This is a genomic window from Paraburkholderia caffeinilytica (genome assembly GCF_046030355.1).
GTDB lineage: Bacteria > Pseudomonadota > Gammaproteobacteria > Burkholderiales > Burkholderiaceae > Paraburkholderia > Paraburkholderia caffeinilytica_B.
The window spans coordinates 173,015-258,919 of record NZ_JAQQCQ010000011.1; the positions used below are offsets into that span (position 1 = coordinate 173,015).

The 85,905-nt window shown below is 59.7% G+C and carries 73 protein-coding genes and 2 pseudogenes (1 of these 75 running past the window's edge); 51 read left to right on the forward strand and 24 right to left on the reverse strand.

Going from position 1 to position 85,905, the window contains the following annotated elements; all coding sequences use genetic code 11:
• From PQQ95_RS18530 to PQQ95_RS18555, 6 genes are all read left to right on the forward strand, one after another.
• Nucleotides 1–89: the final stretch of an ABC transporter permease gene (locus tag PQQ95_RS18530; protein WP_408439122.1), read on the forward strand. 1,180 nt of this gene lie to the left of the window's left edge; 89 of the gene's 1,269 nt are visible here — the last part of the coding sequence; the start codon falls outside the window, past its left edge; the stop codon is at nucleotides 87–89.
• A gap of 24 nt (nucleotides 90–113) precedes the next feature.
• Nucleotides 114–953, forward strand: coding sequence for an ABC transporter permease (locus tag PQQ95_RS18535; protein WP_169487987.1), 840 nt, complete (start codon nucleotides 114–116; stop codon nucleotides 951–953).
• A 144-nt stretch (nucleotides 954–1,097) separates the two neighbouring features.
• Nucleotides 1,098–2,159, forward strand: a complete 1,062-nt coding sequence (locus PQQ95_RS18540; RefSeq protein WP_408438970.1) for an OmpA family protein — start codon at nucleotides 1,098–1,100, stop codon at nucleotides 2,157–2,159.
• Between the two features lie 304 nt (nucleotides 2,160–2,463).
• Nucleotides 2,464–3,099 (forward strand): response regulator, encoded by a 636-nt coding sequence (locus PQQ95_RS18545; RefSeq protein WP_408438971.1) that lies wholly within the window; start codon nucleotides 2,464–2,466, stop codon nucleotides 3,097–3,099.
• Between the two features lie 363 nt (nucleotides 3,100–3,462).
• Nucleotides 3,463–4,830, forward strand: a complete 1,368-nt coding sequence (locus PQQ95_RS18550) for a sensor histidine kinase (RefSeq protein WP_408438973.1) — start codon at nucleotides 3,463–3,465, stop codon at nucleotides 4,828–4,830.
• On the forward strand, nucleotides 4,827–5,861 hold the full coding sequence (locus PQQ95_RS18555) for a hypothetical protein (RefSeq protein WP_408438975.1): 1,035 nt from the start codon (nucleotides 4,827–4,829) through the stop codon (nucleotides 5,859–5,861). The genes PQQ95_RS18550 and PQQ95_RS18555 overlap by 4 nt, the downstream gene beginning before the upstream one ends.
• Before the next feature lie 102 nt (nucleotides 5,862–5,963).
• Here PQQ95_RS18555 and acnA read toward each other — a convergent pair whose 3' ends face one another.
• The 6 genes from acnA to PQQ95_RS18585 form a co-directional block, all read right to left on the reverse strand.
• Entirely contained in the window at nucleotides 5,964–8,681 is a 2,718-nt protein-coding gene (gene acnA, locus PQQ95_RS18560; RefSeq protein ID WP_408438977.1) for an aconitate hydratase AcnA, read from the reverse strand.
• 40 nt (nucleotides 8,682–8,721) lie between these two features.
• Complete coding sequence (locus PQQ95_RS18565; protein WP_408438978.1) at nucleotides 8,722–10,173, reverse strand: bifunctional 2-methylcitrate dehydratase/aconitate hydratase; 1,452 nt, start codon at nucleotides 10,171–10,173, stop codon at nucleotides 8,722–8,724.
• A 24-nt stretch (nucleotides 10,174–10,197) separates the two neighbouring features.
• Nucleotides 10,198–10,704 (reverse strand): hypothetical protein, encoded by a 507-nt coding sequence (locus PQQ95_RS18570; protein ID WP_408438980.1) that lies wholly within the window; start codon nucleotides 10,702–10,704, stop codon nucleotides 10,198–10,200.
• 105 nt (nucleotides 10,705–10,809) lie between these two features.
• A complete protein-coding gene (gene prpC / locus PQQ95_RS18575) occupies nucleotides 10,810–11,997 on the reverse strand; it encodes a bifunctional 2-methylcitrate synthase/citrate synthase (protein ID WP_408438981.1) in 1,188 nt (395 codons plus the stop codon).
• A 172-nt stretch (nucleotides 11,998–12,169) separates the two neighbouring features.
• Nucleotides 12,170–13,186, reverse strand: coding sequence for an HpcH/HpaI aldolase/citrate lyase family protein (locus tag PQQ95_RS18580; RefSeq protein ID WP_408438983.1), 1,017 nt, complete (start codon nucleotides 13,184–13,186; stop codon nucleotides 12,170–12,172).
• A gap of 313 nt (nucleotides 13,187–13,499) precedes the next feature.
• Nucleotides 13,500–14,483: a malate dehydrogenase gene (locus tag PQQ95_RS18585; RefSeq protein WP_169487260.1), complete on the reverse strand. Its 984-nt coding sequence runs from the start codon at nucleotides 14,481–14,483 to the stop codon at nucleotides 13,500–13,502.
• 504 nt (nucleotides 14,484–14,987) lie between these two features.
• On the opposite strand from PQQ95_RS18585, the gene PQQ95_RS18590 reads away from it, so the two are divergent.
• The 10 genes from PQQ95_RS18590 to PQQ95_RS18635 all read left to right on the forward strand — a co-directional run bounded on the left by PQQ95_RS18590 (nucleotide 14,988) and on the right by PQQ95_RS18635 (nucleotide 23,990).
• Entirely contained in the window at nucleotides 14,988–15,788 is an 801-nt protein-coding gene (locus PQQ95_RS18590; RefSeq protein ID WP_408438985.1) for a GntR family transcriptional regulator, read from the forward strand.
• Nucleotides 15,789–15,956: 168 nt separating this feature from the next.
• Nucleotides 15,957–16,373, forward strand: coding sequence for a succinate dehydrogenase, cytochrome b556 subunit (gene sdhC / locus PQQ95_RS18595; RefSeq protein WP_054034790.1), 417 nt, complete (start codon nucleotides 15,957–15,959; stop codon nucleotides 16,371–16,373).
• Between the two features lie 4 nt (nucleotides 16,374–16,377).
• Nucleotides 16,378–16,746, forward strand: coding sequence for a succinate dehydrogenase, hydrophobic membrane anchor protein (gene sdhD / locus PQQ95_RS18600; protein ID WP_054034791.1), 369 nt, complete (start codon nucleotides 16,378–16,380; stop codon nucleotides 16,744–16,746).
• A gap of 4 nt (nucleotides 16,747–16,750) precedes the next feature.
• Complete coding sequence (sdhA, locus tag PQQ95_RS18605) at nucleotides 16,751–18,526, forward strand: succinate dehydrogenase flavoprotein subunit (RefSeq protein WP_175049724.1); 1,776 nt, start codon at nucleotides 16,751–16,753, stop codon at nucleotides 18,524–18,526.
• Between the two features lie 24 nt (nucleotides 18,527–18,550).
• The gene (locus tag PQQ95_RS18610; protein WP_054034792.1) at nucleotides 18,551–19,255 is read left to right on the forward strand and encodes a succinate dehydrogenase iron-sulfur subunit; all 705 of its coding nucleotides are present in this window, start codon (nucleotides 18,551–18,553) and stop codon (nucleotides 19,253–19,255) included.
• 84 nt (nucleotides 19,256–19,339) lie between these two features.
• A complete protein-coding gene (locus tag PQQ95_RS18615; RefSeq protein ID WP_169487257.1) occupies nucleotides 19,340–19,615 on the forward strand; it encodes an FAD assembly factor SdhE in 276 nt (91 codons plus the stop codon).
• An 83-nt stretch (nucleotides 19,616–19,698) separates the two neighbouring features.
• Complete coding sequence (gene gltA / locus PQQ95_RS18620; RefSeq protein WP_028196113.1) at nucleotides 19,699–21,000, forward strand: citrate synthase; 1,302 nt, start codon at nucleotides 19,699–19,701, stop codon at nucleotides 20,998–21,000.
• 280 nt (nucleotides 21,001–21,280) lie between these two features.
• A complete protein-coding gene (locus PQQ95_RS18625) occupies nucleotides 21,281–22,387 on the forward strand; it encodes an S-(hydroxymethyl)glutathione dehydrogenase/class III alcohol dehydrogenase (protein WP_408438988.1) in 1,107 nt (368 codons plus the stop codon).
• A gap of 69 nt (nucleotides 22,388–22,456) precedes the next feature.
• Nucleotides 22,457–23,332 (forward strand): S-formylglutathione hydrolase, encoded by an 876-nt coding sequence (gene fghA, locus PQQ95_RS18630; RefSeq protein WP_408438991.1) that lies wholly within the window; start codon nucleotides 22,457–22,459, stop codon nucleotides 23,330–23,332.
• Between the two features lie 49 nt (nucleotides 23,333–23,381).
• Complete coding sequence (locus tag PQQ95_RS18635; protein ID WP_408438994.1) at nucleotides 23,382–23,990, forward strand: glutathione S-transferase family protein; 609 nt, start codon at nucleotides 23,382–23,384, stop codon at nucleotides 23,988–23,990.
• Nucleotides 23,991–24,016: 26 nt separating this feature from the next.
• Here PQQ95_RS18635 and PQQ95_RS18640 read toward each other — a convergent pair whose 3' ends face one another.
• The gene (locus tag PQQ95_RS18640) at nucleotides 24,017–25,063 is read right to left on the reverse strand and encodes a GlxA family transcriptional regulator (protein WP_408438997.1); all 1,047 of its coding nucleotides are present in this window, start codon (nucleotides 25,061–25,063) and stop codon (nucleotides 24,017–24,019) included.
• 338 nt (nucleotides 25,064–25,401) lie between these two features.
• Here PQQ95_RS18640 and PQQ95_RS18645 point away from each other — a divergent pair, with 338 nt between their 5' ends.
• The 8 genes from PQQ95_RS18645 to PQQ95_RS18680 all read left to right on the forward strand — a co-directional run bounded on the left by PQQ95_RS18645 (nucleotide 25,402) and on the right by PQQ95_RS18680 (nucleotide 33,863).
• The gene (locus PQQ95_RS18645) at nucleotides 25,402–26,325 is read left to right on the forward strand and encodes a LysR family transcriptional regulator (RefSeq protein ID WP_408438999.1); all 924 of its coding nucleotides are present in this window, start codon (nucleotides 25,402–25,404) and stop codon (nucleotides 26,323–26,325) included.
• 424 nt (nucleotides 26,326–26,749) lie between these two features.
• A complete protein-coding gene (locus tag PQQ95_RS18650) occupies nucleotides 26,750–27,748 on the forward strand; it encodes a PDR/VanB family oxidoreductase (protein WP_408439000.1) in 999 nt (332 codons plus the stop codon).
• A gap of 40 nt (nucleotides 27,749–27,788) precedes the next feature.
• Complete coding sequence (locus PQQ95_RS18655; RefSeq protein WP_408439002.1) at nucleotides 27,789–28,871, forward strand: aromatic ring-hydroxylating dioxygenase subunit alpha; 1,083 nt, start codon at nucleotides 27,789–27,791, stop codon at nucleotides 28,869–28,871.
• 16 nt (nucleotides 28,872–28,887) lie between these two features.
• On the forward strand, nucleotides 28,888–29,883 hold the full coding sequence (locus PQQ95_RS18660; RefSeq protein WP_408439005.1) for a xylose isomerase: 996 nt from the start codon (nucleotides 28,888–28,890) through the stop codon (nucleotides 29,881–29,883).
• Between the two features lie 70 nt (nucleotides 29,884–29,953).
• Nucleotides 29,954–30,805, forward strand: a complete 852-nt coding sequence (locus PQQ95_RS18665; RefSeq protein WP_408439007.1) for an outer envelope protein — start codon at nucleotides 29,954–29,956, stop codon at nucleotides 30,803–30,805.
• 99 nt (nucleotides 30,806–30,904) lie between these two features.
• Entirely contained in the window at nucleotides 30,905–32,011 is a 1,107-nt protein-coding gene (locus PQQ95_RS18670) for an S-(hydroxymethyl)glutathione dehydrogenase/class III alcohol dehydrogenase (protein ID WP_408439010.1), read from the forward strand.
• A gap of 131 nt (nucleotides 32,012–32,142) precedes the next feature.
• Nucleotides 32,143–33,498: a nucleobase:cation symporter-2 family protein gene (locus PQQ95_RS18675; RefSeq protein WP_408439124.1), complete on the forward strand. Its 1,356-nt coding sequence runs from the start codon at nucleotides 32,143–32,145 to the stop codon at nucleotides 33,496–33,498.
• Nucleotides 33,495–33,863, forward strand: coding sequence for a BON domain-containing protein (locus PQQ95_RS18680; protein WP_408439012.1), 369 nt, complete (start codon nucleotides 33,495–33,497; stop codon nucleotides 33,861–33,863). Before PQQ95_RS18675 ends, PQQ95_RS18680 begins: the two co-directional genes overlap by 4 nt.
• A 302-nt stretch (nucleotides 33,864–34,165) precedes the next feature.
• On the opposite strand, the gene PQQ95_RS18685 is transcribed toward PQQ95_RS18680, so the two are convergent.
• The 8 genes from PQQ95_RS18685 to PQQ95_RS18720 form a co-directional block, all read right to left on the reverse strand.
• Nucleotides 34,166–35,458, reverse strand: a complete 1,293-nt coding sequence (locus PQQ95_RS18685) for an NAD(P)/FAD-dependent oxidoreductase (protein WP_408439013.1) — start codon at nucleotides 35,456–35,458, stop codon at nucleotides 34,166–34,168.
• Nucleotides 35,459–35,532: 74 nt separating this feature from the next.
• Nucleotides 35,533–37,104: a DUF3138 family protein gene (locus tag PQQ95_RS18690; protein WP_408439016.1), complete on the reverse strand. Its 1,572-nt coding sequence runs from the start codon at nucleotides 37,102–37,104 to the stop codon at nucleotides 35,533–35,535.
• Nucleotides 37,105–37,144: 40 nt separating this feature from the next.
• On the reverse strand, nucleotides 37,145–38,047 hold the full coding sequence (locus PQQ95_RS18695) for an ABC transporter permease subunit (protein WP_408439019.1): 903 nt from the start codon (nucleotides 38,045–38,047) through the stop codon (nucleotides 37,145–37,147).
• Nucleotides 38,044–39,021 (reverse strand): ABC transporter permease subunit, encoded by a 978-nt coding sequence (locus tag PQQ95_RS18700; RefSeq protein ID WP_408439022.1) that lies wholly within the window; start codon nucleotides 39,019–39,021, stop codon nucleotides 38,044–38,046. The genes PQQ95_RS18695 and PQQ95_RS18700 overlap by 4 nt, the downstream gene beginning before the upstream one ends.
• Complete coding sequence (locus PQQ95_RS18705) at nucleotides 39,018–40,172, reverse strand: ABC transporter ATP-binding protein (protein ID WP_408439025.1); 1,155 nt, start codon at nucleotides 40,170–40,172, stop codon at nucleotides 39,018–39,020. Before PQQ95_RS18705 ends, PQQ95_RS18700 begins: the two co-directional genes overlap by 4 nt.
• 190 nt (nucleotides 40,173–40,362) lie before the next feature.
• Nucleotides 40,363–41,484: a polyamine ABC transporter substrate-binding protein gene (locus tag PQQ95_RS18710; RefSeq protein ID WP_408439028.1), complete on the reverse strand. Its 1,122-nt coding sequence runs from the start codon at nucleotides 41,482–41,484 to the stop codon at nucleotides 40,363–40,365.
• 111 nt (nucleotides 41,485–41,595) lie between these two features.
• Complete coding sequence (locus PQQ95_RS18715; protein WP_408439031.1) at nucleotides 41,596–42,930, reverse strand: glutamine synthetase family protein; 1,335 nt, start codon at nucleotides 42,928–42,930, stop codon at nucleotides 41,596–41,598.
• 436 nt (nucleotides 42,931–43,366) lie between these two features.
• On the reverse strand, nucleotides 43,367–43,570 hold the full coding sequence (locus PQQ95_RS18720; protein ID WP_408439127.1) for a hypothetical protein: 204 nt from the start codon (nucleotides 43,568–43,570) through the stop codon (nucleotides 43,367–43,369).
• Between the two features lie 373 nt (nucleotides 43,571–43,943).
• On the opposite strand from PQQ95_RS18720, the pseudogene PQQ95_RS18725 reads away from it, so the two are divergent.
• Together PQQ95_RS18725 and PQQ95_RS18730 are read left to right on the forward strand one after the other, a co-directional pair.
• Nucleotides 43,944–44,118: pseudogene (locus tag PQQ95_RS18725) on the forward strand (cupin domain-containing protein); the annotation flags it as partial.
• A 91-nt stretch (nucleotides 44,119–44,209) separates the two neighbouring features.
• A pseudogene (locus tag PQQ95_RS18730) lies at nucleotides 44,210–44,362 on the forward strand (aldehyde dehydrogenase family protein); the annotation flags it as partial.
• Between the two features lie 54 nt (nucleotides 44,363–44,416).
• Here PQQ95_RS18730 and PQQ95_RS18735 read toward each other — a convergent pair.
• Nucleotides 44,417–44,992, reverse strand: coding sequence for a cupin domain-containing protein (locus tag PQQ95_RS18735; RefSeq protein WP_408439034.1), 576 nt, complete (start codon nucleotides 44,990–44,992; stop codon nucleotides 44,417–44,419).
• A 122-nt stretch (nucleotides 44,993–45,114) separates the two neighbouring features.
• Between PQQ95_RS18735 and PQQ95_RS18740 the strand changes: the two genes are divergently transcribed.
• The gene (locus tag PQQ95_RS18740; RefSeq protein ID WP_408439037.1) at nucleotides 45,115–45,894 is read left to right on the forward strand and encodes an aldolase; all 780 of its coding nucleotides are present in this window, start codon (nucleotides 45,115–45,117) and stop codon (nucleotides 45,892–45,894) included.
• Between the two features lie 59 nt (nucleotides 45,895–45,953).
• The gene (locus PQQ95_RS18745; protein WP_408439040.1) at nucleotides 45,954–46,202 is read left to right on the forward strand and encodes a hypothetical protein; all 249 of its coding nucleotides are present in this window, start codon (nucleotides 45,954–45,956) and stop codon (nucleotides 46,200–46,202) included.
• A gap of 176 nt (nucleotides 46,203–46,378) precedes the next feature.
• Here PQQ95_RS18745 and PQQ95_RS18750 read toward each other — a convergent pair whose 3' ends face one another.
• On the reverse strand, nucleotides 46,379–47,599 hold the full coding sequence (locus PQQ95_RS18750; protein WP_408439129.1) for a Zn-dependent hydrolase: 1,221 nt from the start codon (nucleotides 47,597–47,599) through the stop codon (nucleotides 46,379–46,381).
• Between the two features lie 214 nt (nucleotides 47,600–47,813).
• On the opposite strand from PQQ95_RS18750, the gene PQQ95_RS18755 reads away from it, so the two are divergent.
• The 7 genes from PQQ95_RS18755 (at nucleotide 47,814) to PQQ95_RS18785 (ending at nucleotide 54,731) form a co-directional block, all read left to right on the forward strand.
• A complete protein-coding gene (locus tag PQQ95_RS18755; protein WP_408439043.1) occupies nucleotides 47,814–48,740 on the forward strand; it encodes a LysR substrate-binding domain-containing protein in 927 nt (308 codons plus the stop codon).
• Nucleotides 48,741–48,858: 118 nt separating this feature from the next.
• Nucleotides 48,859–49,632, forward strand: coding sequence for a response regulator transcription factor (locus PQQ95_RS18760; protein WP_408439046.1), 774 nt, complete (start codon nucleotides 48,859–48,861; stop codon nucleotides 49,630–49,632).
• 123 nt (nucleotides 49,633–49,755) lie between these two features.
• Nucleotides 49,756–50,289: a VOC family protein gene (locus PQQ95_RS18765; protein WP_408439048.1), complete on the forward strand. Its 534-nt coding sequence runs from the start codon at nucleotides 49,756–49,758 to the stop codon at nucleotides 50,287–50,289.
• Nucleotides 50,286–51,419: an alpha/beta hydrolase family protein gene (locus tag PQQ95_RS18770; protein WP_408439051.1), complete on the forward strand. Its 1,134-nt coding sequence runs from the start codon at nucleotides 50,286–50,288 to the stop codon at nucleotides 51,417–51,419. Before PQQ95_RS18765 ends, PQQ95_RS18770 begins: the two co-directional genes overlap by 4 nt.
• A 16-nt stretch (nucleotides 51,420–51,435) precedes the next feature.
• Nucleotides 51,436–53,166 carry an FAD-dependent monooxygenase gene (locus PQQ95_RS18775; RefSeq protein WP_408439054.1) on the forward strand — a complete coding sequence of 577 codons (1,731 nt, stop codon included), beginning with the start codon at nucleotides 51,436–51,438 and terminating at the stop codon, nucleotides 53,164–53,166.
• A complete protein-coding gene (locus tag PQQ95_RS18780; protein ID WP_408439056.1) occupies nucleotides 53,153–53,359 on the forward strand; it encodes a DUF2783 domain-containing protein in 207 nt (68 codons plus the stop codon). Before PQQ95_RS18775 ends, PQQ95_RS18780 begins: the two co-directional genes overlap by 14 nt.
• A 43-nt stretch (nucleotides 53,360–53,402) precedes the next feature.
• Nucleotides 53,403–54,731 carry an MFS transporter gene (locus PQQ95_RS18785; RefSeq protein ID WP_408439132.1) on the forward strand — a complete coding sequence of 443 codons (1,329 nt, stop codon included), beginning with the start codon at nucleotides 53,403–53,405 and terminating at the stop codon, nucleotides 54,729–54,731.
• On the opposite strand, the gene PQQ95_RS18790 is transcribed toward PQQ95_RS18785, so the two are convergent.
• From PQQ95_RS18790 to PQQ95_RS18800, 3 genes are all read right to left on the reverse strand, one after another.
• Complete coding sequence (locus PQQ95_RS18790) at nucleotides 54,711–55,676, reverse strand: PDR/VanB family oxidoreductase (RefSeq protein ID WP_408439059.1); 966 nt, start codon at nucleotides 55,674–55,676, stop codon at nucleotides 54,711–54,713. The genes PQQ95_RS18785 and PQQ95_RS18790 overlap by 21 nt on opposite strands.
• Before the next feature lie 208 nt (nucleotides 55,677–55,884).
• Nucleotides 55,885–57,042: an FAD-dependent monooxygenase gene (locus tag PQQ95_RS18795; protein WP_408439062.1), complete on the reverse strand. Its 1,158-nt coding sequence runs from the start codon at nucleotides 57,040–57,042 to the stop codon at nucleotides 55,885–55,887.
• Between the two features lie 275 nt (nucleotides 57,043–57,317).
• Nucleotides 57,318–57,890 (reverse strand): TetR/AcrR family transcriptional regulator, encoded by a 573-nt coding sequence (locus PQQ95_RS18800; protein WP_408439064.1) that lies wholly within the window; start codon nucleotides 57,888–57,890, stop codon nucleotides 57,318–57,320.
• Nucleotides 57,891–58,136: 246 nt separating this feature from the next.
• On the opposite strand from PQQ95_RS18800, the gene PQQ95_RS18805 reads away from it, so the two are divergent.
• From PQQ95_RS18805 to PQQ95_RS18815, 3 genes are read left to right on the forward strand one after another with little or no spacing between them, the layout of a single operon-like run.
• Entirely contained in the window at nucleotides 58,137–59,000 is an 864-nt protein-coding gene (locus PQQ95_RS18805; RefSeq protein WP_408439067.1) for a dioxygenase family protein, read from the forward strand.
• Between the two features lie 58 nt (nucleotides 59,001–59,058).
• Nucleotides 59,059–59,358 (forward strand): Dabb family protein, encoded by a 300-nt coding sequence (locus PQQ95_RS18810; protein ID WP_408439070.1) that lies wholly within the window; start codon nucleotides 59,059–59,061, stop codon nucleotides 59,356–59,358.
• A gap of 30 nt (nucleotides 59,359–59,388) precedes the next feature.
• Nucleotides 59,389–60,531: an FAD-dependent oxidoreductase gene (locus PQQ95_RS18815; protein WP_408439073.1), complete on the forward strand. Its 1,143-nt coding sequence runs from the start codon at nucleotides 59,389–59,391 to the stop codon at nucleotides 60,529–60,531.
• Between the two features lie 185 nt (nucleotides 60,532–60,716).
• On the opposite strand, the gene PQQ95_RS18820 is transcribed toward PQQ95_RS18815, so the two are convergent.
• The gene (locus PQQ95_RS18820; RefSeq protein WP_408439075.1) at nucleotides 60,717–61,769 is read right to left on the reverse strand and encodes a Rieske 2Fe-2S domain-containing protein; all 1,053 of its coding nucleotides are present in this window, start codon (nucleotides 61,767–61,769) and stop codon (nucleotides 60,717–60,719) included.
• Between the two features lie 492 nt (nucleotides 61,770–62,261).
• Between PQQ95_RS18820 and PQQ95_RS18825 the strand changes: the two genes are divergently transcribed.
• The 6 genes from PQQ95_RS18825 (at nucleotide 62,262) to PQQ95_RS18850 (ending at nucleotide 73,834) form a co-directional block, all read left to right on the forward strand.
• A complete protein-coding gene (locus PQQ95_RS18825) occupies nucleotides 62,262–65,003 on the forward strand; it encodes a winged helix-turn-helix domain-containing protein (protein ID WP_408439077.1) in 2,742 nt (913 codons plus the stop codon).
• A gap of 431 nt (nucleotides 65,004–65,434) precedes the next feature.
• Entirely contained in the window at nucleotides 65,435–66,880 is a 1,446-nt protein-coding gene (locus tag PQQ95_RS18830) for an amidohydrolase family protein (RefSeq protein ID WP_408439079.1), read from the forward strand.
• Nucleotides 66,881–67,061: 181 nt separating this feature from the next.
• Nucleotides 67,062–68,444: a DUF1329 domain-containing protein gene (locus PQQ95_RS18835; protein WP_408439082.1), complete on the forward strand. Its 1,383-nt coding sequence runs from the start codon at nucleotides 67,062–67,064 to the stop codon at nucleotides 68,442–68,444.
• Nucleotides 68,445–68,573: 129 nt separating this feature from the next.
• Complete coding sequence (locus PQQ95_RS18840) at nucleotides 68,574–70,397, forward strand: DUF1302 domain-containing protein (protein ID WP_408439085.1); 1,824 nt, start codon at nucleotides 68,574–68,576, stop codon at nucleotides 70,395–70,397.
• 73 nt (nucleotides 70,398–70,470) lie between these two features.
• A complete protein-coding gene (locus PQQ95_RS18845) occupies nucleotides 70,471–72,831 on the forward strand; it encodes an efflux RND transporter permease subunit (protein WP_408439087.1) in 2,361 nt (786 codons plus the stop codon).
• 163 nt (nucleotides 72,832–72,994) lie between these two features.
• The gene (locus PQQ95_RS18850; RefSeq protein WP_408439090.1) at nucleotides 72,995–73,834 is read left to right on the forward strand and encodes a WD40/YVTN/BNR-like repeat-containing protein; all 840 of its coding nucleotides are present in this window, start codon (nucleotides 72,995–72,997) and stop codon (nucleotides 73,832–73,834) included.
• Nucleotides 73,835–73,972: 138 nt separating this feature from the next.
• Here the strand turns inward: PQQ95_RS18850 and PQQ95_RS18855 are convergent, their stop codons facing one another.
• Together PQQ95_RS18855 and PQQ95_RS18860 are read right to left on the reverse strand one after the other, a co-directional pair.
• On the reverse strand, nucleotides 73,973–75,148 hold the full coding sequence (locus PQQ95_RS18855) for a CaiB/BaiF CoA transferase family protein (protein ID WP_408439091.1): 1,176 nt from the start codon (nucleotides 75,146–75,148) through the stop codon (nucleotides 73,973–73,975).
• Nucleotides 75,145–76,764: a class I adenylate-forming enzyme family protein gene (locus PQQ95_RS18860; protein ID WP_408439094.1), complete on the reverse strand. Its 1,620-nt coding sequence runs from the start codon at nucleotides 76,762–76,764 to the stop codon at nucleotides 75,145–75,147. Before PQQ95_RS18860 ends, PQQ95_RS18855 begins: the two co-directional genes overlap by 4 nt.
• 153 nt (nucleotides 76,765–76,917) lie before the next feature.
• On the opposite strand from PQQ95_RS18860, the gene PQQ95_RS18865 reads away from it, so the two are divergent.
• The 7 genes from PQQ95_RS18865 (at nucleotide 76,918) to PQQ95_RS18895 (ending at nucleotide 84,720) form a co-directional block, all read left to right on the forward strand.
• Nucleotides 76,918–77,868 (forward strand): LysR family transcriptional regulator, encoded by a 951-nt coding sequence (locus PQQ95_RS18865; protein ID WP_408439095.1) that lies wholly within the window; start codon nucleotides 76,918–76,920, stop codon nucleotides 77,866–77,868.
• A 214-nt stretch (nucleotides 77,869–78,082) separates the two neighbouring features.
• Nucleotides 78,083–79,168 carry an ABC transporter substrate-binding protein gene (locus PQQ95_RS18870; RefSeq protein ID WP_408439098.1) on the forward strand — a complete coding sequence of 362 codons (1,086 nt, stop codon included), beginning with the start codon at nucleotides 78,083–78,085 and terminating at the stop codon, nucleotides 79,166–79,168.
• Between the two features lie 2 nt (nucleotides 79,169–79,170).
• Nucleotides 79,171–80,013: an ABC transporter permease gene (locus PQQ95_RS18875; protein ID WP_408439101.1), complete on the forward strand. Its 843-nt coding sequence runs from the start codon at nucleotides 79,171–79,173 to the stop codon at nucleotides 80,011–80,013.
• Between the two features lie 2 nt (nucleotides 80,014–80,015).
• Complete coding sequence (locus tag PQQ95_RS18880; RefSeq protein ID WP_408439103.1) at nucleotides 80,016–81,083, forward strand: 2-hydroxyacid dehydrogenase; 1,068 nt, start codon at nucleotides 80,016–80,018, stop codon at nucleotides 81,081–81,083.
• Between the two features lie 20 nt (nucleotides 81,084–81,103).
• Entirely contained in the window at nucleotides 81,104–82,474 is a 1,371-nt protein-coding gene (locus tag PQQ95_RS18885) for an MmgE/PrpD family protein (RefSeq protein ID WP_408439106.1), read from the forward strand.
• Between the two features lie 16 nt (nucleotides 82,475–82,490).
• Entirely contained in the window at nucleotides 82,491–83,279 is a 789-nt protein-coding gene (locus tag PQQ95_RS18890) for an ABC transporter ATP-binding protein (RefSeq protein ID WP_408439108.1), read from the forward strand.
• The gene (locus PQQ95_RS18895) at nucleotides 83,260–84,720 is read left to right on the forward strand and encodes an MmgE/PrpD family protein (protein WP_408439111.1); all 1,461 of its coding nucleotides are present in this window, start codon (nucleotides 83,260–83,262) and stop codon (nucleotides 84,718–84,720) included. Before PQQ95_RS18890 ends, PQQ95_RS18895 begins: the two co-directional genes overlap by 20 nt.
• On the opposite strand, the gene PQQ95_RS18900 is transcribed toward PQQ95_RS18895, so the two are convergent.
• Nucleotides 84,698–85,570, reverse strand: a complete 873-nt coding sequence (locus tag PQQ95_RS18900; protein ID WP_408439114.1) for a cyclase family protein — start codon at nucleotides 85,568–85,570, stop codon at nucleotides 84,698–84,700. The genes PQQ95_RS18895 and PQQ95_RS18900 overlap by 23 nt on opposite strands.
• Nucleotides 85,571–85,905: the final 335 nt, after the last annotated feature.

Consider the following 85,905-nt stretch of genomic DNA (forward strand, 5'->3'; position numbering starts at 1 on the left):
GTGCGCTCGGCGGTTTGCTGCTCGCCGCGACGCTCGTGCTGTATGTCATCTATGGACGCTTCACGCGTTCTTCACTGAGCCTCGGCTGATCGCCTGAACGGAGCTTACTCGCGATGAAACTTGCCAAGCCCCTGTTTGCGCCGCATACGTCTTTAGTTGAACGTGTGTGGTACTTCGCGTTGCGCGCGCTTGCTGTGTTGACGCTGCTGTATCTGATTTTGCCGGTGCTGGCGATCGTGCCGCTGTCGTTTTCATCGAGCACGTTTCTGGTGTACCCGATTCCGGGGTGGTCACTGCGCTGGTATCAGAACCTGATCGCATCCGACGAATGGCGCATGGCCGCGAAGAATAGCTTTATCGTGGCGCCCTCCGCTACGGTGGTCGCGACCGTGCTCGGCACGTTGGCCGCAATCGGCCTGACCAAGGCGAACTTCCGCGGCAAGGCGCTGCTGATGGCGATCCTGATTTCGCCGATGATCGTGCCGGTGGTGGTGGTCGGTGTCGGCATGTATTTGTTCTTTGCGCCGCTTGGATTGGCCAATACGTATATCGGGCTGATTCTTGCGCACGCGTCGCTGGGCGTACCGTTTGTCGTGACGACGGTGGCGGCGACCTTGCAGGGCTTCAATTACAACCTGGTGCGGGCCAGTTTGTCGTTGGGTGCGAATCCGGTGACGACGTTTTTTCGCATTACTCTGCCGGTGATTGCACCGGGTGTGATTTCGGGTGCGCTGTTCGCGTTCGCGACCTCATTCGATGAAGTCGTGGTGACGCTGTTCCTGGCCGGCGCAGATCAAACGACGTTGCCGCGGCAGATGTTCACGGGCATCCGTGAGAACATCAGCCCGACGATTGCAGCATTGGCGACGATTCTGATTGTGTTTTCCACTTGCCTGTTGCTCGCGCTGGAGTGGTTGCGCGGAAGGAATGCGGCGCGGGCGGTGAAGGCGTGAGATGGGCCTTTCCAGCGTTTGACGTGGCTTTCCCCAAAGCCACAATTTTCTGACGTCATTCTAGGAATCTTCCCATTCCCCCGCTATCTGCGTCTCTTCATACTCCAGCCATCTTGAAGAAGATGCGCTCGACGCAGAAAATGAATGAAACTCCAGCTAACGATCCTCGCATGCGCGCTGGCCTTGTCAGGTTGCGCGGGCCACGCCGCGCGTGAACGGCTTGGTATTGAAGATGCCACCGTATTGACATCCGGCATCGGCGCCGTACAAAACGAGGCCGCAGGCGCGGCCAACGGACAATGGGTCGACACCTATGCTCCGATTATCAGCAGCCGCACGGCACTTGAGTCTTTGCAACGGCGGCTCGACCAGGTGCCGGGCGAAAAGAACGGCTATTTCCACGCGAAGGCGCAATGCTGGTTAGACGCCGGCCAACAGGCGCGCCAGGGTAATGATCACTGGGGCTTCGTTGAGGAAGCGATCGGTCAGGCCGCAATGATCACGATGGGCCTTGAAAGCGGTACACCATTGTCCGCGGCTAACCCGGCGTTGCGCACGGTGTCCACCGTACGCCCCGATTTGTGGAAGATTGTTAACACCATCAAGTCTGATCCTGCCATCGCGGAATGTCCTGAGGCGCAACGGCCTCTCGCCTGTGCCGAAGTTGAACTGATGCAAGCCGGGCATGACGCATGGATGCGAAGTTTTTCCACGGCGGAGAAGCGCCTGCCGGAGATCCAGAACAACTTGAGAAAATCCGCGGAAACGGCCTTGCAATGCGAGCAGGTTAAGCAGACGCCAGCACAGGTAGCCGTGACGCAGGTACCTCAAAAGATAACCCTACGAGCGGACTCTCTGTTCCGCTTCGACGGCGGCAATGAAGCCGCGATCCTGCCGGCCGGCAAGCAACGTCTCGATGACGTGGTGACTGGCCTGAAGAAAGCTCCCGCAATACGCCAGTTGAAGATCACGGGCTACGCCGATCGCCTTGGCAGCGATGCATATAATCAAAGCCTGTCTTTGCAGCGTGCACAGACGGTGGAGAAGTACTTGAGCAAGCACGGCGTGACATTGCCGATTACTGCGCGGGGGCAGGGTAGTGCGAATCAGCTGGTGACCTGCCAGCAAACAAATCGCGATGAACTGGTGCGATGCCTGGCGCCGAACCGGCGGGTCGAGATCGAATTTGTGCTCACTGCGCCATAGCGTGCTCATGTGCCAAGAATGACCGTCGGTATCAACGAATGCCGACGTCGTGCAGCTGGTCGACATGTCGACCAGCCTGCGTTGTATCCCGGCTCGCTACGGGCCCTTTAATTTTAATTCCCTGCAGTCTCCCGCCATGAGGTGGGGACGCATTTGCACGCGTATCGGACGGAAATACTTGCTGATGTCTTGTTTTTTCGAACTCAAGATATACGCGATTTCGACCTGACTGATGCGGCTTTCAGGGCTTACAAATAGTAAGCGTCATCGTAGGAACGGGATGCTTTCATGAGGAATGCAATATATGTCTACTATTCTGGTTATCGACGATCATCCCGCGTTTCGGTTGGTCATCAAGATGCAGCTGATGCAACTGCTCGGCGTTGAAGATGTGATCGAAGCGGACAACGGACAGACCGCTGTCGAAATGGCCCGGCAACATACGCCGAAACTTGCAATTCTGGATCTGGATATTCCTCGCATAAGCGGCCTCGACGTGATTCCGCGTCTCAAGCTCGCCCATCCCGCGATGCGCGTATTGGTGCTGTCAGGACAGGACCCCGCTACCTTCGCGCCGCGGGCGATGCGCTCGGGTGTGCACGGTTTCGTCGGCAAGTCGCAGGAGATGAAGGAAATCATGCGCGGCATCGAGGCCGTGCTGGCCGGCTATACGGTGTTTCCCGTGACGGCCAGCGGTACAGGTATCGGACCGAGCGCTAACGGGGCAAATGAAGAAGAAAGACTGACGTTGTTGTCCGATAAGGAGCTCGTGATTCTGCAGATGCTTTCTAAAGGTATGTCGAACAAGGCGATCGGCGATGCGTTGTTTATGAGCGATAAGACGGTCAGTACGTACAAGAGCCGCATCCAGGAAAAACTTGGGCTGTCGTCGTTGGCCGCGCTGATCGAGTTTGCTTCATTGCACCGACTGATCGACTGAGTTTTGCAGGCTATGAATAAGATGAGCTTGCCGGGTTCTTCCGGCGGCGTGCGCGGCGGTGCACGGCGTTACGCCCACCGTTTCTCTCGCAGTGCGGGACTTACATCGATCCGTTTTGCCACGGTGCTTGGCGGTCTCTGCGCTTTTGCGCTGCTGTGCATGCTCTCGTTACGCGCCAACGCAGCACCATTAGTCGACGGCGCTCCGCTCGCACTGCGCGCCGACGATTCGCGTCCGGCCGTAGTACTGGCTGCACGCGACGCAGTAGGACAACTCGGGCAACCGCCCCGCGATCTTTATTCGCGCGACGAAGCGGTCGCTGGTGCCTCCTTTGCACTCGCTACAAATGATAGCCATCGCTTTTTGGGTCAACCGGCGATGGGCGCAAATGATGCCGCGATCGAACGGCAAACCTGGCTGTTAGCGCTTGCGGCTCCCGCAGTCGTTGCGCTCGCCGGCGCGTGCCTGTCGCGCGCTGCACTGAGCCGCGCCGCCGAAAAACATCAATACGCGGAAGACGAATGGAAACGTCGGTGCGATGCGGCCGAAGCGCGCGAGCAGGCCGCACGCGTCGCGGCATCCGGCCATGCGAGCGTCGCCGCGAATCAGGAGCGGCTCTGGTTGCTCGGCGCAATGCGGCTCTATGCGGAAGCGCCGGCAATGGCCGTGGCGGGTATGCTTGAATCGCTCGAAGCGGAAATCACGCCGCCTACCCAACGCTCAAAGATGCGGGTGATCCAATCTGCAGTGCGCACGTGGTCCCAAACGCTTCGCGACTTGCTGGATGTTTCATCACTGGAGTCGCGCAGCTTCGTTCTCGATGAAGGCGTGACCAATTTGCGTGAGCTTGTCGACGGCGTTATCGCGCTGTTGTCCCCGTCGGCGACTCAGCGGGATTTACGCTTAAGTTCGAGCATTGATCAAACGGTCGCTGAGTGGATTCTCGCTGATAGTGATCGGCTCGGTCAGTTGTTCTTTCACCTGCTAAGCCGTACGGTCCAAGCCAGCACACGTGGAGAGATTGCCCTCGTCGTGCGGGCGGAGCCGTTGAATACCGGCACGCAGCGTATTTTTGTCAGTGTGACGGATGCCGGCGCAGAAGCTGCACATGCCGCTCAACTGCAACTTTTCGGGCGAAGCATTCGTGAACCGCTTGCGGAAGCGCGGGTTAGCGATGTTGATATTTGCTTACCGCTCTGCCAGATACTTGCGCAGCGTATGCAAGGCGAGCTCTCAATCGCGAGCGGCTCAGATTCCGGCATTCGTGCGAGCTTCAGTGCGCCATTCACTGTCGACCAACAGTGGCCAGCCGCAAAGCCCGCAAGTGACGCGCAGGCGCCTCTGTTCGCCCATGCCGCACAGTCGCAGGAAACTGCCGTGGGTGGCCCATCTGAACCCTTCGAGCAACGTTATCTCGATGCACTGTCCGAAGAAGGTATCGATATCCCGACATTTCTAAGCGGTTGGCGCCATTCGATGGACGACGATCTAAAGCGCCTGAGTGAATTGAGTCGCGCCCGCGATCATGACGGACAGCGCACGTTGCTGCACCGATTGAGCGGAGCCGTAGGTCTGGTTGGCGCGCACAGTCTGATGGAAGCGCTGCGTCGCGCCAGCACCGTGCCACGGGAACACGAAACCGGTTCAATCGAAGTGCTCTCGGAGCGCGCTCGGACCTTGGTCACGCAACTGGACACAGAAATCCCGCCACACCGGAGCACATTGCGATGAATCGACCGCTGGCTTTGATCGAAGGCGATCTGGCGTTTCCGAAGCCGCAGCCATTCGATGGCTTGCCGCCACCTTTCGGCTTGCGACGACAGGCGGCGTGGAACCCAGCGCAGCGCGAACCTCAGCTCGCAGTAAAAACCACAGCACAAACCGCAGCGCAACAGGCGATTCAGGACGCGGTGCAACGCAAGCCGCAACCCGCGCGGACGAGTCCGTTTCCCCCGGGCGTGAAGCACATCCTGTTTTACAAGATCCCGCCGCAACGCACGGATCCTCATCGTTTCGATGCGGAGTTGGCCGAGGCGAAGCGCTACCTCGAGATGGGCAAGGCCCGGTGGCGTTCGTCGCGCTCGGACCACGTGCTCGCGGCGTCGATTTTTGCCGGCTGCACGATCGCGCTCACGTGGTTGCTGGTCACATGCTCAATGAAGGATGCGGAGAAGGCGAAAGCGGTGTCCGCGGCGCCGCCGGTTCTGTCGGCAGCGAATCCGCGCGGCGATCATTGGAAACCGGTTGCAACAACGGCGATTGCGGATACGCAAACAGCGGCTATGGCCGGAAAAGTGCCACAGCCCGTTGTCGCTGTCGAGAATGTGGTGCCGGAGAAGGCCGCTCCGGCCTCATCAGCCGCACCTGATCACACCACACAAGTTGTGCCAAAGCAGATCGTGCAAGTTGCTTCCCATGCCGACGACAGGATCACGCCGTCCGCAAAGGCCGCGAAACGGGTCAAGGTGGCGCGGTTGAGCGGGGCTCACGTTAGCGAACGTGTCGCCTTGAGCCGCGCCGTTGGCCCGGCTACACGGCCTTCCGTATCGAAGCAACCTGAATGGATCGCGCGCGCGTCCGCTGAAGGGGACACCTTCGACAAGGCCGCGTTGCTCAACTGGGCCACGCAGCAGCGCGCGCATGTCACCACACGTGCCACTGTGCCGGTACCGGGCGATGTCGACTGGAACGCCCGCATGACCCAACGCCGGATTACCGACAACCCCGAGGCCTTCCGCGCATCAGGTACGCCGCAGAAATAAAAAAAGCCCGGCCAAAGCCGGGCTTCTAAAGTCGGCTGCGTCCTCCACAGGACGCAGCCCCTGCAAAACAGCTCGCAGTTACTGCATGCGTAAGCGAATACCTTAAGCAGCCAGCAGCGAACGCAACACGAACGGCAGAATCCCGCCGTGCTTGTAGTAGTCGACTTCGATCGGCGTGTCGATACGCAGCAGCACCGGCACGCGCTTCTCCTTGCCGTCCTTACCGCGAATCACCAGCGTCACTTCCTGTTGCGGCTTGAAGTCGTCGCCCAGGCCTTCCACGTCGAACGTTTCTTCGCCGGTAATACCGAGCGATTGCACGCTGTCCGAGCCCTTGAACTGCAGCGGCAGCACGCCCATGCCGACCAGGTTCGAACGGTGAATCCGCTCGAAGCTGCGTGCGACCACGGCCTTCACGCCCAGCAGTTGCGTACCCTTCGCAGCCCAGTCACGCGACGAGCCCGTGCCGTACTCTTCGCCCGCGAACACGATGGTCGGCGTACCTGCATCGATGTACTTCATCGCTGCGTCATAGATCGACTCTTGTTCGCCGCTCGGCTGATGAATCGTCAGGCCGCCTTCCACGCGCGTGCCGTCTGCCTTTGCCGGGATCATCAGGTTCTTGATCCGGACGTTCGCGAACGTGCCGCGCATCATCACGTCGTGGTTGCCGCGGCGCGAGCCGTAGCTGTTGAAGTCGGCCTTCTGCACGCCGTTTGCCTTCAACCACTTGCCTGCCGGCGAGTCTTCCTTGATCGAGCCTGCCGGGCTGATGTGGTCGGTCGTGACCGAGTCACCGAAGATGCCCAGTGCGCGTGCATTCTTGACAGCGGGGATGCTGTCAGCCGGCGTCATCGAGAAGTCCTTGCCGAAGAACGGCGGCTCAGCGATGTAGGTCGACTTCGGCCAGTCGTAGACTTGACCTTCTTCGCCTTCGATCTTGCTCCACAGGTCGCCCTTCTTGGTCAGCGCCGAGTAGTTCTTGCGGAACGCGTCTGCGTCCAGTGCGAACTTGAGCAGGTCGTTGACTTCTTCGCTGGTCGGCCAGATGTCGCCCAGGTAGATGTCCTTGCCGCCCTTGCCCTTGCCGACCGGTTCGGTCATCAGGTCGCGCGTGATGTTACCGGCGATGGCGTAAGCGACGACCAGCGGCGGCGAAGCCAGGAAGTTGGCGCGGATGTTCGGGTGAATACGCGCTTCGAAGTTACGATTGCCCGACAGCACCGCTGCAGCGACGATGTCGTTCTTCGTGATCGCTTCGTTCAGTTCCGGCGTCAGATCGCCCGCGTTGCCGATACAGGTCGTGCAACCGTAAGCGGCCAGCGTGAAACCGAGCTTATCGAGGTACTTCATCAAGTCGGTCTTCGTCAGGTATTCCGTGACGATGCGCGATCCCGGCGCCAGCGACGTCTTGATGTGCGGAGCGACCGTCAGGCCGGCTTCAACCGCCTTCTTCGCCAGCAGACCCGCAGCCAGCAGCACGCTCGGATTCGACGTGTTCGTGCACGACGTGATCGCGGCGATCAGGATGTCGCCGTTCTTCACGTCGACGCCGTTGCTCGTCGTGTATTGCGCGTCCAGATCGGCTTCCTTCTTCGCAAAGCCGTTTTCTGCCACCGGCTTCGAGAACAGGTCGCTGAAGGTCGACTTCACGTGACCGATTTCGATACGGTCTTGCGGGCGCTTCGGACCTGCCAGCGACGGCGTGACCGTGCCGAGATCCAGCGTGACGACCTTGGTGTAGTCGATCTGGCCAGCCTTCGGAATACCGAACAGGCCTTGCGCCTTGAAGTAGTTTTCGAAGGCGGAGATTTCCGCGTCGGTGCGGCCCGTGCCCTTGAAGTAGTCGATGGTTTTTTCGTCGACCGGGAAGAAGCCCATGGTTGCGCCGTATTCCGGCGCCATGTTGCCGATCGTTGCGCGGTCCGGCAGCGACAGCGACTTCGTGCCTTCGCCGAAGAACTCGACGAACTTGCCGACAACCTTTTCCTTACGCAGCAGTTCGGTGACGGTCAGGACCAGGTCGGTCGCCGTCAGGCCTTCGCGCAGCTTGCCCTTCAGTTCGACGCCCACCACGTCCGGCGTCAGGAAGTACACCGGCTGGCCGAGCATGCCGGCTTCAGCTTCGATACCGCCCACGCCCCAGCCCACCACGCCGATACCGTTGATCATGGTGGTGTGGCTGTCGGTGCCGACCAGCGAATCCGGGTAGTACACGGTGTCCGCGCCTTCGGCCTTCTTGTGCACGCCGCGTGCGAGGTATTCCAGGTTCACCTGGTGAACGATACCCACGCCCGGCGGCACGACCTTGAACGTGTCGAATGCCTGCATGCCCCACTTCATGAACTGGTAGCGCTCGTTGTTGCGCTGGAATTCCAGTTTCATGTTCAGATCGAGCGCGTTCTTTTCGCGGAAGTGATCGATCTGCACCGAGTGATCGACGACCAGATCGACCGGGACCAGCGGTTCGATCGACTTCGGATCCTTGCCCATGTGTTTCGCGACACCGCGCATGGCAGCGATGTCGGCGAGCAGCGGCACGCCGGTAAAGTCTTGCAGCACGACGCGCGACACGACGAACGGGATTTCGTCGACGCGTGCAGCGGTCGGCTTCCAGTTCGCGAGTTGCTCGATGTGTTCTTCGGCGATCTTCTTGCCGTCGTAGTTACGCAGCACCGATTCCAGCACGATACGGATCGAAACCGGCAGGCGGTCGATCTTGATGTTCAGTGCCTTGCCGAGTTGCGGCAGGGAGTAGAACTTGCCTTTGCCGGAACCGCTGTCGAATTCCTTGAGCGTTTTGTGGAGGTTGTGGGCCATGGTGTTTTCCTTGGTTTGATCGCGGAACTACAGTACTTAACTAGATGACGTACAAATCGACGTATTCATTGACCGGCATGGCTTCGAGCCTTGCCTGATCCAGCGACACGTCGAGAATCGCCAGTTGTTGCTTGACCGGAAAGCGGCGCGCGAGGTTGGTCTTGAACTTCTCGACCAGCAACGGAATCCCGTCTTCGCGACGACGCTTATGACCGATCGGGTATTCGACTACAACTTCGTCGAATGTCGATCCATCGTTGAATTCGACCGTCAGTGCATTGGCGATCGAACGCTTCTCCGGATCGTGGTAATCCTTCGTGAACTGCGCGTCTTCGACACATTCCATCCTGGCGCGCAGCACATCGAGCCGCGCGTCCTGCGCGATCGAATCTTCATAGTCCGCGGCCGTCAGGCGGCCGAAGATCAACGGCACGGCGATCATGTACTGAATGCAATGATCGCGGTCGGCCGGATTGTTCAGGGGGCCTTTCTTGTCGATGATGCGGATCGCGGCTTCGTGAGTGCGAATCGTGATCTTCCTGATGTCTTCCACGCGCTTGCCTGCTGCGTTGAGTTGCGCATGCAGCGTCATGGCCGCTTCCACCGCCGTCTGCGCGTGGAACTCAGCCGGGAACGAGATCTTGAACAGCACGTTTTCCATCACGTACGAGCCGTAGGGGCGCTGGAACCGGAACGCGTTGCCCTTGAACAGCACGTCATAAAAGCCCCACGTTTTCGCCGTCAGCACCGACGGATACCCCATCTCGCCGGTCTTCGCGATCAGCGCGAGCCGCACGGCGCGCGAGGTCGCATCGCCTGCGGCCCATGACTTGCGCGAACCGGTATTCGGCGCGTGACGGTACGTGCGCAGCGCATGCCCATCGACAAACGCCTGCGAAACCGCATTGATCAACTCGTCGCGCGTCAATCCGATCAACTGGCCGACCACGGCGGTGGAAGCCAGCTTCACCAGCAACACATGATCGAGCCCGACCTTGTTGAACGAGTTTTCGAGCGCGATACAGCCTTGAATTTCGTGCGCCTTGATCATGCCGATCAACACGTCTTTCATCGTCAGCGGCTTCTTGCCCGCTGCGATGGCACTGCGCGAAAGCCAGTCGGCCGTCGCCAGAATCCCGCCGAGGTTGTCCGACGGATGGCCCCATTCCGCTGCGAGCCACGTGTCGTTGAAGTCCAGCCAACGGATCATCGCGCCGATGTTGAAGGCGGCCTGAACCGGGTCCAGCTGGAACGACGTGCCCGGCACCTTCGCGCCGTTGGGGACGATCGTGCCCGGCACGATCGGTCCCATCAGCTTGGTGCAGGCGGGGTAGGTGAGTGCCTCGAGTCCGCAACCGAGCGTGTCGATCAGGCAGTTACGCGCGGTGTCCAGCGCGAGCGTGCTGTCGATCGGGAATTCCAGTACGTAGTCGACGATATCGACCAGGACTGAGTCCGGGTCAGGTCGCACGTTGGAAATCGGAGCGGACATCGGGCGCTTTCCTGATGTAACGGATTAGTTGGTCTTGTTGATCGCGTTCGATTGCGTCGGAGCCGGTGCGCCCTGGATCATGGCTGCCGTCTTGCATTCGTCGGCCAGACGCGAGCTGTCCTTATCCGAGAACAACATGGCCTTGGTCGGGATCACGACCAGGTCCATACCCGTTGCAGCGTCGTGGAAGCGGTCTGCGCCCGTGGTGGTCGCTTCGCGCGGCAGATTGTAGTTTTTGTTCGCCCAGTGAACAGTGACGATCTGGTCACGCTTCATGTCGCCCTTCAGGTCGAATGCCAGACCTTCGTTGCACGACCACTTTTCCGAGCCTTCTGGCACCGGATCAACCTTCGCTTCCTTGGCCGGATTCGGTTTGCGCTTGATCAGGCGCTTCGGTTGCGGGCGCTTTGCCACAGCCTTTGCAGCCGGCTTCGTGGCGGTGGTCGCCGTTTGTGCGGCGGCGTCCGTCGCAACGGTCAGCATCGTCGTGGACAAAGCGCCGATTACGGCGGCGATCAACAGCTTATTCATGGAGGAGAACCTTTCTATCTAGTTTCAGTTGAACAGTACGCGGGGTACCGGTCCTGGCAACCGCGAGGGTTGAACTGCACGCGCTTTGAAAGCGCACAGCGACCGCTATTTTCTCCTATTTAGCGGCACGTACTTCAAATTCTCAGGACCGGTGTAATTCGCGCTCGGCCGAATGATCTTGTTGTCGATCCGTTGCTCGATGATGTGCGCGCTCCAGCCTGCCGTGCGGGCGATCACGAACAGCGGCGTGAACATCGCCGTCGGCACGCCCATCATGTGATACGAGACCGCGCTGAACCAGTCGAGATTCGGGAACATCTTCTTCGCGTCCGCCATCACCGACTCCAGACGTTCGGCGATATTGAACAGCTTGCTGTTACCCGCTTCCTTCGACAGCTTCTTCGCGACTTCCTTGATGACCTTGTTGCGCGGGTCCGAAATCGTGTACACCGGGTGACCGAAACCGATCACCACTTCCTTGTTCTCGACGCGGCGGCGGATATCGGCCTCGGCCTCATCCGGCGTCTGGTAGCGCGACTGGATCTCGAACGCGACTTCATTGGCGCCGCCGTGCTTCGGACCGCGCAATGCGCCGATCGCGCCGGTAATTGCCGAGTAGATATCCGATCCCGTGCCGGCGATCACGCGGCCGGTGAACGTCGACGCGTTGAATTCATGCTCGGCGTACAGGTTCAGCGACACATGCATCGCGTCGACCCATGCTTTGGACGGTTCCACGCCGTGCAGCAGATGCAGGAAGTGGCCGCCGATCGAATCGTCATCGGTTTCGACTTCGATGCGCTTGCCGTTGTGCGAATAGTGGTACCAGTACAGCAGCATCGAACCGAGCGAAGCCATCAGCTTGTCGGCGATGTCGCGTGCGCCCGGCAGGTTGTGGTCGTCTTTTTCGGGCAACACGGTGCCGAGCACCGACACGCCGGTGCGCATCACGTCCATCGGATGTGCGGCGGCCGGAATCCATTCCAGCGCGGCTTTCACGTTCGCGGGCAAGCCGCGCAGCGCCTTGAGCTTCGTCTTGTAGGCGGTCAGTTCGGCTTGCGTGGGCAGTTTTTCATGCACCAGCAGATAGGCGATTTCCTCGAATTCGCAGGCGCCGGCGATGTCGAGAATGTCGTAGCCGCGGTAGTGCAGATCGTTGCCGGTCTTGCCGACCGTGCACAGCGCCGTGTTGCCGGCGGTCACGCCGGACAGGGCCACGGATTTCTTCGGTTTGAAGCCACTTTTAGATTCGTTTTCGCCTTGTGCACCGGCGGTTTGCGTCGTCTCGCTCATCTCCCGCAATCTCCTTTGTGCCTGCTCATTGTGTCTGGTTGAACCGTGGCTTGAAACGCGCATTCTGCACCCGCCTGACGCTGCCACAGGCGCTGCCCCGATTCCATTGCACGGTGGCGCGCCTGAAGGCCGTCCAGCGCGACAGCGCCGGCTGCTGCATTGACCATCGTGCTCATGATGCGGCTTGCCCGTTAGCGCCCACTTTCGTGAAGAGCGGCGCGGCATCTTGCGGGACGGCGCGACCGGTGGATTGCGCGCGACGCAGCACGGACCAGTAATAGCGATAACTCGCCCGGTCGTGCAGCGTGTCGTGATGGCGCGTCGGTCCCCACTGTGCGGACTGCGCGGCCAGCAGGATTTCTGTGGCGGTGACGATTTCTTCGTCGCGCGGGGCAAACGCGGCCACGATCGCTTCGATCTGTGCCGGGTGGATGCTCCACATACGCGTGTAGCCGAACTCGTTGCGGGCGCGGGCGGCGTCGTTCGCCACCACGCTCATGTCGCGCACCTCGGTGCTGACGTTATGCGACGGCACCTTGCCATACGCATGGCAGGCCGCCGAAATCTCGAGTTTTGCGCGCCGCACCAGCGGGTGATCGAACTGGCCGGGCGAACGCATGGCGGTATCGGGAATCGCGCCATCGTGCGCGGATACGAAGTCCATCAGGCCGAAGCTCAGCGCCTCGACGCCGGGGAGCGCGGCCAGCTCGAACACGCGCGTCAACGCGCCATGCGTTTCGACCAGCAGTTGCACCGGCACCGCCTGCGCAATGCCGAGCTCACGCCGCGTCGCTTCGATGAACGCGACCATTTCGGCGGCATCGGGGACGTTGCGGATTTTCGGCAGGGTGATGTAAGCGGGCGCTCGCTTTGCCGCACGCAGAATGAGGCGGACGTCGTCACGCCAGTGCGCGTGATCGAAGTCGTGGATCCGCACGCCGACGCGGCCGAAGCGGTCATGTTCGCCGCCCAGCAGCGACGCCACCAGCTCCGCGTGTTCGGCTTCGCGGCCCACCTGCGCGCCGTCTTCACAATCGAGCGTGATGTCGAACACCGGGCCGAGTTGCTGCTGCAATGCCAGTGATTTCAGCATCAGCTTTTCGCTGCCGGCGTAGTGATCGCAGGCAGGCAGCACAGCGGGCGGCACTTCGCCGTCAAACAGCACTTCGGCGGGTGTGAGGGCGCGCATCTTCGGCGTCAGGATTCTGGGTGGTCGGGTGGGTGAATCGGATTCGGACGCGTTCTGTTCGGCGATCAGGCCGCCATGATACAAAGCGCGTTCGAATCAGAGGCGAATACTGGCACGACAAATTGCTGAATGAACCGCAAAGTGGACGTCGTACCGGCATTCGCACGTAAAAAACCGGAACCCGCGCGATAAAGCCTGAGTGTGCCTCAGACCTGCCGCTTCGCGCCAAGGCCCCAAGGGGACTTCCCGCGGAGCGGAAAACTTGGGGCAACGCGGCGTTTTCTCACGAGTTCCGGTTCGTCTGCATCAGGGTTTAGCCGAGCAGGTGTTGAACGCCTTCGCGTTCTTCGAGCAGCTCGTTCAGCGTGCCGTCCATCTTTTCGCGCGAGAACGCGTCGATTTCCAGGCCTTCAACGCGCTTGTACTCGCCGTTTTCGCAGGTAACCGGCACACCGTAGATGATGTCTTCCGGAATGCCATACGAACCGTCCGACGGGATACCCATGGTGACCCACTTGCCGTTCGTGCCGAGCACCCAGTCACGCACGTGGTCGATTGCAGCGTTAGCCGCCGACGCTGCCGACGACAGGCCGCGTGCTTCGATGATCGCCGCGCCGCGCTTGCCGACGGTCGGGATGAACGTGTTGCGGTTCCATTCTTCGTCGTTGATCAGCTTGGTCAGGTCTTGACCTTCGGCCGTGGCAACGCGGAAGTCCGGGTACATGGTCGGCGAGTGGTTGCCCCACACAGCCAGCTTTTCGATCGAAGCGACCGGCTTGCCCGACTTGGCGGCCAGTTGCGACAGCGCGCGGTTGTGGTCGAGGCGCAGCATGGCGGTGAAGTTCTTCTTCGGCAGATCCGGTGCCGACTTCATCGCGATGTAAGCATTCGTGTTGGCCGGGTTGCCGACCACCAGCACCTTCACGTCGCGGCTGGCGACTTCGTTCAGCGCCTTGCCTTGAACCGTGAAGATTTCGGCGTTGGCCGACAGCAGGTCTTTACGCTCCATGCCTTTCGAACGCGGACGTGCACCGACCAGCAGGGCGACGTCTGCATCCTTGAATGCAACCTTGGGGTCGTCGGTGATCACGACGCCCGACAGCAGCGGGAATGCGCAATCATCCAGTTCCATCACGACGCCTTTGACGGCGCCTTGCGCTTGCGGCAGGTCGAGCAGTTGCAGGATAACCGGTTGATCCTTGCCGAGCAGGTCGCCATTGGCGATGCGGAACAGCAGGGAGTAAGCGATTTGACCTGCGGCGCCGGTGACGGCAACGCGCTTTGCGGGCTTAGCCATTGAGAAATCTCCAGGACGATGCGTTAGACGCTAGGGAAAACGCCATTCTATATGCGCGTTCAGCGAAGCGTTGTGAAACACGGCGGAATTCACTGTTCGCGTACGGCCTCGGAATGTGCCGAGGCTGTGCGGCGCGCTGCGGCAAGACCGCCATGCCGGAAACCTGTACTGCTGAGCGCGGGTGGGACATGTTGGCACCGGAGTAGCCACTGCACGGTGCGGGCTCCTGCAAACAGCGCGTTTCGGCAAGCGTCTGACCAGCGAATGGCGGCGAATCGAAACCTGGACTGCGTGGGAACAGCATGGTGCAGCGTGGCTGCCGGTGCGTTGCGGCGTGTATCGCGTAGTGCAAAACAGTCGTCAAAAAACCCGCAAACCCTTGCTCGACAAGGAGTGTAGGAGCCGTCAGACACAAAGTCAACATTATCTTATGTCTTATATAAGACATATCTCTTGCTGGGAAAACCCTAGACGTGGCCCGGCCCTTTATGATGAAATGCGCGGATGACTTCGAACCAGGCGAACACCGCGAATCCGAACGGCCATGGGGCCGCGGGCGAGGGTGTATCCGCCGCCACGCCCGTGACGTCGCCTACTTTCAGCCCCTTGTATCAGCAGATCAAGGGCTTGATTACACAGAGCCTCGAAACCGGCGAATGGAAACCTGGCGAGATCATTCCTAGTGAAGTCGAATTGGCGGCCAGATACAAGGTCAGTCAGGGAACAGTGCGCAAAGCGATCGACGAGCTTGCCGCCGACAACCTGCTGGTGCGCCGCCAGGGCAAGGGTACGTTTGTTGCAACGCACAACGAAGACCGCGCCCAGTTTCGCTTCCTCAGATTACTGGCCGATGACGGCGCGGAACATCCGCACGTCAGCCGCCTGCTTGAATGCCGGCGCTTGCGCGCTTCGGCCGACATTGCCCGGCAACTCGATCTGAAACCCGCCGATCCGGTGGTGCTGATCAAGCGCTTGCTGCAGTTCGACGGCGAAGTCACCGTACTCGACGAAATCTGGTTGCCCGGCGCGGTGTTTCGCGGGCTCACGCTCGAGCGGCTGTCGGAGTATAAAGGTCCCCTCTACGCGATGTTCGAGACGGAATTCGGCACTCGCATGATCCGCGCAACGGAGAAGATCCGCGCGGTCGCGGCTGATCCGTCGGTCGCCGATCTGCTGCATGTGCCGGCGGGTTTTCCATTGCTTTCAGTCGAACGGGTGTCCTATACATATGGAGACCGGCCGGTTGAGGTGCGCCGTGGTTGGTATGTCACAACCGGGTATTACTATCAGAACGACCTGAGCTGAATCGGGGCGAACTCAGGATGCAAAAAGGCGCTGTGTCCCACACGCGCGCCTGTTTGAAGGCGCCTTTATCGCGCACGCTGTAACGGACCTGTGGTGGTTTTCGCTGCAGCGCGATATAAAAAGGCGCTAAAATTGCGGATTAGTGTGACTACATAGTAGGGGTCTAGCATGGCTGAAGCCGTAAAAAAACCGAGGCCGGAATTCCGGAACATCGGTATCGGGCAGATTTTGACGGCATACCGTCTCCCGCTAGCGGGGCGAGTGTCGATCTTGCACCGCTTGAGCGGTGGTCTGCTTTTTGTTTTTCTTCCGTTCCTGCTGTACCTCTTTGATCAGAGCCTGACTTCCGAACTCAGTTTCGAAGTCTTCAAGGGCTTCCTCTCCAACATCATCGTCAAACTCATCACGCTCGTTCTCGCGTGGGCCTTCCTGTTTCACTTCTGCGCGGGTGTCCGTCACCTGTTCATGGACACGAGCCACGGCCTCACGACCAAAGAGAAGGGCAAGCAAACTTCCATCGTGGTGCTGGTCGTTTCGTCGCTTCTGACGATTGCTTTTGCGCTCAAACTCTTCGGAGCATTCTAAAAAAATGGCAGCTAATAACCGAATCGGTCCGAAGCGTCTCGTCGTCGGCGCACATTACGGTCTGCGCGACTGGCTTGCCCAGCGCATTACCGCCTGCATCATGGCCGTCTATACGGTGATCCTGCTCGCATGGTTCTTCGGCGCGCGCGATTTCTCGTACGACGGCTGGGCCTCGATCTTTGCAACGCAATGGATGAAGCTCGCCACGTTTGTCACGCTGCTGTCGCTGTTCTATCACGCGTGGGTTGGTATCCGCGACATCTGGATGGACTATGTGAAGCCCGTTGGCACGCGCCTGTTTCTTCAGGCGCTGACGATCGTCTGGCTGCTCGCATGTGCGGGCTACGCTGCGCAGATTCTCTGGAGAGTGTAAAAGAATGGCTGCAATCAAGAATTCTCTGCCGCGTCGCAAGTTTGACGTGGTTATCGTCGGCGCAGGCGGCTCGGGGATGCGCGCTTCGCTGCAACTCGCGCGCGCCGGCCTGTCGGTTTGCGTGCTGTCCAAGGTGTTCCCGACGCGTTCGCACACGGTCGCGGCCCAAGGCGGCATCGGCGCCTCGCTCGGCAACATGAGCGAAGACAATTGGCACTATCACTTCTACGACACGATCAAGGGTTCCGACTGGCTCGGCGACCAGGACGCGATCGAGTTCATGTGCCGTGAAGCACCGAACGCCGTGTACGAGCTCGAACACTTCGGCATGCCGTTCGACCGCAACGCTGACGGCACGATTTACCAACGCCCGTTCGGCGGCCACACCGCCAACTACGGCGAAAAGCCGGTGCAACGCGCTTGCGCGGCCGCTGACCGTACCGGTCATGCGCTGCTGCACACGCTGTACCAGCAAAACGTGGCAGCCAAGACGCAGTTCTTCGTCGAATGGATGGCGCTGGATCTGATCCGCGACGCCGACGGCGACGTGCTCGGCGTGACCGCGCTGGAAATGGAAACCGGCGACGTTTATATCCTCGAAGGCAAGACCACGCTGTTCGCCACGGGCGGCGCGGGCCGGATCTTCGCGGCATCCACGAACGCGTTCATCAACACCGGTGACGGCCTGGGCATGGCGGCGCGCTCGGGTATCGCACTGCAAGACATGGAATTCTGGCAATTCCACCCCACCGGCGTGGCCGGCGCGGGCGTGCTGATTACCGAAGGCGTGCGCGGCGAAGGCGGCATTCTGCGGAACTCGAACGGCGAGCGTTTCATGGAACGCTACGCGCCGACGCTGAAGGATCTGGCGCCGCGCGACTTCGTTTCGCGTTCGATGGACCAGGAAATCAAGGAAGGCCGCGGCGTGGGTCCGAACAAGGACCACGTGCTGCTCGACCTGTCGCACATCGGCGCCGAGACGATCATGAAGCGTCTGCCGTCGATCCGCGAAATCGCGATGAAGTTCGCCAACGTCGATTGCATTAAAGAGCCGATTCCGGTTGTCCCGACCATCCACTATCAGATGGGTGGTATCCCGACGAACATCAACGGCCAGGTCGTTGGCACGTCGCGGGATCACAAGGAAGTCGTCAACGGTTTCTACGCAGTGGGCGAATGCTCGTGCGTGTCGGTGCACGGCGCAAACCGTCTCGGCACGAACTCGCTGCTCGACCTGGTGGTGTTCGGCCGCGCGGCCGGCAACCACATCGTCAAGCACGTGAAGGACATCAAGGAACACAAGCCGCTGCCGGCCGACGCAGGCGACTTCTCGCTGGCTCGCCTGAACAAGCTGGACAAGTCCACGTCGGGCGAATACTCGCAGACCGTCGCGGCCGACATCCGTTCCACGATGCAGGCGCACGCCGGCGTGTTCCGCACGTCGAAGCTGCTGGCCGAAGGCGTCGAGCGGATTCGCGAAGTGGCCGACCGTGTCGACAACATCTACCTGAAAGACAAGTCGAAGGTGTTCAACACGGCACGTATCGAGGCGCTGGAAGTGGAGAACCTGATCGAAGTGGCCCGCGCCACGATGGTCTCCGCAGACGCGCGCAAGGAAAGCCGCGGCGCGCACGCGCAAAACGATTTCGAACATCGCGACGATGAAAACTGGCTGCGCCATACGCTGTGGTTCAGCGAAGGCGATCGCCTCGACTACAAGCCGGTTCAAATGCAACCGCTGACCGTCGAATCGGTGCCGCCGAAAGCGCGTACCTTCTAAGGCACAAGTCAAAGGAATTCAGAAATGGCCAAGCGTACATTTGAAATTTACCGCTACGATCCGGACAAGGACGCGGCGCCGCGCATGCAAACGTACGAGATCGAAATCGACTCGCACGAACGCATGCTGCTCGACGCGCTGCTCAAGCTGAAAGCGATGGACGAAACGTTGTCGTTCCGCCGTTCGTGCCGCGAAGGCGTGTGCGGTTCGGACGCGATGAACATCAACGGCAAGAACGGTCTGGCCTGCCTGCAGAACATGAATGATCTGCCGCAGAAGATCGTGCTGCGTCCGCTGCCGGGTCTGCCCGTGGTGCGTGACCTGATCTGCGACTTCACGCAGTTCTTCAACCAGTATCACTCGATCAAGCCGTACCTGATCAACGATACGCCGCCGCCGGAAAAGGAACGTCTGCAGTCGCCGGAAGAACGCGACGAACTCGATGGCCTCTACGAATGTATCCTGTGCGCTAGCTGCTCCACGTCGTGCCCGAGCTTCTGGTGGAATCCGGACAAGTTCGTCGGCCCGGCTGGCCTGTTGCAAGCCTACCGTTTCATCGCGGATAGCCGCGACGAAGCGACGGGCGAGCGCCTCGACAACCTGGAAGATCCGTACCGTCTGTTCCGTTGCCATACGATCATGAATTGCGTCGACGTCTGCCCGAAGGGCTTGAACCCGACCAAGGCGATTGGCAAGATCAAGGAATTGATGGTTCGTCGCGCGGTTTGATATGAAAAGCCCCACGCTCCCTATCGTTTGCAGCCCTCCGCGGGGGCGGTCAGTACGCTTGGGGGCGGCCCGGGGCATACCGACATGAACACCGAAACATCGCATCAGTCCGACCCTCTCCGCCGCGCGCGCCTTCGCTGGCGTGCGCGGCGGGGCCTGCTGGAAAACGATCTGATTTTTGAACGTTTTTTCAGCCGATATGAGCATGACCTCAGCGATGCCGATGTAGGTGCGCTCACGCGCCTGCTCGAGCTGAGCGATAACGACCTGATGGACTTGCTGCTTGTGCGCAAGGAACCTGAAGGCGACCTTGCCGACCCGGACGTGATCCGGGTGCTGGAGCTGCTGCGCAACGCTTGAGCGTCTTGAGCGCCGCTTGTCCGTTGTTCCCAGGCGTGCAAATTATCGAAACCCTGTTTCCATACTTCGATTGAGGATGTGCTATGACCCCGTCAGATGTTAAAGCCACGCTATCGTTCAGCGACAATTCGCCGAGCGTTGAAATGCCGATTTACAAGGGCACTCTCGGCCCGGACGTGATCGACATCCGCAAACTGTACGGCCAGACCGGCAAGTTCACGTACGACCCGGGCTTTATGTCGACGGCGGCGTGCAATTCGGCGATCACGTATATCGACGGCGACAAGGGCGAGCTGCTGTACCGCGGCTACCCGATCGACAACCTCGCGCAAAACGCCGACTTCCTCGAAACCTGCTACTTGTTGCTGAAGGGCGAACTGCCGAATGCGCAGCAGAAGGACGAGTTCGTCAACACCGTCACGAAGCACACGATGGTGCACGAGCAGATGCACTTCTTCTTCCGTGGCTTCCGTCGCGACGCGCACCCGATGGCGATTCTGGTCGCAGCAGTCGGCGCGCTGTCGGCGTTCTATCACGACTCGCTCGACATCAACAATCCGCGTCACCGCGAAGTGTCGGCCATTCGCATGATCGCGAAGCTGCCGACGCTCGTCGCGATGGCGTACAAGTACAGCATCGGCCAGCCGTTTGCGTACCCGAAGAACGACCTGTCGTACAGCGCGAACTTCATGCACATGATGTTCTCGAACCCGTGCGAAGAGTACAAGGTCAACGACGTGCTGGTGCGCGCGCTGGACCGTATCCTGATCCTGCATGCTGACCACGAACAGAATGCGTCGACCTCGACGGTTCGTCTGGCCGGTTCGTCGGGCGCTAACCCGTTCGCGTGTATCGCAGCCGGTATCGCTTGTCTGTGGGGCCCGGCGCACGGTGGTGCGAACGAAGCCGCACTGAACATGCTGGAAGAAATCGGCTCGGTCGACAACATTCCTGAGTTCATCAAGCAGGTGAAGGACAAGAACTCGGGCGTGAAGCTGATGGGCTTCGGTCACCGCGTCTATAAGAACTACGATCCGCGTGCGAAGCTGATGCGCGAAACCTGCCACGAAGTGCTGGAAGAGCTGGGCCTGCACGACGACCCGCTGTTCAAGCTGGCCATGGCGCTGGAAAAGATCGCACTGGAAGACGAATACTTCGTGTCGCGCAAGCTGTACCCGAACGTCGACTTCTATTCGGGCATCGTGCAGCGCGCGCTGGGCATCCCGACGTCGATGTTCACGTGTATCTTCGCGATGGCACGTACGGTCGGCTGGATTGCACAGTGGAACGAAATGATTGCCGATCCGGAACAGAAGATTGGTCGTCCGCGTCAGCTGTTCATCGGCGACACGCAACGTGAAGCGAAGCCGATCGCGCAACGTTAATCGGGTTTGAGTCTGCGTGGTTCGTGGTGTTGTGACTGCTGCGAACCAGTGTGGAATCGGCTGATAAGAAACGCCCCAACGGGTTTGTCGTTGGGGCGTTTTTGTTTGCGGCGGGAGTGCCGCATTAGGGCTTGGCGCCGCTTGGCAGTGGTGTTTCGAGTTCTCGCTGCATCTCGGACAAGTTATCCCGGATTTCTGCCAGATTCTGCGCATGCGCATTTCACTATTCTCGTGATCCGCATACCTTGTCCATACACACAGGAGATGCAGGAAACGCACGATGAAAACCAAAGCAGCAATCGCATGGAAAGCCGGTGCGCCGTTGACGATCGAAGAAGTGGATCTGGAAGGCCCGCGCGCGGGTGAAGTGCTGATCGAAGTGAAGGCGACGGGTATCTGCCACACCGACTACTACACGCTCTCAGGCGCCGATCCCGAAGGCATCTTCCCGGCGATTCTCGGCCACGAAGGTGCGGGCGTGATCGTCGATATCGGTCCCGGCGTGGGCACGTTGAAGAAGGGCGATCACGTGATTCCGCTCTACACGCCGGAATGCCGGCAGTGCAAATTCTGTCTGTCGCGCAAGACCAATCTTTGTCAGGCGATCCGGTCGACACAAGGCAAGGGGCTGATGCCTGACGCGACGTCGCGGTTCTCGCTGGATGGCAAGCCGCTGTTTCACTACATGGGTACGTCCACGTTTTCGAATTACATCGTCGTGCCGGAAATCGCGGTGGCGAAGGTGCGCGAAGACGCGCCATTCGACAAGATCTGCTACATCGGTTGCGGCGTGACGACGGGCGTCGGTGCTGTCGTGTATTCGGCGAAGGTCGAGGCGGGGGCGAACGTGGTGGTGTTTGGTCTCGGCGGTATCGGGCTGAATGTGATCCAGGGCGCGAAGATGGTCGGCGCGGACAAGATCATTGGCGTCGATCTGAACCCGGGTCGCATCGAGCTGGCGAAGAAATTCGGCATGACCCACTTCATCAACCCGAACGAGGTCGGGAACGTGGTCGACCACATCGTGCAACTCACCGACGGCGGCGCGGACTATTCGTTCGAATGTATCGGCAACACGAAGGTGATGCGTCAGGCGCTGGAGTGTACGCACAAGGGCTGGGGCCAGTCGTTCATCATCGGCGTGGCGGCAGCGGGCGAGGAGATCAGCACGCGACCGTTCCAACTGGTGACGGGTCGCGAGTGGAAGGGCTCGGCATTCGGCGGCGCACGCGGGCGCACGGACGTGCCGAAGATCGTCGACTGGTACATGGAAGGCAAGATCAATATCGACGATCTGATCACGCACCGTCTACCGCTCGAACGCATCAACGAGGGCTTCGATCTGATGAAGAAGGGCGAGTCGATCCGCTCGGTCGTGCTGTACTGATGCAGCATTAATACGCCACTAATGCTGCACTCATGCACCACTGACCCGGCACAGAAAGGAGCATCGCGAATGCCTGAACTCTTGTCCTCGCATGCCTGCTATGGCGGCGAGCAGCGGATCTACCGGCATGACTCGCAGACCGTCGGTCTGCCAATGCGCTTCTCGGTGTATCTGCCGCCGCAAGCCTTGCAGGCCAATGCGAACGTGCCCGCGCTGTTTTATCTCGCGGGCCTGACCTGCACGGAGGAAACCTTTCCGGTCAAGGCAGGGGCGCAGCGCTTCGCAGCGCAATATGGCATTGCGCTCATCGCACCGGACACGAGCCCGCGCGGCGCGGGCGTGCCGGGCGAAAGCGCCGCGTGGGACTTCGGCGTAGGCGCGGGCTTTTACGTCGACGCGACGCAGCAACCGTGGGCGACGCACTACCGGATGTACTCGTACGTGCGTGATGAACTGCGCGAAACGGTGCTTGCGAATCTGCCGGTGGACGGCGCGCGCCTGGGCATCTTCGGGCATTCGATGGGCGGTCATGGCGCGTTGATGCTGGCGCTGCGCAACCCGGAGATCTACCGGTCGGTGTCGGCGTTCGCGCCGATCGCCGCGCCTTCACAGTGCCCGTGGGGCGTGAAGGCGTTCAGCGGCTATCTGGGCGAAGACCGTGAAGCGTGGAAGCAGTACGACGCGAGCGAGCTGGTCGCCCACGCACCACGCAAGTTCAAGGAAGGGATTCTGGTCGATCAGGGGCTGGCGGATCAGTTCCTCGCCGAGCAGCTGAACCCGGATGTATTCGAAGCGGCGTGCAAGGCTGCGGGACAACCGATGACCTTACGCCGTCATGCGGGTTACGACCACGGCTACTACTTCATCTCGACGTTCATCGAGGATCATCTCGCGCATCACGCAGGTGTACTGAACGGGGGTGAATCACCGATATGTCGCTTCTGATTTGCCGTAATGAGGCGCCGAACAATAGACCGGTTTAAAGGAGACAAAGATGATCAAGCTTTACGATTTCGAGTTATCCGGCAGCTGCTACAAGATCCGTCTGTTCATGAACATTCTGGGCCTCGAGTATCAGGCGCAGAAGATTGACTTCGTGAACAAGGAACACAAGACGGAAAAATACACGGCATTGAATCCATTTGGCGAGATCCCGATCTTCGAAGATGACGAGTTGCGTTTGCGTGATGCGCAGGCCATCCTGATCTATCTCGCGAAGCAATACGACAGCAGCAAGCAGTGGTTTCCGGACGACGCGGCATCGATGGGAAAGATCGCCCAGTGGCTTTCAACGGGCGGTGGAGAAATCATGAATGCGGCGGGAGCGCGCCTCGTGAAGATCCTCGACTACCCACTGGATCTCGGCAAGCTGCAGGCGGGCGCACATCGCGTCTTCAAGATCATGGACGCGCATCTGGCGACACGCCAGTGGCTGGAGCTCGACCGTCCGACGATTGCCGACATCGCATGTTTCCCCTATACGGCAATGGCCGGCGAGGGAGGCATCGATCTCACGGGCTACCCAAACATTCTGAGCTGGATCGAGCGCGTCAAGCGTCTGCCACGCTTTATTCCCATGCCAGGTATTTCCGCCCCTCAATAAGCATCCGTTTGAGGCATGCGGGTTCTCTAACCGTTCACACCCGAAGACCGCTCCTCGCGTTCTTCAGGTGTGTGGCTAGCGAGTGTCGAGCCAAAGCGTGACCGATATGCTTGGGGTGACACGTTCAGCCACTTGAGAAACGCCTTGCGCATCGGTTCGTAGCTTCGAAAGCCGACTTGCATGGCGATTGTCTTGATGGGCAGCGTACCGTCTTCAAGTGCGCGTCGAGCTGCTTCTACGCGTGCCTGTTCGACGAACACCATTGGCGACATGCCGGTTTCGCGCTGAAACACACGCGCAAAATTGCGTGGACTTGTCACCATAAACTGCGCCATGTCAGCAACGGAGATGCGCTTGTCGAGATTGGCGAACACCCAGTCTTGCAGACCGCGTATGCCCGGATGCTGGCTCTGCTGGCTCGACAAATGAACGCTGAACTGCGATTGACCGCCAGGGCGCTTCAGATAGACCACGAGATCGCGGGCGACTTCCAGTGCGAGATTCCGGCCAAAGTCCTCTTCAACCAGCGCAAGCGCGAGATCAATGCCGGCTGTCACGCCCGCTGAGGTCCACAATTTATCTTCCCGCACGAAGATGCAGTCGGGGTCGACAATGACAGCCGGATGCCGCGTGCCAAGGAGCGGTGCCAGCGCCCAGTGGGTGGTGGCGCGTTTGCCGTCCAGAAGGCCGGCGGCGGCGAGGAAGAATGCTCCAGAGCAGAGCGCGACTGTGCGCACGAGCTGGTGGGACGCAGCCCTGACCCATTCGACGATCTCGGGTGCTGCGGCAAGAGCATCTTCAATCTCGCGGGCACCGACGATGATGGCCGTATGAGGTAGAGCGCCCAGGTCGAGCGTCTTCGTTGCACAGAGCGACATGTGGGTGTCAGAGCGTATTTCACCTGCGTGTACTGCCGATACGCGCACGTCATAGCGGCCGCTCAAGCCTAGACGCTCAAGGTGGTGGTTGGCATAGTTGAAGACGCTCATCGGGCCGATGGCCTCGAGTGCCTTGAATCCTTCGTAGACAACGATGTCGACTGAAATGACCCCTTTGCCCGGTAAATTTGTCATGCTTAGGTTTATATCAGTAGTCCGTTCGATTGCCGGACCAAGGTTTGCGTAACGGAGGATTGTATCGATTGTCTCGGGTGCACAGCGGCGGCAAACGGTTCATCTTTGGCGTTCCGGAACGGGCGATACGTCTGGTCATCCGGATCGGACGCCAGCGCCCTGATATTAGTGCAAAAAGATGCGCCGAAGCGGTCTGCCAAAAAAGTCACGATGCAACCCGCGACTATCCTGATCTCCGTCCCGAATCGTTAACCCGACGTCGACGCTGAATCATCGCATTCCTGGGTCAGCGGTCTTTCCCTATGTTGCACTGCGTGCGCTTCTGCTAGCATCGGCGCGTGAATATCCATGCCAAATCCATTCGCTATTTCGACGTGATCTGCCGCTCGGGGTCGATCCGCGAAGCTGCGCGCCGGCTGCATGTCGATGGCTCGGCGGTCAACCGGCAACTGCTCAATCTGGAAGAGGAAATCGGCGTGGCATTGTTCGAACGCTTGCCGGGCGGGTTGCGTCTGACGGAGGCAGGCCGGATTTTCTCGCACCATGTCGTCACCGTGCTGCAGGATGAGCAGCGGGCGCTCGCCGAGTTGGAGCAGTTGCAGGGCGTGGAGCGTGGCGAAGTCCGCGTCGCCGCCGCGGAGAGTCTGAATGCCGATTTCCTGCCCGCTGTGCTCGAAGCCATGTTGCGGCGGTATCCGAAGGTGCGTATCCACACGTTTATGCTCGGCTCGGAATCGATTGCCCACCAGGTGTCGTCGGGAGAGGTCGATGTTGGCGCGGCGTTCGCAATGCAGCAAGGCGCCGATCTAACCTGTGTCGGCAGCGGCATTTTCCGTCTCGGCGCGATCATGGCGCCGGATCATCCACTTGCGGCCCGCAAAGAGGTGACATTCGACGACTGCGCGGATTTCCCGCTTGTCATGGCCAATCCGGATTTCGCGGTGCATTCGCTCCTGTTGCCGCTGATGCAGAAAGCGGCAAAACCCGTGCAACCGGTCGTGTACACCGGATCGATCGAGCTGATGCGTCAACTGGCCATGCGTGGGCTAGGTATCGCGTTTCAGACGCGTATTGGCCTCAACGCGCTTTGTGCGGACCGGCGGCTTGCCTATGTGCCGCTGTGCGAATCAGAAAATGTCGCTGCGCATCTGGGCTTCTATGTCCGGTCAGCGCGTGCTTTACCGCCAGCGGTGACTGCGCTCATTGCCATCATGAACGAGCAGCTCGGCCGCCTGCAGCGCGAGGAAGTGGGTACGTCCTGAGTCTGCTGCTGCAAAACTTGCAGCGGTGCGCTGTAAATTTCCCGCTTCGCGTGACGCAACGCCGTCCCTATACTCGAATCACAACGACGAAATCAGGGAAGAGGCGATGTCTCGCTTGACTGTCCAATCCGCGCGGAAAGAAGATTTGCGGCTTCACGCGATGCCCCGCATCCCGCTGCAATGGCGGAGAAAACATGCCCCCGCGCCGATCTGCTATCGAAATGCAAAACGTACGGCTCCTCCGCTTTAATTCCCCGCAATGACGTGACGCGCCAGCCGCGCGCGTGATTCATCGTGCGCAATCGCAATCGCAATCGCAATTGGCGCAGCGCACGACGACCTCAATTCCAGCCGTTGCATCTTGAGAACGCCGCTTCCCAAAGCGGCGCCGGGGAGCGGCTGTGTCCGAGCATGAGAGGAACACATGACACCATCTGACTGGCCACTGGAACTCGTGGTGGCCGATACCGTCGCGCTTACCGCGGAGATCAGATCGCTGAGGTTGAAGGCGATCGACGGCGGTCCACTACCCGCATTCTCGGCCGGCGCGCACCTCACGTTTCAGGTCGATCTCGGCGGCGGCGCCACGTTGCCGGGTGCGATGGAAACGTCGAGACCCGGCGAGCGCTGCTATTCGCTCGTTAACAGCACCGACCAGTCGGACTATTACGAAATCGCGGTCAAGCTGGAGACGGCCGGAAGTGGCGGATCGCGTTTCATGCATGCGCTAAGGCCGGGCGATCGGATTCGCACGACGCTGCCAAAGAATGACTTCCCACTGCATCATGATCCGCACGAAGCCATATTGATCGCGGGGGGCATCGGCATTACGCCGATCCTTTCGATGACGGCGGAGCTCGGCAAGCGGAGCGCTGCATTCCGCTTGCACTACGCGTCACGCAGCCCGGAGACGATGGCGTACCGAGCCCGTATCACCCAGCTATGCGGTGAAAGAGGGCACCTGTACTTCGACTATGGCGACCCCTCGCAAGGCATGCCGCTAGCCGAGGTCATTGGGCAGCCGGCAATGAATCGCCACCTTTATGTATGTGGTCCACGTCCGCTGCTTGACGCGGTCATCGCTACTGCGCGTGCTTTGCAATGGCCACCCAGCCACGTTCATTTCGAGTTGTTCGGCGCACCCGTCGCACAAACGGGCAATCGCCCGTGCCGGGTCGTGCTCCAACGCAGTGGTCTGACGCTCGACGTGCCGGCGGGAAAAAGCATTCTCGACGCGATGATCGACGCAGGGACCGATCCACTGTTCGATTGCCGGCGAGGCGAGTGCAGCGTGTGTGCGGTACGCGTGTTGAGCGGCACACCGGAGCACCGTGACTACGCGCTGTCCGATGACGACCGCGAGCACCTGATGTGCGTGTGCGTTTCAAGAGCCCAGGAAGGTGAACTGGTGCTGGACGCCTGACGGTGTGCCCCGCGAGATTCCACAAGATAAAGGAGACACGATGAGTACGTTTGTCAAAAATGCCTGGTATGTCGCCGCCTGGAGCAGCGAAGTGGGGCGGCAATTGCTGTCACGCACGATTCTTGGCGAGCAGGTGGTGCTGTACCGGCGCGAAGACGGCACACCGGCCGCCCTCGTCGATCGTTGCCCGCACAAGCTGGCGCCGCTTTCGCTGGGTGAACTAAAGGGCGATCACGTGCAATGCGGCTATCACGGCATGACGTTCGACTGTTCGGGTGTTTGCGTGCGAGTGCCCGGCCAGCAGAACATTCCACCCACCGCGCGAGTCCGGTCCTTTCCTTTGATAGAAAAGTACAACGCGGTCTGGATCTGGATGGGCGATCCGGCGTTGGCCGATAGCGGCGCCATTGTCGACATTCCGCACTATGGCGACGCGGACTGGGGGCTGGTCGACGGTCAGTACCTTCACTTCAAGTCCAACTACCTGAACATCACCGACAACCTCGTCGATCCTGCGCATACGAGCTATGTGCACAAGAAGACGATTGGCAGCGCCGCCGGCGAGAACGTCGGCGTCAAGGTGGAACAGGGCGATTCGCACGTGCTTGCCTACCGCTGGATCCATAGCGCACCGCCGGTGCCGCTCGTCGAACGGATGGCGAATTTCAGGGGTGCGGTGGATCGTTGGCAGTACTACTACCTGCATCTTCCCTCTACGTCATACGTCGATTTCGGCAGCATCGACACGGGTACCGAGCCGACCGAGGCCAACAAGGATCGCGGTTTCCGCTCGTTCAGTTTCAATTTTCTGACGCCCGAAACGGAATCGACAACGCACTATTTCTGGCTGCATGTACGCAACTATCACCCGCACGATGCGCAGGTTTCGGAGGACGTCGTACGCCTCATGACGCTCACTTTCGATGAGGACGCCGTGTTGCTGGCCTATGTCCAGCGTGAGCAGGAACGCACGGGCGTGCGCGAGTACACGCGACTCGGCATCGACAACGCGCCGGCACGAATCCGCAAGATGATCGAGCGCCTCCAGTCAAAAGAAACCCTGTCCTTGCCCGTGCATGTGCTACGCGCGGCATCGGACGAAACCCAGTCGTCTACGTCGTAACTATTAGGAGTTCGAGATGAAATTTTCGATTGGCTGTAACGGCCGGGGCGTGCAGCATACGCGGCCGGTATCGGTGGACGAGCAGTTCCGCATGCTGAAGGAATCGGGCGTATTCGATCACTTCGACCGCATGCCGCAACCCGGTCAGGAAAGTGAGTATCTGCGCGCGGCCGACCGGCACGGCATTCCAATTCGCACGGGTCTGTGGTCGTACACCGCCGGCCGTGACGAGGCCGCGCTGGAAAAGAATTTGCGCCTGTGTAAAGACGCGGGCGGCGAATTTCACAACATCATGCTGTACACCCGGCATGCAAAGGGGCACGTGGTGACCGATCAGGAGATCGTCGATTTCTACCTGCATGCCTACGCGTTGAGTCAAAAGATCGGGATTGCCATTGGTTTTGAAGTGCATATCTACATGTGGTCGGAAGACCTTCGGCGCATCACACCGGTAGCCCGGCAGGTTCAGCAGCGTGGCGTGCCGTTTAACTTCGTGCTCGATCATAGTCACGTGTTGTTGAAGGTGGACAACGCGGAGGAACAGGACGTCAGTGGGATTCGCGAAGACGTGGAATCGGGGCGCTTCGTCATCGACCCCTATGAAGCCGGCAATGTGCTCGACGAATGGATCGGCATGAACATGACACATTGGCTGCAGATTCGGCCAGTGTCGCCGAACGGTCCGAAGAATCCATGGGAAATGAAGGACGGCGGCACCTACGGCCGAGCCTGCCAGTATCCATTTTTCAAACCAGCGCCGGGCGAGTGGCATCTGCCGTGGAATGCCTATCGCGTCGAGCCTTGCAAGGACGTCGTACGCCGTGTGTTGCGGCATCACCGCGATACCCCGGATAGTCCGCTGCGTTACATCACCACCGACATGATCGATATGCCCGACTACGGCGGCGGTGTGAAGTACTCGCTGTTCGAGCAGAACGTAGCGATTGCCGAGTGGTTCCGTCACACCTGGGAGGAAATCAAGGCAGAGAAGTCAGCCATCGCTCGCGTTTAGCCGCATTGCAATAAAAAGAGGGCGTCCATGAGGCGCCTGCGGAAACCGGCAACGCATCTGGAGGAGACACATGAATAGATATATCGGCGTCCTGGCCGCCGTGCTGGCGACGCTCGCGACTTCGCCTGCCCACGCATTCGACTGGAGCGACACATCGATTGGCTGGAGTTATGGTCCGGATTATCACGAACCTTCGCTCACCGACCACAACGGAAACGCCCAGGATATCGGCAAGAATACGATCACCTTTACGCATATCGACGGGTACACGTACGGCACGAATTTCTTTAACGTCGACATGCTGCTGTCGAATAGTGCCGATCCGGCCAACAATTCGAACAGCGGGGCGACTGAGTTCTATGCGATCTACCGCCACAATCTGAGCATGAACGCTGTGACCGGCTCACAGGCTTTCGCACTTGGGCCGCTCAAGGATCTCACGCTCGACGCCGGGTTCATTCTGGGCAGCAAGAACAACGCGTTTGCGTCACGAAAACGGGCGATCGTGGTGGGGCCGAATCTGGTTTTCAACGTTCCAGGGCATTTCGATGTCGCGCTGCTTTACTACAAGGAGAACAACAACAACGGCATCGCGGGCACCGAGGTCAATTTTCGCAGCACCTGGTCGATCGAATCGGCATGGGGCATCCCGTTTCATATCGGCAGTCTGCCTGCCAGCATGGAGGGATTTCTGGATGTCGTAGGTCCAAAAGGAAAAGATGGTTTCAATGCCGATACGAAGACCGAAGTATTGTTCCGCCCCAAACTGATGTTCGACATCGGCGCACTGGCCGGTCATAAAAATCTGGTTCGTGTGGGTTTCGGCTGGGAATACTGGATAAACAAATATGGAACTGACCATCGGAGCGTCAAAGGCGCGTTACAAAGTACGCCTTTCGTAACGGCGGATATCCACTTTTGACGATTCGACGACCAGGTGACTCGTGATGAAGCGGGCCGTCGCGGGACGCAGGCGCCGGGTTATGTTTGCAATTTAACTTCTACGTTGTGAGAAATATCGATGAAGACCAAAGCAGCAATCGCATGGAAAGCCGGCGCGCCGTTGACGATCGAAGAAGTGGATCTGGAAGGCCCGCGCGCGGGTGAAGTGCTGATCGAAGTGAAAGCGACAGGTATCTGCCACACCGACTACTACACGCTCTCGGGCGCCGATCCCGAAGGCATCTTTCCGGCGATTCTCGGCCACGAAGGCGCGGGCGTGATCGTCGATGTTGGTCCCGGCGTGGGCACGTTGAAGAAAGGCGATCACGTGATTCCGCTCTACACGCCGGAATGCCGCCAGTGCAAATTCTGTCTGTCGCGCAAGACCAATCTTTGCCAGGCGATCCGGTCGACACAAGGCAGGGGGCTGATGCCTGACGCGACGTCGCGGTTCTCGCTGGACGGCAAGCCGCTGTTTCACTACATGGGCACGTCCACGTTTTCGAACTACATCGTCGTGCCGGAAATCGCGGTGGCGAAGGTGCGCGAAGACGCGCCATTCGACAAGATCTGCTACATCGGTTGCGGCGTGACGACGGGCGTTGGCGCTGTCGTGTATTCGGCGAAAGTCGAGGCGGGGGCGAACGTGGTGGTGTTCGGTCTCGGCGGCATCGGCCTGAATGTGATCCAGGGTGCGAAGATGGTCGGCGCGGACAAGATCATTGGCGTCGATCTGAACCCGGGGCGCGTTGAGCTGGCGAAGAAATTCGGCATGACCCACTTCATCAACCCGAACGAGGTCGGGAACGTGGTCGACCACATCGTGCAACTCACCGATGGCGGCGCGGACTATTCGTTCGAATGTATCGGCAACACGAAGGTGATGCGTCAGGCGCTGGAGTGTACGCACAAGGGTTGGGGCCAGTCGTTCATCATCGGCGTGGCGGCAGCGGGCGAGGAGATCAGCACACGTCCGTTCCAGCTGGTGACGGGTCGCGAGTGGAAGGGTTCGGCATTCGGCGGGGCACGCGGCCGCACGGACGTGCCGAAGATCGTCGACTGGTACATGGAAGGCAAGATCAACATCGACGATCTGATCACGCACCACTTGCCGCTCGAACGCATCAACGAGGGCTTCGATCTGATGAAGAAGGGCGAGTCGATCCGCTCCGTCGTGCTGTACTAAGGGGCGCTCGATGCTTCTGTATCAAGTGTGAAAGTACCGCGGAGGCGCAACCTGCGCCTTTTGGCAATTAAAAATCCGCACGTCATGAACGAAGCGGCACTCAGGAGACGAAATTGCGCAACGCCACTGCCATGACGGACAGCACCGCTGTTGATCCCGTCGATCAGAAACTGCCGTTCGGCCAGTTGTTAGTGCTCGGTATCCAGCACGTACTCGTGATGTATGCGGGCGCTATCACTGTTCCATTGATTATCGGCGGAGCGCTTAAACTGTCGCCCGAGCAGATCGCCTTCCTGATCAATGCGGATCTCTTTGCCAGTGGCATTGCAACCTTGATCCAGACCGTCGGTATTTTCGGCTTCGGTATCCGTTTGCCGGTGATGATGGGCGTGACGTTTGCCGCCGTGGGTCCGATGATCGCGATTGCCACGACTCCGGGGCTTGGGATTCTGGACATTTTCGGCGCGGGCCTCGTGGCCGGCGCAATCGGAATGATCGTCGCGCCGTTTGTCAGCCGGTTGATCGCGTGGTTTCCTCCTGTGGTCACCGGCACGGTTATCACGGTGATCGGCGTGACGCTGATGGAAGTGGCGATTAACTGGGCGGGTGGCGGCGTCGGCAATCCCCATTTCGGCAATCCCGTTTATATCGGCGTGTCTTTTGCGGTGCTGGTGTTCATTATTGCCGTCATGCGTTTTGGCAGCGGTTTTATTGGCCGCATTGCGGTGCTGCTGGGTATTCTGTTTGGCTTCATCGTGGCTGCGCTACTCGGCAAAGTGTCGCTGACGGGCGTCGACTCGGCACCGTGGCTTGCAGTTGTGATGCCGTTTCATTTCGGCAGGCCACACTTTAATGTTTCCGCAATTGTCGCAATGACGATCGTGCTGCTCGTCACGTATATCGAGTCGACCGGCATGTTTCTGGCGGTAGGCGAGATGGTTGGCCGGCCGGTCGACAGCAGGGCGTTGACGCGAGGCTTACGCACTGACGGACTCGGAACGTTTATCGGCGCCGTGTTCAACACCTTTCCATACACGTCGTATTCGCAGAATGTCGGCCTCGTCGGGGTAACCGGCGTGCGCAGCCGATGGGTATGCGTGACGGGCGCGGTCATCCTGATCGTGCTGGGTCTGGTGCCGAAAATGGCCACCGTCGTGGCTGCCGTTCCGCAGTTTGTACTCGGGGGCGCCGGTATCGTGATGTTCGGCATGGTCGCCGCGACCGGCATCAAGATTCTGGCGGGTAACGATTTCGTGGGGAACCGCAACAATTTGTATGTGGTTGCCATCAGTCTTGGCGTCGGGCTCATTCCGATGGTGTCGAAGCAGTTCTTCAGTGCGCTGCCAGTCGAACTCGCGCCTCTTTTGCACAGCGGCATTTTGTTGGCTTCAGTGTCGGCTGTTGTCCTCAACATGATTTTCAACGGTGTCCGGACACCGCGGAATCGCAATGTCATTTCTACGGTGAGCAAAGGGGAGAATTCATGAAATCAGCAAAGCTTTTCAAGGCGCTTGGCGGCGTCGTGGCCGTGATGGTCGTTTGCACGCCCTATGCGCAGGCGAATGACACCTTAGCGAGCAGCGTAGCAGCCAACCCGGGCAGCAGTGCCAAGGCAGCCAGGGCGGCGGATAAACAGTTGGCACGTGCGGTGCGCGCGGCGCTTGCGAGCACGCGGGGCATCGACGTGTCGGGTATCGCGGTGCGGGCAAGCGGCGGGGCGGTGGTTCTTAAGGGTTCGGTTCCAGACGCGGCTCAGATCGACAAGGCGGGCGACGTCGCGAAGGGCGTGACGGGCGTGACTTCGGTAACAAACAAACTGGTGGGTGCACCCCATCAGGGGCAGGGTCGGTAGATCAGTGTGGCTTGACGTACGGATCCTGCAGGCGGTGAGTAGCACGACGATTGTCTATTCCTCGAAATCGTCGTGCCTCACACAGCTGCTCAAGACAGCCTGCCGAGCGATAACGTGTTCAAAACGCGTGGCGTATACCGGCATTGAGCACAACCTGACTTTGGCCGGCGAGGCCGTCTCCATAGAACGCCTCAAACCCGCTCGGACGGCGGAATGTTGAATTGGCATCAGACGTGTCACACTCGCCTCGTAACAGCAATCGTGGATCAAGGCGTCCATGAGGCGGCTACGACTGCCGGCCGTCAGAGCAGGTCCTTCATTCGATACCAGGCCATCGCAAGCACGAGGGCAGGGGTGCGCAGCGTAGCGCCGCCCGGAAAATCGCGGTGACGAATCTTGCCGAACAGATCGAAGCGCGACGCCTGGCCATCGATCGCTTCGGCGATCAGCTTGCCCGCGAGCCCGGTGGTGTTCACGCCGTGGCCGGAGAAGCCCTGCGCGAAATACACGGTAGGTGACAGTCGGCCGAAATGCGGCGCACGATTCATCGTAATGTCGACGAAGCCGCCCCACGCATAGTCGATTTTGACATCGTCCAGTTGCGGGAAAGTCTTCAGCATGTCGCGGCGCATCGCCTCGCCCAAGTTGCGCGGCGCGAATGTCGAGTAGCTGACCTTGCCGCCCCACAGCAGGCGGTTGTCCGGAGCAGGCCGGAAATAGTCCAGCACGAAGCGGCTGTCGCACACGGCGGCCCGCGCAGGCATCAATGCTTTGGCGCGCGCGGGGTCGAGCGGCTCGGTCGCGATCACGTAAGTCCCGACAGGCATGATCTTGCGTGCCAGAGACGGCGCGAGTTGGCCGAGATAGGTATTGCAGGCGAGCACGACGAATTGCGCATTCACCTTGCCGCGCGCGGTTTCGACCACGTGCCGACCGTTTTCCTGACGCAACGCGGTGACGCAACTGTCTTCGAAAATCTGTACGCCGGCGCCACGCGCGGCCCGTGCCAGGCCGAGTGTGTAGTTCAGTGGATGCAGATGGCCGCTATCCGGATCGAACAAGCCGCCCAGGTAGCGCTGCGATTGAACGTATTCGCTGATGCCACCAGCGTCGATATAACGGAAGCGGTCATAACCGAAGCGCTGTTGCGCTTCGTCGCGCCATTTCTGGAGCGCGTCCGTATCGCGCGGCTTGTTCGCCGCGGTCAGATAACCTAAGGTCAGATCACATTCGATCTGATGCTTCGCGATACGCTCCTTAACGATATCCAGCGTTTCGAGCCCCATGGCCCAGATGCGTTTCACCTCTTCGGCAGACATGTGCGAGGCGAAGGTATCGATATCGCAGGCAAAACCGCCGATCAACTGGCCACCATTGCGGCCGCTCGCGGCCCAGCCGACTTTCGATGCTTCGAGCACCGCGACCGAGTGACCGCGTTCGGCGAGGTTCAACGCAGTCGAGATACCGGTGAGTCCCGCGCCGATGACGCAAACGTCGACGCTAAGCGTTTCTTCGAGCGACGGATGGCGAGTGGTGTCGTTAGAGGTTGCAGCGTAGTACGAGGCGACGTGAGGCTGGTTTGAGAATGAGAGCATAGGCAGGGCATGCGTAAAAAGCCTGGACGCGCGGCCTTCGGTAACAGGCAGGCCGCGCGCGTGGGCGGTATGGATTAGAACGAGTAAATGACCTGCGTCGCGAGCAGATCGTTGGACTTGCCGTACGAACCGTCGTTCTTCAGGAACACCTGTTTGTTGGCCCAGTCGTGGCGGTATTCCACCTTGACCGTGATCTGCTGGGTCGGATAGAACAGCAGATCGAGCGCAACGTCCTGACGGGTGGCGCCCTTGCACTCGAAGCCATGGTTGGACGAGTTCGCAATGCAGTCCGCACCAACACCGAAGCCGTTAGCCGTATCCATCCCGTTCGAATTCAGCGCGATGCCACCGCCGCCGCCGCCGTTCTTGCTGTCGACCAGCAGGTCATAGCGTGCCGTCACGCCCACGCGGCCCACCACCGGCATGCTGAACTTGCGGTGCGCGAGCAGCGAGAGGCCATACCACTGCGCCTGGCCACCGTTGAACGCGCCGTTCTGCTGCTGGCCGTAGTCGAGTTCCGCATTGATCTGCGTATCCGCCAGCGTGTAGGCCAGATCGGCTTCGCTGAAGAAGAACGTGCCGAACGCGCTTGAGGCCTGGCCGCCTACACCGTACACCGGCACCGTGTTGCCGTTCTGATCGGTGGTCAGCGCGGAGGAGAGCGTCTGCCGGCCGATATTGAACGAGCCGCCGATGTCCAGCGCGCTGGACCACGTGTAGTCGACTCGCGCGGTGAAGGTCGGAATCTTGTTGCTGTTGGTGATCGGGTCGCCCAGCGCGTTGGTGCCGGTCTGCACCACTGAACCATACGTGCGGTACTGCTCGTTGCCCAGCATGAATTTCCATGCCCAGTTGCTGTTGTCACCCGTGTAGTTCACGCCGACACCGACATAGCTGCCCGGATCGGAGAAGTCATACAGCAGGTTGTGCGTGAGCGTGAGCATCTGGTTCGACTGCTGGACCTCGTAACCGCCGAAGCTCGACATCAAGCCGGCCACGAAGGTGGTCGTGGCCGTTACCGGCACGGTCACGACGGCCGTATTCAGGATGTTGTCGCCGATATCGCCGTGTTCGTTCTGCAGCAGCGTAATGCCGTTGCCGCGGTTCGGCATCAGGGTGATCTCGGCCGACGGCGCCATCGGGCCGACGCCGAAGGTCTTCTTGATGTCGAGGTACAGATCGCCGAACGTACTGTTGAAGTAGTTGTAGCTACTTTCGTGATTTGCGAACAGGAACGACGAGCTGCTCTGCGCGCGGTTATAGATGTACGTCGGATCGATATAGCCCGTTACCGAAAGGCCTGCAATCGGGCCGGTATTCTGCGCGTCCACCAGCGAATCGACCTTCAGCTGCTGGTTGGCGATCTGCTGCTTCATCGAGTCGACCTGATCGTTGGTCAGCGTTGCGCGCGCGTTGCCGTAGTCGGGCGACGAGACGTCTACTGGTGCTTCCGCTACGGCTGGCGCAGCCGCAGCGGGAGACGCGACTTTTGGCTTGGCTGCCGCTTCCGAGCGCAACTGCTTCACTTCTTTTTGCAGCGCGTTGAGCTGGGTCTGGAGCGCCTTGATCTGGTCGCTGGTGGCGTCTGCCATCGCAAAGCCTGGCAGACTCCCCGCCACCAGCAGACAGATGAGCTTCTTTTTCATGCAAATTTCTCCTTGTTGGTCGTATTGCAAAAAAGACTTCTTATGCGCGTGCTGTATCGAGTGACTTTCGGACAGTGGCGGGTTGTGGCGGGAGAGCGGATGCATCGGCGAGGGCGAACGCCATCTGCATGTCGCGCGTGCGTCTGCGTTCGCGCGCCTGCATCCAACGGTTGACGGCGACCACACCGATCGTCACGGCGCTGATAAAAATCGTTGCCAGTGCGTTCATCTCCGGATTCAGGCCGAGGCGTACACGCGAGAACACGACGAGTGGGAGCGTGGTGGAACCCGGCCCCGAGAGGAACGCAGACAACACGAGATCGTCGATGGACAGCGTGAACGACAGCAGCCAGCCCGACATCAGGGCCTGCGAGATCAGCGGCAGCGTGATCAGGAAAAACACTTTGAGTGGCGTTGCGCCGAGATCGAGCGCGGCTTCTTCGAGCGATTTATTGAGCTCCTTCACCCGCGACTGCACGATGATCGCCACGTACGACACGCACAGCATCACGTGACCGATCCAGATCGTGAAGAGGCCGCGGCCCTTCGGCCAGCCGAGCATCTGTTCGAGCGCGACGAACAGCAGCAGCAGCGAGATGCCCTGAATCACTTCAGGAATCACGAGCGGCGCGTTGATCATGCCGGTGAAAAGCGTGAAGCCGCGAAACCGGCCCATCCGCGCGAGTACGAAACCTGCCCAGGTCCCGATGATTACCGAGGCAAACGCGGTCATCAAACCGATCTTCAACGACAACCACGCAGCGGTCAGCAGTTCATCGTCCTGCAGCAATGCGCCATACCACTTCAGCGAAAAGCCGGACCACACCGTCACGAGCTTCGATTCGTTAAATGAAAACACGACGAGGCTAACGATCGGGATGTAGAGGAACAGGAAGCCGAACGTCAGCACGCTGGCAGAAAGGGTTTTATTCGGCTTGATCATTTCGCCTCCTCGAGTTCCTTGACCTGGTAGTACTGGAACACGGCCATCGGCACGAGCAGCAGCAACACCATGGCCACCGTCACAGCAGAGGCCATCGGCCAGTCCATATCGTTGAAGAATTCATCCCACATCACACGGCCGATCATCAGCGTGTCGGCGCCGCCGAGCAGTTCGGGAATCACGTACTCGCCCACCGCCGGAATGAACACCAGCAGACTGCCGGCGATGATGCCGTTCTTCGAAAGTGGCAACGTGATGCGCGTGAACGCGGTCCACGGTTTGCAGCCGAGGTCGTAGGCCGCTTCGAGCAGCGTCAGGTCCATCTTCACCAGATGGGCGTACAGCGGCATCACCATGAACGGCAGGTACGAATAGACCATGCCGATGTACACGCCAATATCGGAGTGATAGAGGCGCAACGGTGAATGGATCATGCCGATCGCCATGAGTGTGTGATTGAGCAGGCCGTCGTCTTTCAGGATGCCGATCCATGCGTAGACGCGGATCAGGAACGAGGTCCAGAACGGCAGCATCACGCCCATCATCAGCAGATCACGCTTCGTGGGCTCCGAGCGCGCGATGTAGTACGCGATCGGGTAGCCGAGCAGCAGACAGAAGAAGGTCGAGATCGCCGCCATCTTTAGCGAACTGATATAGGTGGCGATATACAGGTCATCCTGCAACAGGAAGGCGTAGTGACCCAGCTGCATGGAGAAATGCAGAACACTGTCTTTCACACTCAGCAACGCGGTATACGGCGGAATACTCAGGCGTAAATCGGCGAAGCTGATCTTCAGGACCAGCACGAACGGCAACGCGAAGAACAGGGTTAGAAAGATGAACGGCACGCCGATGACCGTCGTACGTCCAGAAGGAACGACTCGCGCGAACAGCGTGCGGATCGAATCGAATCTTGGCGCGGCAGCAGCGTGGTTGCCCGCCGCCGTGGAAGGAGTGGAGGCCGTTGCACTCATTGCGTCACCACCACGCCGCTAGCGGGCGACCAGTGGACGAACACGTCGTCGTTGTAAGCAGGCGCGCCTTCGCTCATCAGGTGCGAGCTGGAGAGATTCGACACGACCGTCTTGCCGCTCGGCAGGCGCACGTGATACAGCGAATAGCTGCCCATGTAGGCCACATCCGTGACTACGCCGTGCGCCCAGTTGTGCGGCGTGTCCGGCTTCTCGCGGGACACCTTCACGCGTTCGGGCCGAACCGAAATGCCCACTGGCATGCCGAGCGGCCCGGTAATGCCATGGCTCACGTAGATGCGCGATTCGAGCTCCTGGCTCTCGACGAAGATGTGGTCCGGTTCGTCCGCGACCACTATGCCTTCAAACATGTTGGTGGAACCGATGAACTCGGCCGAGAAGCGGCTATTCGGGAATTCATAGACCTGACCCGGAGAACCGATCTGCACAATGCGGCCCTCGCTCATGACCGCGAGGCGCCCGGCCATCGTCATGGCTTCTTCCTGATCGTGCGTCACCATCACGCAGGTCACGTCGACTTTGCCGATAATGTTGACCAGTTCAAGCTGGGTCTTCTGGCGCAGCTTTTTGTCGAGCGCCGACATCGGCTCGTCGAGCAGCAGCAGCTTGGGCCGCTTGACGAGCGCACGCGCCAGCGCCACACGTTGCTGCTGGCCGCCGGAGAGCTGATGCGGCTTGCGTTGTGCGTACTTGCTCATCTGCACGAGATTGAGCGCGTCGGCAACCCGTTCCCTGATTTCGTTCTTCGGCGTGCCTTCCTGCTTGAGGCCGAAGGCGATATTGGCCTCGACGCTCATGTGCGGGAACAGCGCGTACGACTGGAACATCATGTTGACCGGCCGCTTGTACGGCGGCATCGCGGCGAGGTCCTCGCCGTCGACGAAAATGCGCCCGGACGTCACCGTCTCAAGCCCGGCGAGCATGCGCAGAAGGGTGGATTTGCCGCAGCCGGAACTGCCGAGCAGCGCGAACAGTTCATTCTTCGCAATGTTCAGGCTGACGTTGTCGACAGCGGTGCTGTCGCCGAATTTCTTGACGACGTTTTCGATGCGAACGAAATTCGCCGAGGTCGCTGGTATTTTGATTGGGTTCGATGTCATAGGGACGGAACTGGATGAGGGTATGGACTTCATGGCGTGGCCATTCCTTGCAAATCTCAGGCGTGAGCGTTCCCCTACGAGGCACGGAACGTGACTCGCAAGGTGTGCTGCTATCGGGAAACATGAGCTTGCGCGGCGTACCGCGCAGGCTGACGTAGCGTTTTGTGTGCCTTGCTTCAGGCTGCGAGGAGACGAGGCACCGCTCGCCCACGGCTTCCTGTGCTTACATGCCGGTTTTCAATTGGGCCCAGAGGCGGTTCTGAAGGCGCATGATTGCCGCCGGCTGCGGACGCATCACAGTCATTTTCTTAAGCACCGGTTCCGGTAGGTACAGGCTCGAATCCTGCACGATCGCCGGCGTCACGAACTGGTTCGCGGCGCGGTTTGCTGTCGGATAGAACACCTCGTTGGTAATCGCTGCACTCGTCTTCGGGTCTTCGATGTAGTTGATCCACTTCATTGCCGCTTCCGGGTGCGGTGCATCTTTCGGGATCACCATCACGTCGAACCACAGCAGACCACCTTCGTTGGGGTTCGAGAACTTCACTTCATACGAACGCTTGGCTTCGGTGCTGCGCCGGCGTGCGATGCCGGCGTCGCCGGAGTAGGCGACTGCAACGCAGATGTCGTTGTTGGCGAGATCGTTGATATAGCCCGATGAATTGAACTGCGTGATGTACGGGCGAACCTTCTTCAGCACTTCGAAGGCGGCCTGATAGTCGGCCGGATTCGTGCTGTTGGGATCCTTATGCATGTACTGCAGAACGGCGGGGAACACGTCGGACGCGGAGTCGAGGAACGACACGCCGCAGCCTTTCAGCTTCGAGAGATTGGCTGCGTCGAATACCAGTGACCAGCTATCGATCGGCGCATTGGCGCCGAGCGCTTTCTGGATCGCCTGCACGTTGTACGCGACGCCGTCGGTGCCCCATGCCCATGGCACGCCGTACTGATTGCCCGGGTCGGCATCGGCGATCATCTTCATCAGCACCGGGTCGAGATTGGCGAGGTTCGGCATCCTGGATTTGTCGAGCTTCTGATAGACGCCCGCTTCGATCTGCCTTGCCATATAGGCGGAGGAAGGAACGACGATGTCATAGCCGGAACTGCCGGAGAGCAGCTTCGCCTGTAGCGTGTCGTCGCTATCGTAGCTGTCGTACTTCACGCGGATGCCGGTCTCTTTCTCAAAGTTCGGAATCGTGTCTTTGGCGATATAGTCCGACCAGTTGTACACATTCAGTTCCGTGTCGGCCGCAAGGGCCGGCGTTGCCGACAGCGCGGCGAGACCTGTAAAGGCGAGAAGTGCGGCCCCCGCGACCGCATGACGAAGGTGATAAACGCTCATGATATTTTCCTTGAAGGTAGAGTTCCGGCATCAGCGCGTGTCGTATCGCCCATACCGGAAAGAACTGCCGTTGCGAAAGATCGAGTGGTGTTTTTATTTGGACGTGTTGTGTTAGACGTGCAGCAGCAAATGGCGGCGTTCCCACGAGCTGATCACGCGGAAATACGCTTCGTATTCGGTTTCCTTCAGTGCGAGGTAGGCCTTGACGAATTTCTCGCCGAGAATCTCGGCCATCGGTTCGCACGCGCCCATCAGCGTCAGCCCCTCTTCCAGATTGCGCGGCAACTGGTAGGGCAATTCGTAACCGTCGCTGAGCAGCGGCTCGGTCGGTTCCAGGTTTTGCGTCATGCCGAGATAGCCTGCAGCCAGCGTCGCGGCGATCGCCAGATACGGATTGCAGTCCACACCCGGAATGCGGTTTTCGATGCGGCGCGCAGCCGGGCCCGAATGCGGAATCCGGAAGCCCACCGTGCGGTTGTCATACCCCCACGCCACGTTGATCGGCGCCGCCATGAAGCGCGACAGGCGGCGATACGAGTTGATGTACGGCGCGAAAATCGGCATCAGTGCCGGCGTGTATTTCTGCAGGCCCGCGATATAGCCGGTGAACAGCGACGTCGGCTTGCCGTCCGCACCGGTGAACAGGTTGTGGCCGGTTTCCTCGTCCACGAGGCTCTGGTGCATGTGCATCGCCGAGCCCGGTTCGCCTTCCATCGGCTTGGCCATGAAGGTCGCGTACATCTTGTGACGCAGTGCGGCCTCGCGCACCGTGCGCTTGAACAGGAACACGCTGTCGGCGAGTTTCAGCGGATCGCCGTGCATGAAGTTGATTTCCATCTGCGCGGCGCCGGTTTCGTGAATCAGCGTGTCGACTTCCAGTTCCTGCACTTCGCAGTATTCATAGATGTCTTCGAACAGCGGATCGAATTCGTTCACCGCTTCGATCGAGTACGCCTGACGGCCGGTCTCCGGACGGCCCGTACGGCCGATCGGCGGTTGCAGCGGCAGGTCCGGGTCCTTGTTCATGTCGACCAGATAGAACTCGAGCTCGGGCGCGATAACCGGCTTCCAGCCCTTGGCCTTGTAGAGTTCGAGCACGCGGCGCAGCACGCGGCGCGGCGAGATCGCGACGGGCGTGCCGTCGAAGTGAACGCAATCGTGGATCACCTGGGCGGTCGGGTCGACTGCCCACGGAATCATGCGGATGGTGCTGGCGTCGGGGACGCAGACCATGTCCGGATCGGTGACGCCGGTGAAACTGTCGTCTTCCGGATAGTCGCCTGTGACGGTCTGGATCATCACCGCCTGCGGTAGGCGCATGGACTCGCCCGATTCGAACTTGCTGCGCGGAATGATCTTGCCGCGTGCGATCCCGGCCATATCCGGAATGATCGCTTCGATCTCGGTAACGTGATGCTGCTTCAGGAATTCGTCGATGTCTTGCATGATTGTTTTCTCGATTCTTCTTTGTGCGGACTGACTCAAGCTTGTGTCGTGGCGGATGCAGCGTTCCAGCCGGGCTTGGCGCGCGTTCGATCACGGTGGGTATTACCGTGATCGGCATTGATACCGGTCACTTTTTCATTTCGCATAACTAATAGGCGTGTTTGTTCCTCGCGGGATACGGCGCGAACGGCACTAAATAGGCGCGACACGATTCCGCAGCCATGCGCAGAGCGCACAGCTACCAGAAAGAGGGCGAGGGTCGTCAGCGGACCGCGCCGCGCATGGCAATCAGGGAGGCAGTCCGGTTCGACCCGTTGCGCGGCGTGGTTGATGCAGAACGCGCAGACGACAGGCGACCACAAGCATGCAGAAGCGCGAATGTCATCAACGCGCGCTTACGCAAACAGGTGAACCGAACGGCGGAATGGGAGGGAGGCTAAGGCAGCAGGGAGGCAATTTCGTCGGTGCGCACCGCGACAAACGCGCGAGCGGAGACGGAATTGTGACGTCGGACAGAGCGGCGGGAAAGGGTCGTAATGACGGACAGAAAGCGGCGAAACGCAAGCCTGCCGTTGCCGTCGGCGATGGCACGGTCAGCGCGAAGACAACTCGCACGCTGACTACGTTCCCACCTGACCAAAGGACCTCGGACTCTCACGATTACACTCGACTAACGGTGTTGAAAGTATTGAATGCCTCCTTCGAAAAAACATACACGCTATGTTTAACGAAGCGAGGGATGGTTCATCGTCCGTGCCGTTGCAAACCGGGTTCGCAATGGGGGTAATGTCTCTTTTGATCTATGACATAGGCATGACGACAACCTGGAGAGCAGGATATACGAGCCAAGAAAACTGAGTCAATTCATTTTTTAATGGATTTGCCGAGACCGGTTTCCGGTGTCCGCGATGTCTCAACGCGAGCGGGCCAACGAGTGGGTGTTTTCCATAACACGATCTTGCCGATCGAGCAGAATCGCGGGAGTCCTTCGCCCGGGTCGCTGGAGAAATTGCTTACTGGATTCCGAGCATGAGGGCGGGGTGGTGGTCTGCGGTCAGCTCGAATTGACAGTGGGCGGCGCGACGTGGGTGCTCGACGCCTGCGGCAGCGACTACTTCAAAAGCCGTCTACCCCCATCGTTTTCGAAATCCCAGCGCAGAGTATCTCTGTGAGATCGCGTCGGCGAATTTGTGCCGTCCACGTTCCGAAGACTCCGCGTCAATTCGCCGAGACGCAGTTCCTTGCCGCTTGAAGTCCAGGTCGACGCGAAGGTCAGGTCGCGAGCGAGGAAATCTTCGCGCCGGTGTTGCCGAAGATTAAATTCGACATGGTTGAATAGACGATCAGGATCGCTAATGACATCGAATACGGCGCTGCCGCCGCCGTATGGACCTGGAATCTCACCACTGCGCATGACGTGTCGCGCAAGCTCGCGCCGCAGTGCGCTTTATAGGCACTGTCGCGTTCCCGCCAACCTGAATCTCGTTCAGCGCCGTTTGGCTTTCGACGGCGCTGCCGCGGGTTCGTCGCTTCCATCCGGAAGAATCACGATCAATACCTGAGCGGGCGATCCCTTCGTGCAGGTGATCTTGTGTGGAATCCCCGCATTGAAGTGTGCGCTATCACCCGCCTCCAGGATTTCCTCGCGCCGCGCGAGGCGTAACGTAATCGACCCGGACAACACGTACAGCAGTTCCTCACCCGAATGATGACTCATCGGATGCGCGCCGAGTCCTTTGTCGGTCGGATTCAATACGAACGCCATCATCTGGTGCCCGGCCGCAGTGCCCGACACGACGTGGGACGGCCCCGCATCCGCATCGCGCTGATCGGCGGCACGCTTGCGCACGATAGTGACCGGATCGGTAACCGGGTCATCGCCAAACAGTGTCTCGACCGGCACATGCAACGCGCGCGCCAGTTTGAGCGCGGCGCCGATCGACGGCATCGACACGCCCCGCTCGACTTTCGAGACATAGCTTCGCGTCAGGTCGCACGCCTGTGCCAGTTCTTCCAGCGTCAGTTGTGCTTGCACACGCAATATTTTTAATCTTGTGGACATCAGGACACTTGTGTCATATAGTTTGATTTGAGTCATGTGAGACTCAAAAAAATACCGCATACCAGCGGCGCAAGTATGCCACGCGGGATTTGAGAACGAACCCTTATACAAGGAGACAGGGCGTGAGTGACACGTTTGATCTGGACAAGGCCCGGTTGATGCAACGTTCGAACGAGCAGATGGACGTGCTCCTCGACGAGGGCAATTACACCCTTGAGCAGAAGCTGGCGCTGACGTGCCGGATTCTGTTCGACAATGGCCATGATTCGGGCCTTGCGGGGCAGATCACCGCCCGCGCGCAGGCACCGCACACCTATTTCACGCAGCGGCTGGGACTCGGCTACGACGAGATCCGGGCGGACAATCTGTTGCTGATCGACGAGGATCTCAACGTGTTGCGTGGAACGGGTATGGCGAATCCCGCTAACCGGTTCCATTCCTGGGTGTATCGCGCACGTCCCGATGTGCAATGCATCATCCATACACACGCGGTTCATACGGCTGCGCTCAGCATGCTCGAGGTTCCGCTGGATGTCTCGCACATGGATAACTGCGTGCTGTACGACGACGTGGCGTTCGCGCGTAATTGGCCAGGTGTGCCCGTGGGGAATGAAGAGGGCGAGTTCATCGCGCAGGCGCTGGGCGACAAGCATGCCTTGCTGCTTGCCCATCACGGCCTGCTGATCGCGGCGCGCAGCGTGGAGGAGGCCTGTGTGCTTGCGCTCGCGTTCGAGCGGACGGCGAGGATGCAATTGCTTGCCATGTCGGCGGGACAGATCCAACCCATCGACCCTGTACTGGGGCGCGAGGCGCGCGACTGGACCACGCGTGCAAAACGCAGTTCGGCTGCCTTCGCGTATTACGCGCGGCGCACGCTTCGCCATCACGCAGACTGTCTCTAAGCGCAAGCACGCACATCGGCCTGTATCCTGGTAGCGCAACGGTATTGCCGCATGCGATCATGTTTGGGCCTGAGGCCGCGTGGATCGCTGAACTGTTCCCCGCCCGGTTGCGTTACAGCGGTGCGTCGTTGGGATTTCAGTTAGGCGGGGCATTGAGCGGTGGTTTCGTGCCGCTGGCCGCTGCGTCGCTGTTGACAGCAATGGGTGGCCGCACCTGGGGTGTATCCGCGCTGTTGATCGGGATCACGCTGTGTACGCTGTGGGCGGCACTCGCCGCACCGGAGACAGCCGGGAAGGAGGTTGACTGAGCTCCACTGGCTATGAGCGTGGCGCCGGCCGTGACGTTGCCAGCCGGCATCTTTTCGCTCACCGATCGCGGTACGATCTTCGATTCCGCGACGCTCACGGTGATTCTCGGTGACAAAAGGCAGCGCAACCTATCCTGACACCCACGCCTAGCGTAGATCAGGGGATAGGTTGCAGCTTACATTGCCTCGCCCAGAAGCACGTTTGCCAACACCGATGCGCCTTGCGCCAGATGTACGGGATCCGCATCTTCCAACTCGTTGTGACTGAGTCCGGCTTTGCAGGGCACAAAAATCATGGCGGTGGGTGAGACATACGACAGATTCACCGCATCGTGACCTGCTCCGCTGCAAATATCCATCGAGGGATAACCCAGCGATGACGTCGCGCCTCGTACGCGTTCAACACACTGAACGTCGAAGGCGACAGGTTCATATGCCGCGACCGTTTGCACGTCGACACTAGCGCCGTAGGTTGCAGCCTGTTGGGAACAGATCGTTTCAATGTCGGCCACGAGCTTTTGGAGCTTAGGTTGTTGCGGGTGCCGTATGTCGATGCTGAAGATGACTTTCCCGGGGATAGTGCTTGGCGAATTCGGGTGACAATCGATGTGTCCTACCGTCACGCGCGCATCGGGATCAAATCGGCGGCCGAGGTCAAGGATAGACGCAATAATATGGGCGGCGGCTTCCAATGCATCCTTGCGCAAACTCATGGGTGTCGTGCCAGCGTGAGATTCAAATCCGACGACGGTCACGTCCAACTCGTAGATGCCTTGAGCGCCCGTTACGATGCCGATCGGAAGAGCGGCATTTTCCAGTATCGGTCCTTGCTCGATATGCGCCTCGAAATAGGCTTTCGGCCGGGTATATGGCGCAGTGCCGGCGAATCCGGTACGTTGCAGTTCATCTCCGAGCAGTACGCCGGTTTGCATGCAAGGTCGTGCGCGCGCGACGTCAATGTCGAGTTTCCCGCTGTACACGGCGGATCCCATCATGCCGGGCGTAAAGCGTGAACCTTCTTCGTTAGTCCAGGCAACCACTTCAATGGGATGCCGGGTGCTGACGTCAAGTTCGTTCAAAGTCCGAATCACTTCGAGACCCGCCAACACACCGTACACGCCGTCAAAACGCCCGCCTGCGGGTTGCGTGTCGAGGTGACTCCCACACATCATGGCCGGCGCGTTCTTCTGCGTGCCGTTCCTGCGCGCAAAAATATTGCCGATGGGGTCGATGCGAAGCTCGCATCCGGCTTCTTCACACCATTGCATAAAGAGGCGCCGGGCCTGTACATCCTCGTCGGTCAGCGCAAGGCGGCAGTTGCCGCCTTTAGCTGTTGCCCCGATCGTCGCCATGTCCATTAATGAACGCCAGAGTCTGTCCTGATTCACGCTGATCATGCGAGTCACTTCCGTCAGTTTGAAAAGTTGATTGCGCCTGTGAAATTGCTGCTGCCGGGAGCCGGGCCCAAGAGGTTTCGAGAGAACCTGAATCGGCTGTGCGAATCCTGGCGGCTGCGAATGGCTATGGAGACAAGCGTATATACTGAAGTCGATAAACAAAAGACAAAAAATATTTGATTCCGATAACTTTTGGTTTTCATCTTCCGTGGCCATGAAACTCAACCAGCTCAACGCGTTCCTGGCGGTGACCGAGCATGCGACGATTCGCGGGGCGGCGCGTGCATTGGGCGTGACGCAGCCGGCCGTCACCAAAGTCATGCGCGAACTCGAACTCGATTTTGGTGTTCCACTGATCACGCGAAGCGTGAAGGGCATTGAACTGACGGAGTACGGCAGGGCGTTCGAAGTCCGCGCCCGGCTGTTAGTGGCAGAGATGCGCCGCACACGCGACGAGATGGAGCAGATCAAGCGCGGCACGACCGGATCGGTATCAATATCGGTGAGCCCCACCGTGGCATTCACGATTCTGCCGGCGGCTTTTGATGCATTTACGCGCAGCCTGCCCGACGCCACGGTCAGTTTCAGCGAGGGGAGCAATACGTTCGGCTTCGCGAAACTGCGTGACGGTACGCTCGATTTCATCGTTACCCATCTGCTGGAAGAACCCGACGAAACCAGCGGCGAGTTCACGTGCATCCCCCTTTTTCGTACCGTCTTCGTGGTCGGCGCGAGGAGCAGGCATCCACGGGTCCGTGCCCGCTCGCTGCGAGAGATCCACGATGAACAATGGTGCATGCCGTTGTATGGCGTCGGTGGAGACGATCTGACGCGTTCGATTTTTCAGCCGAATGGCATGACGAGACCTAAACGTATCGTTCGATGTCCGTCCTTCTCGGTGGCGCTCGGACTCGTTGCTCACACCAATGTTCTGAGCGTGTTTGCCCGGCCGCTTGTCGACATCGAATTCAAGCGGCACGGCATCAAGGCGCTGACATTGCAGGAACCGCTACCTGAACTCACCGTTGCGATCATTGTCCGGCGCGGCGCACGTCTCACGCCTGCCGCTCTGCATTTTATCGACTGCCTGACGGATGCTTCGGCGAAGTTCGAGGCGGAGCAGCACGCTTTGCTGCGGTAGGTTTTCAACAAATTCGACGCCCTCCCGGCGCGAAACCCGGAATTTCCCCGTTGCCGCTCGCGGTGTTCAGGAACTCAGCTGCCACAATGGCCGGCGTTTTTGGAATAAGCTACGAACTATGCAGAGCGATCAGTCCATTACCGCGGTCAGTGCGATGGTATTTGCCGACAGTCTTCGTGCGGCTGGGACAGATGCGTTTTCTGCGGCCGTGCTCACGGCGCTGAACACCTTCGTTGCGGTGGACCACTGCACGCTGGTGAGCGTGTTCGGTCAAAAAGCGACGATGGCAGGCGCTGCCAGTCTCAATTCGAAACCGGATGCGCTCAGACTGACCGAAGCCTATGTCGGCGGATATTTCCTGCAGGATCCCTTGGTGCGGGCGGAAATCTCGGCGGCCGGGGTGCGTCGCGATGGCCCGGCCGTTCGATCGGTCAAAATCGACGAAGCGTCGAATGCGGAATACTTCGAACGCTTTTTCAGAAAGCCGTCGATTTCAGACAAGCTTTCCGTGGTCGTGCCTGGTACGGATGCTATCTCGTTCCTCAACCTGTACAAGTCGACGCAGAGAGGGCGTTTCGACGCTCGCGAGAAGGCGGCGATTTCATCGATTGGCGATTTTCTTGCGGCGCTGACCGACGCTCATGGGCGATTGTCGGCGGCACAGTCCGTGTCGGCGGTGCCCCCTGAATTGTTGCGGCGCTGGCAGACGCTTCTGTCCGACCGCGAGAAGTCCGTAGCACGGCTACTGGGGCGTGGTGAGACGGCCAAAACCGCTGCTGCGATGCTGGACTTGTCGCCGACGAGCGTGATCACCTACAAGAAGCGTGCGTTTGCCAAGTTAGGCATCGCAAGGCAAAGCGAACTCGTCGCACTGGTCACCTTACTAGGGTAAGCACCGACGCCGTAAAGGACCTTTGTCCTCTCACATGAGGACAGACAGCCAGGTTCCAGGTTTCTAGACTACCTCTCCATACAGCCGCGCCCCGTCGTCGGGCCGGTGCCTTTGGAGACAGTCATGCCCATTCCCCTTTCAGGCGTTGTTCGAAGCCTGCATCATTTCGCGTGGCGCTGCCGCGACGCCGAGCAAACACGACATTTCTACGAAGACATCCTCGGCATGCCGCTCGTGCACCTGGTTCGCAACGACCACGTGCCGAGTACCGGGGAATACTGCCCGTACGTGCATATCTTCTTCGAAATGGCGGACGGCTCGTACATCGCGTTCTTCGACCTGGGCGACGATACCGCCGCTGAGCCTTCGCCCAATACGCCTGCATGGGTCAATCACATCGCATTGCGCGTCGATTCGCCGGAGCAGTTGCGGCAGATGAAGACGCATTTGCAGGAGCAAGGTGTGGAGGTGCTCGGTGTGACCGATCACCACATCATCGAATCGCTTTACTTCTTCGACCCCAACGGCATCCGCCTCGAATTGACGACACCTACGGTCAGTCAGGCCGTCATGCAGGAACATGCAATACAAGCGCACGCGTTACTTCACGAATGGAACCGCGAGAAGCATTCAGCCCGTGGAGGCGCCATCCAATGAGCACCTCGGATCTCAAACTTGTCACCATCGACGTCCGACCGGGCGCCACGATGGAAAGCCAATCCGGTTTGCAGAATCTGCGACCCCGCATCTATGGCGCGATGGCGACGCCGGCGGCCGACAACCGGAATGTCGCCGCGATTGTGATGCATCCCACCAGCAATTTCATGGGGCACTACCTGCTGCAGCCATTGGCCGAGCGCGGTATCGCCTGTCTCGGACTCAATTCGCGTTACGCCGGCAACGATGCCATGCTGCTCATGGAGCAGGTCATTCAGGATCTTGGGGCGGGCGTATCCTGGTTGCGCGAGCAGGGTTACCGGAAGATCGTGCTGATCGGCAATTCGGGTGGAGCGGCGCTCTGCAGTTTCTACCAGGCACAGGCAGAAGGTCTCACGGCGCTTCAGTTCCCCGATGGCACCCCCACGCATCTCGTGCGGCAAGACCTTCCTCCGGCGGACGCGATCATGCTGTCCGCCGCGCATGCCGGCCGCGCGCGTCTGATTGCGCAATGGCTGGATCCTTCGGTCGTCGATGAAAGTGATCCGCTCGCGACTGATCCGCAGTGGGATCTCTATCGCGGCGTCGCTGCCCCGTTTTCAGAAGCGTTTCTGGCATCGTTCCGCGCGGCGCAGCTCGCGCGGCGTGATCGCATCGAGCAATGGGTGCTTGCGCGCCTGCGGATGTTGCGCGCCACGGAAAACGGACCGCAGGACCAAACCTTCCTTGTCTATCGCACGCATTCCGACCCGCGCTTTCTTGATCTGTCGCTCGACGCCAACGATCGCGCTCCCGGTTCCATCTGGGGCGATGCCCGCACTGTGAACTACGCCGCCAATGCAATGGGGCGCTTCAACACATTGCGCTCGTGGCTGTCGCAATGGTCGTCAATGTCTCAGGCGGACGGCCCGAGCAATCTCGCCAGGACAAGCGTGCCTGTGCTTCTCATGACCCATACCGCGGACGGATCGACGTTTCCCAGCACGGCCAAAGCGTGGCGCAATGCAGCGGGGGAACGGCTCACGGAGGTCGCTGTGAGGGGTGGCAATCATTATCTGGCCGGTCAGCCCGAACTCGTGCAGTTCACTGCCGACAAGTTTGAGGAATGGCTTGGTAGAAGCCTGCGCTGAGCATTGGGAGATTGACATGGAGTCTATTGGACCTTTCCGCTATGAAAGGCACATTCCTTTGTTGCCGGCGCTGGATGCCGGTCGCGACGTGAAGAAACATCAGGTCGCCATTTGCGGCGGCGGCCCGGTGGGGTTGGCGACAGCCCTGGGTCTCGCCCGCTATGGCGTGCCGTCCGTGGTGATCGAAGCAGACGACACGGTTTGCATGGGGAGCCGCGCTGCGTGCATTTCGCGTCGCAGCCTGCAGATACTGGAGCGCCTTGGCGTGCTCGACGCCGTGATGAGCAAGGGGCTTGCATGGACGTCCGGCCGTAGCTTCTACCGCCAGACGGAAGTCTTTCGCTTCGACATGCCGCACGACGACACCCAGAAACTGCCGCCGATGGTCAATCTGCAGCAGTACTACATCGAGCAGTTTCTGGTCGACGAAATCAGGGCGAACTACGCAGACCTCATCGACATCCGCTGGGGCAGCGCGGTCACCGGGATGACGACGGCCGCCCACGGTGTGACGTTACAGGTGGAAAACAGTGCGGGTGCGTACGAACTCGACGCGGCGTGGCTTGTTGCCTGCGATGGCGGACAAAGTTTTGTCCGCAAGCGTCTGGGTTTGCCGCTCGCCGGCGCCGCTTACGAAGGTAAATATGTGATTGTCGATATTGAACTGCGCAGCGCCGATCCGGCGGAGCGGCGCGCGTGGTTCGATCCGCCCTCCAATCCGGGCTGGACAATGCTGCTGCACAAACAGCCCGACGACCTTTGGCGCATCGACTATCAGGTGCCCGACGACACCGACATTGACAGCGCGATCACGCCGGAGGCCGTCACGCCATACGTGCAGCGGCAACTGGAGCTGATCGGGCAAGCGCATCTTCCGTGGAAGCTTGTGTGGACGAGCGCTTACAGGGCAGGCGCGATGTCGCTCGAAAAATATCGGCACGGCCGCATTCTGTTCGCGGGGAATGCCGCGCATGCGATGCCGATCTTCGGCGTGCGAGGCCTCAACTCCGGCTTCGACGACGCGGACAATCTGGCGTGGAAACTGGCTGCGGTAGTGCAGGGGTGGGGCGGGGACGCGCTGCTGGACAGCTATTCCGTCGAGCGGGTGCACGCCTTTCATGTCAACGCGGAGAGTGCGAGGCGCAGCACGGAATTCATGGCGCCCCCGTCGAGGGGCTACTCGTTGATGCGCGAAGCAGCGCTGTCGCTGGCGGAAAAGCACCGTGACATCGCGAAGCTCGTCAATCCGCGTCAGACGAGCGCAATTGACTACGCGGATTCGCCGCTGTCCAGCGGAACAGGTTTGACGAACGCGCCGCGCGTGGGTCAGGTGATTCCCGATGTACCGGTGTCCGGCAGCTGTGGCGAGAGGTTTTTGTCCGATGCGTTGGGACAGCATTTCACGGTGCTCGCCTTTGGGCACGGCCACGACGATCTGTCGGTGCTTGCTGACACGGAATCGTCGCCTGTCAGCGTTGTGCAGGTGCTGTTTGACGACCAGGCGAAGGGCGATGCGTCGCAGCCCGCATGGCACTGCGCAAACACGCTGATCGATCGCGTCGGCACGCTTGCATCCAGGTTCGGTGCAGTTGACGCCGATGTATGGCTTGTCCGTCCCGATGGCCATCTTGGTGCCGCGTGGAACCGGCCGTCGCTCGCAACGGTGCGCGCAGCCTTGCGGAAGGCAAGTGGCCGTGCGGCTGATTTTCACCAGACTGTTTCGGAGGACCACCATGTCGACGCTTGAGGACGACCAGCGAGATCTGCTCTATTCGGCTTGCAGCGAGGCAATCAGTGCCGTTGGACGCGAGCGCGAAAGTTTGATGCTGGCACGGCTCGCGTTGTTGCTCATGGAGAAGGTGGGTGACGCCGAGGTATGCCTGCAGGCCATCCGGGAAGCTGGCGAATCGGTGCCGGAGCCGAGTTTGTCGAAACACTAAAGAGACCTCTTGGAGGCGCTTGTATATCGAGCGAGGAGACAACATGCAATTACTGCCGAATCACGCCGCGTCTGACGCGAGCAAAAGACTTTACCGAAAGGTGACCCTGCGTATCGTGCCATATCTATTCGTCGCGTATGTCGTTGCGTTTCTTGACCGCATCAATATTGGCTTCGCCCAGCTTCAGATGAAGGGCGACCTTGGCTTCAGCGATGCGGTGTATGGACTGGGCGCCGGCGTCTTCTTTCTTGGTTACTTTCTTCTTGAAGTTCCCAGTAATCTGATGCTGCTGCGTATCGGCGCGCGACGGACCTTTGTGCGGATCATGGTTTGCTGGGGCGCGGTTTCAGCGTGCATGGCGTTTGTGACCACACCGTCGATGCTCTACCTCCTGCGCTTCCTGCTGGGCGCTTTTGAAGCAGGCTTTTTCCCGGGCATCATTCTTTACCTGACATTCTGGTTTCCGGCTGCCCGCCGGGCAGCCGTTACGTCCTGGTTGTTTGTTGCTGTGGCCGTTGCCGGCGTACTGGGCGGCATCGTCTCCGGGACCATCATGCAATACACGAACGGTATGCACGGACTTGCCGGTTGGCAATGGCTGTTCATTATCGAAGGCCTTCCCGCTATCGTGCTCGGTGCGTTGGCGCTTTGGATGCTGCAGGACTCCCCTCAGGCAGCGTCCTGGCTGAGCGTGGAAGAGAAGCAATACCTGTTGCGCGAACTGGAAGCGGACTACGAAGCAAAGCGCGACGTGGCGTCAGGGTCTTTCCTCGAAGCGCTGCGTAACCCGCGTGTGTATTTGCTTGCAGCGATCTACTTCACGTTGACCTGCGGCACGATGGCCATCAGTTTCTGGCTCCCGGCATTGATAAAGGGGGCGGGCGTAACAGATGTATTGCACGTCGGCCTCTATAGTGCGATTCCCTACGGCCTCGGCGCGCTTGGGATCGTATTTATTTCGCGCCACTCGGATCTGCACAGGGAGCGGCGCGGGCACTACGCGCTGTGCGCGATTGGCGGAGGGGCCGCGTTGTCGGTTCTCGCGCTGTACACCGGCAGTTTGCCGTCGGTGATTTGTCTGCTGAGCGTGGCGGTTGTCTTGACGTTTTCCGCGTTGCCGATTTTCTGGTCAATTCCGCAGGATTATCTGTCCGGCACGGGAGCGGCCGGCGGTATTGCGCTCATCAGCAGTCTTGGACAACTGGGAAGCTTCTTCAGTCCGGCGATGATCGGCTGGATGAAGACCGCGACGGGGAAGCTGGACAACGGCTTGCATCTGCTGGCGCTTCTACTGATTCTCGGCGGAGTAGTCATGTATTTTTCATTGGGCGGCATCCGCAAGGCAGTCACGTCACATATCCAGCACCAGTAGCCGGCTCTTCGCTCGCGAGCAGCAGGGCAAGAATCGATCATTCTTCGCTTGTTCCTCGGCCGAGAGATAATAATCGCGGTGCTCGGGTTCGCCCTCCAGAACGCGGGTCAAACAGGTGCCGCATACACCCTGTTCGCAAGAAGTGGGGATTGCGACTCCGTGGGAAGCGAGTACATCGACCACGGATTTATCAGGCGGTATGGCATAGGTCATGCCGGTACTCGCAAGCTTGACTTCAAATTCCATGCCCACATTGGACGCCTGAGCCCCGGCAGAGAAATATTCAAAATGTACCGACTCGTCTGCCCATCCCAGGCGCGTTGCCGTGTTCCGGACGAAGGTCAGAAATCCGCCAGGTCCGCACATGTACAGGTTCGCGTTGCCATTGAATCTTTCCAGCAAAGCGGGGATGTCCAGATGCTGCGAGGTGGGCCCGTCGTCATGGTGAAACGTCACCCTGGAGGCGAAGGGCGACTGGGCGAGCCGATCGTAGAATGCCGTTCGATCTCTGCTGCGAGTCAGGTAGTGCATGTCGAACTCAGCCCCGATCTGATTCAGGTGCTCCGCCATACATAGAATGGGCGTGACGCCGATGCCGCCGGCCAGCAGCAGGCTGGGTTGCGTTTCCCGTACTAGCGGAAAGCAATTCCTCGGCGTGCTGATCTGTATTTCCTGCCCTTCGTGGACGTCATCGTGCATGGCGCGCGAACCGCCTCTGCTATCGGGATCACGCAATACCGCTATCTGATAGCGGTGGCGCTCAGCCGGATTGCCACACAATGAATATTGTCGAATGAGCCCTGGCGAGATATGCACGTCGATATGAGCGCCGGCTGAAAAAGGCGGCAGGAGGTCACCTTTCGGATCGATCAATTCGAACGTGTAGATGCCGGTTGCTTCGATTGATTTTCTTGCGATTCGAACTGTCTGCAAATCGTGGTGCATGTTTGTCTACTTCCGTTTTTCTTTCGCACGGGCGCAAGTGACCGATGCTGCGCATGGATCATCGAGCGGTCTTCCTCAAATGCGGTCAGGTACGTTGGTGAACCTTGAGACGCCTGCTGCTGACGGGGCGGAACTGGGAGAGGCATACCGTTCCTGTCCCACACAGGTCGAGAAATGCCGCATCGCAGGACTGATCGTTTAGATGTCCCTAAGCGGGCTGATTCAGAAACGCATCAGCTGCTGCCATCTGGCGTGGCAGATCAATCGCCATCTTGATCCGCGCAGCGGCGATGTTGTCGCTAGTGACGGCCATCTCGTCCGCAAGAATCTGGTGCGACGCATCCTGGACGAACTTAGCGCGGGGATAACGACGGCGCATGAACGCGTTCAGTGCGTCGTTGACTGCACGGCCGTGGTCGGCTGTGATTTCTTCGGCCAGCACGACTGCGTCCTCCAGCGCCATCGCAGCGCCTTGTGTGAGGTGTGGTGAGCATGCGTGTGCCGCGTCGCCGCAAATCACGACACGTCCCTTGAACCAGGGAGCGGGCAGCATGCATTCACGCAATGGACTGTAGACGACGGTCGAGTCAGCTTTCAGATGATGGTCCCTGATTTCGCCGATGATGCCGCCGAAGCCCGCAAGACGTTCGTGCAGCATATTCACAAACCTGTTTGGTTCATAGCGCACGTCAGGCTCTGGAGTGACGTTCAGCAGATACATCCAGTCTTTGCTAAGTGGAATAATGCCCGCCTTTGCTCCTGTCGACTGAAAAAGATTGATGCACTTCACGTCATCCGGCCGAGGCGCCAATACGCGCCACACCGCAAAGCCGGTATAGATCGGCTCATATGCGTCGCCGAATAGTCGTTTGCGCATGGCCGAACTGATGCCATCGAATGCGACGATGAGATCGTAATTTTTATGCTGTCCATCGGAAAATGTCGCGTCAACTGATTCGCCATGATCGAGCAGATCCGTGATCGTCTTGCCATAGTGAATGGTGGCACCCGCCTGTTTCGCAGCGCCGATCAGGATGCCATGCAGATCTTTACGCGCGAGCGCGTTGTTCGCGGGAATGCCGTCGCCACCCATGCTGGATGGGCAACGCGCGATCAGATTGCCCTCTTCATCGTTGTATTTCCATTCGTCATACTGGAAACCAACATCGCACACCTGCTCAAGCACACCGATGTTTTTCAGCGCGCGCAATGAGTTCGCCGGCTGATTAATGCCAATGCCAAGAACGCCGGAATCCGGCTGGATTTCTACCACATCAGTTTCGATTCCGCGCTGGGCGAACGCAGCTCCCGCTGCAAGACCTCCGATGCCGCCACCGACCACAAGAATTTTCTTCACTCTGTTCATGACCTTGCCCTCTCCTTTATTCGCTGTACTGCATACAAATCATCGCTCCAACGAGCCCGATTGCGGACACGCGACCAATGAGTTTGCAAAAGTCTAGGAGACTCGGACTCTGACCCACAATCAAACATTTTGTGCTGAATATGCAAAACAGGAATACCAGAAGAGCGAGCTTGCCCAAGTCACGCACTGTTGGTAGCTGCTGCCGGATCATGCGATCCAGTCTTCTGCATCACTGACCATTACCACGCATAACGATCGGTGTAGCGCCGCGAAGGTCACGACTTGTCAAATATTTCCACCAGATCAGCGATCGTCTTTTTGTCGATACGAAGCTCCGAACCGAAGTGATGATTCACAGCACACCCGTCGAACGTCATCACCAGAAACTGCACGAAGCGCTTGCGTCGCGCCGCATCGGCACGCATGTGCGGCATGGCCGATTTGATCAAAAGCTCGATCCGCTGTCTGAGCCAGATGACCAGTCGAGAATCATGCTCGCCCGATCCCGCTGTTGAAATTGCCTGAATGAGGTTGTTGCTAAATCCGTTGTCGGCCGCAGGAAGCTCGCGCAGCAGACCCTCCAGCAGGATATGCAATTGGTCTCGTGGCGCCTCGGCAGCCTTGACGCGGACTTCGAGTTGAGCCACCTGATCCTGCAGCCACATTTCGTAGACGGAAAAAAACACCTCCAGCTTCGAGCTGAAATAAATGTAGATGTTCGCGTTGGAAATGCCGGCACGCCGGGCGATCTGGACCATCGTCGTGTTGATGTAGCCATGCTCTCTCACCAGAGAAAGCGTCGCCTCGAGGATGGCGTTCCTGACATCTTCCTTTTTGACCTGTGCCATGTGTCTCCTATGAGTTCATTACAAGCGTTGTGGTATGCAGCCCCTTCAGCATAGGCCGCTGGGGCTGAAAACGAAATTTGGTTATAGTCGCGTCCGAAAAAGTGATTGTCAGTAGGTATTGACTGACGGCATCACCGAACCTATAAATACCGATCATAAGTCACTTTTAGAAACCCCGCAATTTTGCGGCGTACCAATCGACGCAATTTCGCTCGGACGGCCTTTCCCATCAGGAGTAGACACAGCATGCCTTCCCAAACTTCCGTTCTTTCCGTAGACAATGCTGCTTCGCAGCGTCCCGCAACGGGCGCCGACGGTGCCGTCAACCCGCGTCTCATCCAGGTGTATGACGCCATGCGCGACGCGCTGCGCAAGGTCGTGGTAGAGCAACAGGTCACACACCAGGAATACTGCCTCGGTGTCGAATTCCTCAATCGCGTGGCCGCAGCGGGTGAAATCAACCTGATTTGCGATTTCATCTTTGAGGCCGCGGTGATGGAGGCGCATTTTGCCTCGTCGAAAGGAACGGCTTTTAACGCTGAAGGCCCGTATTACCTGGCCGGTGCGCCGCGCCTGACGGCGCCCTATGTGATGCCGATGAAAGGCGCGGTTATCGGCGATCCACTGGTGTTCTCAGGATCGGTGCGCGACCTGGATGGCAAGCCTTTGCCGGGTGCATTGATCGAATTCTGGCACTCCACGGCCGACGGTCTCTACAGCAACATCGACCCGGAAGTACCGGAGTGGAATTTCCGCGCGCAGTTCGACGCGCTGGAAGACGGTACCTTCGACGTGCGTACCATCTTGCCGTGTCCGTATGAAATTTCGAAAACGGGTCCGGTCGGCGACATGCAAACGGCCATGGGACGGCACAAGTTCCGCCCCGCGCACCTGCATCTGAAGGTGACCTATCCCGGCAAGGAGCCGCTTACCACGCAAATCTATTTCAGCGACGATCCCTATGTCGATTCGGATGCGGCTAATTGCGTGCACAAGAGTCTTGTCGTCCCGCTCGAAGACGTCGCCGATCCGGCGCAGATCGCCAGGTACGGTACAGGGCGGCCCTACGTTCATGCCCATTTCGATTTCATCCTGAGCCCGGCTCTTTGATATTACCTCCCGGTTTCGCACGGGAATGCTCGCATTCACACAACATACTGGATACACCATGATCAAACACATCGCACTGTGGCGCCTCAATCTTGCTAACGGACAAAGCAAGGAGGCGGCCGCCGCCATTATCAATGCCGCCATGCAGGCCCAGCTTGGCAAGATTCCTGGTTTGCTCGAATCCGAGGCTGGACTGAATTTCAAGTCGTCGGAGAAGGCCTTTGATGTGGCGATCTACACCGTCTTTGAAGACCGCGCTGCCCTCGACGCCTATCACCATCACCCGGTTCATCACGAAACGCGGGCGAAAGTGGATGCGCTGGTCGCGGCAAGCTGTTTCGTCGATTACGAATGCTGAGCGCACAGGGTATGGGCGGGAGGGGCGACCATGAAAACAGGTAGCAAACCGCGCGCGGAGATCGCGGGGGCCGGCATCGGCGGCCTGACGGCTGCTGCCGCGCTTGCGCAGCGCGGCTGGCAGGTTCGCGTGCATGAGCGTGCACCGGATCTGCGAGCATTCGGGGCCGGCATCTATATCTGGGGTAACGGTTTGCGGGTTCTGGAAGCGATCGGCGCCTACGACGAGGCGGCGGTGGGGGCACACGTCGGGCAGTGGTTCGAAACGCGCGACCATTGCAACAGGGTCATGGAGCAAATTCCGATCAATTCGAGCGGTGGTGCGCGACTGATCACGATCCTGCGCGAAACGCTGATCCGTTCGCTGACCCATGCGTGTGAACGCGCTGGTGTCGAAATCGTCACGGGTTCGCACGCCGCGTCGGCAAGCGCCGACGGAGAACTGACGCTCGACGACGGAACACGGTTGCAAGCCGATCTGATTGTTGCCTCTGACGGTATCGGCTCGCGCATCCGCGATTCGCTCGATTTGCTGGCCTATCGCGAGCCGCTGCATTACGGTGCGGTGCGGATGCTGATCGAGATGGGGCAGAACGACGTTGCTGCAGAGGATCGGGGGAAGTACATCGAATACTTCTCGGGAACGCGTCGAATCCTCTACACACCCGCCAGCGCGACCGATCTTTACATTGCGCTGTGCTGTGCGGACGACGACCACGCAGCGCGCAGGGTTCCCGTCGACACGACGCTATGGAAAGAGTCGTTTCCGCACCTGGGACATCTGATTGATCGTTTCGCCGATGCCGGGCGCTGGGATTCGTTCGAAGTTGTCAGGTTGCGCCAATGGGCACGTGGCCGCGTGGCGATTATCGGTGACGCCGCCCACGCTATGCCGCCGTATCTCGGGCAGGGCGGCGGCTGTGCGTTGATGAACGCGTTGAGCCTCGCGGTGTTTGCCACGGAGCATCAGAACGACTTGCCTGCGGCCCTCGTGCAGTGGGAAGAGAGGGAGCGTCCCATGACCGAGCACACGCAGCAGACGGCCAGCCTGCTCGGTCACATGAACAATTGGCCGGACGAGTTGCGCTCGGAAGTCATGGTGCTCACCGGGCAATCCGAGTATCTCGCCAATGAGCGGATGAAAACCGCACTGCATGTGCCAACGGGCACTTGATCTGCGGGGCGCTATGCGCTCGTTGTTGTTGTTGTTGTTGTTGTTCGCGCATGGCGTCCCGTCTCAAACGGGACGCCATCTTGTTGATGCAAGCCCTAATCGTGTTCGCCGCGCGACCGGGCGGCGATCAGCGTCACTTTGACCGCGGTGTCCGGAAACAACACTTCAGCGCAGACATGCAACCTTCAATCAGACGTGAGTGCACGCGCTTCGGCTTCTTCTTTGAGAAGCTTGTCCAGCACCCACAACATTCTTCCCGGCCCGGCGTCGAGGGCGACGCTGATTTGCGGAAAATCCGGTTTTTCCTTCATTCTGATGTGCTGCGCCTCCAGAACCGCGGCGTCTTCAATAAACGCGGCCTCAGCGACATCTTTCAGCATTTCGCTCAAGCCTGGAATGTCCTGCTCTCTTCGTGGCCCCCAGCAATAGTAGTAGTCCACCGAGTCCGCGTCGCAAGGCGTCACGTACTGGCATGTAAACGTTTCGAAAAGGAGTTGCTCGCTGGATCCTTCCTGGGCACCCGTGCCCGCGGTAAAGACCTTGTTATGCATGATCCAGTTGCATGGCACGGTGTGCTGGATATCGAAAAAGACATCGACTTTCGCCCCCTCGGGGAACAGATGCGCAACCGCGGCCTGGACCGGTACGGAACGCACCCAGAATTTCGTGTTCAGACCTCGCGAGGTCACCTCGAACTCGGGAGAAAGCGTCGAGTACAAGTGGCTACCGCCGAGTGTTTTTTCGTGCACCCACGCCAGATGGCTGAGATCCGCCAGGTTGGCGATCTCCTCACGATAATTCGCCTTGACGTGCATCTTGCCTGGATGCATGGCCCATTCCGAGTCACGCGTCCCGACTGCGGAGCAAATCAGGCCCGGATCGGCCTTCTCCTGGTCGCCCATCCATATCCAGATACAGTTGTTCTTCTCCACGGCGGGATAGACCCGGACGCAGGCGGATTGCGGAATCCTGCTTTGACCCGGCACCTCGATACACTTGCCATCAGGCGCAAATTTCAAACCGTGATACATGCAGCGGAGCGATTCGCCTTCTTTCCGTCCAAGCGAGAGCGCTGCCTGACGATGCGGGCATCGATCTTCCATCGCGACGATTGCCCCATCAGGTTTTCTGTAGAGAAGTACTCTCTCCCCGGCAATGTTCCTGGGCACGATCGCCTCCTTGCCCTGCGTCACTTCGAAATCCCATCCAGCGTGATACCAGCAGTTCTTGAGAAACATCGCAGTCAACTCCTTTGTCGGAATAATTTTTTCCCCGTCGGGCGCGGTATCCTGTTGACGATGCGCCACGCATGCGTTGCGTTGGCTACTCGAAAGGATGGCGGCGCGGTCGGGAATCGTTCAGGAACACCAATCTTTTTTGAGGTCGTCAATACGGCTAGCCTTCGCGTCATGGTGTTCGCTGCATCGATTATTGCGGGTCGAAAGAGCGGCGGCACCGGCCGAATAGGTTGGCCGGGATTCGTGCTAACCCTTATTCGCAACGGGGCGAACATGAAGGCAAAGACACGGGGATTGCATGGGAAAAACGTCTTTGCGGGATTGCACCGATGGTGGCGCGAACGTTGTCGAGCGGACGATATGCGAAGGTGCCGGTTCAAAGGCGTGCCGTATTGGCTACAGAAAGCTGCAACGAGAAATAGATTGTGCTGAGACCCTTCCCGATGAAGGGCAGCATTTCCCGCAACCATTCATAGAGACTGCGTACATAGCGTGAATTCCAGTCATCTCTGGACCAAACTGGTTCCGCCGAGTACATCCGGCCTGTTGCTGCCGCGTGACCATCTCGCCGGCAAGCTTGCCAACATCGAGAAAAAGCGGCTGACGTTGGTCACCGCGCCGGCGGGCTATGGAAAGACCAGCGTTCTGGTATCCGCATTCAACAAGCTCAAGGCCGACGGCAAGAACCCGGGCTGGATAAGCCTTGATCACGATGACAATGATCTCGGCCGCTTCCTGTCGTATTGGTGCTCGGCCGCGGACCTCGAGCATCCGCATGCGGGGCAAAGTGCGTCGGTGCCGTTGAGCGCGGGCGTGCGCGCGCCGCTCCGCCTGCTGACATCTGAATTCATCAACAGCCTGCACGCTCTTGAACGCCCGTCATTCATTTTTCTGGACGACTATCACCTGGTTTCCGAACCCGCGATACTTGCACTGGTGAACGAGGTTTTGCGTTTGCCACTGGATTTTCTCCATCTCGTCATCGCTACTCGAGATTCGAAGAGTCTGAGCCTGGGCCGGCTTCGCGTGCATGACCAGCTTCAGACCATCAACGCGCAGGAATTGGGTTTGTCGATCCGCGAAACCAGAGAACTCTTTTTACGCGTAAGCCGCATCGAGGTGCTGCCGGAGCATATCGGCCGGATACGCGAGAAGACGGAAGGGTGGGCTACCGGCGTACAGCTTGCGGCGATCGCGATGCGTGATCGCGAAAACGGTGCGCAGTTTATCGAGACGTTCTCTGGTGAGCATGGCAGCGTTGCCGATTTTCTCGCCGACGAGGTATTTCGCCTGCAACCGGTGGAAATCCAGGATTTTCTGCTAGCTACCTCGATACTCACACGTTTTAACGCATCGCTTTCCGAAGCCGTGAGTGCGAAGTCCAATGCCGGCGATATTCTCAAGAAACTGGAGAATGCCAATCTCTTCATTTTCTGCCTGGATGAAGAGAGAAACTGGTATCGCTATCACCACCTGTTTCAGGAGTTTCTCAGGAAGAAACTACGGGAGGAGTTCGCGAGCCTTCAGCCCGTTCTGCATGAGCGGGCCAGTGCCTGGTTTGCCGGGCACGGATTCGGCGTCGAATCAATCGAACATGCCCTTTCCGCCGGTAAAGTGCTGCAGGCTGCGCAACTGCTGAACCTGAACAGCCACAATCTCATCTCCAGCGGCCGTACGGCGGAATTGATGTCGTTTGCGTCGCGGCTGCCCGCGGAACTTCTGGACCAGATGCCAGGTGCGCTACTTGATCAGGCATGGCAACTGATGGCGTGCTGGCGATTCAAGGAGACACGGGTCTCGCTGGATCGGGTCGGTAAAGTCATCGAGCAACGGGCTGAAACAACGACAACCGATGCGCAGCGGCAGGAACTGAGTTTTCTCCGAAGCAAATTGTCTCATCGCGAATTGGTCCTCTCGGTTACGCGAGACGACTTGGCGGCGACTCTCCAAATGGCAACTGAGTGGCTCGTTGCGGACCGGACCAACGAGCCTGTCATGCGTGCAACGGCCAGTTCGATTGCATTGCAGGCGCGTCGCGAGTTCTATCGCTGTGAGGGAATTGCTGCCTCATCGAAAGCATTGCGCGAACTGTTCGTCGAGGGGGGCGGATATTTCACTATTGTTTATCACGAGTGCGTCAGCGGTGCGACGTTTTTTGCGCGGGGAGATATCGACACCGCGGAGCAGCACTATCGCGGTGCGCAGAAGACAGCGATCGAGATTCACGGTGAGCACTCGGCACTCAGCAGTTTTCCTTCGGCGATGCTAGCCGAACTCCTGTATGAAAGGAACAACCTTGCGGAAGCCGCACAACTGCTTCGAACACACCCGATGTCGGCGGAATTCGGCCTGGTCGACAAGCTGATTGCCGGCTTTATTACGCGCGCGCGACTTGCGTCGCTAAGAGGCTGTCTCGAAGAGGCTGAAAGCGCGCTGGACGACGCATCATACTTCGCTGCGGAATACGAATTCGATAGGCTTCACGCGCACGTGCTGAACGAGCGCGTGCGAATGCTGATTGCGCATGGTGAGGCGAGGCTCGTCGGCAAACTGCTCTCGGAACCAAGATACCAGGCGCTTCTTCCCGTTGAAGTTTCACCGAAGGAGGGTGTCACGACCACCAACGAGCTTTTCGCCATGGCTCACGCCAGAGCATGGATGGCTGCCGGCAGAGCCAGCGAGGCGGTCGCCCTTCTAAGGCAATGGGTTGGTTTTTGCAAAGTTCGCCACTGCCTTCGCTCGGCGATCCGGCTATCGATGCTTCTCGCCAGCGGTTATCTGAGCGATGGCAACCGACTGGCCGCACGCAGAACACTGATGGACGCATTGAAGATGGGTGAGGGCAGGGGCTTTGTAAGATCTTATCTCGACGAGAACGAGGAGGTCGTCAATACACTGTCCGAACTTGGCGCATTACCGGAATCGCAGCAGCCATTCGACCGCCGCCATTTGAATGAGATTCTTACTGCCGCCAAGCCGGCTGCACTATCCGGCGGGAGCGCCCACGTTGAACCTCCCGCAACGGGTTCCGCAATCAGGACCCAGCTGTCAGACCGGGAACTCCAGATCATTCGACTCGCTGCGCAAGGGCTGCCTAATCTGGATATCGCCGGATCGATGTGTCTGGCCGAGAGTACCGTCAAGTGGTACTGGCAAAGGATATTCGACAAGCTGGATGTTCGGCGGCGATCGGACGCGGTAAAGCAGGCGCGTCAGCTTCACTGGATTAAATGATCTTGCATGGCATGACTTATCGTGTAGCGGCCGCGCACCCTTGAAATACTTCTAACGCGCTCTTCAGTCACCTCATCGTTCCACCTGCAACGCGACCTTCTCACCACAAGGATTAAGTCCTTGTCGGTGTAACTCCGCCGTGTTGGAACGTCCTTTCCGTTGCGTCCGGAGAATCGTCATCGTGTTGGAGCGCGCGACCGTCGATAGGGTTAGCACGGATCGCTGCCAACCTATTTGGCGGGTGACGCGTTATTTCCGACCCGCAACAATTCGATCACTGCAATTCATGCGGTTCGCGTCACCGGGGCGTCGCACCAATGCGCCGGACCGACATGTTCCATGTCTCTATCGATTCACCGAGAGGCCGCGTAAGGAAGCAGATCGGCACCGATTCTGCCGATACTTATTGTCAACATTGAGGGGATGATTTCATGAGCGAAAACAAGATACTGGTAACCGGTGGCTATGTGATCAGTATGGACGATCAGTATGGCGACGTGCCAGATGGTGCGGTTCTGCTGGAAGGTGATCGTGTGGCCGCTGTGGGTAAGGCGAAAGAGTTCGCGGGTGTCGATGCGCAAGTTATCGATGCCAAAGGCGGAATTATTTTGCCGGGCATGGTCGATAGTCATCGGCACACGTGGATGGCCTTGCTTCGGGCAATTTCCGCCGATATGTCGCTGCCGGAATTTCTGGCATCCACGTTCTATGGCATCGGTTCGATTCTTCAACCCGAGGATCTCGGCGCGGCGACGCTGGTTGGCGCGCTGGAAGCGTTGGACTCGGGCGTGACGAGCATCATGGACTGCTGCGATTGCGTGAATAGTCCCGAGCATGCGATCGCGGCCGTCGAATCCTTGAAGGAGTCTGGAATCCGGGGCGTTTATGCCTATGGCCTGCAAGCGTTCGATTATCAGCCGCCTGGGTTTACCGGACACCGTCATCGCCTCGATACGGCCGAGTCGCTGTACCTGCGCTATTTTTCGGGCAAGAACGACCTGATGCGAATGGGGATGCTCCTTAGCGATTTCGGCACGATCCCGTTCGCCGACACCGCTGCGGAAATCCGCCTCGCGAAGGATCTCGGCATCCTGGTCGCGTCGCACACCGGCGCTGCATCGAATTCGATCCTGCTCAAGGGGTTGCGTGAACTGAACGATCACGGCTTGTTGTTGCCTGGTCACCTGCATATTCACTGCACGGCGCTAACCGGGCCGGAGTGGAAGCTACTGGCGGAAACGGGGGCGAAGGTAACCATCGCCCCTGAAACGGAGATGCAGATGGGCATGGGGCGGCCGCCGTTTCGCGCCTGCCTCGATCACGGCATCATGCCGGCGTTCAGCACCGACATCGTTTGCGTCGGCTCAGGCGATCTCTTTTCGCAAATGCGGCTCGGTTTGCAGTTTCAGCGCTGCATGGATAACGAGCACATTCACCACACCGGCGTCATGCCGCAGACGATCGATCTGAGCGTGCGACATGCGCTGACATGGGCAACCCACGGGAGCGCCGCGGCGATCGGTCTCGGCGACCAGATTGGCTCGCTTACGCCCGGCAAGAAGGCCGATCTCATCATCCTGTCTCATCCCCGGGCGATGGTGCCATCGAGTTATCCCGCGGGCTCCGCCGTCCTTCAGACTACCGCTTCAGATGTGGACACCGTTATCGTCAACGGAAAACTCCGTAAGCGCCACGGCCAATTGCTGGACGTGGATCTGGACGCCATTCGGGTTCGGGCGCGTCAGGGACTGGAACGTATCCAGGTCGCGGCGACGGCCGTGGCAGATCGATCGCCCGAGGAAGTCGCCAAATGGTTTGGACATGCCGAGCGTATGGCAAGCGTCAATTTCGCGTCTGCTTATTCGAAAGAGCTGTGACGGGGCCTGAGGCGGGATAACGCCACGGAGAGCAACTCGTTTGATTCGGGTGGTTCATACCGGATGCACTGCGATGTGGCTCTCCGTCGTGCCCGCATTTTCCGAAAGTAGAAGATGTCCTGATAAAAATTCGGATAACTATATAAACGAAATGGAATATTTCCATGTCGAGGAGGGGAACATGAAAGCCTGCCAGTCAGCAGCTCTAGTCGTTGCTTTGGGATGTCTCGTAACCAATGTCTGGTCCGTCACACCAGAAGATCTTGCCCGGCTGGGCAAAGACCTGACCCCCGTGGGGGCGGAAAAGGCCGGCAACAAAGATGGCACGATCCCGGCGTTTTCCGGCAGCGAGCCGGCACCGGCGGGCTGGGTGTGGGGAAAGCCGAGAGGAGACTATTGGAAGTACAAGTCGGAGAAGCCGCTCTATGTGATCGACGCATCCAACGTCGACAAGTATGCGGACAAGCTGACAGTCGGACAGATTCAGATGCTGAAGCAGGTCAAGGGCTACACGATGCCGGTTTATCCGTCCCACCGCGAATGCGGACTTCCCGACTTCGTGATCCAGAATACGAAAGAAGGGGCGACGAGCGCTTCGATCGGCAAGGACGGCTGGTCGCTGGAAAATGCGACGTTACCCGGCGTGCCATTTCCGCTTCCGAAGGCAGGCATCGAGGTCATGTGGAACTGGCTCATGCGATACCAGAGCGCGGGGATCGATGAGCAGGATAGCTACGAATATGTTTCCCCTCGCCCCGGCGGCGGTAATCCTATCGTCGTGCGAGCGAAGCAGATTTACTACTTCCCGTGGGCCAAAAAGGGCAAGCACGGACCGCAGGACGCCGGCGGCCTGCAGACCGGGAATTACTACGGCTACACCGATCCGGCCGCACTCGCGGGGCAGGGGATTATCCAGCGTTACTACTTCAACAAGGACGCGGATTCGTTCTATTACTTCACCGGGCAGCGCCGTGTTCGCCGCTTGCCGAGCTATACCTATGACTCCCCTTTGATCGGTTACGAGAATCAGTATCCGGCCGATTCAGGATGGGTTTTCCTGGGAAATCCGGATCGCTTCGACTGGAAACTGGTGGGCAAGAAAGAAATCTACATCCCGTACAACAGTTTTGCCATGCAGAACTTCGACACCAAACTCTCCGACGCAACCGGGCCGAACTCGATCAACCCGTCGATGCGCCGTTACGAGTTGCATCGCGTGTGGGAGATCGAGGGGACAGTGAAGTCGGGTGTGCGTCACTCGACACCGAAGAAAACCCTCTATGTCGACGAGGATAGCTGGCTCGTTGCGGTGGGCGACGACTACGACGCCCAGGGACGAATCTGGAAAGAAAAGGAAAACTTTATCGCGCCAGAGTGGGAGATTGGTGCATGCGTACCGGTGGCGGACGTATTCAACGATCTGATCAGTGGGCGCTATCTGCTTGATCAGACTGTCGTGGGAACGGGCAAGGACATGAAGTTCTTCCCGCCTGGAAGTGACGACCCACGCCTGACCGATGGCTATTTCACCGGTGAAAACCTGGGGACCATCAGCGAGCGCTGATTCGTCTCATCGAACTGTCCACTGGCTGTCAGCGTCCGCGTCGTCGCTCGCGAGTGACGACGCGTGGCGTATTGCACGCCGCGGCCAGCCAGGCGACGCGCGCCACAATCGTTTGATCGCAGGGTGACCATGAGCAAGAAAATAATTCCATTGTTCGGAGCCGCACTATGCAGTGTTGTCGCCGCTCCGCTCGCGCAGGCCTACGAGTTCAATACCGGACTCGCCGATCTTCAGGGTTCCTGGGTGTCCAATCTCACGGCGGGCGGCGGGATTCGAACCAAATCGCCGAACTGCTCGTTGACGGGCGACCCGAATGCAAACGGCTGCGGTGCAGCCGCCAATGTTGCCCAGTGGGGCGCCGGCGACGCGGGTGATCTCAACTACCGCAAGGGGCAACCGTTCAGTACCTATATCAGCGCAACGAGCGAACTGTTGCTGACCATGCCCAGCGAAGGTTACAAGTTCATGATTCGCGGCACGGGAATGTACGACTTTCTCGCGGGCGACACGGAACGAACACCGCTTTCGAGTACAGCGCGGGCGCAGGTGGTGTACAACACGCAACTGCTCGACCTGTGGGCCGAAAAGGACTTCTCGATCGCCGGCGCGGCCGCGCGTGTCCGGCTGGGTAATCAGGTGATCAATTGGGGCGAAAGCTATTTCGCCTCGGGCGGTATCAACGCAACCAATTCGCTGGACATCCAGAAGTTGTTGATACCGGGCACGCAGCTCAAGCAGGCATTGCTGCCCGCGCCCATGCTGAGTTTCGCGACCGGTTTACCGGCCGGTTTCAGTACCGAAGGCTACTACCAGTTTCAGTGGAACGGGAACCGTTATCCGCCGGTTGGAACCTACTGGTCGGTTAGTAATTCGTTTGGGCGCGGTACCGGGCCCTACACAATCAACACGAACAATTTCAACGTCAACGGTGTCGGTGCGGGGACGATTGCCGGTCCGAACGCGGGTAACGCCGATACGCTGTCGGCGGTCAATACCGGTCTCGTGAATGGGCAGTACGCGGGGCCGCCGTTCAACTCGCTTGGCGTGCCCGTATCGGATCAATTGCCGTCGAAGTACAAGCCGCAGTTCGGGATCAAGCTCAACTACAAGCCGAAGAACATCGACGCGTCGTTTGCGTTTTATTACGAGAACTACACCGACAAGTCGCCGGTGCTTGCGACATTGCCGAACGGTTCGAATCAGTGGTCGTATCTCGGGAACCGGCAGTTGTTCGGCGTCAGTTCCAACTTCGCGCTGGGCGATTGGGCAATCGGCACCGAGCTATCGTACCGTCCGAAAGACGCCGTTGCGCTGACGAGTTGCTTCGCGGCCGGCGGGCCACCCGATCTCAATACCGGGGGTGTTGGCGGAGTGGATTGCCAGCAATGGATCGACAGAAAGAAGATCCAGTATGACATCAATGGCCAATTGAGCCTCACCCAGAGCGAGTATCCGTTCCTGAAGCTGATCCATGCGGACATGGCGGTGCTGACCGCCGAGTTGACATGGATCTACTATCCGGGCCTCAGTTCGAACGGTGTCACGCGGACCGTCGACGGCACGACGGTTACACAGTTGCCGGCCGCCGGCTATTACCCGTGGTTGAACAACAGTTCCGGCCTGGGTTATCCCATTCTCGCGGCGCAAGGTACGGCAAGTTCGGTTGGCGCGACCGTCGACTTCAACTGGACCTATGACGGCACCCTCATTCCAGGGTGGCAGGTCACACCAGGCGTGACGTTCTCGGACGCGCTGTACGGGTACACGCCGAACTTCTCGGCCAACTACATGCAGGGGGCCAAGTCGTTAAACGTCTATGTGCTGTTCAACCAGAATCCGGCTGTCTGGCAGGCAGGCATCAACTTTACTGCGTTCTTCGGTGGTCATGACACGGTTGGGCAACCGTATGCGGACCGCAATTTCGTGGGTGTTTTCGCGACACGCAATTTCTGACCCCGACCTGACATCGAGCGGCCGGCATCCGCTTAACTCATGCCGGCCGGGTGTGACATTTGAAGGAAAAACCGTGTTAAATCGCCTCGTTATCCGTCTGGAGAAATGCTTCTTCGGACATCGCGCGATCGTGCTGGCCGCGATTGGCCTGTTTACCGTCATCATGGCTTTCTTCGCGGTGCAACTGCGAATGGACGCTGGTTTCGAAAAGCAGATGCCGATCGGGCACGAGTACATCAAGACATTTCAGCAATACCGTAGCGACCTGTTGGGTGCGAACCGGCTTACCGTCGTGGTCAGGGCGAAGCATGGGTCGATCTGGACCAAAGCGGGGTTGACGCGCCTCTATAACGTGACGCAAGCGGTCACCTATCTGCCGAATGTCGACCGGTTGGGGGTTCAGTCACTATGGACGCCGAACAGCTTCGTCAATGAAATCACGGAAGAGGGTTTTCGCGCAGAGCCGATCATTCCGGGCACGGTCACGCCGGAAAGTCTGAATCCCGCCGACATTGGCGCGATCCGTCGCTCGACGACCGAGGGCGGTTTCGTCGGCTCGCTGGTTTCGCGCGACCAGTCCGCAGCAATGATCACAGCGGAGATTTCGGAGTTCGGTCCCGACGGCAAGAAGATCGACTACGTGAAGTACAACCATTTGCTGGAAAGCAAGTTGCGTGTGCCATTCGAGGACGGGCAATACGACATCCAGATCATCGGCTTTGCCAAGCAGATCGGCGACATTGCGGACGGCGCCCGCGGGGTGCTGGTGTTCTGCGTGATTGCGTTGCTGCTGACGGCGCTCGCGGTGTACTGGTATTGCCATTCGCTGCGCTTCACGATCCTGCCGATCGCCTGTTCGCTGACTTCGCTGGTGTGGCAATTCGGCACACTGAAGTTACTCGGCTATGGGTTGGACCCGCTTGGTGTTCTGGTGCCATTTCTGGTGTTCGCAATCGGCGTGTCGCACGGCGTGCAGCAGATCAACTTCATCACTCGGGAACTTGCGCACGGAAGCCGGGCGATGACCGCGGCGCGGCACAGCTTCACAGGTCTGCTGATTCCCGGAACGCTTGCGCTCGTCACCGCGCTCCTGTCGTTTATCACATTGTTGCTGATTCCAATTCCGATGATTCGTGAGCTTGCGATTACGGCTTCGCTTGGCGTGGCCTACAAGATCGTCACGAATCTGGTCATGCTGCCGGTCGCGGCGTCGTACTTCACGTTCACCAAGGCCTATGCGAGCAAGGCGATGGCGAGGCACCAGCAGCGGGCGCGCTGGCTGCGGGTCCTCGCACGTGTGTCCAAGCCGCGCAATGCGACGATCGTGCTCCTGGTGGTCGCCGGCGTGCTGATGGCGGCCGTGTGGGAAAGCCGCGACCGCGTGGTGGGCACCTTGCAACCCGGCGCGCCTGAGTTGCGGCCCGAGGCCCGTTTCAATCGCGATGCGGTGTCGATTTCCAACAGCTTTGACGTCGGGCTCGATTGGCTCACGGTCGTCGTCGAGGCGCCTGCGGATTCATGCAGTAACCCTGCGGTCGGCACCTTCGACGACAACATGGAGTACGCACTGAGCGACGTGCCGGGCGTTGTGTCGGTCAGCTCGTATCCAGGCATGCTGCGCACCTACAACGAGGGATACAACGAGGGAAATCCGAAGATGAATGTGGTGCCGATCGATTCGGCTAACTACGCGGGGCTCTCGACCGAAATTGCCCGGGTTCGGGGATATCTGAACAAGGATTGCAGCATGACGGCGGTTAACCTGTACCTGTCTGATCACAAGACGACGACCATCAATCGGGTGATCGACGCCGTGAAGCAGTTTCGCGACACGCACGCGACACCGGGAATCAGGATTCGCCTCGCTGCGGGTAATGCGGGCGTACTCGCGGCAATCAACGACGAAGTCGCAAAGAGCGAGTTGCCGATGATGCTGTACGTGTATGCCGCCATCATCGTGCTGGTGCTTCTCGTCTATCGCGACCTGCGCGCCGTGGTCGCGTGCTGCCTGCCCCTTACGGTCGGCACGTTCATTGGCTACTGGTTCATGAAAGCGTTTGAAATCGGCCTGACTGTGGCAACGCTGCCCGTCATGGTGCTGGCGGTGGGTATCGGCGTCGACTACGCGTTCTACATCTACAACCGTTTACAGCAGCATCTGGCCGATGGGGAGCCGATTGCGCAAGCGCTCGAGCATTCGATTCTCGAAGTGGGAATGGCGACGATCTTTACCGCGATCACGCTCGCCATTGGTGTCGCTACATGGAGCTTCTCCGCACTGAAGTTTCAGGCGGACATGGGGAAGTTGCTGGCGTTCATGTTCGTTGTCAATCTGGTGATGGCGATGACTGCGCTGCCTGCGTTGGCGGTGCTGATGGAGCGTCTCTTTCCAAGGCGAAAGCCCGCGCGCGCGCCGGGTGTTCTGAGCCACTGATGCGGAGAACCCAACGATGACAATGATCAAACACATTTCGACGGCCGCAACGATACTTTTTGCCAGTGCGACGATGGCAACCATGAGCAGTCCTGTTCTGGGAGGCGAAGCGACGCCTCAGTTGCAGGTAAGGCCAGCAGAACATTTTACTGCCGCTTCTCACGTGAAGATTCTCAGCGCCACGCTCGCGGGAAAAAGAATGGTCGCCGTGGGTGATCACGGCGTTATTCTGCTGTCGGACGATAACGGCGTCACGTTCCGGCAGGCGAAGAGCGTGCCGGTGAGTTCAACGCTCACGTCAGTGACGTTTTCCGACCCGCAACGCGGCTGGGCAGTCGGGCATTGGGGCGCCATTATCAGGACGACCGATGGAGGAGAGAACTGGACCTTGCAGCGCAGCGATACGAAGGCTGATCAACCGCTCTTTTCGGTTTACTTCAGAAATTCGACGGAAGGTTGGGCGGTCGGCCTCTGGTCACTGATGCTGCATACCACGGACGGCGGTGCAACCTGGTCGAAGCTCACGTTGTCGCCGCCTGGTGCGAAGAAACTCGATCGCAACCTGTATTCGATTTTCGGGGACCGGCATGACAATCTGTTTATTGCCTGTGAGCAAGGAAGCATAGCCCGCTCGACCGACGGCGGCCAGACATGGAATTTCGTCGATACGGGCTACACGGGTTCGTTCTGGACAGGACTCGCGTTGCAGGACGGCACGTTGCTGGTTGCCGGCTTGCGCGGAACGGTGTACCGCAGCACGGACGGCGGCGATACGTGGGTACGGTCAAGGACGATGGTCAGGAGTTCCGTAACGGATATGGTTCAGATGCCGGACATGTCCGTGATCGCGGTTGGACTCGATGGCGCTTTTTCTTTCAGCAAGGACGATGGGGTGAGCTTCGCTGGCAAGCAGCGAACTGATCGCACTGCGTTGACAGCGGTTGTCGATGGGCATGACGGTCGAATAGTGTTGTTTTCTGCGAATGGTCCGGCGTCGCCATAGCGCCTCGTCGGCGTCATAACGCGTTCTCGATCGTCAACACTTGCATTTCGCTCGTTGAGGACGAGGGCGCGCAAGACCGCTTCGCGCTGACCGGGTATCAGTCCCGAGTTATGGACAGCACGCAGGTGCGTATCGCCCCTACACGACTTTTGCCGCACGTAATGCCGCGATACATGTCGCGGAATATCCGAGCTCGCGCAATATCTCGTCGGTATGCTGGCCTAGCGTAGGCGGTGCGCGTCGCATGGAGGCGGGTGTGTCCGAGAATTTGACCGGAAATCCAAGTTGCGGCAGGGACCCTTCGACAGGATGTTCGATATGCTGCAAAAGTTCGCGTGCGCGAAAATGCGGATCGTCAAACGCCTCTCGCATAGTGTTGATCGCGCTGGCCGGAATGTCCGCACGTGTGAGCAATTCCAGCCACTCGTCACGCGCACGCTGTTTGAAGATCCCCCGCATTGCGTCGATTTGGGCATATGCAGCGTCGCCCTGCGGCCACTGATTGGCGCACCAGTCCCGCCGATCAATCAGCCGGCAGAACGCTTCCCAGAATTTCAGTTCGATAATGCCGAGCGCCAGCCACGCGCCATCGGCGCATTCGTATGTGTTGTAGCACGCGTTGCCGCCCGTGTTGCGATAGGCGCCGCCGCGTGGCTCCTTGCCGGCGAACAGCGTTTCGGCCGCGTGGTACGCGAGAAACATCGCAGTGCCGTCGAACATCGAGACGTCGAGCCATTGACCCTTGCCTGTCGTATGGCGTGCGAGCAGCGCGGCGAGAATCGCATAGAGCGCCATCATCGACCCACCGCCGATGTCCGATATCAGCAGCCCCGGCACGAGCGGCCCGGTGTCGGGACGGCCGAACAGATTCAACGTGCCGAGCAGCGCCATATAGTTGAGGTCGTGACCGGGCGCGAGTCGATAGGGACCATTTTGTCCGAACCCGGACAGCGAACAATAGACGAGTCGTGGATTGATGCCGGCAAGCGTCTCGAAGCCGAGGCCGAGCCGCTCCATCACGCCCGGCCGGAAACCTTCGACGAGTACATCGGCGTTAGCGGCCATGTCGAGCAGCAACGCCTTGCCTTGTGTTGTTTTCAGATCTAGCGTCAAGCTGCGCTTGTTGCGATTGCAGAGCAGGAACGTGCCGGAATCCCCCACACCCATCGGTTCGAACTCGCGTTGATAATCGCCGCGTGACGGCTCTTCGATCTTGATGACGTCCGCGCCCAGATCGCCGAGGAGTTGCGTGCATAGCGCGGCGGGCAGCAACCGGCTGACATCGAGCACCCGCACCCCTTGCAGGGCGTTCATGAGCGGCGCGCCGGCTGGCCTGCGACGGCCGTGTCGAACAGATGTCTCAACTCGCTTTTTTTGACCTTGCCGGTGGTCGTCAGCGGCAAATCGGTTTCCGCCAGGATGCGAAATACACGCGGCACCTTGTACGCCGCAAGTGTCTGCCGACAGAACGCCTGCAGCGCTTCCTCGCTGACGGCCTGGCCGGCGCGCGCGATGACGATCGCGCCGAGCACCTCGTCCTGAATCGCATCCGGTAGCGAGACCACGAACGCGAACTCGACTGCCGGATGCTGCGCGAGCGTCTCTTCGACTTCCGCCGGTGCAACGTTGATGCCGCCCGTCTTGACCATTTCGCTGACACGTCCGCGATACACAATGCGGCCCGCTTCGTCGAGCATGCCGAGGTCGCCGGAACAGAAGAAACCGTCGACGTCGAAGCATGCGGCCGTGCGTGCGGCGTCGCGGTAGTAGCCGGAGAAGAGGCGCCCGGCGATGCGAATCTCGCCGACCTGGCCTGCAGGCAGCACGGCGCCGCTCGTGAGATCGACGATGCGTATCGTGAAGCCGGGCAGCGGCGTGCCCATCGTGGTGGAGCGAATCTCGAAGGATTCCGAGGCGTCGGTGACCGCGCAATTGCCGTACGTCTCGGTTAATCCGTATACGTTGCAGATATCCGCGGGTCCGAGCGCGGCGAGCCGTTTGATCTGCTCAGGGGTGCCGATCGTTGCGCCGGTGCGCAAGGAGGTGAGGCGCTGGGTGTGGTCGGCACGGCAATCGGCGATGGCGCGCACCATGTTCGGCGTGCCGTAAAACACGCTGCACGATTCGGCGTCGATCAACCGCAATGCCTCCGCGGCATTGAACGATTCCTGCAGCACGATCGTGCCGCGGTGCGTGAGCACGTTCATTGCGGCATTCGCGCTGCCGAGACTCCAGAAGAGCGAGACCGCTAGCCACAGGCGGTCCTCGTGCGTGACGTGCTGGCGTTCGCCGATGTACCAGCCGTTTTCGATCAGCCCGTCGTGGCGCAGCAAAATCCCCTTGGGCGCAGCCGTCGATCCCGAACTGTAGACGAGCAACGCGTTATCCGATGGCTCGACAGCGGCGCCAAGCGCCTCGATGGTCGCGGTCGGCACACCCGCGCCGAGTTGCTGGAACTGCGCATACGACAGGTGTGAGGTAGTGGGCGCCGGTAAGTCGCCGATCCATGCTACGTGCCGCAAGGTGGGCAGGCGCTCGGCGAGCGGCTCGAACGACTCGAGCATGGCGTGGAAGTCCTGCCGCAGGAAGGTCGTGGCCGCCACCAGCAGCGACGCTTCGGAGTGGCGCAACGCATATTCGAGTTCGTGCGCGGTCGCCCAGGTGTTCAGGCCGACCGCGATTGCGCCCAGATATTGCGCCGCCCAGGCCAGCACCAGCCATTCGGGCCGGTTGCCCATCAGAATCGCGACGCGATCGCCGTGGCCGATGCCGAGCGCATGCAACGCGGCAGCGGCTTCTTTCACCTGGGTGAGCAGTTCGTCATACGTAAGCCGGACTGCGCCGCCGACGATCGCTTCGTGCTCCGGATCGATTGCTGCCTGCTCTTCCAGCAGCATAGGCAGGGTCTTGCTGGCAGGCATCGTCGCCATACGCTTGTCTCCAACGGATGCGGCTGCAATGGTCGCATTCACGAATGGCCATTAGTACCCCGGCCTGTTAGGGAAAACACAGGGTGGTACTTTATCGAGCGGCACACATAATAAATAGAGATATCTTCACATCGGAATCGATCGGTAACTACGATGAAACGACTCAATCTGGTTAATCTGGAGACCGTGTGCTGGATATCGCGGCTCGGCACCTTCCATCTCGCAGCCGAACGCCTGAACACGACACAATCGGCCGTTTCCGGCCGCGTGCGTGAACTTGAAAACTCCACCGGTCTCACGCTGTTCCAGCGCCACGGGCGTCGCATGGAACTGACCGCGCATGGCCGTGAACTGGTGCGGCGGCTCGAGCCGCTTCTGCATCAGATTGAAGACGTCGTAGTGTCGCTCGACAATCCGGGAGCGGCCACCGGAATCGTACGGATCGGCGTGGGCGAAGCGGTGGCCCTGAGCTGGTTCGGCGACTTTCTGTCGAAGGTGAAGCGCCTGATGCCGAAGGTCGTGTTCGAAGTCGAGATCAATCTGAACATCATTGCGCGGCAAAAGCTCGAAACCGGCAAGCTCGATGTGGCGATCGTCGCGGGGCCGTTCGACGAACACCGCATCACCAAGCTGCCGGTCGGCTACGCGCGCTTTATCTGGGTCATGTCGCCGAGCCTCGCGGCGGCCTGTCCGCGCGAGGCGGGTGTGCTCGAACTGTTCGAGCGCTTCCCGGTGTGGTCGCTGCCGCGTCCCGCCACGATGTTTCCGGCGACGCAAGCCGCGCTGCGCGAGATCGGCGTGAAAGCAGTCGACGTCAATACGTGTGATTACCTGAGTGCACTCAGCCAGGTGATTGTGGCGGGCGGCGGACTTGCGCTGTTACCTGAAGATCTTGTGGCAGGCGATCTGGCTAGCGGCCGGCTGGTGCGCCTCGCGCCCGAATTGCACCCGCAAGATGTCGAATTTTTTGTTGCGTGGCACAACGATCAGGAGCACTCGGTGTTGCGTTATGTCGTCGATACGGCCGTGGCCAGCAGCTCGTTCAGACGCCGGCCGGCGCCTGAGAACAGGCTCACGAAAGTCGAGCAACTAGCCGGAATGTAGGGGTGAACCCGCGCTGCCTGCAGTTTTTCTGATCCATTGTGCCGTGCAAACATCACGTTTGTAGATCATTCCGTATCAGAAATTGTAAGTAGTTCGCGGCAAGTGCCTGGTATAAAGTTTGTGTCAATCGCTGAAGACGCGACCGGCATCCAAGCCTTCTAACAGAGGCGCATTGCGCGGCAAGCGACACAGAACGATGTACCAGGAGGAGACAATGACACAGTCGTATCGCACGGCTTCGTACACGGCCGCGCGCAATAAACGCCTCATCGGACCTCATCTGCTTCTGCTGGCCGCACTGATGCTTGCGGTTGCAGCATGTCTCGCATCGTTTCGTGCCCACGCAGCCGAGTCGGTCAAGATCTCCGCGTTCGACGGCTCATTTATCAATTTTCCGCTATACGTTGCGGCCGATCTGCATCTGTTCCAGAAACATGGCGTCAATGCCGAACTGATTTACGGCACCGGGATTCAGACAACCAACATGGTGGTCAGCGGTGCGACCGAATTCGGTGGCTTTGCGGTCGAGCACGGTGTACAGGTGATCGGAAAAGGACAGAAGCTGAAGCTTCTCGTGCTCAACGAGACCAATCCGCCTTTCGATCTGATCGTGCGCAAGGACGTCGCACTGCCGAATCTCGCGAAAGGCTATCCGCAGAGTATCGCCGACCTGAAGGGCCTGAAGCTCGGCGTCAGCACGCCGGGCGCGAGCGCCGACACGAGCTTGCGCCTGCTGCTCAAACAGGCCGGCCTCGATCCGGATCGAGACGTGCATCTGGTGCCCATCGGCGACCCGACCACACAGCTTGCTGCACTGCGCAATCACACCGTCGACGGTGCAATGGCGTTCGAGCCGATCCAGACGCAGGCGGTACTCGGTGAAAAAATTGCCAAATCGGTCGTCAACCTGGAAAAGGGCGACGCGGGGCCTGACATCTATCGCAGCTACGCGTTTAACGGTGTGTTCGCACGGCAGGATTACATCGACAAACACCCCGCGGTCGTGAAGTCGGTAGTTGATGCGGTAGTGGAAGCCGAACAACTGATCAACGATCCTGCCCATCTCGACGAAGTCGTGAAGGTTGCAGCGAACCGCATGCACGGCATCGCGCCCGAGTTGCTCAAGCAATACATTGAAACCTATCGCGGCATTTTCGTGCCGATCGCAACGCCGGCGGCGATTGCCAACGTGAACCGCTTCCTGCAGTTCCAGCAGCAGATCACGACACCGGTGCCGTATGAACAGGTGGTGGCGGCGGCGTTCATGCCGAAGACGTTCACACCGATCTCGGGGAAATGATCATGATGAGTCGCAAAGCCGCCCACCGGAGCATGCTCGCCACTTCGCACCATGACGCTCCGGCGCGGCGCAGAAACCGCACGGCGGTCAAGGTCGTGATCGCGCGCACGCTGCTGATCGTCGCTGTGCTGGCGATCTGGCAGGGCGTGGTGAGCGTCGGACTTGTCGACCCGTTCTGGATCAGCAGTCCGGTTCTGGTGGCGAAGGAACTCTGGAACCAGACGGTCAGCGGCACGCTGTTGTCGGACGTCGGCATCACCGTGTTCGAGGCGCTGGTCGCCTTCGTGATCTCATCGATACTCGGCATTGCGAGCGGCTTGCTGTTGGCGCGCTCGCCGTTCTGGGACATGGTGTTTGCGCCGCTGATCGTGGTGCTCAACAGCATGCCGCGGGTTGCGATCGCGCCGCTCATCATCCTCTGGTTCGGTATCGGCCTTGCCGCGAAAGTAATCACTGCATTTACGCTGGTGTATTTCATTCTGCTGGTGAATACGCTGAGCGGCGCGAAGAATGTCGATAACGACATTCGCACGATTGCATTGCTGATGGGTGCGTCGCGCCGGGACATGTTGTTAAAGGTGACCTTGCCTTCCGCACTGCCGTGGATTTTTGCCGGACTCAATCTGGGGCTGACGTATTCGCTGCTCGGCGTGATCGTCGCCGAAATCCTGTCGTCGAATCAAGGGCTCGGCTTCGTGATTGCGCATAACGCCGGCAGCTTCAATACGGCGGGCGTGTTCGCAGGTCTGATTGCGTTGTCGCTGGTGGCGTGGTTGTTTGCGATCGTGATGCGCGTGATCGAGTCTCGCCTGCTGGCGTGGAAACCTTCGACGACGAGTGCCTGATCATGAGCGCCCAAACCATTCTTTTTCTCGATGACGATCCGGTCGTGCGGATCGCGCGCAGTGTGTTGTGCAATGAGGCGGATGCCGGCTGGCTGCGCGACTACTTCGCGCCGGAGACGCCGGATTTGACGCCGCTTGTTGAAGCAGCGCGCGGTATCACGCGTGGCGACGGCGTGCGCGTCCAGCTCGCGGAGGGGGCCGACCCGCGCGAATTCGATCCGACGGTGATCGTGTTCCGGCGTGGCGTCGTGTCGGCGGAGTGCATCGCTGCATGTGGGCGCCTGAAGCTTATCCAGCGCCTTGGCGAGCGCGCCGATGGCATCGATGTCGAAGCCGCGCGCGCCGGCGGCGTGGCGGTATCGTGTCTGCCGCGACGCACCCTCGATTTCACGGCGGAACATGCGGTGCTGTTGATGCTCGCGCTCGGCAAGAAGTTGACGGCTTGCGACCGGCTGGTGCGATTGAGCAGTACGCCGAGTTCCGCTGGCGTGAATGGCGTCGCGTACAACTGGCCCGCTATCGGCGGTCTCACGGGACTCAACGGCAAGACGCTCGGCGTAGTCGGACTCGGTGAAGTCGGCACGCTGGTGGTGAGGTTGGCGCGCGCGTTCGGCATGAAGGTGATCTATACGAAACGCAAACCGTTGACGCATGCAGAAGAAACGACACTCGGCGCAAGCTTCGACACGCTGCCGGGTCTGCTGGCATGCGCCGATTTCGTCTCGCTGCATGCGGCCAACCTGCCGGAAAACCGCGGCATGATGGGGCGTGCCGAATTCGCCGCAATGCGTCCGGACGCATTCTTCATTAACACGAGTCGCGGTGGCCTGGTCGATGAAGATGCATTGTTCGATGCGCTGCGCGCAGGCGCGATCGCGGGTGCGGGACTCGATGTGCACGGCGTCGAGCCGCGGCCGGCGAGCGACCGCTTTTGCACGTTGGAGAATGTCATCTTGACGCCGCATGTTGCCGGGGGCTCGCGCACGGGCTTGCTGGTGGAGTTGCGCACGCTGCTCGAAAACTGCCGCGCGGCATTCGAAGGCGCCGCGCTGGCGCACCGCATCGTATGACGAGCGCCGGCCTTCCAACCATGACCGCGCTCGAACACATCGCGCAATGGGTCCATTCCGCAGATATTGAACGCATGCCCGATGCCGGGCTGGCGACTGCTCGTCTCGCCTTTGCCGATACGGTCGCGGTTACGCTGATCGGCTCGCGGCGCGCCGCGCCACGTATCGTCGCGAGCCTCGAACCGTCCGTTCCGCAGCATATGCCGGCGTCGCTTGTCGGCATGCGCAGCCGCGCATCTGTTTCGCGTGCCGCGCTCATCAACGGCACCTCGGCACATGCGGATCTGTTCGACGACAATAGCGCGCCGATGATCGCGCATCCGAGCGCATCGCTGGTCTCCGCGCTGTTGCCGCTGGCGCAGTACAACGGCGCAAATGGGCGCGATCTGCTGCTTGCGTATTGCACGGGCTTCGAAGTTGGCGTGAAGTTGGGCCGCGCATTGAACCCTACGCTTTATGAACGCGGCTGGCACGTCACGCGAGTACTTGGTGTGCTCGGCACGACTGCGGCCTGCTGCCGTCTTGCCGGCTTGAGCGTCGGGCAAACGGTCAACGCGCTCGGCATCGCGACGTCGGCGGCCGGCGGCCTGCGTCAGCATTTCGGCACGATGACGATGGCGCTGCATGCCGGCTGGAGCGCGCGCGATGCCGTCGATGCGACGCAACTCGCTGTCCGCGGGTTCGACGCGGATCCGGCCGGCCTCGATGGCCGTTATGGACTGGCGCGTGTGTTTGCGCAACTGGAGCTTGGGTCCTTGGGCCTCGGCGAGTCGTTTGAACTGATCGAGTCGGGCATCATTTTCAAGCCGTATCCATGCGGTGCGCCGACCCATGCGGCGATCGACGCGGCACTTGCATTAGGTACGCAGTACCACGTGGACCCGGCACAGATCGAATCGATCGTCTGTCACGTTCATCCGTGGAATGCGATGACGCTGCGCGAGGAATTGCCGTCGACCGCCAATCAGGCGCGTGTCCATCTGCGGTTTTGCATCGCGGCCGCGCTGCGTTTCGGCCGCGTGACCCCCGACGAGTTTTCCGTGGATGCGCTAAACGATCCACTCGTCCAACGCTTGATTCACGTTACCGACATCAGTATCGATGCCACTTTGCCCGACAACGGCGAATTTCCCGCAGCCGTCACGCTGCAACTGCGCGACGGCCGCCGCCTGAGCGAACGCCGCGATGTGCCGCCGGGCGGGTCGGGGCGCCGGCTCGATACCGCACAGATTCAAGCGAAGTTTCGCCAGTGCGCCGCGGGGGTACTGACCGATGACACATGTGAATGGGCGATCGCCACGCTGGCGCGGCTCGACACCCTGGCCGACGTAGATGCACTCGCGCTAGCGCTCGAAGGCGACGGTCCGCTTGCCGTGCCGCCTGCACCGTAGATAGAAGGAGACCACGATGAGCACCGTAGCCACCGAAGCGCAGATTCAGATACGCAACGTCGACATACGTTTTGCACCCGAGGGCCGTGAGGTCGTGACGGCCGCGCAGGGCGTAACGCTGGATGTGCCGCACGGATCGATTGTCACGATCGTCGGGCCGTCCGGTTGCGGCAAATCGACGATGCTCAACGCGGTGTCGGGCTTGCTCGAACCTTCGAGCGGAGTCGTTAAGGTAGGCGGCAAGCCCGTGTCGGGCATTCGCAATGATGTGGGCTACATGTTCGCCCGCGACGGCATGATGCCGTGGCGCACCGCGGTCGAGAATGTCGAATTCGGTCTCGAGGTGCGCCGCGTGCCGAATCATCACGAGATCGCGCGCGAATGGCTGCGCCGGGTCGGCCTCGCGCAATTCGAAAACCACTACCGGCACGAACTGTCGCACGGGATGCGGCAGCGCGTTGCCGTTGCGCGCACCTTCGCGACCAACCCGGACATTCTGTTGATGGACGAACCATTCGGTGCGCTGGACAGCCAGACCCGGCTAAAGCTACAGGAGCTGTTTCTGTCGGTCTGGGAGAGTTCGCGCAAGACGGTGTTGTTCGTCACGCACGATCTGCATGAAGCAATTTTTCTGTCCGATATCGTGGTGGTATTCACGAACCGGCCCGGACGGGTGAAGTCGATCATCCCCGTCGATCTGCCGAGGCCACGCCTGCCGCCCGCGGAACTCGCCGCCGCGCCCGAATACCAGGACATTCACTCACGCATCTGGGGCAGTCTCAAGGATGAAGTCAACCACTTCTGATGTGCCGCGCGCGGCACATCATTCGACTCATCAGTCAGCGCCCAGTATCAGCCAGCAGTGCGCTGACTGGGTAGCGGGCCTGCAACTCGACGATTGCCCGGCAGCGTTGCTCGAGGCGACTCGCTGGCGTCTGCTCGACACCCTCGGTGTCGGGCTCGCGGCCACGGCGTTGCCGGCCGCACAGGCGATGGTCGGAGCGGCGGACGATCTCTCCGACGGCGCGCACGCCGACGTGATCGGCAGCGGCGGGCGGCGCGCGTCGGTGCCATGGGCTGCACTCGCGAATGGCACGCTATTTCACGGCTTGATCTTCGACGACACGCACGGCGAGACGATCGTCCATCCGAGCAGCGTGGTCGTGGCCGCGGCGTTGGCGGCCGCGCAGGCGAATCGCGCGAGCGGCCGTGAGTTTCTCACCGCGATGATCGCGGGGAGCGAAATCACCTGCCGGATTGGACTTGCCGCTGTGCGCCGGTTTCATGCGGCCGGATTTCAACCGACCGCGGTAGTCGGCCCGCTAGGCGCGACATTCGCGGCCGGCAAACTGTATCGGCTGGATGCCCGGCAGCTCGCACACGCGGTAGGCATCGCGGGCAGCTTTGTTTCCGGCATCATCGAAAGCTGGACCGATGGTGCATGGGCGCAACTGCTGCATGCAGGCTGGGCCGCGCACAGCGGCATTGTTGCCGCGACGTTGGGACGGCGTGGTTTCTCGGGGCCGGCAACCGTGATCGAGGGTAACGCCGGCGTGTTGTGCACGCATACGCGGTCCAATGGCGCACCGTTCGCGTTCGAGCGCATCACCGATGCGTTGGGCGAGCGCTGGGAGAGCCGGCAGATCGCTTTCAAGCCCTTCCCATGCGGCCACGTGATTCATCCGTTTCTCGATGCGCTGCTCGCATTGCATCGCGAAGGATTGGAGGCGGATCAGGTGAAGCGCATTGTTTGCCCGATCGCCGACTACATGATTCCGGTAGTGTGCTCGCCGGTCGAGCAGAAGCGCCGCCCGCGCAGCGATGCGCAGGCGCGCACGAGCCTTCAGTATTCGCTCGCCGAGGCGCTGCATCACGGCTATCTCGACGCGCGCAGCTATCGGCCGGAGAGTCTGAACGATCCGCGGATTCTCGCGCTCGCGGACCGGATCGAAGTGCAGGTCGACGATACCGCGCCCGATAGCCGTATCTTCAAAGGCTGGGTGATCGTGCATACGGTCGACGGCCGGGTGCTGGAGAAGGTCGTGCCGTCCACGCGCGGTAGTCTGGATAATCCGATGAGCGAAGTGGAACTGCGCGACAAATTCTTCGCGAATGCTTCGTTGCGGCTCTCGTCCGACGCTGCGCAGCGCGTCTTTGATCTGGTATTTCGGATTGACACGCATGCGAGCGTGGATGAACTGATGTCCGCGTGCAACGGCGACCCTAGAGAATCGCCATCGGACTGAGCGGACTCGCGGTGCCGCCGACGATCGGCAACGCTGCCGCCGCGAAGAAGAACGCCGTGGCCCCGCTTGCGGCGAGTTCGTCGAGCACGAGCCCTTCGAGCAGCAACACGCCGTAGTCGCGGATCACGCGCTGGTGCACGGGAAACACGGTGCCCTTGGGGAATGGGATCGTTTCGATCGCGTAGTTGTCAGCGCCGATTACCGCGACGCCGGATTCGGCGAGCCATAGCGCGGCGTCCAGATCGAGGCCGGGCTCGCCGTCGAAATAGTCGGCTTGCGCGCCGTGCGTTTCGAACCAGCCCGTGCGAATCAGCACTACGTCGCCCGCTTCGGGGGCGAAGTCCGCTGCTGCTGCGATCGTCTGCAATTCCGCGCGGCCGATGAATTCACCTGCCGCGAGTGGCGCGCCGCGATGTTTCATCACGTCGAACAGCAGACCGCGCGTGGCGATTGGCGGCAGTTTATCGACCCCGCAGCGGCTCGCGCCGAAGGTGCTGCGAATCGAGTTCTGCGAGAAGCCGTTGTACAGCTCGTCGTCGTACCAGACATGACATAGCGCGTCGAGATGCGTGCCGAGATGCGCGGGCATGACGAGCGTATCTTCCGCGAACTGGAAACCGCCCGGACGTTTGCCGCCTGCCGCGTAATCGCCGCCGTCGCGATTCATGAAATGCATCACGCTGCTGCGGCCGTGCGGCACGGGTGTGTGCTCGGAGATCGGCTGCGCAAGGCTGACGACACGGCCGCTCGATACCAGTTGCGCGGCGCGGCGCACTTTCAGCGGATCGATCGAACGCAATGCGCCGGCTTCGTTTTCTTGTCCCCAGCGGTGCCACGCTTCTTTTGCCATGCAGGTCTCCTTGTGCAATCACAGCGTAAAGCAAAGCGACACGAAGATGGCGTGGAAATTTCAATGTATACCGATCGATTTGAGCAACGGAATCGATTCGCTTCGCAGATCGAATTTCATAACTTTATATCGCTATACGTTATCAATCGATGTCTTTAACTTCGATGCTGCGCCCCTCATCGAGCGGCGCATCAGCTCGCAACCGGCAGGCCGCGCATCGCACTGATGTGCAGCACACGGTTCGAAGAAGGAGACAAGTACAGATGAACCCCACGAAGTACGGCGGAGTAATCGGGTGCGCGTTCTACGCACCGGGCGGTGAGCCACATGGCTCA

Coding starts and splice junctions, on each gene's coding strand:
- PQQ95_RS18535 (WP_169487987.1), top strand. CDS start 114: ATGAAACTTGCCAAGCCCCTGTTTGCGCCGCATACGTCTTTAGTTGAA.
- PQQ95_RS18540 (WP_408438970.1), top strand. CDS start 1,098: ATGAAACTCCAGCTAACGATCCTCGCATGCGCGCTGGCCTTGTCAGGT.
- PQQ95_RS18545 (WP_408438971.1), top strand. CDS start 2,464: ATGTCTACTATTCTGGTTATCGACGATCATCCCGCGTTTCGGTTGGTC.
- PQQ95_RS18555 (WP_408438975.1), top strand. CDS start 4,827: ATGAATCGACCGCTGGCTTTGATCGAAGGCGATCTGGCGTTTCCGAAG.
- acnA (WP_408438977.1), bottom strand. CDS start 8,681: ATGGCCCACAACCTCCACAAAACGCTCAAGGAATTCGACAGCGGTTCC.
- PQQ95_RS18565 (WP_408438978.1), bottom strand. CDS start 10,173: ATGTCCGCTCCGATTTCCAACGTGCGACCTGACCCGGACTCAGTCCTG.
- PQQ95_RS18570 (WP_408438980.1), bottom strand. CDS start 10,704: ATGAATAAGCTGTTGATCGCCGCCGTAATCGGCGCTTTGTCCACGACG.
- prpC (WP_408438981.1), bottom strand. CDS start 11,997: ATGAGCGAGACGACGCAAACCGCCGGTGCACAAGGCGAAAACGAATCT.
- PQQ95_RS18580 (WP_408438983.1), bottom strand. CDS start 13,186: ATGCGCGCCCTCACACCCGCCGAAGTGCTGTTTGACGGCGAAGTGCCG.
- PQQ95_RS18585 (WP_169487260.1), bottom strand. CDS start 14,483: ATGGCTAAGCCCGCAAAGCGCGTTGCCGTCACCGGCGCCGCAGGTCAA.
- PQQ95_RS18590 (WP_408438985.1), top strand. CDS start 14,988: ATGACTTCGAACCAGGCGAACACCGCGAATCCGAACGGCCATGGGGCC.
- sdhC (WP_054034790.1), top strand. CDS start 15,957: ATGGCTGAAGCCGTAAAAAAACCGAGGCCGGAATTCCGGAACATCGGT.
- sdhD (WP_054034791.1), top strand. CDS start 16,378: ATGGCAGCTAATAACCGAATCGGTCCGAAGCGTCTCGTCGTCGGCGCA.
- sdhA (WP_175049724.1), top strand. CDS start 16,751: ATGGCTGCAATCAAGAATTCTCTGCCGCGTCGCAAGTTTGACGTGGTT.
- PQQ95_RS18610 (WP_054034792.1), top strand. CDS start 18,551: ATGGCCAAGCGTACATTTGAAATTTACCGCTACGATCCGGACAAGGAC.
- PQQ95_RS18615 (WP_169487257.1), top strand. CDS start 19,340: ATGAACACCGAAACATCGCATCAGTCCGACCCTCTCCGCCGCGCGCGC.
- gltA (WP_028196113.1), top strand. CDS start 19,699: ATGACCCCGTCAGATGTTAAAGCCACGCTATCGTTCAGCGACAATTCG.
- PQQ95_RS18625 (WP_408438988.1), top strand. CDS start 21,281: ATGAAAACCAAAGCAGCAATCGCATGGAAAGCCGGTGCGCCGTTGACG.
- fghA (WP_408438991.1), top strand. CDS start 22,457: ATGCCTGAACTCTTGTCCTCGCATGCCTGCTATGGCGGCGAGCAGCGG.
- PQQ95_RS18635 (WP_408438994.1), top strand. CDS start 23,382: ATGATCAAGCTTTACGATTTCGAGTTATCCGGCAGCTGCTACAAGATC.
- PQQ95_RS18640 (WP_408438997.1), bottom strand. CDS start 25,063: ATGACAAATTTACCGGGCAAAGGGGTCATTTCAGTCGACATCGTTGTC.
- PQQ95_RS18650 (WP_408439000.1), top strand. CDS start 26,750: ATGACACCATCTGACTGGCCACTGGAACTCGTGGTGGCCGATACCGTC.
- PQQ95_RS18655 (WP_408439002.1), top strand. CDS start 27,789: ATGAGTACGTTTGTCAAAAATGCCTGGTATGTCGCCGCCTGGAGCAGC.
- PQQ95_RS18660 (WP_408439005.1), top strand. CDS start 28,888: ATGAAATTTTCGATTGGCTGTAACGGCCGGGGCGTGCAGCATACGCGG.
- PQQ95_RS18665 (WP_408439007.1), top strand. CDS start 29,954: ATGAATAGATATATCGGCGTCCTGGCCGCCGTGCTGGCGACGCTCGCG.
- PQQ95_RS18670 (WP_408439010.1), top strand. CDS start 30,905: ATGAAGACCAAAGCAGCAATCGCATGGAAAGCCGGCGCGCCGTTGACG.
- PQQ95_RS18675 (WP_408439124.1), top strand. CDS start 32,143: ATGACGGACAGCACCGCTGTTGATCCCGTCGATCAGAAACTGCCGTTC.
- PQQ95_RS18680 (WP_408439012.1), top strand. CDS start 33,495: ATGAAATCAGCAAAGCTTTTCAAGGCGCTTGGCGGCGTCGTGGCCGTG.
- PQQ95_RS18685 (WP_408439013.1), bottom strand. CDS start 35,458: ATGCTCTCATTCTCAAACCAGCCTCACGTCGCCTCGTACTACGCTGCA.
- PQQ95_RS18690 (WP_408439016.1), bottom strand. CDS start 37,104: ATGAAAAAGAAGCTCATCTGTCTGCTGGTGGCGGGGAGTCTGCCAGGC.
- PQQ95_RS18695 (WP_408439019.1), bottom strand. CDS start 38,047: ATGATCAAGCCGAATAAAACCCTTTCTGCCAGCGTGCTGACGTTCGGC.
- PQQ95_RS18700 (WP_408439022.1), bottom strand. CDS start 39,021: ATGAGTGCAACGGCCTCCACTCCTTCCACGGCGGCGGGCAACCACGCT.
- PQQ95_RS18705 (WP_408439025.1), bottom strand. CDS start 40,172: ATGAAGTCCATACCCTCATCCAGTTCCGTCCCTATGACATCGAACCCA.
- PQQ95_RS18710 (WP_408439028.1), bottom strand. CDS start 41,484: ATGAGCGTTTATCACCTTCGTCATGCGGTCGCGGGGGCCGCACTTCTC.
- PQQ95_RS18715 (WP_408439031.1), bottom strand. CDS start 42,930: ATGCAAGACATCGACGAATTCCTGAAGCAGCATCACGTTACCGAGATC.
- PQQ95_RS18735 (WP_408439034.1), bottom strand. CDS start 44,992: ATGTCCACAAGATTAAAAATATTGCGTGTGCAAGCACAACTGACGCTG.
- PQQ95_RS18745 (WP_408439040.1), top strand. CDS start 45,954: ATGTTTGGGCCTGAGGCCGCGTGGATCGCTGAACTGTTCCCCGCCCGG.
- PQQ95_RS18750 (WP_408439129.1), bottom strand. CDS start 47,599: ATGATCAGCGTGAATCAGGACAGACTCTGGCGTTCATTAATGGACATG.
- PQQ95_RS18755 (WP_408439043.1), top strand. CDS start 47,814: ATGAAACTCAACCAGCTCAACGCGTTCCTGGCGGTGACCGAGCATGCG.
- PQQ95_RS18760 (WP_408439046.1), top strand. CDS start 48,859: ATGCAGAGCGATCAGTCCATTACCGCGGTCAGTGCGATGGTATTTGCC.
- PQQ95_RS18765 (WP_408439048.1), top strand. CDS start 49,756: ATGCCCATTCCCCTTTCAGGCGTTGTTCGAAGCCTGCATCATTTCGCG.
- PQQ95_RS18770 (WP_408439051.1), top strand. CDS start 50,286: ATGAGCACCTCGGATCTCAAACTTGTCACCATCGACGTCCGACCGGGC.
- PQQ95_RS18775 (WP_408439054.1), top strand. CDS start 51,436: ATGGAGTCTATTGGACCTTTCCGCTATGAAAGGCACATTCCTTTGTTG.
- PQQ95_RS18780 (WP_408439056.1), top strand. CDS start 53,153: ATGTCGACGCTTGAGGACGACCAGCGAGATCTGCTCTATTCGGCTTGC.
- PQQ95_RS18785 (WP_408439132.1), top strand. CDS start 53,403: ATGCAATTACTGCCGAATCACGCCGCGTCTGACGCGAGCAAAAGACTT.
- PQQ95_RS18790 (WP_408439059.1), bottom strand. CDS start 55,676: ATGCACCACGATTTGCAGACAGTTCGAATCGCAAGAAAATCAATCGAA.
- PQQ95_RS18795 (WP_408439062.1), bottom strand. CDS start 57,042: ATGAACAGAGTGAAGAAAATTCTTGTGGTCGGTGGCGGCATCGGAGGT.
- PQQ95_RS18800 (WP_408439064.1), bottom strand. CDS start 57,890: ATGGCACAGGTCAAAAAGGAAGATGTCAGGAACGCCATCCTCGAGGCG.
- PQQ95_RS18805 (WP_408439067.1), top strand. CDS start 58,137: ATGCCTTCCCAAACTTCCGTTCTTTCCGTAGACAATGCTGCTTCGCAG.
- PQQ95_RS18810 (WP_408439070.1), top strand. CDS start 59,059: ATGATCAAACACATCGCACTGTGGCGCCTCAATCTTGCTAACGGACAA.
- PQQ95_RS18815 (WP_408439073.1), top strand. CDS start 59,389: ATGAAAACAGGTAGCAAACCGCGCGCGGAGATCGCGGGGGCCGGCATC.
- PQQ95_RS18820 (WP_408439075.1), bottom strand. CDS start 61,769: ATGTTTCTCAAGAACTGCTGGTATCACGCTGGATGGGATTTCGAAGTG.
- PQQ95_RS18830 (WP_408439079.1), top strand. CDS start 65,435: ATGAGCGAAAACAAGATACTGGTAACCGGTGGCTATGTGATCAGTATG.
- PQQ95_RS18835 (WP_408439082.1), top strand. CDS start 67,062: ATGAAAGCCTGCCAGTCAGCAGCTCTAGTCGTTGCTTTGGGATGTCTC.
- PQQ95_RS18840 (WP_408439085.1), top strand. CDS start 68,574: ATGAGCAAGAAAATAATTCCATTGTTCGGAGCCGCACTATGCAGTGTT.
- PQQ95_RS18855 (WP_408439091.1), bottom strand. CDS start 75,148: ATGAACGCCCTGCAAGGGGTGCGGGTGCTCGATGTCAGCCGGTTGCTG.
- PQQ95_RS18860 (WP_408439094.1), bottom strand. CDS start 76,764: ATGGCGACGATGCCTGCCAGCAAGACCCTGCCTATGCTGCTGGAAGAG.
- PQQ95_RS18865 (WP_408439095.1), top strand. CDS start 76,918: ATGAAACGACTCAATCTGGTTAATCTGGAGACCGTGTGCTGGATATCG.
- PQQ95_RS18870 (WP_408439098.1), top strand. CDS start 78,083: ATGACACAGTCGTATCGCACGGCTTCGTACACGGCCGCGCGCAATAAA.
- PQQ95_RS18875 (WP_408439101.1), top strand. CDS start 79,171: ATGATGAGTCGCAAAGCCGCCCACCGGAGCATGCTCGCCACTTCGCAC.
- PQQ95_RS18880 (WP_408439103.1), top strand. CDS start 80,016: ATGAGCGCCCAAACCATTCTTTTTCTCGATGACGATCCGGTCGTGCGG.
- PQQ95_RS18885 (WP_408439106.1), top strand. CDS start 81,104: ATGACCGCGCTCGAACACATCGCGCAATGGGTCCATTCCGCAGATATT.
- PQQ95_RS18890 (WP_408439108.1), top strand. CDS start 82,491: ATGAGCACCGTAGCCACCGAAGCGCAGATTCAGATACGCAACGTCGAC.
- PQQ95_RS18895 (WP_408439111.1), top strand. CDS start 83,260: ATGAAGTCAACCACTTCTGATGTGCCGCGCGCGGCACATCATTCGACT.
- PQQ95_RS18900 (WP_408439114.1), bottom strand. CDS start 85,570: ATGGCAAAAGAAGCGTGGCACCGCTGGGGACAAGAAAACGAAGCCGGC.